This window comes from Bacillus cereus group sp. BfR-BA-01522, assembly GCF_022662635.1.
GTDB lineage: Bacteria > Bacillota > Bacilli > Bacillales > Bacillaceae_G > Bacillus_A > Bacillus_A cytotoxicus.
Genome location: NZ_JAKUDY010000010.1, coordinates 1 through 115,343 on the forward strand (window position 1 = coordinate 1; position 115,343 = coordinate 115,343).

Genomic DNA, 115,343 nt, shown 5'->3' on the forward strand with positions numbered 1-115,343 from the left:
GTTCTTGCATTCGTGATGTTCTCATGGATGCAAGCTACTTTACGTTTTTGCTTTTGATAGTTTTTTGCTTCATCCAGTTTGCATTTTCGTTTTAACGCTAATTCCTGTCGCTAATACAGACGGCTTATACTGCAACAATTTTTGCGCACTCTTTAATGCTGTTTCTGCGTGCCATGTTCCAAGTGCAGGAAATGGAAATAGCCATTTCAATTGCCCTGCTACCGCAACTCTTCCACAAGTTTGGAAAGCATCACCAACGATCAGTGCATCGTTTCTTGTATCTAAAATTTTCTGACTAATACAAAAAACAGCCACCTAAGTGACTGTTTTTTTGTTACGTATTAAACTATATAACGCTCCTCCTCTAAAATCTTCGCTGCAATTTCACGCTTCTTCGGAATAACATTCATTGGCGTGTGGCGAGTTAGTTTGCGAAGCGCTGATAGCATCATGCGCAACATATCACCGTTTTCCACTGCGATAATTGTTTCTTTTGCATCTGCTTCAATTTGGTTGAACGCTTCTTGACAGAATACTTCCGTGTATAATACTTTTTGTTTATTCTTTTCGAGACCCGTTGCTTTGATTGCTTTTTCCGTACGGAGCAAGGCTGATTCCATTGCGTATAAATTACTTACAATATCAGCAATATTCACAAGAATTTCCTGTTCTTTCTCAAGCGCTTTACCGTATTTTTGAGCTGCTAATCCAGCTACCATTAGGCCGATTTTCTTCGCATTCTTGACTAAATGTTTTTGAAGTGCTAATGGCTCATCGCCTACTTCTTCTGGCATCATCATCATTAATTCTTCTTGTAGTTTTTGTGCTTTTTGCAGTAATGGTAGTTCCCCTTTCATTGCTTTACGTAAGAACGTACCCGGTACGATTAAACGGTTAATTTCGTTCGTTCCTTCGAAAATACGGTTAATACGAGAATCACGATACATTCTTTCAATCTCATACTCTGCCATGAATCCATAACCACCGTGAATTTGTACTCCTTCATCTACTACATAATCTAATACTTCAGAACCAAATACTTTATTTAATGAACACTCAATTGCATATTCTGCAATTGAAGCTGCTACTGCTTTCCCATCTTTTACTTCTTTCTCAGTTAATGTGCTCATACGACTTTCAAATAAGCCCACTGTACGATAAACAGAACTTTCCGCTGCATATGTTTTCGCTGCCATATTCGCAAGCTTTTCTTGAATTAATGGGAAACGAGCGATTGGTTGCTTAAATTGTTGACGCTGGTTCGCATATTCTGCTGAAATTTCTATTGCGCGTTTTGCCGATCCAACTGTACCAACACCTAGTTTATAACGGCCGATATTTAAAATATTAAATGCAATCACATGCCCTTTACCAATTTCGCCAAGAACATTTTCTTTTGGTACTAATGCATCTTCTAAAATTAATGTACGAGTTGATGAACATTTAATACCCATTTTCTTTTCTTCAGGGCTTGTCGATACACCTGGATATTCTTTTTCTACGATAAATGCAGAAAAGTGCTCGCCATCAACTTTTGCATATACGATAAACACATCCGCAAAGGCTGAGTTTGTAATCCATTGTTTTTCTCCGTTTAACACATAGTGCGTACCTTCTGCATTTAAACGTGCAGTTGTTTTTGCACCTAATGCATCAGACCCAGATCCTGGCTCAGTTAATGCATATGCAGCTAACTTTTCACCAGTTGCAAGTAGTGGTAAATATTTTTTCTTCTGATCTTCGTTACCAAATAATACGATTGGTAATGATCCGATACCGACATGAGCACCATGTGTAATAGCAAACCCACCAGCGCGCGCAAATTTCTCAGCAATTAAAGCTGAACTCACTTTATCAAGACCAATTCCGCCGTACTCTTCTGGTACATCAGCCCCTAATAATCCTAGTTCACCAGCTTCTTTCAATAGACGAACAGAACGATCAAACTCATGTTGCTCTAAATATTCAAGCTCTGGCAAAACCTCATTTACGATAAAGTCTTCTGTTGTTTTTGCTATCATTTTATGCTCATCTGTATAATCTTCTGGTGTAAATACTTGATCAATTGTAATCTCATCAATTAAAAAGCTACCGCCCTTTACTGCATTCCCCACTGTTTTTTCCATGAAAAATTCCTCCTTCATATTTTCATAAGCTGTATCTCTCATGTAACGAGAGATACTAGCTCTTCCTTTATTTTTTCGAACCGTTACATCGCTTCCACATTTTATAGAAGTTCAAACACTCCCGCAGCTCCCATTCCCCCGCCGATGCACATCGTTACGATACCGAATTGCTCATTGCGTCGTTTCATCTCATGAATAAGAGATAATGTTAATTTCGCTCCTGTACAACCGAGTGGATGTCCAAGTGCAATTGCACCGCCATTTACGTTTACTTTTTCCTCATCTAATCCAAGCTCACGAATGACTTGAATCGATTGAGAAGCAAAAGCTTCGTTTAGTTCAAATAAACCAATATCAGATAGCTCTAATCCCGCTAATTTTAAAGCTTTTGGAATCGCCGCAATTGGACCGATTCCCATTACTTCTGGCGGCACACCGGCTACTGCAAAAGAGCGGAATTTCGCCATTGGCTTCATGCCATCGCTCACTGCTTTTTCACGATCCATTAGTAGTACAGATGCTGCACCATCGCTCATTTGCGATGAATTACCAGCCGTTACGGAACCACGAACGTTGAAAGCCGGACGTAATTTCCCAAGTACCTCTAGCGTTGTATCTGCTCTTACTCCTTCATCTTGTGAAAACGTAATAGTTTCTTCTTCCAATTTGTTATTTTCGTTAACAATGCGCAACGTTACTTCTACAGGCACTGTTTCATCCGTAAATTTCCCTTCAGCTAATGCCTTTGCAGCACGTTGATGACTTCTAACTGCAAATGCATCTTGCTCCTCGCGAGAAATTCCGTATTTCATCGCAACTTGCTCTGCTGTATGTCCCATTCCCATATAATATTCTGGTGCTACTTCAACAAGTCGGCTATTAGGACGAACAACATGCCCCATCATCGGAACTAAACTCATCGATTCAGCTCCGCCAGATAATACCGCCTCAGAGTGTCCTAGCATAATGCGCTCTGCACCGTAAGCGATACTTTGCAAGCCTGAAGAGCAGTAGCGGTTAATTGTAATAGCTGGAACATCATAAGAAAGGCCTGCTAATCCACCGATATTCCGTGCCATATTTAAGCCTTGTTCAGCTTCTGGCATCGCACATCCAAAAATTAAATCATCAATCGGTCCTTCATAATTCGCACGTTTTAACGTTTCTTTTACGACTAACGCTCCTAAATCATCTGGACGAACTGTTTTTAATGAACCTTTTTTTGCTTTTCCAACCGGAGTTCTTGCTCCTGCAACAATGACAGCTTCTCTCATGAACGATATCTCCCCTCGTTATTAGTTACGTAATGGCTTTCCTTTTACAAGCATGTGCTGCATTCTTGCTTGTGATTTCATCTCACTTATTAAACTCATAAACGCTTCACGCTCTATATCTAATAAATATTGCTCATCAACTTCTGTTCCATAAGGTACCTTTCCACCCGCAATGACGTATGCAAGCTTTTTCGCAATATGGAGATCGTATTCTGAAATATAACCAGATAAATGCATTGCCTCTGCACCTAGTACAAGCGTTGCATATCCTGTTTCACCAACAACGGGAACCTTTTTACGAATTGGCGGTTTATACCCCGCTTCATATAGTGCAAGAGCTTTTTGTTTTGCATCATATAATAAGTGATCGCCATTCACACTAATGCCGTCTTTATCCCCTAAGAAATTATGAGAAATTGCTTCTTGTCCAGATGTCGAAACTTTCGCCATTGCTATTGTTTCAAACACTTTATTTGCAACCTTTTGCAAATCAAACTCTACGCCTTTTGCCATTTTATTTAAATATTTTATATATAACTCTTTATTGCCGCCTCCACCAGGGATAAGACCTACACCAACTTCCACTAATCCCATATATGTTTCACTAGAAGCTTGAATACTAGCTGTCGGCAAGCAAACTTCTGTACCGCCGCCAAGCGTCATGCCGTATGGAGCTGCGACTACCGGCTTAGAACAGTATTTAATTTTCATCATCGCATCTTGGAAGCTTTTTACAACCCACTCAATTTCAAAGTAGTTATCATCTTGTGCTTCCATTAAAATCATCGCTAAATTTGCACCAACGCAGAAGTTTTTCGACTGGTTTCCAATCACAAGCCCTTTATAATTTTTCTCTACTTCATCAACAGCGTAGTTAATCATTTGCGTAATATCCATACCGATTGCATTACTCTTTGAATGGAACTCTAGGCAAAGAATACCGTCACCTAAATCAATTAAACTCGCTCCGCTATTTTTCTTAATAACACCATGTTTCTCTTTTAATTGTTTCAGAGAAATTGCTTTTTTATTTCGCTCAATTCGCTTGTATTCTCCATTATCGTAATAATAACTTTCACCGCTATCATGCTTATAGAAAGTAGCAAAACCATTCTGTAGCATTTCTTTCACCCATGCTGGAACGACCTTACCGTTTTCCTCCATCTTTTGAACAGATTTTTCTACTCCTATTGCATCCCAAATTTCAAATGGACCTTGCTCCCAACCGAAGCCCCATTTCATCGCTTGGTCAATTGCTACAATATCATCAGCGATTTCCTTATAAAGTTTCGCAGAATATAAAAGAGTTGGTGTGATAATATTCCATAATAACTCTCCTGCACGATCTTTTGTATATACAAGCGCTTTCAATTTATTTGCTAATCCTTTTTCTTGTTTGCTTAATTCTACAGATGCAGCTTTTAATTTTTTACGCTCTTCATATTCCATCGTTTTAGGATTTAATTCTAAAATCTCTTTTCCTTTCTTTAAGAAGAACCCTTGCCCCGTTTTGCTTCCAAGCCATTTTCTATCGAGCATTTCATGCATGAAAGTAGGCACCTTAAAGACATCTCTTTCTTCTTCCTGCACATTTTCATATACATTATTTGCAACATGAACAAACGTATCTAATCCGACAACATCTAATGTACGGAATGTTGCACTCTTTGGTCGCCCAATTAATGGTCCTGTTACAGAATCCACTTCACCAACGCTATATCCGCGTTCCATCATTTCACGAAGTGTTACAAGTAACCCGTACGTTCCGATGCGATTTCCGATAAAATTCGGTGTATCTTTTGCAATAACAACACCTTTTCCAAGAACATCTTCGCCAAATTGTTTCATGAAGTTCAACACTTGTGGGTCTGTATCGTTTGTCGGTATAATCTCTAGAAGTTTTAAATATCGTGGTGGGTTAAAGAAGTGCGTTCCTAAGAAGTGTTTTTTGAAGTCGTCTGAACGACCTTCTGCCATTTTTTCAACGGAAATGCCGGATGTATTCGAACTTACAATCGTACCAAGTTTACGAACTGCATCTACTTTTTCAAATAGTTGTTTTTTTATATCTAAATTTTCAACAACAACTTCAATAATCCAGTCTACTTCAGCAAGGCGTTCAAGATCATCCTCTAAATTCCCTGTTGTAATCAGTGCCAAGTTATCCTTCACAGCAAGAGGAGCTGGTTTTTGTTTCACTAATTTTTGCAGCGCTCCATTACTAAATCGATTTCTTACACTTTTATGCTCTAGTGTAAGTCCCTTTGCTTCCTCTTCTTTTGTCAGTGCCCGTGGCACAATATCAAGCAATAATGTTGGTATACCGATATTGGCTAAATGTGCCGCAATCCCTGAGCCCATTACGCCAGAACCGAGAACAGCAGCCTTTTTAATTTGGAACATCCATTTCTCCCCCTATTCTTGAATGAATGCTCATTCAATTTTTCGACATACGTCGCAATCAATGAGTGAGCCTCTACTAATAAATATATGATACCGCTTGAATTTTCGCAATATATTTAATGATAAAATTTTCTGAAATAAATATTTTTCTTTTATTCGGTTATTCTACAAATGCATAGTTTCTGTAATAGAATATGACAAAACAGGAGGAATATATATGGCAAAGTTAAAGAAAGATCCTTCAAAAGCTGGCGTAAGCGCAGCAAGCGTAACAGGAAATGCTGGTCCTACTGATCGCGGTATTGAAAAGGGACGCCAAGGTAACAATCAGCAATATAAAAAACATAACATGGGTGAAAAATAACGCTATATTTTTGGGCAGAAAACGTGGCATAATGAATATTGGCTACTTTTTCTGCCCAATTTATTTGTAACAAAAGAGGGAAAAATAATGAAACGAACAATAATCATGATTGTAATGATTTCCACACTATTTATCGGCATGATTTTCTTTTCTTATGCACAGAGACAAAAAAATATAAGAGCTGATCAACCTCCTATTACAGGAAAGTACGGCATTACAATCGACGCAGACACTGGTGAAATTCTATATGGAAAACGAGAAGATGAACGTTCTTATCCCGCTAGTATCGCAAAAATAATGACAACTATTCTGTTATTAGAGAATGTAAAAAAAGATGAAGAGATTACAATTACAGAAAATGCAATTAAAACGGAAAGTCAAAGTAAGAAGATTAAGCTTCACGCTGGTGAAAAGTTAAAACGCGATGAAGCATTAAAACTTATGCTTATCATTAGTGCAGATCCTGTTTCTGAATCTATTGCTGAACATATTGCAGGGTCAAAAGAAGAGTTCGTTAAAATGATGAATACAAGAGCGAAAGAACTCGGAACAAAGCATGCAACTTTTAAAAATGCAAGCGGTGCTGATGCACTTGGTAATAAAGTATCACCTTACGATATTGCCATCCTTACAAAAGAAGCATTGAAATATCCAATTGTTTTAAAATATATGAATACAACGCGTACAACACTACATACTTCAGAACGTACTGTGAAACTAGCGAACTATGGCCGAGAAGAATTGTATGATGATCCATATGCAATTGGAAGTAAAAGTGGCTTGTCTGCTTTAGGGAAATATACGGTCGTAACTGTTGATGAAAAAGAGGGAAAACGTGTTATTACCGTTGTTCTTTCTTCTACTCGTCATGAACTATATCCCGACACAAAAAAGATGGCGCATTATGCACTGAAACAATTAAAATAACCCAGGAGATTTTTTCTCCCTGGGTTATTTTTTCATAATTCCTTTTAAAACGAACGCAACATTTGCTGGGCGCTCTGCGAGACGGCGCATAAAGTAACCATACCAGTCATTTCCATACGGTACATAAACGCGCATTTTGTATCCTTCTTTCACAAGCTCCAGTTGACGTTCTGTTCGAATTCCATATAGCATTTGAAATTCAAATTGATCACGTGAAATATTATGTTCTTTCACAAGGTTCTTTGTATATTCAATAATTGCGTCATCATGCGAAGCAATTGCAGTATAATTTCCATTTAATAAGTGCATTTTAATAATTTTTTTATAGTTTTCGTCTACATCTTTCTTTTCTGGGAATGCAACTTCTGGTGATTCCTTATAAGCCCCTTTTACAAGACGTAAGTTCGGACTATATGCATTTAAGTCTTCAATGTCTTTTTCTGTACGATATAAATATGCTTGAATTACAGTACCGATATTATCATACTCAGATTTTAATCGCTTAAAGATTTCAATTGTTTTCCCGCAACGCGAATAGTCTTCCATATCAATCGTAACAAATACACCATTTTCTTTTGCTGCCTCTAAAATCCGACGCATATTGTTCATTACGAGATCATCCGAGATATCTAATCCCATGGAAGTCATTTTTAAAGAAAGCTGGGAATCAAGCTTTTCACGCCCAATTGCGCGAATTGCTTCAATGGATTGATTTGCCATTTCATTCGCTTCTGCCTCATTATCAACGAATTCACCTAAATAGTCGATTGTTACGCAAAGCCCTTGTTTGTTTAACTTTTTAATAGTAGCTGCTGCTAAATCGATTGTCTCTCCCGCGACAAAGCGACCTGCTCCAAAGCGTAAGCCATACTTTTTAGCAAGTTTTGTTAGCGCTTTATTTTTTGATAAGAAAAGAAACGAATTTCGCATTAATTGTTCCATGTAATTCACCCCTATGACTGTACTTTGTCTGTTTTTTACCCCTCTTCTAAATTATATCATTGTTTGAAATTATTTGATACAAATAATTATTTAGATAATTACTATAATACTATAAAATCATTAAAAACCCTATATTTTCGCTTTTAAATATCCCCCAAAATTTTTCGACATTTAAAAAAAACTAGGAAAATAGGTAGATTGACAGGAGTTTATTGCGTTGAAAAATACGAATATCATATAGGTTATCCGTTATCGTTACATAACAATTTCACCTGCATTTTCTCCTCCACCCCAAAACCTTTATAAAGTGAAACTTTAATCAGTGTGTCGAGGTCTCCATCCCCACTGATTATGAGCCCTCACCAATCAGGCTGCCCTAAAATAGCGGGATAAAAGATGGGTCAAGGGAAGTTGTTTGTGAATAAGTCCAAAATATAGGATTTTACTCAAATACTGCAAAAAAAATGGCTCCGATACAATATCGAAACCACCTTTTAGATGCTTACTTATTTTCAATCATTTTATTAAACTGTCCATTTTAGAATGTACAGTTCAAAAGGCCTATATATGTATTACGATTGCTTCTTTCAAAACATTTACAGCTTAAAGCTTTCTTCAACTTCTTTTTTCACAATTTTTGAAACTCTAATGCTGTTTCATTCATCAAACCAAAAAGCTATATACTAGAAATATCTTTATGATTCAAAAAGATAGTATACTCCATAGAAATATGACCCTGTGGAAAATAATAGCATACATAATCCTATATTTTATTCGTTTCAGAGTCCATCTGTTTTCTTACATAAATCATGAATGAATATTTTCCCAATCAACAGAACCTATCGGAAATAGTACTCAATCTGAAGTTTGTTCCCTCTTAAAATAGCTTTTTTACAAAAAAATAAATGATAGATAGTAGGAAACAGGTGCCTATTGTGCCAAAAGCTGCAATTGAAATTTTACCTGCTAATGTTTCATTCGGATCTAATACATTGGGTAAAACTGTACCCAAAATTGCAATACAAGCTAATATAACCATAATATATTTTAAATTTTTGGCTTTCTTATTCATACCATTTATCCCCTTTATTCCTTAATAGTACATGCTACTTTTCTCTCAGCTCCTAATCCATCCCCCTCTAATATCCTCTATTTCAGTTTGAACGACTGTAAAACTATCATTAGGTCCATAAGTTTATTCCCTATTTTCTTTATCTTTTATATCAAATTTATCATAAATATGAGAACTTACAAATAATTCCAATCCAAATGTAAGAAGTCATTTAAATATTTAGATATAGTTATTTCCCAACACCCTGTAATAACAACCACCCTATGAGTTTTTATTACTTTTGACTATGATGTTCTTCATTTACCTTCTTAATATCAGCAATTCATGTTACCATCTCTTCTTTTGCCTCTGGATACGTTTCATTCCAATCTTCACTAAATCCGGCATGGTTTTAGCAATGTATGAGTACAGTGCCCATTTTTTCACTTGTTCTTTTCTTTCTTCGTCCTACTCTTTCCTATATAGAAAAAAGTAGCGAAATCCGCTACTTTTTTCTATAATTTTGATTGAACAGAGTTTAATTTCTTCTCCATCGTACTTTCTTTATCACGACGGTCGTCAATACGAATTGTTGTTGCAACACGCTGTGCACCTTTCGTATATGGCACTTCATGCATTTGTTGAATGACTTCTAAAATGACAGGAAGATCTCCTTCAATTACTGTATTCATTGGTGTCAATTGATACTTCACGCGATCTGCATGTTTCGCTAATACTTTCTGTACTTCTGCTACGTATTCACTTACACTTGGATTTCCTGTGCCAACTGGAATGATGGATACATCAACAATTGCCATGATCATTTTCCTCCTAATAAAATATATATTTACATTTTTTTATTGTACCGAAATATATATTTGTTTACTAATCTTTCGCTTATTCTTCTACTTTAAACTGTGCTACTAATTTTTCTAGGCCTTTCATTTCCTCGCCTAGCATTCGCATCGTATCGGATACTTTCTCTAAGTGAGCCACTTGCGATTCAGTAGATGCATTTACCTCCTCAGAAACTGCGGCACTTTCTTGACTTGTCCCTGCAATTGTTTGCATCACTTCTGTAATTTCTTCTTGCTCATCTCCTATATTTTTTACCTCCCTAACGATTTTTTCAACCGAAGTAATAATCGTATCTACTACAGACATAATGATACGAAACTCTGTTTCTGCTTCTTCTGTAACCTTATTTTGTATATCTGCAATGTCTTTCAATTTACTTACAACGTCTACAACACGCGCAACTTCTAACTGTACATCTCTTATCATCATAGCGATTTCCTCTGTTGCTCCTTTTGATTGTTCCGCTAACTTTCTCACCTCTTCTGCGACTACTGCAAATCCTTTTCCTTGTTCGCCTGCTCTCGCCGCTTCAATCGATGCATTTAAAGCAAGTAAATTTGTTTGATCCGAAATTTCTTTAATGATTTCTACTACATTTTGAATAGATTGTACTCTCTGCTCTAGTTTACAGGAGGCTTCTTCTGTACCATCTACAATAGATGATGATTGTCCTCTTGTGTGAACTAAATGATGCATCGTATCAAGACCTTGTTTAGATGCTTGTTCTGCCTTATTTGTTACTTCCTTAATCGCTTCTACTGATTCAATCATTTGTTCCACTGAATCAGTCATATTTCCAAGTTGAGTGGAAACTTCCTCTACACCATTTGCAAGCGTTGATGCCCCGCCCGTTACATCTTCCATCGCCCCGGAAACCTCTTTACTTGCAGCAACAGTTTCATTCGTTAAATAATGAAGATGACGGGTAGATTGTTGAACGGTCTGTATATTATGTTTAATGCTACTTACCATTTCATTCATCTGGTCAACCATATGATTAAAATGAGTGGTAAGCGTTCCTACCTCATCTTTACTCATCACTTCCATTTTCAATGTTAAATCACCTTCAGCTACTCGTTGAACATGCTTTGTTAATAACTGCAAAGGTCTTGCTAATTTTCTTGCAAATAAAAAAGATACAGTAATCGCAACCAATAAACTCATACATGTCATCCCAATTACTGTATTACGTGTTTCAGATAATACACGATCAATTGTTTCTTTAGGATAGACGATTCCTATTTTCCATTTCATCTTATCAAATAATTGGCTATAGGCTACTATCTCATTTCCTTCTAATTTAGATTCAGCAAATTTCGTTGTATCTTTTTTCAAACTTTGGATAAGCGGCTCTTTTGAAACATCTTTCCCTACTTTTTCTGGATATACAAGCGCAATGTTTTTATCGTTAATGATGAACATTTCCCCAGCATAATTATATTGAATATTATGTAGTAGTTTTTGAATCGTTCCTAGCGATATATCCATCGCTACAACCCCTAATACAGAACCATCCTCACCAACAATCGCTTTTGAAACACCAATACTTAATTTACCTGTTGTAGCCTCATATAAGGGCTGCCCCCAATGAACTGATTTCGTATCTGCCTCAGCATTTTTGTACCACGGTCTAGAAGTTGGATCATATCCCTCTGGTAATGCTCCTCCCCCAGCGAGATTTGCACTTAGCGTTCTCTTATCTTTCGTCCCAATATATAAATCTAAAATATCTGGATGATTCTTTTTGAAGTGTAAAAATTCTTTTAAAATAGCATCCTCATTTTCTGGAGTTAGACCACTTTGCAATGCTTCTTGTACTAAGCTATTTGTTCCATAATGCCCTATATCTTCTTCAATCCCTTGTATAAATGTATGAAGTTGCTCAGTGACAAGATCCATTGTATTTTGAGAATATTGATTGAGTGTATCTTGCGCTCCCTCCTGCTGCAATTGATATACAGTTGTCCCTAAAATTGCAAACAGCAGCGTAATAAGCACTGAAAACACGACTGAAATTTTCAAACGTAAACTTCTCCACATTCCTTTGAAACATCCCCTTCTCGATGAAATTTAATTATGTCAATCGATATATTAAGTATAATAGATAATAAAAAAAGCTCAATCTATATAATTTCAAAAATTTATACTTATTTGTATATATTTCACTATACTCTCTAGAAGAGATCCTTCATGAGTACTTGTCTAAATACAAATCGTTCTTTATTCTTAATATAGAATCTAATTTGTTCGGGAGGCATTATGTTACAAAAATTTGGTTTCTCACAATATGAAAGTCAAGCTTATGAAGTCTTAGTCTCAAGCAATGAACCATTAGATGCAACAACAATTGTCAAACATTCCGGTGTTCCAAAAGCAAAGATATATGAAATATTAGCTCGCCTAATCGATAAAGGAATGGTAATGGATTCCGTTTCAGAAAAGAGAAAGCTATATACAGCATTGCCACTCAAGCTCGCGATTGAAAAATTAACAGCAGAATTCCAAACGAATATTAAAGAGCTTGAAACAAATATTTCCAAAAAATCATTTACAGATGACCGTGTTTGGAGCTTAAAAATGCGATCTTCTATTCAAGCACAAAGTAAACAGATGATGAAAGATGCTAAAAAATCTATCCGTATTTCTGCTTGGAATGATACATTCTTAGAATATCTTCCATTACTGGAGCAGAAGGCGAAACAAGGTGTTGATATTGAAGGCCTTATAGTAGGAAAATCTGAAACAGAACTAAAGAACATTCATTTTCTCATCCCAACAGACGAGCCAAATGCATTAGAGCGTTATTTACTCCTTATCATTGATGATTATGAAATTTTATTTGCTGGTGTTGAACAAGAATCTTGGCAAGCAATGAAAACAATGTCTCAGCCATTTGTAAAATTTTTTACTGAATTTTTCTATCATGATGTGGCACTTGCTAAAATTACCCAAAAGCATCATGAACTCTTTAGGAATGATGAGGAAATTCGAAGCATTTTAATGAAATTGAGGTATTAAATATATAAAAGGAATGCTTGTATACATAATAAAGCATTCCTTTTTTCGTAATAAGAAGGTGAAAATATCCTGATCCATATCTTTTTAAGTAATAGATAATACGTTTTATCTATCGAGAAATAGCACAGGATGCCTTTGCTATTTCTCATCCTGCCTCTTTATTTCATTTAATAACTCAATAATCCTTTCATTTTGCTCAACTTGCTTCTCCGAATTATGATAAAGAAAACGAATCCATCTAAATACAAATATAGTGATAAACAACGGTACTGCCATGAATAAAAAACCAATCATTGAATCATTCATATTTTATCACCTCAATAATTAACCTCTTCTATAACACCGTAGTAAACCCTCTATTTCTTCCAAAATTAAAAGGAATCTAATCACACGATAGATTCCTTTTTAGCCACATGAGTAGATTGTTCTCTCGTAATTGAGAAGATCGCACATAGCAATGCTAAGATGATAAATCCACCGCCGACCCAAGCATTATACATAACAGATGACTTTTCAATAACAATGCCACCTACTGTTGAACCGAGCGCAATCGCTAAAATATATACTCGAAAATTCAACTTTCTCCCCCCTCCGTAAAGTTACTACAATAATAGCAACCAAAAGAGCAAGCAAGAGGAGATTCCTTATCTTCTAGGAGGAAATGTTTCACAAATAAAGAAGCAAGCGATTCCTTCACCTGCTTCTTTAAGGTTATCTTTCTTTTTTCTTATTTAAATACCAATATACAGGAAGTCCTGTCACAACGATTCCAATTGATAAAAAACAACTTATAGGATCATTCATAATCGCACTGCCAATTACAAATAATGACCCGAAAATGGCAACAATCGGTACAATTGGAAATAACGGTACAGTATAAGCACGTTCTTTTCCTTCATTACGTTTTCGTAAAATAAACACTCCAACAAATGTCATTACATAAAAAATATAAATAGTAAATACGGAAATCTCCGATAATTTGTTTGGATCACTTATAATCATTAAAATAATCCCTAAAATAATTTCAAACGTAATTGCATTAACTGGTGTGTTAAACTTTTCATTTTCTTTCGCGATAAATTTCGAAAACGGAAGCTGTCCACGCTCAGCCATGGACATTGGAATACGAGGGAATGTTAAAATCTTTCCGTTCAAACATCCAAAAATGGAGACAATAATACCGATACTAATAATTTTCCCGCCATATTCTCCTAACAACATCTCAGCAGCTGTTGCAGTCGCATTCTCACCAAGATTTACAATTTGCATAGCTGGCAATACTTTTAATAAAGCTAAATTAATTAATACATAAGCAAATGTTACAATTAATATCCCTAATGTCATCGCCTTTGGTAATAACTTTGTTGGATTCTTCATTTCACCGCCAATAGAAGCAAGCAAGATCCAACCATCATAAGCAAATAAAGTTGCTAAAATCGCCATACCAATACTTTGATTTTCCGATAATGGCACAACTACATTAAAAATATCACTATTCCCTTTCCAAAAACCTAACAAAACAATTAATACGACGGGAATCAGTTTCCCAACTGTTGTAATTGTTTGAACAATGCCTCCATACTTTGTTCCAACACTATTTACAGCGCCAAGGAATACAACTGTACCAATTGCAATTGGTAAATTCCACGATGTATCTAAATAAAAGAAGTTAATAAGTAAAGAACTAAAGTACAAACCTAACGTTCCAATGATAGCTGGTCCATATATAACTGTTTGCATCCATCCCGATAAATACCCTAAGAAACTCCCATAAATTTCTTCTAAATATGTATATAATCCACCATTTTTCGGAATTTGCGCTCCAATTTCAGCTACTGTTAAACCACTAGCTAATGTTAATAAGCCTCCAATGATCCAAGCAGCAATCGCCATATTAGAACTACCAGAATAATCCAATACACTCCCTGGCTTCATAAATACACCAGAACCAATAATTGTTCCGACAACGATGGATAATGCCACCGTTAATCCAATTTTGTTCTTCTCATCATGATGCATATTATGTATCCTCCTTCCAATTCTAGTGTGATGCAAAATGAAATAAAAAACACTCCTCCCTCAAAAAGGGACGAGTGTTTTATTCGTGGTTCCACCCTTGTTTGATTAGCAAAGCGCTACACTTTACCAATTTCTCAAGTTTCCATAACGATTTTCATCGGCAAGCAATTACTCACGGATTCACTGCTGCAGCTCAGAGGTGGTAATTCATTCTTTCGTATTAGGAAGCTTACAGCCTAAGGCTTCCCTCTCTGAGAATCGTAAAAAATAAATCATATCCTCATCATCACTTCTTGATGTCGAATTTTGTAGTTACTGTTCATTATATTAGATTTTTCAAAAAAATCAATAATATCGCTGATATAATATATAAAAATATCTCTTCTTATAGTATAACAAAAGCTATCCTATTTTTCGAATCTCCGTATTACTACACAGTAAATATCTTGATTATAGAGTATCTTAACTATCTTTATCCGACCTAGAGATTCAGCAATATAATATAAAAACGCCGCTCTCAATCAGAGCAGCGTTTTTCTCTAGCCATTTTGTAGTTGTCCTTGTTCATGTTCCATGAATTTTCTTAATATAATTGTTTGCATCATTGTGAAGGTATTCCCAGTAACCCAATACAACACAAGTCCTGATGGTGCAGCAAATCCCATAAATAAAATCATTGCCGGCATCATAAACTGCTGAATTTTGAGCATTTGAACTTGATCTTTAGACGTCTGCATCACCTTCATTTGAAGAAATGTCGTGAATGCTGCAAGAATCGGTAATATATAGTACGGATCTGCATGTCCTAAATTGACCCATAAAAACGAAGAGGTACGAATCTCTTCTGTGCGGCTAATTGCATAATATAGTGCCGAAAAAATTGGCATTTGTATAAGGATTGGCAAGCAGCCAGCTAGTGGATTCCAACCACCTGACTTCATGAGTTTTGACATTTCTTTTTGATACTCTTTTTGTTTTTCAATATCTTTGCTTACATCGCCATATTTGTCCTTCAACCTTTGAAGCTCAGGTTGCATTTGCTTCATTTTCATTTGACTGCGATATTGCGAAATAGCTAATGGGATCATTGCAGAGCGAACTAAAAGCGTAATAAGAATAATCGCAACCCCAAAACTCCCGCCAGCTATATGATCATGGGCAAATTGAAGCAAAAATGAGATGGGATAAACAAAGTAGTGATCCCAAATTCCAGTACTATTTGCATCAATAGGACTTGCATGACTGCAACCAGATAAAACAAAAACAAGTAACAATGATAAACAAATGAGCACAGCTCGGTATGATTTTAACATGTTCATTCCTCCAATGTTTCGTAATAAATTAGCGAAACATTGGTGTATACGGACCAGCTTCATCACTCTCATCGCTTGATTCTTGTCTACGAACAGAATGAACCATTCCGTATTTATAAAAAATAGAAAAAAGCAGCCAATGATCTATACTCTCCTCACATGTATCAACAAATGTAAAAGCTTTTTGTCTACTACTCGATGCTTGTTGACGTACAAAATGAGAAATATTAGTAAGGAAAAAAACTTCTAATAAACATAATGCTGTCGTTACAACAGATATATATAAAGCAATATCTTGCAATAAAAAGTCCATCGCTTCACATCCTTAGTAATCTCATTTTAGCATACCTCACCAATATCCTCTATTTTCTTATAATTTTAAAGCAATTTCTGTATATTTCCTCGCAGAAACTGTCCAAACCATCGTCGTATCCGCTTCCTTTAGTATATTCACACATGTAATTGAATAAGTTATTTTTTAGAAATTTATAAAATTTTTGCATTATACTAAAACGGTTGCCAGTTTCTGAAAAAAGCTTTATTCTCTTCTTGTAATCAAAAATGAATATGGAGATGAAACATACTATGGGTCAATTAGGAGACGCCGATTACGTTCCCGATACCGCCTTTTTATCCTTCCCAGCGGCTAAAACGTTTCACTTAGAATTTATCATACAATTGATTGTTATTTTTGTAGCTTCTATCTTGTATGCAATTTCGATGAATATGTTTTTTATCCCGCACAATATGATTAGTGGTGGATTCGCTGGAGTAGGGATGATTATTGGTTATTTAATGCACTACAATATTGGTGCACTTATCTTTCTACTCAATGTTCCACTTCTTATTTTAAGTCATTTTTACTTAGGTAAGAAAACAACCTTTTTAACAGCTTATTTCGTAGCAATATCGTCAATCGCTATGAACATTATCCCAGTGCATCAAGTATCAGAAGATATTTTGCTTTCTTCTGTATTTGGCGGAGTCCTCTGCGGAGCTGCAACGGGAATTATTTTCCGATTCGCTTCTTCAACAGGAGGATTTGATATTGTCGGGTTGATTGTAGCGAAATATAAAGATATCTCAATTGGAGCTATCATTTTCGTATTCAACCTTGTTCTACTTGTTGTTGCTGGCTTTATTTTCGGTTGGGATATTACCTTGTATACGTTAATTAGCCGTTTTGTTGTCAGCAAAGTAATTGATGCTGTGCATACGAAACATATCAAATTAACAATTATGACAATTACAGAAAAAGGCGAAGAAATCAAAAGCGCACTACTACATCATGGCATCCGTGGTGTAACAATGGTAGACGCTGTCGGCGGCTATACCAACCATAAGAAAAAAATTATTTACACTGTCGTAACTCGCTATGAGTTAGGAGAAATCAAACGCATTATTCGTCACGTAGACAATCATGCATTTATGAATATTACTGAAACTGTCGAAATCGTTGGCCGTTTCAAGCGCATATAAGAAAACGCAAGGAACTCACTTTCCTTGCGTTTTTATTTTGTCTTCACTTATTATAAAATCAGATAATTCTATCATTATAAACAAAAATATGTTATAATACAGTGAACAAGATTTACAAAAAGAATGTATAGACTTGGGAGTTTCTCTTACTTTTATAAGCAAAACGAAACGAGAAGTCGGGTATATTTTAAATGCAAATTTACACATCTTATCGAATCATCTTAGTTATTCTTCATTATTCTTTTTAGAAAAGAACTTCTTTCCATTATACCTACCTTGTTGACTTCCAAATCATCTTAGTACATAAGGAGATGAATATATGAATCAATATATAAGATATACAATAGCTGTTTTGTTTGCGATGATTGGCGCTGCCATTTGCTTTTGGACAAACGTTCAGCTTGGGGAACATATCATTTTTAACGGAATAGAATCACTTGTAAGCGCTTCAATATTAGGCGGATATATTTACTTCCTCTTCAATCCAGAAGAAAACGCCCAAAAAACAATGCTACTAACAATGATCGGAATTGTAGGGGGCTGTATCTCCTACTCCATGACAAACTATGCACTACCACTTCAATTAAGCTCTGCTTTCTTCCATGGTCTTTGGACTTGGTTTATCGCATTTTGCTTAGCAGATGTGTTTAACCTATTACAAGACCCTGAAGGAATCGAAAGCAATTCTTAAGCTGGAAGAATCCTCTTCCAGCTTTTTATTTTTTCTCCCTCAAAAAAATATATCGGCGCAACTTGAAATATATCGGCGATTCTTCACCATTTATCGGCGCAAATCGAATTTTATCGGCGCTTCGACATAGAATATCGATTTACCAACAAATTACGACAAGCGGGCAACTAACCGTCTGCTCGCATAAAGATCTCCTAATGATAAAACAATCGATGGTGCATCATCACCTCGTTCAATTAAGCTGATTGTCTGCCGCGATGAGCCAATTGTTTTCCCGAAATTCTCTTACTCGATTTTGAAGCTTCATACCCAAACCTCTTTTTCAATTATTTAGTTAAAATTGGAAATCCTCCCCTTTCTTTTATCGATGATTGACAAGACTCTCTATATAATTAAGTGAGAACGATAAAGTGCAACTTTAATTAGTAAAGGCTTCCTTCATCCCATATTGATTATGAGCTCCCACCTATCTTCCTTTCTTTCCTAAAATAGTGGAATAAAATAAAAAAGCAATGCTCCCACAAAAGCATTGCTTTTTCTAATTTCCAACATGGAATGGTCCTCACATTAATTTGCATTTTGAACAAATACACGTTTCAATTGCTTACGGAAACGAATACATAAGGTAATTGCCACAATCAAAGCAATTCCAAAAATGATTTTCCCGCTATGCTGTCCCAGTGCACCAAAGATGTCATGTAAATTTCCACCTAACCAATAGCCACCAAGCAAAAAGAACAACACCCAGAATAAAGCACCTGCATAAATTGTAATTGCAAAGCGACGGAATGGTAGATTAATAATTCCTCCAAAATATCCGGTAAAGTGACGGACACCTGGGATAAAGAAGCCAATAAAGATTAAGAAATATCCATACTTATCAAACCACATTCTTGTTAAATCAATTTTTCTTTGTGTTAAAAAGACATACTTTCCATACTTTTGTACAAAAGGCATCCCAAGCTTATTTCCTAAAAAGTATTGAATCGTCATTCCAATACTTGTCCCAATAAATGACAAAATAATTAATACAAATAAGTTTAAATCTCCTGTATGTGCTAAATATCCTGCATAGGCTAATGTCGGCTCTCCCGGAAATGGTAGAGCGATATACTCTAACAGTAATCCAACAAGTACAACATAGTAGCCATATTGCTGAAATAACTCATGAATCCATTCCATGTTATCTCTCCTTTTCTAATCCTATCAACATGAATCACGTACCCATTGTTACTATTATTGTATAAAAAAATTGTCGAAATAACTATCATAACAGCTTACATTTTTATTACATTTTTGTAAGATACACATCAACTTATTTTCACTGATCCCATTCTATATGTTTCTAAATCACATATACGCTAACCTAAATTACATCCATTTGTTCTATATAAAAAACGAATTCAAAAAAATACATACTTTTATAAACTCTTTATTTGCAAACCTTTATCCATTTTTATATAAATACCCTTTCTGTTTTTTTAAAAAAACGTTCTATATAAAAAACCATATTAAACTCATCTCAACTTCATATTAGCTTCATATACATATTGTAAAATTATATCGGAATTTGTTGAAAAGTATAACTAGTGAATGTGCCATATATTAAATTGAATAAATATAAATGATTCCCCAAAAAAAGAGAAAAGGAGAATAAAAATGGAAGCGTATAACATGCACAATTTTATCAATACAGAAATTGAATCTCAGCCGCATGAAACAACTTTCAATCTACACATATGCGAAGCAAATGAATTTGATACGAATTTAACAAAATCTACAACGTTATCCTTTATTGTTACAAAAAGAAATATCAAAATTATTACTAGAAAGTGGATCAATTCTCGGCAAGAAAGTATGATTGGTAAAAGTTATATTATTCCAACTCAAGCATTTCACTATCTGCTACCTATTATTTGTGAAAATGAAGAAGAAATGATTATTCAAGTACAAAGCTTTGGCACAAGCGGTGAACTTCTACTTAACGAAAGATTACTAATCAATAAAAATAACCGCAAGAATAGTACGAAAATCACTTCCTTTTTTGAAGCTTTAAATGAGAATATTATTCAAACTTTACGTACTTTCCAAATTCAATGTATGTAGTACAGTCATAAATAATTTATTCGTACTTATTATTTTAAATGATAAAATGAGCAAGAGGAGTATAATGATGAAAAAGTTATTATTAGTTATGTTATTTATATGGATTTGGGTATATCCTCTCAAAACTACCGAAGTAAAAGCAGCTTCACCATCTCAGCAACTAATTGTTAACACAAATACACATAAGATGGCATTCTATCAAAATGGAGTATTAATAAGAAACTTTACTGTCGCTACTGGAAAATCTACCACACCTACTCCAACAGGATCTTTTATTATTGTTAACAAAATTAAAAATCGCCCTTACTATACTGGCCATATTAAAGGTGGCGATCCACGTAATCCGCTCGGTGATCGTTGGCTCGGATTAAATATGGCAGGCACATGGGGAACAACATATGCGATTCATGGAACAAATAATAATCAAGCTATCGGTAAATCTACAACGCTTGGTTGCATTCGTATGTATAATAACGATATACATTGGTTATTTGAACAAATTCATGAAAAAGCCACTGTCATTGTAAAAAACTAGTTTAATACCGAAACAAGAGAAAACTCTTGTATTAGCCAAGAACTTATCTTGGCTTCTTTTATTTCCTTTATTTCTTTGTTTACAGTAGCAAAGCAGTTGTCTTTACATATATAATAAAAATAACTTTAATAAAAAGGCTATTAACATTTATAAAAATAAATATTAAAATTATACAGTTGTAATGTTTCATAAATTTCATATTACATACTATAATAGAATTATCGTGAATAAATTTTTTATCCCCATATATTACATACTTTTACTTTATTGTAATAGCGGGGGCTTATTATGTATATGAGCAATAGAAATTGATTATAATGCTTCATCAATCAGCTTTTTACAGGTAGTTCATCTCTCACCTAATTTCTTGCTTTCACTAAGCCTTAAAGTGTGAGTCTTACTGCCCGTTAATGCAGGATAAATGTTGAATTTGAATATTTTAGTAAAAAGCGTTATTTAGGAGGTGTTACGATGACGCATATACTAGTGATTGAAGATAATCCAGATATACAAGAACTGATACGAGAATTTTTGACTGCACAAAATTATAAAGTTGATGTTGCAGGTACAGGAACAGAAGGCATTCTTCTATTCCAAAAGAATTTATACGATCTTGTCCTGTTAGATGTAATGTTGCCAGATATAGATGGATATAGTATTTGTAAAATTATCCGTGGTCAGTCAGATGTACCGATTATTATGCTAACAGGTCTACAAAATGAAGAAAACGAAATTAAAGGTTTTGAGCTCGGGGTCGATGATTACATTACAAAGCCTTTTCATTATGCTATTTTTATCAAACGAGTTGAAGCAGTATTGCGAAGAGCAGCTTCAACAGAGGTTGAAAATGCAAATATACTACAATTCCATGAACTAATGCTAAATTCCACTGCATATGCTGCATATGTAAATGGTGATCAAGTGGAACTTACAACAAAAGAGTTTGAAATTATATATACGTTATTACAAAACCGTGGGAAAGTATTATCAAGAAGTGATTTATTAAATAAAGTATGGGGCTATGAACATTACGGTGATGTGAGAGTAATTGATACACATATTAAAAATTTAAGGAAAAAATTATGCATTCCTTATATTAAAACGGTGAAAGGCATTGGCTACAAAATCGACTCTTAAAAAAGGAAACATCACCAGAAATATTTTTATTAAAACCATGTTATTTTGTATCCTTTTATCACTATGCCTTTATCAAGTTATTTATTTTTTATTATCAAACTATGATAAAGAGCATCACGGGCATTCTATTCATTCAAAAGAATTACAGACAACGCAGGACGCGGTTGCAAATACAAAGGCTGCTCAAAATAAAAGTGAACAAAATAAAGCATTTTCCGGAAGTCTATCAAACCTTCCACCTTCTAGTATAGATATTCAATTGCTCTATACTGCACTCAATCATGTCTTACATCATGATCAAGAGGCAAAAGAAAATGCGCAAAGCCCTTCTCATGTAAATAGTAAAAATGAATCACCTTTACATTCTGAACAACAAGCTAGCCAAACTGTTAACTCAGATGTAACAAAACAAGAAGACAAATCAAAAAGCCTTGCAGAGATATTCAAGCAGCTCGCTCCACATATCGCGCTAACAATGTTGACTGTCTCACTCCTTGGCTCTTTCATTTATACAACATTAATAGCGAAACCATTTCACTATATGAGCGAAACATTGCGAGAAATTATGAATCTCGATTTCTCCGATAAACCATCTACAAATATACAAAAAGAGAATTATGGTTTAGAAACTTTAGCTGTTGGAGCACAACAAATTGTTAAAAGATTACATGAAACGAATAAAGATTTAAGAAACGAACTGAAAAGAGAACAAGAACTGGAGAGATCGCGTAAAGAATTTATGTCCATGCTGTCTCATGAATTAAAAACACCAATTACAGCTGTTATGGGGCAATTAGATGGTATGATTCACGGAATCGGCGCTTATAAAGATCGCGATAAATATTTAAAGCGTTCCTATGAGATGATGCAGGATATTAACAATTTAACGGAAGAAATGTCGGAATTATCCAAAATACAAAATCCTCAGTTCAAACCGAATCTACAAGTCATTTGCCTATCTAACATACTTGAAGATATTATGAAGAAGGTAGATTATTTTGTAAATGTAAAGCAATTAAATGTTCAATCTAATATCAAACCAGACGTACAAATTTTAGCTGACCATAAATTTATTCAAACAGCCATTTTTAATATTGTTTCAAATGCGATTAACTATACAATCGACCATCAACATGTATATATAAAACTTTATGAAAAGCCAAATGCTTATGCTTTGGAAGTATTAAATACAGGTACACAAATTGAAGAGGAAAAATTAGCTCATCTATTTGAGCCGTTTTATCGAGCCAATCCTAGCAAACACGGCCTAGTACATGGAAGCGGTTTGGGCTTGTATATTGTAAAACAAATATTAGATAAGCACCAATTCCCTTACGGCATTCAAAATACGCCTCAAGGTGTAAAATGTTCGATTGTGTTTCCAAAAGCTTTGTAGCATTCATAGACTCTACGATTGCTTCAGAACATAATAGAAAGAGAATTTCCCTATTCAAACTCAATATGTCTTTATGAGCGGCGGAATTTTGCAGAGCTTTTACTCTGTTTCGTTTGCTCGTTGTCCTAACTTGGACAACGGGCGCTTTTATTTAGAAAGAAGGTTTTGTATTGAAGTTATGTCTCCACTTCAATGGCTTGGCATCATTTTTATATGGATTGGTATTTTCACACCGCAGTTTCTTAAAACACGTCCATTCAATCAAAGTATGTAGAAAAGAAATTGAGAAACCTTGTTACTATATAATGCAAAAAAGGATCCCTTCACGGATAGGATCCTTTTTTGCATGCTTAACGCATATAAGTTGAGGTTGGAGATTACCATAATTCTGTAGAATAGGACACAAGGTATTTCAACATTTTATCTCTGACTTTACGTAGTCAAAAGGGGTATGACCAACATAACGAAGAGTAATATTTTAGTTGATATTGATAACGATTATCAATATCAACTAATTAGAAGTATACATGATGTGTTCTAGAAATACAATAGTTTTTTATTTATATTTTTTACTATGGAAATGTAAACATTTTACGAACATTCCCATAAATTAGGGATTGAATTCCTATAATCTGCTATACTTGTACTAGAATATGAAGCACTTTTTCGTTTAAAGTGTTTCAGTTCTTTTTCATAAATATCTATTAATTATAATAATCAATTTTAAAGGTGGAGAGATTATGAAACAGATCGGAATTCGTAAAAAGCTTCTCTTTATGTTTTTAGGTATATGTTCCTTATTTAGTATTGCACTCATTATTATTCTTTCCTATGCAATAAGTGAGACGCACAAGGCTGAAACCTTAAAATCTGAAGTATCGAAACGAGCTACTATTTTAAAAGAGAGAGGGGATTGGTTTCAAGCACAAGTTGCTGGCTTACAGGAATATTTACTATCTCATGATCAAAAAGGGTTAGATAAATTTAATCGAGAAGGCAAAAAATTAGCAGATACACGTAAAGAAGTGACAAGTGATAAAAAGCTGTCAGAAGGGATGAAAGAAGCTATTTTAATGGGGGGAAAATGGCGCAGTGTGATTGATAATGAAGTTCTTCCACTTGCACGTGAAGGAAAGTGGGAGGAAGCTTCCAAAATTGCAATAGAACAAACGGATTACGTCAATGATCTATTGGATCGCTTTACCAAATATGCAAATGAAGAAAAAGAAAAACAAAATCAATTAATTGAGGATATTCATACTTCATCCGAATTCATCCAATATATTATTTTCTTCTCGCTTATTGCATGTACGATTATTTCTATCTTATTAGCTTGGTGGTTCTCCGGCCATCTTGTTAAACCGATCCAAAAAATTGATTCTAAATTAAAAGAATTAGCTTCTAAAGATGGTGATTTAACAGCAAGATTAGACGTAAATAGTAGAGATGAAATTGGCAACATCGCTCATTCTTTCAACCAAATGCTCGCAAATTTACAACATATTATTCAACAGGTACAACAAACATCTACGAATGTAAAGGAAGCATCGTTAAGCATGTATTCCAGCACAATTGCTTCTATGGATGCGACATCACAAATTCAAGATACAATGGTATCTCTTGATGATAGTATTCGTTCACAAGTTTCTAGTATAGAAGAAAGCTCCACTGCTATGGACGACATGTCAAAAAGCGTACAGCGCATTGCGGAATCTGCTTCTTCTGTCGCAGAATTAGCAATGACAACAGCTGAAAAAGCAGACGATGGTGGCAAAGTTATTGAAAAATCAATTTCACAAATGAATACAATACATGAAGCAGTCAACGCCACATCACAAGTTGTGGAACGCCTAATTACACATACAAAACATATTGATACAGCTGTACAATCCATTTCTAATATTGCGGAACAAACAAACTTATTAGCTTTAAATGCTTCCATTGAAGCTGCTCGGGCTGGGGAACAAGGAAAAGGATTTGCGGTTGTTGCAGATGAAGTTCGCAAACTGGCTGAACAATCTAAAACAGCAGCGACTGATATTAACCATTTATTACGTCAAATTCAAAATGATACACAAGCTGCCAATGATATGATGACACAAGGGCAATCAGAAGCATCTCAAGGAATTACGGTCATTCGTACTGCTGGTTCTTCTTTTACAGCAATTGTAAACCATATAAATGAAGTTTCTACACAAATGCAAGAAATGTCTGCTACTGCTGAAGAAATGGCTGCAAGTGCTGAAGAAATGAATGCATCCTTAAATAATATCGCCTCCATTTCAAATGAGGTGGCAGCTGATACAACCCAAACATCCAATTCAGCTGGTGAACAAGTTCATGTAATGAAAGAAGTCGCTACAAAATCATCAGAGATGAAAGCTACTGTAGAGGAGCTAGAAGCACTTGTTGCGCATTTTAAAACAACTTCATAATAGATTGTAAGAGAGACTTTTCATTTGTCTCTCTTTTTTATTATTTATCATGGATTTACATATATCTCGAAAAGAAATATCTTATGCTTTCCTCTTTGAATGACTGTCTGCTATAATTCCTAATGGAAAGAACGTTTTATTCCAACAAGATATAGGATAAAGTGAAACTTTAATCAGTGGGGGCTTCATCCCCATCGATTATGAGCCTTCACCAATCGGGCTGTTACGGGCAGTAAGGCTCCCACCTATCTTCCTTGCTTCTTTCTGAATCTTGAGGTGGGAGTCTTACTACCATAAAATAGCGGGATAAAGCTTTTCACATTATTATATCTAAAAATCTTAATAGAATGATTAAAAGGAGGTTTTTCGTATGAGTTTTATTAGTATTCGCAAAAAATTGATATTCATGATGATAGCAACTTGTGCTTTATTCAGTATTGCATTAGCTCTTATTTTATTTTTTGCTACCGATCAATCCAAAAAAGCTGAGACATTACAAACAGATATCTCCCCTTTAGCAACAGAATTAAAGGAACATGGAGAGGCTTATCAAGTGCAACTTTCTGCTCTACGTGGTTATTTATTACAACATGATCAAGTGGAAATCGACAAATTTCATGAAATGAGTAAGCACATTGAAAGTACGAAGGACAAACTTCTTGCGGACTCTCATGCCAATGAACAGCTAAGAGATACAATGCAACTAGGGGCTAAATGGAGAGAATTTATTGACACAAAAGTCTTTCCACTTGCAAAAAAGGAAAAGTGGGAAGAAGCTATTCAACTTGCTGAAACAGAAAATGCGACCGTCTATAAAGTAATAGGGGATTTCACAAACTATAGCAATGAACAAGCAAAACTACGTGAACAGTCCATTCAAAAAATCGACCAATTCTCATCGTTCATTGTATATGTTGTATTGTTATCTCTTATTATCTGTAGTGTTGTTGCCATTATTCTTGCATGGTGGTTCTCTGATAAACTTGTTAAACCAATTCAACAAATTGATATAAAGTTAAAAGAATTAGCATCTCAAGAAGGGGACTTAACAGGTCGTTTACAAGTAAACAGTAATGATGAAGTTGGTGAAATTGCTACTTCCTTTAATAAATTGCTAGAAAATTTACAGCACATTATTCATCGAGTACAAAAAACATCTAAGGAAGTTCAAACAGCTTCTGAAAACATGCTCGAAAAAACGAATACATCAAGAGAAGCTACATTAAAAGTTCAGCGTACCATGTCTGAATTAGAAACAAGTATTCAATCTCAAACTTCTAGCATGGAAGAAAGTTCTACTGCTATGGATGACATGACCATGAATGTGCAGCGCATTGCGGGAGCTGCTTCTTCTGTTGCTGAGTTAGCTGTTACTACTTCAGATCATGCCAATAACGGTACTGCCGTTATTCAGAAATCGATTACACAAATGACAACAATTCATGAAGCAGTCAATGCTACATCACAAGTTGTCGAACGTCTAATCACTCACACAAAACATATCGATACAGCATTGCAATCTATTTCTAACATTGCGGAACAAACAAATTTACTTGCTCTCAATGCTTCTATCGAGGCTGCTCGGGCTGGGGAACAAGGAAAAGGATTTGCAGTTGTCGCAGATGAGGTCCGCAAACTTGCAGAACAATCTAAAACAGCTGCAACTGATATTAACACGCTATTGCATCAAATTCAAAATGATACAGAAACAGCAAGTTCTATGATGTCACGAGGACAAGCAGAATCTGCAGAAGGAATTCATGTAATTCGCAAAGCTGGAGATTCCTTTACAACAATTGTAGAACAAGTAAACCATGTTTCCACACAAATACAAGAAATCTCTGCAACAGCGGAAGAGATGGCAGCAAGTACCGAAGAAATGAACGCATCTCTTAACAACATTGCTTCTATCGCTAATGAAGTATCCGCAGAAGCGACTCAAACTGCAAAATCAGCGGAAAGAAAAGTAATTGTTATAAATGAAATGACTTCTACAGCAAGTCAAATGAAACGAACAGTAGAAGAATTAGATACTCTCGTATCGCGATTTAAAACAGAATAAAATTCCTTTTATCCAGGTACTCCTTTTAAAGGAGCCTGGATTTTTTACTTTTTCAAACCCAGTATAGTTCACTTTCTAAGTAATCTTCTATTACTATAGACGTTCTCTCACGAGATTCTCCCCATATGTAACGACATTCACAATCACGCGTTATTTCCCATATCACAATAAAAGGAGTCTTATTATAATCTATATGTATGCTCCTTTCTGCTACTTACCGCCATTATAGAAAGCACTTCATGAAACATGTGTGAGCTATTTCACTGCATCTTTATCTTTTTTCCTTTATAATGAGAATGACTATCACTAATATTAGGAGTGTGCTACATGTCAAAGGAATTTGAAGATAAGATATATGCAAACTTGGAAGCTGTGATTGATCCTGAATTAGGCGTTGATATCATCAACCTTGGTTTAGTATATGATGTTACCGCTGACGAACAAAATAACGTTGTTATTACTATGACAATGACTTCTATCGGTTGCCCGATGGCTGGGCAAATTGTATCCGATGTAAAAAAAGTACTATCAACAAATGTACCTGAAGTAAATGAAATAGAAGTAAATGTTGTTTGGAATCCGCCTTGGTCTAAAGAACGTATGTCCCGTATGGCAAAAATCGCTCTTGGCATTCGTGACTAATGTACAAAAGACCTGACTCAGCTAAGTCAGGTCTTTTCCCCTATTATTTTACGCCTACTGACTCATAAGCTTTGTCTACAGCTTGTACTGCTTTAGAATTTTCACCATATAAATCTTCAGCAGATTGCAGAGCAGCTTGACGCATCATTTTAAAATCAGCATTTGCAGTTAAATATTTCGTAAGCGCATGATAGTAAATTTTTTCTGTCGCTTCGCGGCCAATGCCAGTTACTTTTACACCGTAATGCTCTCCGCCCTCAGAAACTAAATATGCCGCTTTATTATTAATACTACTATTAATATGAACACCACCGTTATCATATGGTCCTACATAGCGTTTGCTATAATGATCTGGATACCCTTCACCTGGCTTTAACGGATTTGGAATCGAAGCTGGATCTTTCAGAGAACGAAGCGCATCTCCTTCAATATCAGGCGTGTAAATATCAGCCCCTATATCCCAGTTTTTCTTCTCAACCATAACACCCATAATATCCGATATCGATTCGTTCAATGCACCTGATTCATTTTGATAAACTAAATTCGCTGTATATTCTGTTACAGCATGTGTTAATTCATGACCAATTACATCTAATCCTGCAGATAATGGAATAAATGTTTTTCCATCACCATCACCATATACCATTTGTACGCCATTCCATGCCGCATTATTCCAAGCCTCACCTACGTGAACAGCTGAAATGAGCTTTGCACCTTTATTATCGAAAGAATTGCGATTAAAAGTCTTTTTATAATAATCATATACTTTTCCGGCATTTACATGTGCGTCAACTGCAGCTTTGTCCTCAAAGAACTTAGATTTACTCTCTATTTCTTCTCCTGTATAACCAAACCATTGTGATAAAATTATAAATATATTCTCGTCCATATTTTTTGCGTCAAATGTATGAACACCTTGCCCACGTTTCCCATCAAACAAGTTATATACACCTGTTTTCTCATCTTGAGCAATTTCAAATGATGCTTTGTTTCCTAATACACCGTATCCAAATCCTGTAATAGAATCGATTGCATTATATTTCTCAATCACATTTCCATTTGTTGCATCAATAAAATAATGCCAATATCCTGGAGCTGGTTTGGAAATAGATGCTTTTACAAGATAAGTAAGATAGTAGTTCCCGTCTTTTTCATACACATATAAATCTTTTTTTACACCATCATATTGATTCACTTTTCCAATTTCTTTTTCAATATTTTTCTTTGCAATGTTTACAGCTTGTTCATCCGTAATGCTCGTTGCAGTCGGAATATTTTTATCCTCTAAATTTGGAATGACTTGTCCGAAAAAAGCCTTCACATTATTTTCTTTATCAAATGTGATCGTTTGATCTGAGCCATACACAGGAATGTCATTATATTTCTCAACTAGCTTAATATGAGTTGTCTCCGACTTCTCATCTTTTTCTTCCCCAACAATCTTGAAATGTTTTTCTACATTTCCGGCTAATTTGAACATTGCTTTCTTACTCTCTAAATATTGAAAGACAGATTCTTTTTTATCTACTCCTTCTGGTGCTTTCCATTCTTCCCCTATGTAAGCAGGTGTTTTAAATTTTGGGTGATATTGAATTTGTTCTTCTGCCTGTACGTTTGATGTCCCGAATCCCCCAATCCTAAAGTAATAACAGATAGAGCTAATGCTGACGAAACAATTGTCTTTTTCAAACGAGCACTCTCCATTCCCCAAAAATTTTTTGACACTCTTATACACTTCAAAAAAAGGAAAATATATCCTTTTGGAAAATATTGAGAAATAATTTTCTTACAATTTCATCCAAAACAGCAAATCAAAAGAAGTAGCGCATCTTTTTCATGCCCTACTTCTTTTGATAAGTAATAACTCTTATTGTTTTTTCATTTCAATCACCAAATAATGTGACTGCTCTTTTGCTTGAATATAAATGTCCTCCTCAACAACTTCCGCTGCATCTCGCATGACAAGTGTTTCATCATTTACAATACCGCTTCCTTCAATTTGTATAAGATAAACTTGACGTCCTTCATTTACAGGGAAACAAATCTCTTTTCCTGCTTCTAATGATAAAGAATATATATTTGCATCTTGGTGAATGGTAATTGGTGCATCACCATCAACTGAGGACACCATATGGAACCATGTATTTTCGCGTTTATTCCAATCAAATTTAAACTCTCCATAGTTTGGCTTATGGCCAGCATAGTCTGGTAAAATCCAAATTTGTAATAGACGCAATGTTTCATTTCCTAAATTATGTTCACTATGAAATACCCCTGTACCAGCACTCATATATTGAACATGCCCACGCTCAATTGTACCGCGGTTTCCCATACTATCTTGGTGCGTTAGCGCTCCATCTACAACGTAAGAAATAATCTCCATATCACGGTGTGGATGCATATCAAATCCTGTTTGCGCCGCTACTAAATCATCATTAATAACGCGAAGCACTCCGAAGTTCATATTATTTGGATTATAGTAGTCTGCAAATGAAAAATGAAAATGTGTATGTAACCAACCGTGATTTGCTCTTCCCATATTTTTATGATCAATTTTTCGAAACATATTCTTCACCTCATTTTATCTCATATTCGAGATATTTTCTTAAAATTTTTTATTGTAGCTTTCGAAGTAATTCTAATAATTGTCGCTGTTCCTTATGATTTAACTTTCCAAACTGTTCCGCTTGAAATGTTTCTTGCGGTGGAACAGTTTCTTGATATAACGCTCTTCCCCTTTCTGTTAACGAAAGATATTTCGTCGCCCCTTCCCGTTCCCGCTGAATCCATCCTGACTTTTCCATCTTGCTTAAAAGTTGCGTAATATTCCCTTTCGTAACAAATAACTTCTTTCCAAGTTCCCGCTGTGTTAATCGTTCTTGTCCACCAATTTGAGCTAAAACATCAAACTGTGCAGCAGACAAATTCCATTTCTTTAAATGCTGATTTGTTTCACGAATACTTTTGTTATAAAAGCGCGATAAACGGAACCATAATAGTAAACCTAGTCTATCTTCTGTTTTCATTCCATCACCTCGCTCATTTCATATCATTAGTTTAGAACTAAACTTTAAAAATGTCAAATACTAAAATTTAATAAGTAAAAAGCATAGTAGACTTGATCACTATGCCTTAGTTTATTTTCCCTCTTATATATTCATTCATTTTTCGTTCAGCAAATGTACGAGCATCTCTTTCTATCCATCGTCGTTCATATGCCTCGTTATCTATATATAAAACATTCTGTTCCTGTTGCATAGAGTGTCGAAACTCATGTAACAACGTTTTGAGCACTTGTTCATATTGTTCCCACCTGCATATAAAAATGAGTCTTTTTTCTTTATGATAAAAGCCGTTCAAAGGAAATAAAAATTCTTCTTCCTCTTCTCCTAACATGAGAAGAACTTCATTCGTCTCACACGTATCGCAAAAAATAACAGGAATTTCACGCTTCTCAATGAGTGAAAAAACATCATTTTTCACTTGTTGAATATCCCAAGGAAATTCTGCATCCAGCACGTACCAATTTCCAGCTTGCTGATGCACATTTTGAAACTGGAGTTCCATCTTCCTCCATTCCCCTTTCTATATTCCCTTTTTCTATATATATGCCACCACAAGAAGAAAAATAAACATATATTCCTATATAACATTACATCTCATTCAAAAATCTTTTAAAATATTGTTTCAAAGGCTTGATTTATACCAATTACTAATTTATAATAATTATAAATTAGTAATTGGTATAAAATAATAACTCAAAAGGAGATGGATTATATGAATACACAAGTAATCGAAGTATTAAATAAACAAGTAGCAGACTGGAACGTACTATTTACAAAACTACACAACTTCCATTGGTACGTAAAAGGACCTCACTTCTTCGTCCTACATGAAAAATTCGAACAATATTATACAGAAGCAGCTGAACACATTGATGAAATCGCAGAACGGATTTTAGCAATCGGCGGCAAACCAGTAGCAACAATGAAAGAATACTTAACACGATCTTCTGTTCAAGAAGCTTCTTACGGAGAAACTGCAGAAGGGATGGTTGAATCAATCTTGAAAGACTATGAAATGATGTTAGACGAACTCAAAAAAGGCATGGAAATTGCTGAAAATGCAAACGATGAAACAACATCTGACTTACTACTCGGCATTTACACAGAACTAGAAAAACACGCTTGGATGCTACGTGCATTCTTAAATAAATAATGCCCCGCCCTAACGGATCAGGTTCTTCCGTATAGAAAGTGCTCTTTCCTTTCTCTTCTGTAAGAACCTTAGACACAAGAGGCTTGCCACCGCAACTAGATATTCTAACCGCTAGGCCCCGAAAATACACTTAACAATGAAACGCCCCCAAATTTCAGAGGGCGTTTCATTGTTATTCATATTGACACGAATTCTGCTGAAAAGTTCTTTTCTCTCTTCTAGCTTATTTCTCTATATAAAAATGCATGTTAAAAAACATGCATTTTTGAATTCATTATTTACGATAATTGTTTCCACTTATTCCCCATTACAGGGCGCTGGTAATTTTTCAAATGGCGCAATAATTCTTCTGCATCATCTGCTGAAACGATTAATTCTTTATTAGATGGATTCATAAATCCTTCTTCTGCTGCACGATTTACCATTTGCAAAATCGGCTCATAAAAATCTTTCACATTTAATAAACCAACTGGTTTATCATGAATTCCAATTTGCGACCAGCATACGACTTCAAATAATTCTTCAAACGTTCCATATCCACCAGGTAACGCAATAAATGCATCTGCAAGTTCTCCCATTTTCGCTTTACGTTCATGCATTGTTTCTACTTCAATGAGTTCTGTTAACCCTTCATGAACAATCTCTCCACGAAATAACCCACGAGGCATAACACCTGTAACACGTCCACCTAGACGTAACACTTCATTCGCTACTTCTCCCATTAATCCTACACATGAGCCGCCATATACTAGTTCATAATGATTCTGGACAAGCATTTTTCCAAGCTTAATAGCCTGCTCTTTAAATTCAGGTCTCTCTCCTAAGTTCGAACCTGCAAATACACAAATTTTTCTCATACCTACACCCCAAAGCTATATATTGTTATGATACAATAAACATTGTACAACATATTGAGGGGATGAGAAAGAATTGAATATAGTTGAATTTCAAAGATGGGTCGAGGAATTTTATAAAAAACGAAACTGGTTACAATATAATGCCTTTATTCGCTTAAATTTCTTAACAGAAGAAGTAGGTGAAGTGTCCCGCGTTGTGCGTGCCATTGAAATTGGAAGAGATCGTCCTGATGAACAAACAAAAGGACAAGAAGAATTAACACGAGAACTAAAAGAAGAACTTGGAGATGTACTAGCGAACCTTATTATTCTTTCACAGAAATATGACCTTGATTTACAAGATATTATGCAGGCGCATGTCTCAAAGCTTTCCAAAAGGTTCGAAACATCTAAATGAGAATACACCAAATCGAGTAGGAGAAGGTGATTAACCTCCGACCTCCCGTATACAGCGGTTCAATTCAGTCTGACGAATCAGTGAATAGCTGCTACGTAAGCTTTTAAGCCCTAAACAATTCAAGAATGATTGTTTAGGGTTCTTGCTAAGATTGGGCTATTAGAAATTCTCCAATATTTCTTCCGCTATTCCCTCATTCGTATGCTTTGGGAACTCCTAATGATCGTAATTCCTTTATGCTTATCTTAGGCGTTTTCCATTGTTTCCATATAATCATACGAAGTCAGATTCCCCCTAATTTTGGACACATACTACCCTTAACCCATTGTTTCAAAGAATTTCTCTTTCTTTCCAGATAAGGCAAGAAAAAATACGCCTCATACTCGAACTTCTTTGATTTTTCACTCTTCTATTTAAATTCGTCGATCCAATTCATTTGGTGATAAACCAAAAATATAAGAATGGATCGTTGTTGTAAAACTCAATATATAGTTACTTCTTGATAAGCGTCTACATATGTTTGAAACATGCATCACTTCAAACATTCGTATGACTCGATATGGGCATTCATATGTGGTGTCTTCGGTGGAATTCTCCCATGCAAGATTCACAAATGGGGCATACTTTTTCAAATACATTCGAAATAAATGATGAACCATTGTCAGTACGAATCACAGGTTTGTAGTCCGTTTCAAATTATTCCCGCTTGAATCGAACTCTTTGTACAAGATGACCAACGTCTTCGCTTGGACATTGTAAACCAATATGATAACCAATGATAGAACAATCACACACATCGATAATGGATAGAATATAAAAGAAAGGAATCGAACTTAAATAGGCAAGTGGATATACAAACACAATTTCTACAAAACAAAGTTGAGAACGCTCAAAAAAAGTGCATACATATTCTTCTGATGAAGATATGCATACACTTTTCTATGATTTATACATATGTTCTATTTTATCAGGAATGAGTGGCTATACGGGAAATTATTCCTTCTCCCAAACTATCGATTTTCCAGGTACATCACCTTTTGTCCACCACTTTGCCTTATACGTTACTCCGTCATGTTTTACTTTATCCCCACCTTGGTATGCCTTTTCTGCATTCCATGACAACACAATATCACTTATTAATTTCCAAGCATCTGAAATATCCGGTTGATTTCCTTGTGTCCACCATTTCGCTTCATATTCATACCCATTAAATAGCACACGATTTCCTGCTTGGTAGACTTTTTGTTGCTCCCAAGTTGTTAATCCTGTCACTTCTTTTTTCTGCTCGTTTCCTTTCGTTCTCACTTGCAATGTGTTACTTGCTTCGGATATATTCCCTGCTACATCTACTGCTCTTACTTCATATGTGTACAAAGTACCTGGTTGTAAGTTCTTATCCATTATTCTTGTCCCTGAAACCTTTCCAGGTAGTAGTTGACCATTGCGGTACACTTGATAGTGATCAATTTCTGTGTTACCTACGGAAGCTGTCCACATAAGATCGACTGTTGTTTCTGTTTCTCCCATAGAATGCAAACCTTTTGGTGCACTTGGTGCTTCCGTATCCACACTCGATAATTCTTTTGTTTTTACTGTAAGTGGCATGCTTTTCACAGATTCATTTCCTCTTCGGTCTACTGCCGTTACTTCATACGTATATTCTGCATTCGGTAGTAAGTTTTCATCAACTAACTCCGTTGTTGTTACTGGTGCTAATTTCTCACCATTTCGGTAAATGTTATAATGACTAATTGTTGTAGCATCTTTTGGCGCATCCCATTTTAAATGAGCTTTTTTCGCCTCTGTTTTGATTGTCACATTGCTTGGAGCAGAAGGAGCTACCAATTTCTCCCCCATCTTCTCATCATTTTGAACATTTACATCCATAACTTGATAGAATGCATTAGCTGTATCTGCAACATCCCATACTCCTAAAATTAAATGATATCCTTCTCGATCAGCTGGTACTTGAATTTCATGGACATAGCCAGCTGGGTGATCTTTTGGTAACTTTCCTTCGCCATCAATAGCTCCAATTGGCTCTAGTACTTCACGTGTCAAAGGTTTACTCGGGTCCCAACCATTTTTTGTCATATAATATGTCCATTTTTCTGTTTTATGTTCCGCAGTATATTTCCAAACAAATGCATTTTTCCCACTTTGTATATCAATTTTTTTCCAATGTAAAGGATTTTGAACATCTAATGGCGCAAATGCAGGTATTCCACCACTTGCGATTTTACCATCCGCCGGTCCTGCCAGTGGAAATCCTTTCGGTGCTTCTATACTTTGCGGCTCATTTACTGCACTCCCATATTTAGTAAACGCATCCTGCCAACTTATTTGATTCATTTCTAATGTTCTCCCTAAATGGGCGCGGCTATTTTCAATATATCCATGAGCAGATGCACTACTTTCTCCCAAAAATAGAGCGCCCATCATACCGCATATTGCTAAAGGCGCTACTTTTCTCCATCTTTTTCTTGCATTTACTTGTGATAATTGCTTCTTTTTTTGATTCAATGTTATCTCCTCCTGCTATACTACTTTTGATGCATTCTTAAAATATATCCTTAGTTTCTAACGGCTATTTTCCTTTAATATTCATTTTTTTGAATATACTTCCTCTAAGTTATGCTGACTTTGTCAGCAAGCTTCTTCTAGCATCTTGTGTTTTTTTCTTTTCACTTGTTCTCTCCTTTCTTGATTCAACCTTTTCTGTCTTCTACTTTATTTAAAGAAAAGCTTAAATTAGATTAAGCGCTATCATTATAATATAGTTAGTAAACTATAATAATAGAGAATTTATCCTTTTAAAAAAGAACTTTTTCATCACAGAGCTTGTCCAGTTGGAGACAAAGAATAAAGTTATCATGAACGAAACTAGCTCCTTACCCGTAATTTCGTAGTTTAATTTGGTTACACTGAATAACTATAAAAAAACAAACCAAATCAGAGCTATATTACGAAAGGAGCTAGTTTATTATGAAGGATACCACAAAATACGTAGGTTTAGACGTTTCAAAGGAAAAAATTGCTGTTGCTATCGCAGATGAAGTAAGAGGGGAACCTAGATATTCAGCAATGATCCCTCATACACCTGAATCTCTAAGAAAGCTGATAAAAAAATTAGGTGCCGTTGAACACCTAAAAGTATGCTATGAGGCTGGTCCAACTGGCTATGAGATTTACCGCTTACTTTTAAGCTTAGGAGTAGATTGCGCAGTGATAGCTCCTTCTCTTATCCCTCAAAAAACTGGAAAGCATAAAAGCGTCTGCACACGAAATACTATCGTTTACTTTCGAGAGGAAAAGCGGCTCCTAAAGCGATTACTGCGGTCGCAAGAGAACTAGCGGGATTTGTTTGGGCCATTGCACAAGAAGTCGAAATGACAAAAGAAATTTCTTTAGGAATTGAACAATAAGCGCTCTTCTTTTTTGGAAAATCAATAGATACGCAATAAAAAATGGAAAAATAAATACGTAAGCGTAGGGCTCGAAGGCAAAGGGAAAAGCCGGAAAGGAGAATCCACGTGTTTCACTTGTGACAATCCTATTTAGGATGGACTCACGTATAAAGTTCGTGGAAGCTCCCCCAGACGGAAAGATAAAATGTGAAAACCCACGGATATCAGTATGCTCACCGTCGTAGAGTCATTTTGCCTTCGTGCCGTGCGCTTCCCTGTTTATTTGCATAAATATTATGCTTTTATTAAGCTTAAAAAACTTGACACGGAGCCTCTACAGGCATGATTCGTACGCCAAGCTACCAAATTCCTAAAGGAAGTTGGCGCTTACCTGCAAGGTTATCATGCCCGCCTCTCCGTATAAAGTTTTTTAGAGGGAACACCAAATTTTGTCCCCTCTACTTTGAGTTGCCTAAAATATTGTTTCAACCCGAAATATGAGGGAAGGACTTGAAAGTTTCGTTCATAATCGGTGAAACTTTAATCAGTGGGGGGCTTCATCTCCCGCTGATTATGAGCCCTCACCAATTGGGCTGTTACGGGTAGTAAGACTCCCCCCTATCTTCCTTGCTTCTCTCTGAATCTTGAGGCGGGAGTCTTACTGCGCTAAAATAACGGGATAAATTGCGGAGGGTAACGATTAAATAGCAAACACTATCTGAGGTCACCATACATGCCCATCAATTCCTTTTCTCATATTTAAAGATATTTTATTTTTGTAATCCATTAATAATTGTATCTGTATTCCACTTCATCATTTTTAAGTAAGTATCTCCATCCTTACCTGGCTTACCAAGTGAATCTGTGAAGATTTTACCAGCGATTGGTACATTCGTTTCTTTTGAAACAGTTTCCATACTACGTGAATCTACACTTGTTTCCACAAATAAAGCTGGAATCTTTTTTTCTTGAATTAAATTTACAACGTCTCGAATTTGATCTGGAGTACCTTGGTTCTCTGAATTAATTTCCCAAATATATCCTGTTTGCATTCCATATGCTTTTCCAAAGTATTTAAACGCACCTTCACTAGAAATTAAGTAACGTTTTTCTTCAGGAAGCTGCTGGATTTTTCTTACTGTCTCCTCATGCAGTTTTTGAAGTTCTGCTATATACTCTTTCGCATTTTTAGCGTAGAATTCTTTGTTTTTAGGATCTTCTTTCATCAATGCTTCTTTCACATTTTTAGCATAGATAATACCATTTTCAATATTCATCCACGCATGTGGATCTGTTTCTTTTTCTAATCCTTTTGTTTCTAAATAAATCGGCTCTACACCCTTACTTACTTTATAAACAGATGCGTCCTTTCCTGATTTACCTGTCGTTTTTAATAGTTTTTCAAACCATGAATTACCTTCTTCTAAGTTTAAACCATTGTAAAACACTACATCAGCATCCTTCATTCGCATCACATCTTTGGGTAGCGGATCATATTCATGAGGATCAGCCCCGATTGGAACAAGACTATGAATCTCAACTTTATCTCCACCAATTTGCTTCACCATATCATATATAATTGAGTATGTAGTTACAACTTTTAATTTTCCACTCCCCTCTCCCTTCCCATTTGTGTTACTAGAACATGCAGTTAATCCAAATGCGAAAATACAAAGTATCGAAAAGAAAACATTTTTCAATTTCATCTTTATCCTCCAATCCATTATGACAACTCTGCTCTATTTTTTCTCATTTTGATAGCTCTCCAAAACAAACCTTGTGACGGTGAGAAAAAGAATGCTAATCCGAATAAGAAGGTTGCAACAAGAACAATCGCTGCACCTGAAGCAAGATTATAAGAGAAACTAAAATATAGCCCTACTACAGATGAAAATGCACCAATACCCGTAGCCAAATAAATCATAATCCATAAACGGTTTGTTAATAAATACGCTGTAGCTGCTGGTGTGATTAACATAGAAACAACCAGAATAATCCCTACAGTTTGAAGGGAAGCAACTGTAACCATCGTAAGAAGAACCATTAATCCATAATGTATGAGCTTGTTTGGCAATCCATAACTTTGTGCCATTATCGGGTCAAAAGTAGATACCAGTAGTTCTTTATAAAATAGAATCACAAGACCGATAATGATAATTCCAATAACAAGTGTCATCCACATATCTGAAGAACGAACTGCTAAGACATTTCCAAATAAAATGTGGTACAAATCCGAACTACTCTTCATAAAGGTTATTAAGATAATCCCTATAGCAAATACAGATGTAAACATAATCCCAATTGCCATATCCTGTTTAATACGACTATTTTGGCTTACAAATCCAATTCCTACCGCAGTAATGACCCCTGTGAAAACCGCACCTATGAAGTAGTCCATTCCAAACATATAAGAAAGTGCTACTCCTGGAAGGACGGCATGTGAAATGGCATCCCCCATCAATGCCATACCTCGTAATATAATAAAGCATCCAATTACACCACCAATAATTCCCACCATAACAGAAGTTAATAAAGCTTTCTGAAGAAAACCGTACTGCATGATTGCATCTATAAATTCTACAACCTTCATGATGAGTATACCTCCGGTGACTTATTGAAGAGTATTCCCTGATTCACATACGCTTTTGACAGAATAGTCGGTTCTAATACTTGTTGCACTTCTCCGTACTGAATGAAGCATTTATTCAATAATAGTAATTTATCAAAATAGGATTCTGCTTTACTTAAATCATGATGTACAACAACAATTGTTTTTCCTTTTTTACGTAATTCTCTAAGAATTTTAATAATTGTCTCTTCACTGGTTACATCAATTCCAACAAATGGTTCATCTAAGAAAAATACCTCAGCCTTTTGTGCTAATGCTCTTGCCAAAAAGACACGTTGTTGTTGTCCACCTGACAGCTCACCAATTTGGCGATTTTTAAACTCTTCCATTCCAACTTTTTTTAAGCACTCAAATGCCCACTCTCGATGCTCTTTCTTCGGTCTTTTCATCATTCCTAAAGATGGATACGTTCCGATTAACACGACATCTAAAACGGTAATCGGGAAATCCCAATCTATATCACTTCTTTGTGGTACATACGCAACACGCTTTCTAGCACTTCGAATATCCTCTCCAAGAATTCGAACATATCCCTTATCATTTGGGATTAAATCTAAAACAGCTTTCATTAATGTAGACTTTCCCGCTCCGTTTGGACCAATAATTCCAACAAGCTTTCCCTTTTCAATATCAAAAGAAACATTCTGAACCACTTGATTCCCTTGATACGATACAAACAAATCTTTTACAACTACAGCCCCAGCCATTTTTTTATGTATTCCCCTTCCTTTTTCTCCTATATAAATATTTTGCGCAAGGGCAAAATTTAGACAAAAATACATTTTATTATAAATATAAAATGTATTTTTGATTTAATTTTCCTTAAGGAAACTTTTTTTCTCAAATCAAATTATATAGAATTGATGCAAGTTTGTAAACATAATAACTAGCAAGCTGAGATTCTGAATCACTATGAAATAGAATCCTCCTTTGCCCTCTATAAATCTGTTTGACTTGCTGAAAGGATACGAAATGAAACGACCTGTCTAACTTTATGAGAGTAGCTCTTGTAAATACTTATCACCTATAAGGTAACAAATACATGATACAACAGTAACAAAGTAAACAAACTTAACAAATAATATGCAAATATAAAAATTGCCTGTTGTACTTGCAACTTGTACATTTTAATTGGCATCGAGTATTGGCCAGTTCCTTCTATAAGAAAGATAAGAAAAATGATATGTAACATAAAATGACCAATGATTTCTGTTATCCCAAATAGAATGGTCGTAGATAGAAAAATAATTGTAACTAAAACAGCGAGTGTTCGATTTAATATCCCGATAAATAACAAGTATCCAATACTAAACTCAATAAAGGCACACAATAACACAAACACATCTGCTGGAAATCCGAACGTTGGTACCTGATACCTGGTAACAACGTCGATTGCCATAGAGGGGTAAATAATTTTTTCCATTGCCACCCAACACAGACTAAAACCTGTAAAAAAATATAGGATGGGAATGGTCCACTTTTTTGCCTTTTCTTTATAGAAAAATAATGAAATTGCAACCGCTACATAAAAGATATAATCGATTGTGCAACCAAGACAATGCTCAATTGTAACCCCCAAAAATAAGATGAGTATGCCGAGAGCTCCCAGCTGAGTTGCTATACGGTAAGGTAAGATAAGTAATAGAATAATTCCCCAGACAATCCATCTGACTTTTTGTGTAGAAAATTCAATTGCAAAAATGCTATCAGAAAAAACTTGAAGTAGGAGAGCAATAACCGTACCGTATTTGAGTAGCGTAAGAGAATGTGTTGTGAAGGACTGTAATGCTGTTTCACATGCTTGAGCCCATTTCCACTTACTTATCTTTTCTATAAGGACAGGTAAATAAGCTAACACAAGCGCAACAAAGATAGCAATTACAAGGAATAATGGTTGTAGAATTTCTTCCATAGGTACCTTTTCTGGGGTTGCATGTGTAAACCACTTAACATGAGCTTGGACAATATGCGGAGAAAAGAGAACACATATTAGAAAAAAGAGTGTGCAATGAAGTTGTTTTTTAGCCATTGTTGTTTCCTCCTTTCACTTATTTTCTCAGTATAAAAACATTTTTACACGAGGGTAAATAGTGTATAAGTTCCTTTAACAAAAGAAGAAAGACGAATTGTTTCCTCATGGCATTTCAATAGATAATGTAGTACGGACGAATGATATTTGATTCCAATCCCCTTCTCCTTCTGTAATGGAGAATACGTTCTCAGGGTTTTTGGAATTAGGGGAAAGTTGCAAGCGAATTCAAACTTTCTAACAATCTAATCATTCAAATTGATAAAAAACAGATACGGGAGAGATGAAACAATGGCATTAGGAACTTTAAAAGGAATTGTTCTTACGGGCGCATTACTTGGGACATCTGTTGTGGGAACAGCTACTGTGATGAAATGGTCTGGTGATGCAAAATTAGAACAAATGAAAACGGCAATGGAAGACGCAAAAAAAGAGGTTATTAAGGCGAATCAAAAGTTACAAACTGTTTTTGACAAATTTACTATGTTGAAAAACGAAGCTGTTAAGAAGTTAAACGATGCAAATGCAACTATCGAGGATAAAGTAAAGCATATCAATTGGTTAGATATGGAATTAACAGACATCGAAGACACGATTAAGGGCCTTGAGGATAACAATCAAATCAACAATCAAATCATAGAGGAGTTAAAGCAACTAAAAGATTTGGATCAAGCTAAAAAAGACGAATTACTAAAACAAATTGATAATTTACAGAAGAACTTAGATGCCAAGGGCATTTTAACGAAAGAACAAGAAGAGAGAATTAAAAAGCTAAACGATTTACTTCAAAAAAAGCAAGATCAGATTACAACAGATGATATCGACAAAGTGACGCAGATTATGGAAGAAATCGACAAAGAACAGAAGGAAGATCTGCTAGTAAAGCCGGAAGACAAAAAGGAAATCGATAGCCTTTTTGAGAAAGTGAAAAAGGATACGAAGGATATAACTAGCCAAAAAGAACTAGAAGAGAAAATTACGAAAATAGTAGGAAATGACAAGACAGGAGATGTCACTGCCTTAATGAAGGAAATTACAGATGAGAGCCTCAAAGAACCAACAGACCTTTTAGAAAAAATTCGAGGGCTTCTAGAAAAGGATGGAACAAGCGGACAGGACAAAAATTCAATTCAGCAAATTAAAAATGAGATTACCACATTACGTCAGAGCTTGACGGAAGCAAATGTGAATACGGAAGCGGCTGCAAAAGACATCGCTGATAAATTAAAAGAGGTGCTGGATAACGTGCAGCAAGCAATCCAAGAGAATGCGATAAAAGACTTAGATCCATCATTACCTGAAATTATAGATAGCGAAAATAAGAGTAAGCGTCGTCAGGGAACACCAAACCAATAAAAAAACAAAATAGAGTGGATATTTTTTAAGTAGGAGGAAATGATGTGCTTCTTCATCACCTTCTTCTCTCACACCTTTCTTTCATTTGTAAAGGATGAGAGAAGAAGGAATTTGGAATTTTATTTGATAGTGAAAAATATGGCATTTTGTAAAGTCGTCACTTGAATGAATACATCTAGGTGAGGAGGAATATATGTTTGTTGTTGAAAAAAATAATGCTGGGCATATTGGCCACGAGCCTAATTACAGGATGGACAGGAGATACACATTTAAATAAGCTGAAAGAGGATGTAACCAAAATCCAAACAAATGTGCCGAAATTTGTCAATACCTTCGATACTTTAAAGAAAAAATTTGATGAATTCGCACAGAATGCGAATAACAAAATTGGACAAGCCAATCAAATCATTGAAGATAAGGTACAATACATTAATTGGTTACATGAAAAGTTAGATCAAGCTGCCCAAGAAAACAATCAGGAGAAGCAACGGGTTAAAACTCTGCAAGAGGACTCAGATAAGCTGAAACAGCAACTGAAGAGCACAGAGGATAAGTTGAAGGAATACAAAAAACAAATTGACACATTACTACTAGAGCAAGAGCTTGTTAATTTATACGAAAATGGGAGCCTTAGAGAAAGCGTGGATCAAGACACGTTAGATCGGCTACGGGATAAAATTAATCAATTCGGAACAGAACAGAAAGCACAGTTACTAAAAAAGTGGGAACAGGCACAAGTATCTTTCTTGAAAAACCTGATTCAAAAAGTGGAGTACATTGATGGTATATTATACATTACTTTTAAAAACGATGATTACCTAAATTATGGGATTTATTTATACCGAAACGGTAAATATCACGGCTCCATAAAATTTGACCCTACGTATGGCTGGATCTCAAAAGACAAGAACGTACAGATCAACGAATCGACGCGGACGTTCTCATCTTGTAGGTTAACGATGACCAAGTGTGAGCAGATGATATCCCCTACGGATGATTACCATATCGAAGTTGCCAGACTTTATTGGGATGATACGAGAATTGTTTATAGGGAAAATTATATAGTTTATAGGAAGGGAGATTCACTAAATTCAACACAAAAAAAAGATGAAAAAGACCAGTCGGAATTTCAAATAGATCAGTTGCAAGGAGGGCCAGAAAGTCTGAAACAGCAACTGGAAACGAAAGACGAGCAGATTCAGAAGCTAGAACAAGAAAAGCAAAAGTTAGAAACCCAAATGAATCAGTTGCAAGGAGGGCCAGAAAGTCTGAAACAGCAACTGGAAACGAAAGACGAGCAGATTCAGAAGCTAGAACAAGAAAAGCAAAAGTTAGAAACCCAAATGGATCAGTTGCAAAGGGAGCCAGAAAATCTGAAACAGCAACTGGAAATGAAAGACGAGCAGATTCAGAAGCTAGAACAAGAAAAGCAGAAGTTAGAAACCCAAATGAATCAGTTGCAAGGAGGGCCTGAAAATCTGAAACAGCAACTGGAGAGGAAAGACAAGCAGATTCAGGAGCTAATGACGGCCAAAGCAACATGGGAAAAAGAAAAAACAGAATTGGAAAAGAAGTTAAAAGCTGCTGAAGACAAAATGGAGCGGCAAACAGAGTCTGACGCAAAAAATACATCCACTTGAAAGAGGTATATAGATTTCTAATGATGAATGAACTTTACTTGATTTTGGACAGATTGGTTCGGTAAAGTAAGGTGTCCTTTTTTCATCATATGTATCGCTTTAGAAAGAATGGATTCATTTCTTTCTAAAGCGATGATTTTGTTTTACTATGTTACTCAAGTGCTTTTGTTGTGTAAGTCGAAATCGCCTCCAAGGGGCTGTTCCAAAAGCTCCTTTTATAACTCACCCCCCACGGGGAAAATGTATTTTCTCCGTGGGGGGTGTTGTGTTTTCGATTATCTTTCGCTTGATATAGATTTGCGCTCCTTCATCAGACCAAAGACTTTGTTTTGCTTTTACTTCTTCATACGGTTCTGATGCAAAAAATCTGTCAAACATCGATTTAAAGCTTTAAGAAATAAGGCAGTGTAATGCTGAATGTTCAGCATAGTACACTGCCTTTTCCCATCTAATATAATATTGTTAGATGTATGATGTTTCCAATAAAACATACCAAAGCTTTTTGTTGGGGGTAATGAAGATGTTTGCATCCTATTTAATGCAAGTTTTATGAATACTACCTGCATATAAAATGATTATAATATGCGTTTCTTATTTTTTATACATTCTATTTTTACCTTTACAAAGGTAAAAATAGAAGCACAACTGGTTTTGTAATCGTTCGTCTTACTCCATTAAAGTTTTTACAGCATGATAGGGTTGGTTAACGCCTACTGAACGCCGTACACTTAGATCCGAACGAGTTTTACACAGCATTCCTTTTTCTACAAGTTGTTGAACTGGAGAGAAAGTTGCTTCTGCTGTAAACCTTCCTGTGAGCCATGATGTTTTGTTAACAATTGTTCATCAAACAAATATATAATTAAGATGTAGCTATTACTCTCTAAACTATTATTGTTTTGCAAATATTCCTATTTCATAAAAATCTCGTTCTTGAAGTATCGGTGATACATAAACAATAGAGTTCCAATTCGTTTCTAAGGGTATAGTAGTAATAATAAAATCAATATCTAGATTTTCCATATTCCCCTGAAAAATCTTTGCATTTCCTTCTACAAATTCTAATTGATTACCATAACGTTTATTAATACAACTCTTCATATATTCTTCCCAACTCTTACCTTCACCTGTAATAAGCAATACTTTTTTTTTGTGTAGGTTATGTTGTTTTCCTGTCGCTATAATACGCATAGTCACCTTTGCAAATTCTTCGTCAGGAATATCTGTTAATCCCATTTCTTTCCCCCATTTCGTATATGCTCGTTTTACTAAATCAAACGTTTCTGGATAATGTTTCTTTATGTACTTACACGTATCTTTTTCTGGCGCTTTTATTCTAGGTAGAAATTTCAGTATATGATAGGTCTGCCTACAATACTCAACTATCCCATAGACAAAATCATCACTATTGGCTAGTTCTATTTTTAGTTCTTGTTCCAAGAGACGAATGAAATCGTTTACACATTTATAGAATATTGTTTTTCCTTCTTTATACAATAGTAGTTCTTCTTGTTTCAAGGTATTCCCACTATTATTTATATATCTCGATAACTTAACAACTATAACCAACAATACTTGCTCTTCTATATTTAGAGGTCTATTTTTGTTCACCTTGATTATATTTTTATCCTCAAATATTTTTTTATAATGTATGGATTCTACTGTGTGTTTAACAATCCATTCACTAAACTTTACTTTATGTCCTTGTTTTATTCGTTTAAAAAGAATTGTTATAATAAAGGCTAATCTTCTTTTATCATTAGAATAAAATATAATATCTAATTTTTTTTCAATATCATGTACGTAATCCATCAATACTTCTTCTTTATATTCTGTAAAGGGCCATTCTGTATCGGGAAAAGCTTCCAAGTAACGCTCAGAAAACATGAATATAATTTGAAATTCATCCCCTGAAATCCTTAATGGCTTTTTTTCTAAACATAAACCGAATTTTTCAATATACCTACTGACTCTTTTTAGTACATCATTAGTCGAGGTAACAGGGAGATATAGTCTATCAGCTAAAGAGGTCACTGTATTGGCACGTCCCTCTAATAATTGTTGAAGCGCTAAAAACGTTAATGATTTCTTCAGGAGATTAGAAGTTGCTTCAGTAATTGATTGATTCTGGGATAAAGATAATTTTACACCTTTCCCTTTTTTGGAACATATGACTATATTTTTGGGTAATAAATCATTAATAATTGATATATCTTTTCGAATGGTTTTATTTGAACAGTGTAGTTTACTTCCCAATTCCGCCAGCGTAAACCATCGCTTTTCCTCAACAAGAATATTTAAGAGATTAATTTTACGTTTAATATCTTTTTCCATGATTATCTCCTTTTACTATTAATCGAGTCTAATCTTTCATGAACTTTTTTGTTAATCATTTATAAACTTGTTTAAATCATTACATATATTTAAATTTAATAACTTAAATATATTAAGCAAATATAGCTGCAATGTTAGCGGCTGTTATGGGTCTTCCTCTCCTCTCTCTGCAGATGTTATAATAAGAGAACGTAACTCTTTGTTAGCACTTGCAAACAAGACACTAGACAGAATATTCCGACACTCCTCCCTGAAAATCCAGGAGTTTGATTCTTCACAAACAGCAGGATATAAAATTTTTTATCGCATCATTGGAAATCTCACCCTCCTTTTTTTATAAGCGGGAATATTTCACTATTCATTAGGTTTGTCTTTATATTTAATTGTTTAAAGCTAGCTAGCCAACCTAAATTTCATACACATGATACGAATTCATATCCAAATACATAATACTAAATACCCCCCCTACATTTTTTCAATATTTTTCTCTTGTTACAGGAATTTTTCACAACGATAAAAATCAATATTTAATATATACTTAGAAAAGCGAACACCATCGATTATTCATAATCATTTGACAGGAATGCAATTTGTATCGTTGAAAGAAAATACTCATACAGGAACATCTACAGGTAAGGTTATACGCTATACATGATGTGTGTTGTCGCTACGTGCAGTATTTCTCAAAACATTTCCGCCAGGTGATGGTTATGTAGAGCTTCTACAAGAAGAAGGAAAGACAAATCATGTCTGAATTTCAGAATCTTCCAAAATTCAGACATTACTATGAGGAAACAATCATTGATGTGGTACTTCAACAAACGGTTACATATAAACGAACAGAAGTAGAATTTATATAAAGTGAAACTTTAATCAGTGGGGGTTTTCTTCATCCCCCACTGATTATGAGCCCTCACCAATCGGGCTGTTACGGGCAGCCCTACTCCCACCTATCTTCCTTGCTACTCTTTGAACCTTGAGGTGGGAGTCTTACTGCCCTAAAATAGCGGGATAAAATCTCCTATAGCAGTAAAGACTTTCATTTATGTTGCAATCTCATCCAATGATACCTAACTTTCTATGCAGTTCGTACTCCTCAGACTAGAGATTTTCCGCCGACTTCCTTCACGATTCAGGAGTTGAACTCCAGAAAATGTGCACATGCTGAGCGCACCAAAAAAAGCAATGAGCCTACACCCATTGCTTTTCTTACTAATTAAAGCATAACCCCAACGATAACCGCTGATAAGATACTTACTAATGTTGCACCGTATACAAGTTTTAATCCGAATGATGATACAACGTTCGCTTGTTTTCCATCAATACTTTTCGTCGCCCCAGCGATAATTCCGATAGATGAGAAGTTCGCAAATGATACGAGGAAGATTGATAAAATCCCTACTGTTCGATCCGATAAATCACCGGCCACTTTTCCAAGGTCAAGCATTGCCACGAATTCGTTCGTTACTAATTTTGTTGCCATAATTTGTCCCGCTGTTAGCATCTCTGATGTTGGAATACCCATAATAAATGCTAATGGTGAGAAGATATACCCTAAAATGCTTTGGAATGTGATTCCGAAAATTGAATCGAATACACCGTTAATTGCTGTAATTAATGCTACGAAACCGATTAACATCGCCGCCACTGTTACAGCGATAGAGAAACCAAGCATAATATATTCGCCTAACATTTCAAAGAATGTTTGTTTCTTATCTTCTTGTAATTCTAAAATATCGTCCTCTTCTTTTACATCATATGGATTAATAATATGAACGATAATGAATCCACTAAATAAGTTTAATACAAGTGCTGTGACTACATATTTCGGCTCAATCATTTTCATATAAGAACCAACAATTGACATTGATACTGTTGACATAGAAGATGCACAAAGTGTATATAAACGATTTTTCGGTAATTTACTTAATTGATCTTTTACTGTAATAAACACTTCACCTTGACCAACGATTGCAGCTGCTACTGCATTATAGGATTCTAGTTTTCCTAAACCATTAATCTTACTTAATACGAAACCGACTGCACGAATGATAATTGGTAAAATTTTAATATGCTGCAAAATTCCAATTAATACAGCTAAGAAAATAATTGGTAATAGTACTGTTAAAAAGAATGGTGCTTGTCCATCATTTGCTAGACCACCAAATACAAAATTAACCCCTTCTTCCGCATATTTTAATATCGCGCCGAAACCATCTGCAATTCCTTTTACTAACACATATCCTATTTTTGTATTTAGTAAGAAATAGGATAACGCTAATTGAATGACAAGCATAATTGCAATTGGTTTATATTTAATTTTCTTACGATCTGAACTTACAAGAAAAGCTAGTACAAATACTACCAGTAAACCAATTAGAAACATTACTAGTTTCATATGTGAATCCCCACTTCCCATGTGTTATCGGTTGTCCAACGAATGACGAATGACGTCTGACTACTAATGTTTAAAAAGAAAAATCCTTACAATCAGTAAGCGTTTACATAAATTGCAATTTACAAATGGCGGTCTCTTCTTCCCTACCTTATTCAAAGTCTGAAATGGATACCACCTACAATACAAATTGTAAGCGTTATCTAACAGAAATGCAACATAATTTTTCCCTTATAAACAAAAGCAGTGAGTTTACGCTCACTGCTTTTAACTTTTATAACATTACGCCAACAATAATCGCTGATAAAACACTCACTAAAGTTGCGCCATATACAAGGCGTAATCCGAACGACGACACAACATTTGATTGATTTTCGTCAATTCCTTTCGTTGCTCCTGCGATAATGCCAATAGATGAAAAGTTCGCAAAAGATACAAGGAATACCGAAAGAATACCGACTGTGCGAGCAGATAATTCCCCTCCCACTTTGCCAAGGTCAAGCATCGCGACAAACTCATTTGACACTAATTTTGTTGCCATAATTTGACCCGCTGTTACCACTTCTGATTTCGGAATGCCCATTACAAATGCAAGAGGAGAGAAAATATATCCTAAAATAGCTTGGAATGTCATTCCAAAAATCGCATCGAACAAGCTATTAATGGCTGTAATTAATGCTACGAAACCAAGTAACATTGCCGCTACTGTTACTGCAATTGTAAAGCCAAGCATAATATATTCGCCTAACATTTCAAAGAATGACTGCTTCTTTTTATTTTCTAATTTTAACGTATTTTCTTCTTCTGTAATATCATACGGATTAATAATATGAACGATAATGAATCCACTAAATAAGTTTAATACAAGTGCTGTGACTACATATTTCGGCTCAATCATTTTCATATAAGAACCAACAATTGACATCGATACTGTTGACATAGAAGATGCACAAAGTGTATATAAACGATGCTTTGGAATTTTACTTAATTGATCTTTTACCGTAATAAATACTTCTGCTTGACCAACGATTGCAGCTGCTACTGCATTATAGGATTCTAGTTTTCCTAAACCATTTACTTTACTCAATAGAAAACCAACAGAGCGAATGAACAGTGGTAAAATCTTGAAGTGCTGCAAAATCCCAATTAATACAGCGAAGAATACAATTGGTAATAACGCTGTGAGGAAGAATGTGGTTTCCCCCTTATTCACAAGACCCCCAAATACGAAAACGATTCCAGATTCAGCATATGTGAGCAAGGCGCCAAATCCATCAGAAATTCCTTTTACTAAAATATACCCAATCTGTGTACTTAATAGGAAGTACGATAATGCCAATTGAACCATAAGCATCACCACAATTGGTTTATACTTAATTTTCTTTCGGTCTGTACTTATAAGAAAACCAAGTATAAATACAACGAGTAATCCTACAAGAAACATAACAAACTTCATATATAAAATCCTCCGTTTAAAACTTATTCAACATTTTAGTAAATTATTAAACATTGAATGTCTGACCATACAAAACAATCAATAATCCGAACTTTTATTTTTCACGTAAAATGAATATGATATCAACAAAAACGAATTTATCTCTTATTTATAAAGGCCTTAACCATTCTAACATAAATTTAAATCCACATCCTTATATTTCCGAAAAAAATTACAATGAATATAAAAAAATTATTAATGTTCGTCTTTTATAAAGATATAAAAAAGGTATCAGATTTTCTCTGATACCTCCTTTTTACATAGTTTGTTCTTTTTCTTCTACTTTAGAATCTTCCCAGCACTCTGTATTTTCTAGCCCCGGAATCGAACTTGCATGAAACACTGGGTCTCTTCCTTGTTTCTTTTGTTTTACATAGTCTGATAATGCTGTAAAAGCAAACTTAGATAGAAATACAATTGCCACTAAATTAATAACAGCCATAATCCCCATAAATAGGTCTGCTAAATCCCATACAATTTGAATTGTAGCTACCGAACCAAGTATAACCATACCAAGCACTGCAATTCGGTAAACGATCAATATCCCTTTACTTCCATTTAAGAATTCAATATTTGTTTCACCATAATAGTAATTCCCAACAAGTGAACTAAATGCAAATAAGAAAATTGCAACTGCTACAAAAATAGAGGCCCAAGATCCAATATGTTGACTTAATGCTTGTTGTGTTAATTGGATACCATTTGTATTAGCTAATCCTGATACATCTGATAACAAAATAATAAATGCTGTACAACTACAAATTAGCAATGTATCTGTAAATACCCCTAATGTTTGGATAAACCCTTGTTTGACGGGATGTGTTACATTCGCAGTTGCTGCTGCGTTTGGCGCGCTCCCCATACCAGCTTCATTTGAAAACAATCCACGTTTTACCCCTAGTAAAATAGCCGCTCCAAATCCACCACCAACAACTTCTTTAATCCCAAAAGCATGTAAAATAATTTCTTTAAATAAAGTTGGAATCTCTGTAATATTTGTAATCACTACGAACAAGGCAACTCCTATATAAATAAGCGCCATAACAGGAACAATCATTTCGACAGCGCGAGCAATTCGTTTTACCCCACCAAAAATAATAATTGCTAACAGTCCAGCCATTACAATGCCGACTAATCTACTATCTGTATGAAATGCGCCATCAAATGCTGCTGCCACAGTATTTGACTGTACCGCATTAAAAATCAAACCAAAACTAACTGTGATTAAAATAGAGAAAATAGCACCGAGCCAGCGCTTATTTAGTCCTTTTTCCATATAATACGCCGGTCCCCCGCGGAACGTATTTCCATCTTTCACTTTGTAAATTTGCGCTAATGTACTTTCTACAAAAGCAGATGCACCACCAATTATCGCAATCAGCCACATCCAAAATACAGCCCCAGGTCCCCCAGTTGAAATCGCAATTGCCACACCTGCTAAATTACCTGTACCTACACGAGAAGCTGTACTCATACAAAACGCTTGGAATGACGAAACGCCATTCTTTTCCTTTTGTGCTTTACGTGTTTTCGAACTCGCTCCATCTCCTAGTAAGCGAATCATTTCACCAAAATAGCGAATTTGAACAAAATTAACTCGTAAAGAAAAATAAATGCCAATACTAATTAACATACCTATCATAATATATGTCCAAAGAACATTATTTATATCCGTAATCAATCTCGCTAACATTTCCATCGAATCACTTCCCCCTCTCTTAACAATAAGAAGATTATATTCTAAAAAATTTTAAGAATCAACAAGTTTAGACAAAAAAATGTTAGGTTTTATGACACAATAATGTAATTATTCCTAACATAACTTACTCCCTAAACAAACTGGACATCATTATGTTTCCTACAATCGAATTGACAAACAAAATTGTTGTAACTATAATGATTACATCACGTTGATAAAACAACCTGATCATAAAACTATCTATCCACCTTTAGATATATAGCTTTACTACTTATTTTATAAAATTTCGGAGGGATTTCTTATGAAAATTGGAATTATCGGAGCAAGTGGAAAAGCTGGAAGCCGTATTATGAAAGAAGCACTTGATCGCGGCCATGAAGTTACTGCAATTGTACGAAACGCATCAAACATTACAGACAAGAATGTAAAAGTATTAGAAAAATCCGTATTCGATCTTACTTCTAACGACCTTCAAACATTCGATGTAGTTGTGAACGCATTTGGTGCGCCAACTGGTAAAGAGCATCTTCACGTTGATGCCGGAAACGTATTAATTGAGGCCATGAAAGGTGCGCCACATACAAAATTAATTGTTGTCGGCGGTGCTGGTAGTCTATTTATAGACGAAGCAAAAACAACACGAGTATTTGAAACACCAGATTTCCCAGCAGAATATCTTCCAACTGCCCAAAATCAAGGCAAAAACCTAGAAATTTTACAACAAACAAACGACATTACTTGGACATTCATTAGCCCTTCTGCTCTATTCGCATTAGGAAAACGTACTGGTTCTTATAAAACTGGTAAAGATCATCTTCTTGTTAACTCAAAAGGCGATAGCTATGTAAGTTATGAAGATTTTGCTGTAGCAACACTTGATGAAATCGAAAATCCAAAACACGAAAACGAACGCTTCACAGTTGTTTCTGAAGCAGAATAATAAAGGGAATTTTTGAATCAACAGGCACTTTAGCCCCACTAAAGTAAAACTCGCCCCTAAAATCTTGAGGTGGGAGTTTTACTTTTTATTAATATCTTCCACCAAAATCACCATTGTTCTACCACATAACGAATACTCGTTTATCTCTTGTAAGATGTAGATGGTTGATTCGCGATGCTTCATTTTTTTCAGCTCACAGCTACTTCTAAGCTTGATTTTTTCTTACTTCTTTCAAATAGTACAACTGCATTTTGGAGATTGCTGTCTCCTTATGAGCATCCCTTTTTAATTTGAAATCAAAATTCACCAGGCCGTATTTACTTCGAATGAAAATGCGAATTTTTCCGCCCACATTTCCCCTTTGAGGTGGATCAGTTGATTGCGCTTGATAGGTTCCTCTCTTCGCATTCATTTGTTTGAACTGCACATAATCTTTTCTCAATATCTTACTCGCATCAAACGCCCCTTCATTCTTTTTATGTAGCACGCGAACTATCATCAAAAAAAGGGAAAATGAACAAAACTTACTCATTTTTCCCTTTTCTTCTCTATATTCGACTATGTTTTAAATCATTCGAAAATAAAATGTCTGCCCTCGTCCTTTGTCATCACTAAGTTATGGAATCAAATCCATATAGTTACGAATCATTTTTTATGTTAACATAAGTGTATATAGTATATAATAAAAGATATATATTATACACTTGCCGATAAAGGAACTTTTCTATGATGCGGACAAGTTCATAAATAATAGGTAAGACATTATGATTTTAAATTTCTTCAACTGGAATTAGAAATTTAAGGGCATTTATCTCATTTTGTGAAGCTTTGTATAAAGTTTTGCATTTTTTTGCTGTTCTTACCTATATTCGGGATACTTATTCCACAAAATAAGAGTATTGTTATCGTAAAGGAGAATTGGAGATGCCAGAAACTATCACTCAAACAAAGCCTGAACAAGAATCTGTACAAATTTCTGCTAGCCAAGGACAACTAGATGTACTTGACCAGTTATTAAAACCTGAAGTACAACAATCATTAACTACGCTAGTAGAACAGCTTCCAAAATTAACTGAGCTTGTTAACATTTTAACTAAGTCTTATGATTTCGCACAAACTGTTGCAAATGATGAAGTATTAAAAAGCGACACTGTTGGTGCAATCCAAGAGATTGTAGAACCTGTAAAAGATACTGTGAAAACAATAGCAGCAACTGCTATTGAAGCAAAAGATCGCGCTGAAGAAAGCAATGAAGTTATCGGTCTTTTTGGTTTATTAAAATTATTAAAAGATCCACAAGCACAAAAAATGTTCCGCTTTGTAAATGCTTATCTTCAAATTAGTGCAGAACGTAATAATAAATAATTTATCTTATAACAACAATTAGTAAAGACGGGGGATATCATACTATGTCAAAACAAATTGTCATCTTAGGCGCTGGTTATGGCGGACTTCTTGCCGCTTTAAATGTACGCAAATATTACAGCAAATCAGAAGCACAAGTTACAGTTATTAACCAATATCCAACACACCAAATCATCACAGAACTACACCGCTTAGCAGCAGGTAATATTTCTGAGCAAGCAATTGCAATGCCACTTACGAAACTTTTCAAAGGAAAAGATATCGATCTTAAAATTGCAACAGTTGAATCTTTCTCAGTGGATAAAAAAGAAGTTAAACTAGTTGGCGGCACTACTTTATCTTATGATGCACTTGTAGTTGCTTTAGGAAGTAAAACCGCTTACTTCGGTATTCCAGGATTAGAAGAAAACAGCATGGTATTAAAATCTGCTGACGATGCAAACAAAATCTTTAAACATGTGGAAGAACGCATTCGTGAATACGCAAAAACAAAAAATGAAGCTGATGCGACAATCTTAATCGGCGGTGGCGGATTAACTGGTGTTGAGCTAGTGGGTGAACTTGCTGATGTTATGCCTAAACTTGCAAAAAGCTACGGCGTAAATCCAAAAGAAGTAAAATTACTTCTTGTTGAAGCAGGTCCAAAAATCCTTCCAGTATTACCAGACGATTTAATCGAACGTGCGACAACTAGCCTAGAAGCACGCGGTGTTACATTCTTAACAGGGCTTCCTGTAACAAATGTTGAAGGCAACACAATCGAATTAAAGGACGGTCAAAAAATCGTTGCGAACACATTCGTTTGGACAGGTGGCGTACAAGGTAACCCATTAATTGGCGAATCTGGTCTTGAAGTAAACCGTGGCCGTGCAACTGTTGACGACTACTTACAATCTACTTCTCATAAAAATGTATTCGTTGCTGGAGACAGCGCTGTTGTATTCGGCCCAGAAGGTCGCCCATATCCACCAACTGCACAAATCGCTTGGCAAATGGGTGAACTAATTGGATACAACTTATACGCAGCATTAGAAGGCAAAGCTCTTGAAGAGTTTAAACCAGTAAACTCTGGTACACTTGCAAGCCTAGGACGTAAAGATGCTGTTGCTATTATTGGTGCAAGCTCAACTCCACTTAAAGGCTTACCTGCATCATTAATGAAAGAAGCAAGTAACGTTCGTTACTTATCACACATTAAAGGATTATTCAGCTTAGCTTACTAATCCGTATCGAAGCCTAAATCATACATCTCATGATTTAGGCTTTTTTGTATACATAGCTTTATTCGTCATGAAAATATAATAATCCTCCAAAATTGTTCTAATATACTGATTTTTTCATCAAAATTGTGTATAAAAATAGAAGCAAGGATTATTCCTCGCTCCTACTTTTCCTTTCAATACTTTTGCTCATTTCAAATAAACTGAAACTTTAATCAGTGGGGGGGTTCTTCATCTCCCACTGATTATGAGCCCTCACCAATCGTGCTGTTACGAACAGCATTACTCCCACCTATCTTCCTTGCTATTCTTTGAAGCTTAAGGTGAGAGTCTTACTGCCCTAAAATAGCGGAATAAAGATGAAACTTCACTATAACATGTATCTATTCAATTGATGAAAGTACATCAATAAGTGAAAAGATAACTGTCGTAACTTCTGGCTTTGCAGTAGTTTTCCATCCCGCGGATGAATCACCGCTGACTATAGCGCCTCACTTTATAAATCTTCCCCAATAATTCTTACTTCTCTTTCTAACTTTACACCAAATTTCTCTTCCACTGTTTTTTGTACAAAATGAATTAAATCGATATAATCTTGTGCTGTTCCATTATCTACATTGACCATAAATCCAGCATGTTTTGTAGAAACCTCTACACCACCGATTCTCTTTCCTTGCAGTCCAGAGTCTTGAATTAATTTTCCTGCAAAGTGATTCGGTGGACGCTTGAAAACACTACCGCATGAAGGATATTCTAGCGGTTGCTTAGACTCTCTTTTATATGTCAGATCGTCCATTTTCGCTTTAATCTCTGCGTAATTACCTTTTTCAAGCTCAAATGTACCTTCCAATATAATGTAATGATTATTAGCAAATGTGCTTTTACGATACCCAAATTCAAAGTCATCTTTTGTAAGAGTTATAAGTTCTCCCGCTTCTGTCATCACAAGTGCCTTTGTTAACACATAGGAGATCTCACCACCATATGCACCAGCATTCATATATAAAGCACCGCCCACAGAACCAGGAATGCCACATGCAAATTCAAGGCCTGTTAAAGAATATTCTAGCGCTGTTCTCGAAACATCAATAATCGCCGCACCGCTTTGTGCTATAATTGATGTTCCTTGCACAGTAATATCCGTTATATGAGTTAAGCTTAATGTAATACCACGGATACCTCCATCTTTTATAATGACATTAGAGCCATTTCCTAAAAATGTAATGGGAATATTGTGCTCGCTTGCATATTTTACAACCTTTTGAATTTCCGTATAACTAGTGGGCATAATAAACACATCCGCCTTGCCTCCGACTTTGATGTGCGTATGATTTTTCAACATTTCATCTTGCTTCACATGATTCTCTGGTAATATTTCACTTAAGTATTTATAAACCTCTTGCATATTCATGATCCGATTCCTCTATTTCTATATTCTTTTTTCCCCGCTTATGACGGGCAATCATATCCCCACTAAAAAGATATGTTAAGAAACAATATAACGTGGTAGATAAGCTATGAACGTCTAATTGGAAATCATACAACAGATAAAAAATCCTACTCATTAAAGCATATTTCCCCAAAAACTACTCTGTGATTATACAAGATTCCAATCTCAGTTTCACACCTTATAAATCTGTTGCTTTATAAGGTGTGCCACTCATATTAAAATATATATTTCTCAATAAAGCAACCCAAATAGGTCAAAACTCCATATATTACAAATTTGTAACTTTAGCGTAATAAAGTTACACCTACATTATTGAGGATTCTCTCCATATATCACCAATTTACCCCACAACAACAGCACATCCACTAGAATGTGCTGTTGTTCTTCATGATTAATTTCCTTCTTTTTCCTTATCAAACCACAATAACTCATCGTCATCAACGTCACCGTTATAGTTAATCAATATCTCTTCTCCTGCTTTTATATCTGTATAAGCATAGAAATCGAATGTATGATTGTCAAAATTGATTTCGTATGTGGCATTCGGACGATACGCATGGTTAAACAGCATACCATATCCTAATAGAATCGCTGAATGATTCACCCCATACTCAAATGCATAATCGGCAAGTAACGTTTTTTCAATAAATATATGTTCTTCGTTTGGATAAGAAATAACTGGTGCTTCATGCAATAGCTCACCTTTTTTTATATCCCGTGTTGCAAATACCCCTCGATTAAATTCCCCACTACTAAGTGCAGATGTCTTAATTTCAATCATATTTTCCACCTATATATTTCTTTCTCTACAGTATTTTCTTACTTTAAGCTTGACAGATACAGACGAGAAAAGCAATTCATTTAAATAAATATTTCTGATTGGTGCCTTTTCCACTCTTGACGAAAAAATCTATACGCACTTATTGGAAATCACCAAAATATTTAGTACACTAGTAAATGGAATGAATACGGCGATGGAGTTCGCCACAACCGCTGCTTAGCTAATGACTCCTACCAGGATACACACTGGTAGGAGTCTATTTTTTTTGAGTAAACTAAGAGAGAGGTGAAGAAAATGGTCTATCTTATTGTTGGATTAGCTGGAATATTAGGTGCTCTTTCACGATATTATTTAGGACTAAGTATTGATGTATTGTGGCACCACCCTTTCCCACTCGCCACATTATTTATTAATTTGATTGGATGCTTTTTATTAAGCTGGATTGCCACTTATATTTCTCGTCTAAATATTTTTCCTTCAGAGGTCGTTACGGGGATTGGAACAGGATTTGTAGGATCTTTTACTACATTTTCTACTTTTGGTGTCGAGACAATGAAATTAATCAACCAATCAGCATGGTCGATTGCTATCGTATATGTACTCTGCAGCATATTCGGTGGACTTTTTATGTCTAGTATGGGATACAAATTAGGAAATATCTTATTTACAAAGCGCGCCGTTATAACGAAAAAGGGGGACTAAACAATGTCAGAATATCATGCATTACTCGTCGCTATCGGTGGCTTCTTCGGTGCGATTACACGCTTTTATATAAGCAATTGGTTTAAGAAAAGAAAGAAAACATCCTTTCCGCTTGCCACATTCTTTATCAATATAACAGGCGCTTTCTTGCTCGGACTCATTGCCGGAAAAGGTATCGATAAAAGTTGGCAATTGCTACTAGGAACAGGCTTCATGGGCGCTTTCACTACATTTTCTACTTTTAAATTAGAATCCATTCAGCTTTTTACAAATAAGAAGTGTGGAACTGGGTTCTTGTACATAGGAGCAACCTATATCAGCGGAATCATACTTGCATGTATCGGAATAAAAATAGGTAGTTTATAAAAATAAAAGGGGTGGTGACAACTACCATCCCTTTTATTTTCTATTCTTTCTTGCGATTCTCTACTTTTTCAAGCAATTGTTCTTTTCTTATTTTAGAACGGTCTATATATTCATCTGAAAACTCTGTAGCGTATGCTCCTCGATACTTCTTAGGAGAGTTCAGCACCTGCTCTTCTTCCTTTAAAACCATTCTCTTCATATAGATATGGAAGAACACTTCTACTATCCCAATCAGAAGTGCTGCCCAAAACGAAGATGCAGTAAGACTCCGAGTTGCATCAATACCTGTAAGAAGATATGCTAATACCCAAATTCCGAAAAAACTTAAACCGAAATCCACAATGGTAGCAACTGTATTTCCATACTTAGATAGAACAAATAAATCTCCAATTAAATAGGCTGCTCCTGTAATGACTAATGAGATAAACAAAACTCTAGGAACTGAAACGTCCCAGAAAATACCTAGTACTATAAGCAATACAGCACTAATTGCCATATACTTAATCAATAAAGCAACAATATGTTTCATTGATTATCCTCCATTTTTAACTTCCATATGGAATCATATTTTTACCCAGTACTAGATTGTGTTGATTTCATAAAAGCATACAGGAAATTGCAACCATCACATTATCTGATTTATTCGGCTCTTTTAGGGCAGTAACAGCCCGGTTGGTGAAATTTTATTTATATCAAGCAAGTCCCTTATTCTTACAACAGTTTGTAGTATAATTTGCTTATTATTTTATGCAATTGGTGTTCCATTTGGCACTAGCTCATCAGGTTTTAAAAGCACAACATCTCCTTCTTCTGGAACACCACCTATTATTAACACCTCTGATTTAAATCCCGCAATTCGTCTTGGTGGAAAGTTCACAACTCCAATGACCTGTCTGCCAATTAACTCTTCCGGCTCATATCTTTTCGTAATTTGGGCTGAAGATTGTTTCATCCCCACTTCTTCTCCAAAATCAACTTTTAATTTTATCGCCGGCTTCCGCGCTTCTGGAAATAGCTCTGCTTCTACAATCGTTCCGATGCGGATATCTAATTTCATAAAGTCTTCAATCGTTGCCATATATGCTCCCTCCAATTTTTGAAATACCTACCTACATTTTAAACAAATGAAATAAAAGATTTTTCACCAAAAATCAGCTATTTTTATCTCTATGTCATATATTCGTTACATCGTCCCTATCACCTTTGCGATATTGACTCGGTGACATCCCCTCATACTTTTGGAACAAGCGAGTTAAAGAAGACTGATGCTCTAACCCAACCTGTATGGCAATATGCATAATGGATAAATTTGTATTTCGCAATAATTCTTTTGCTTTATTAAGGCGAACTTCCTGTATGTATACCGATGGAGATTTTCCCGTTTCTTTTAGAAACCACTCCGAATAATAAGAACGATTATAGTGCTCAAGCGCCGCTAATTGTTGCACAGTTATATTTTTATCATAATGTTCATGAATATATTGAATAGACTTCGGATGTCGCTCCTTGAATAAGCAGCGCGAAATATATGGATAGAGTTCGTTCAAGGAAGATTGTCCTTGTTCTATTTCATGTAAAATGAGATAGCGAATACTTTTCCACTGTTTATCGAACACATGTGAAATCCCTGTCCTTTGCATATTTCCTTCAGGAATCATGAAATGAGGAATATCCAGCACTAAAAATTCATTGCGTACAGCAGAATGAAACGTATGGGTGCATTCTGGAGGGACAAAAAATAACGTCTTCTGGTCAATGAGAAGATTTTGTAACCCAGCTTTTATAGAAAGTTCTCCTTGAAGAGGTAAAATTAACTGAGCATGACTGTGAGCATGTGTATGTTCAATCTCTCTATACGTTCGGCGTTCCGCAACAATCTCTTTACATATTTGCATATGCTCTTCTTCTCCCTTTTCATATTTGGATTTATCATATCAAAAAAAGTAGTGCAAACCAATCGCACGGTCTGCACTACTTTTTAATGTTTTTTCAAATCTCTCAAATTCGATATATATAAAGCGATTATTAAAATAAGAATTGATCCAGCATATAATAACGTTTCAAATGGTTCTTCATGAGAAACAATAATTAAGCGAATAAGTGCTGTAATTCCTATATAAATAAAATAACGTAACGGGAAATGATAATTTGATTTAAAATACTTAATAATCAACGCAATGAACTCGAAATATAAAAAGTACACAATAATGCTTTCAACAAGCTTATACGATGTAAATTTTTCGGCTGAAAATATGTACTGTATAAACGTAATTGTTTCATTCACTAAAAAGATTGCTAAAACAACGGATAATAATATAATAAGCGCAATGTTTAAAATCCATTGTAAAATACCTGCGATAAAGTGATCGATATTAAATAACTTCATTTCCTTTAAAACTCCTCTTCCTATTCATACTTATATATTATAGTAAAATTATATTCTACGGAAGTTGAAGCTGTATTTCTCGCCTTTTCATTTATACTATCAGCTCTCATTTTCCCCATTATAAATGAAATAGCCAACTCAATTATTTCCTGATACCGAAACTTACGACTGTATCCTTTTCCGAATCATAGCGATAACTAATAAAATAACTGGTATTACAATTTGGAGTGGAATATGTAGAAAGATCGGGACCTTCTTTATTCCAATTTCTTCATGCTCCATGTAATTAGTCGCAATCATAATTGATAACAGAACTACTACTGCACCAAACACAACAACTATAGAACGATAGCTTTTCAATCTAAACAATTGGGCAGTTCCTACTGCGGCACCATATAGAAACGATCCCACCTTAAAAAATCCGCCGATCATCATCGTTATAATGATAGCTGCATCAATTCGTTCAATCAGATTTCCAATAGATGCCATCCTCACGATTGTAAGCAGTGGATATGTTTTCATCTTAACTAAATTGGGGCCTATGACGGAAAGAATACTGATTGTATTTACAGTTAATAGAATTCCCGCTACAAGAACCACTACCATCCCTAATTTCTTCACCTTTCTCGAATCATGTAATGCCGGCCAAAACATCATAAACAATACCATTTCACCGAATGGAAATGTGATGACAAGAGGAAAGGCTGCCTCCCATACTGGCCCGAACCCTTTTTCTAGTACAGGTGCGAGCTGTTCTATATCAACAACTTGAGAGCTGTATACAATAGCCCATGTTAATATCGCAACAAGGAACAAAAAAGGAAAGAATATCTCCCCCATACGTCCGAATACTTCAATTCCACCATGTAAACAATACACAATGACAAGCATAAAACTACCGATAACGATAATAAGAGGAGTTTTCGGCAGAAAAGTTCCCGTTATAAGTTCACCAAAATCTCTCAATACTCGTGCGGCTATATAAATAAAATAAAAAATGTAGATTACATTCAAAGGGTAACCGATAAGTTTGCCCACAATTTTAGGAATCATTTGTGTAAGTGTATCTCCCGAGTAATACTCAAATAATTTTGTATATATCCACATTAAAACGAAACCACAGAACATACCGACTAGAATGACTAACCAGGCATCTTGTTTCGCGTCTACCCCTAATCCATAAATTACTGTACTCCCCACTTCGAAAGCCATCATAATATAAAAAAGTTGCATAATTCCTATTTTTTCCCGCATCATGTCTTTTTCTCCTTTGTCTAAGGAACATACGATATTATTCTTTCACTGTGTAAGACCTCTTTTTTCTAATAAAAGTGATAAGTAACAGCACTGTCGGCATAAGCGTCATCATACACGGTATATAAAAAGGAGAGATGTTTCCTAAAAATCGAGTCATTTCCTGTCCACTAGAAAATGCCCATACACCAATTAGTATTACAAAAAAACCAAGTGGAAACACAATGGGACGGTAGTCAGACAGATGAAGCCATTGCGCAGTCCCTAGAACAAGTACATAATAAAATACGGAAATTTTGATGAACGCCCCCAACACCCAAAGAGTAATCACAATTGACTCAAGATGTTCAAAAAAAGTAGCAACACTAATGTATCGAAAAGCAGTAAACACTGGATATATATGACTAATTACTGTTCCTCCAAACAGCAAAACTCCAATTATATTAGCATAAAGCAGAATGAACATTGCGACAAACACCGAGATTATCCCCCACTTTCTCCCTTTTTCACAATCTGTTACAAAAGGAAGTAGCATAGAGATAAGAGACACTTCACTAAACCAAGCCTGTGGCACAGTTGAACCAAGGATTGAAGGCAGCACACCATGCTCCATAATTGGAAACATATTCTCTATTTTCAAGTCAGGTATAAGCAGGAAAAAGAGGACAGGTGGAAATAAAAATAGCGGAACGAACAGTTGCGATGCCCTTCCTAATACTTCTATACCACCTCGAACCGCAAACCCACAAATTAGAATCATGCTTCCAATCACTACAATAATCGGAGTCTTAGGTAAAAAAGAACCAATGACGAAATCTGCGTACTCCCTAGTTATTATGCCGCATATATGTAAAATGAAGAACAGATAGACAAGCCCAAGGATTTTTCCTGGAATCCGGCCGACGATATATTTACTATATTGTATAATCGATTTCTCTGGATAACACTTATGCAATTGATATACGACAAATACAGTAAAAAAACCATTGAGAGACGCCCAAATTGGTGAAATCCATATATCGCGCTCTGCGTGCTCACTTGTAATGGCTGGAACAATAAGAACAGCCGTTGCAATGATTGTTGGTATGATGATAAGCGCCATCTGAAACGCAGAAATTTTCCCTTTTTCAACCATTTTCTTGTCTCCTTTTTATCCTACTTTTTCTCAAGCATTTTACCAAGCGGTTTGAAAAGCTTCTCAATCATTTGCGTAGGCCCTAACATGTCCGGAAAAAACAAAAGAAGAATAGCAAGCAGGTACCCTATCGCTGTTAAGGTTATAAAGGCCACCTTCTCCTTTTTCTGATCGTGATTCATTTTTGACCACTCATATAAGGCAATGACAAGCACGCATACTGTTATTCCTACTATTGTTAGCCATTTCATTTTTTTTCGACCTCTTTTTCTTTCACTCCCACTGGTGTAGTAGACAAACCAGGTCGGCGTACACGCGTTTTCATAACAATCTTCACATCCACCTGTGGAAGAAGCTTATCCCAACGATGTTTGACCTTATCCCATTCTTTTGGATATTTGCGGTGAAACGCATCTGCAAAACCAAACGCGTCCACATTCATTTCCTTCTTCACCTGTTTCAATGCTAGGTTCATGTACTGTTTAATGTCTTTTTCTAATTCTTTTTCTACCTTCTTCACAATGTTGGGACTCATAATGTCAAAACGGCTTCCATTTTGTACAATCGTACCTTCTGATTGAACTTTCGCGACGCTCTTCCACTTTCCATTCTCAATCGTAGGAAGAAGCTTTGTCTTTTGACGAACTGGATCTAACGAGATAGATTCTCCTTTTTTGGGGGTTATTGTCACCACACTCTCTTGAATTTCATTTCGCAACCATAATATCCCTCTAGTCACCTTCGTATTCATTCGACCGATCATTTTGTCCTTCTTAAAAACAGCCGTGCCAACTACAATAGCCATCGTTTCATCTTTGTTTTTTCGAGATACTGGTGGTAGCTTTTTAATCAAAGGTAGTAGAGCCACTCCTGCCTCACTTATTAACATCTGTTCAAAATCTATCACTGTAACATTTATACCGATATTCAGCTCTGATAGTTTTCGAAGCGCTTCTCCCACGTATGACTCTAAAGGTGGCTGTAACTTTAGAAGATCGATTGCTTCCCCATCACTAACGAACAAATAAGCTCGTTCCCGAGGTTCTGGATGGCGAAGTAAAAAGTCAATTTGCTTATGAATATCCCCTTCTTTAGCAAACTTTTTACTAAATATATATATTTTACAGTGCCCCCAAAAGAGTTTACGTGAAAATTTTGCTTGAAGCTTTGACGCAGCATCCGCCATATTTTCTCCAATCGCAGACCTTACCAAGATCTGAGAGCCTCCACCACTTCCTCCTCCTGCCTCGGACTGTCCTCCTTTCACAGCCCGAGGCACCAAAATTTGAACAGTAAGCCTAATGTTTTTCCCTTTTTCTTTGTCAATGCCAGTCCCCAACACTAGCGCTGTGTCATTCACTTCTCTTCTGTCCCAACAACCAGAAAGTAAGAAACTAGCTAACAAAAAGAGAAGAATGAGAAACACGTTTATGATGTTCCGAGATAAGAGATTCATGCTTGTTCACACCCTTCTCCTCATATCTTTCCTCTATAAATCGTCTCCCTCGCTTGGATTTGGTTTTTGGCTAGGGGGCTGTCGGTATCGATTGAATTCATTAGTTAAATGGGGACGTGTATTCATCTTCCACCACGGAACTCGAATCAAAGTATCTTTCAGCTCATGTGCATTCATCGGAGCGATTGGTGTAAGGTATGGAATATCAAAAGAGCGCAATGCACATAAGTGAATGACAATTGCAATCACCCCAAGCATAACCCCAAGTAATCCTAGGGAGCCGGCAAGAAACATAATTGGAAAGCGTAACATCCGCAACGCAATCCCTTGTGTATAATGCGGTACCATAAAAGAAGAAATGCCTGTAATCGCAACAACGATAATCATCGGAGCGGAAACGAGACCCGCTTGAACAGCAGCTTGCCCAATAACTAGAGCTCCAACAATACTAACAGCTGCTCCTACCTGTTTCGGAAGTCGAACCCCCGCTTCGCGCAGTGCTTCAAACGTAATCTCCATCATTAATGCTTCTATAAGAGCTGGAAAAGGAACTGTTTCCCGCGAAGATGCCATACTAATCAGCAAAGATGTCGGCACCATTTCCTGATGATACGTGAGCACAGCTACATAGATAGAAGGTAAAACAAGAGAAAATATCATAAATACAAACCGCAACAGACGAATAGCTGAACTAATTAAGAAACGTTGGTAATAATCTTCAGGCGATTGAAGTAAAGAAAAGAAACTAATCGGAGCAATTAAGACAAAAGGTGTACCATCCATCAGAATTACTACACGTCCCTCTAAGAGATTCGCAGCAGCTACATCCGGCCGTTCTGTATTAATAAGTTGCGGAAAGGGGGAATAAGGATTATCTTCAATCAATTCCTCGATATAACCACTTTCTAATATGCTATCTATGTCAATGCGCCGCAATCGGTTTTCAACTTCCTCAATTAGTGTTTCATTCGCAAGTCCTTCTATATAAGCAATTACAACCGAAGTATCCGTATAGCGACCGGTTTGTATTAATTTCATCTTGAAATTAGGACTTTTGATTCTTCTGCGAAGTAAGGAGGTGTTAACTGACAATGTTTCCACAAAACCTTCACGCGGTCCTCGTACGACATTCTCAGCTACCGGTTCTTCAATTGAACGCTTTTCCCATTTCGCAAGCCCTAACGCGAGCCCTGACATTTCCTGGTGCACGAGAAGTACAGGGTTTCCGCTGGAGATATTCTCTATACAATCTGTAAATGTCCTGACTTCTTTCGTCTTGGAAAGATGTATCTGTTTTTCTAACACTTCCAGTGGATTAAGCCCGCCCCCCTCCACTTCCGACATAAGTGGAGAAAGCACATGAGTATGAATCTCCTCTACATTAGATAATCCTTCTACATAAATAAGAACTGCTCTCATTTGTCCACGAATCAAAAACATATGAAAAACCACATCAAAACAATCCTGATACATAGAGCGAAGAATCTCTAAATTTTCATCTAGATCCGAAGAAAGTAAAACTTGTTGTTGCTGATCAATCTTTTTTTGATTCTTTTGAAAAAACATGAACAGCTCCTTTCTTTTATTCCATGTTGTATGAAAACTACCCTTATCTTGCGATATATCTAGAAAATCTATCCAATATAATTAAAAAATTCTTCAATTTATTTATGACTCTTTAAATTGACTGACAGAGAATTGAACCACATTATATTTTAAAGGCTGTTAAATCATATTTTCTTCCCTTCTTTTCACCTGTGTACGGAATTTGCATCATGTGCATTAACCTCTTTATAACTGAGCTGGATTCGATGTTTAGAAATTCTTTTAACTCTCTATTTGTAACCGTCGTTCCTAAAAGAAGCGCATAATCTTGCACAGCATATGTATGTGCTTCTATGGAAAAAGCATTGCACTTCGGACAACGCCATCCAGTTCTTACTTTCATCATTACAAAAGACAAACATTCTGAACACTGTATACCTTTTTGTAATTCCTCTTTTGTAATATTATGTTGCTCAAGAAGATTTTGTTGTAATGGGGAATGTTCGATCATAATATGTTCTACTAATTTTTCTAATTTCTTGGCTGATAACTGTTTCTTTACATGTACATTTTCTAACTGCTTAATTTTATTTGGGAGATTTGCACTATGGGTAATATTTTGGAGAAGTTCTGGATTATGAAATGAAGTTTTAATAATTGTACGCGGTGTACTAATCACAATGAGGGACTCAATTGGAAGGTTAGAAATACCATATAAATGAAGCCACTTTCGAAATTGCACTTCTTGTCTTTTTATTTGCAATATCGGGTCTGGAAATCCTTCTGAATGTTGCTCTGATATGCGGATGAGCTGATGAAATTCCGTATCAAAAAACAATGTCCCTGTTATATTTTTAATTTCTAGAAAGAGTATAAAGCGTGAGGATATGATGAGGGTGTCAATTTGAAAAAAATGCTTCTGATCAAAGAGTCTTATATCATGCAAAATATAATACTCCTTATCTGGTAGAAAGCTAAGCGGGTAATCTACCGCTTGTTCTCCTTTATATCCAGCATTCTGTTTCGCAAACTTTTCAGCAATTCTATCTCTTTTTGGGTGATTTGCAGGCAATCTTCTCAATAATGCTTCTAATTGACGCAAATAAATCGGCTTTTTCCGTTCTTTCACAATCATTTTCAGCACCCCTTTAAAATATATCGGGGCTTCGACATGGAATATCAACATCTCGCCAAATTTTTTCCGTAAAATGTGATTCAAACCATAAACTCGCCTCATTTTGAAGCATAAGTTTACCGTAAATCACAGTTTTTAGAAGCGTTCTTTATAAAATTTGAAACATACTATTGCCAAAATTTGTTTCCCCCCTTAACTTTGCCAAGAATAGCTTGTCCCCTCAAATGTCACTTCCAATTATTTACCAAAAATTAAAACAAATATACAAACAATGACTTAAGAAGAGAAGATAAACTAAAAGGAGACCTACGAAAAACGTTGGAGAAATTATAGGAAGTCTCACTAACGAAAGGACTTAAAACTCACGCCAAGAATTTTTTTGAAAGTTATCATTGTATTTTCCTTTTGAAATTCCTCCTGTAGATTGATTCCTCTATAAGATAAAGTTAAGTTCATAAACAATGATAATGAAAAAGCAAGTTCCCTCAATTAACAGGTCACTTGCTTTAACTTCTATCATGTTCTTAGCATGCTTCACCAGAGTATCTTCTACATCAGCTTCCATCACCACATATATAATAGTGAGCTCCATTATATAATGAATTTAAAGAAATCATCCTGTATAAACCGTTGCGATAATCACTCTTATTTTATGGATACGCCCTATCATTACTGCCTAGATCTAATTAACAAGGAACGAAATTTTCTACACGTCGCAAGTTCATTTATCCACAATATAATTAATGTGCGCCACTTAATTTAACTAGAATCTTTGCTTGAGACTTATCATGAATTAATGCTTCAAAGCCTTGTTCAGCAATATTATCTATATCAACTTTACTTGTAATAATTGATTGCGCCGGTAATCTTCCATTAGCAAGTAATTCAATGACCTCGTTATAAGTTTCATTGCTATATCCCACAGATCCCATTAATTTTACGCCGCTAAAGAGTAGGGATGAAGGAGCATTAAATTGGATATCCTGGGTGTGAAAGCTGATAACCATCATTGTGCCACGAACTTTAGTTGATTGAATGGCTTGATTAAATGTTGACTCAACACCTGCAGCTTCAAATACAACATCTGCTCCATCTGGGAATAATTTACGAATTTCTTCAACAGGGTTCACTTCTCTAGCATTAAAGACGTGTGTTGCACCCAATTCAGTTGCTTTGTCGAGTCGACTATCCAATAAATCGACAACAATAATATTAGAAACACCTGCAGCTTTTGCCCCTAATACAGCAAATAGCCCGATAGGACCTGCGCCATAGACAACAATAGTATCTCCTTCTTTTACATTTGAATCCTTAACTGATTGAAAAGATACAGCTGCTGGTTCTACCATTGCTGCTAATTCTAGTGGTAAAGTATCTGGAATTTTAAAAATCGTTTTTTGTGGAAGTATCGCGTATTCTGCAAACCCTCCGTCGATTTGTGCTCCAACCGCGTCTAAAGTGATGAAACGTTCAATTTCAGCATTTGAAGGATCTTTAAGCATCATTGGATAGATACATACTCTGTCACCTTCTTTAAATTTCGTAACATGAGAACCTACCTCTACAATTTCACCAGAAAACTCATGTCCGAGTACCATATTCCTATTCATTGGCACTGAATCCGGATGCAAGTATGCATGTAAATCAGAACCACAAATACCAGTCCATGCTACTTTAACTTTCACATCATTGGGTTGTAATTCTTTCACTTCTCTTTCCTCAATACGAATATCTTTTTCACCATACCATACTGCAGCCTTCATAAAAAATCCTCCTTTAAATCATTCAAATATTATATATAATTTTTCATGTAACTTTAGATTGTAATTCATGTTTTAAAACATGAAAGCAATTTTCTTTTGCTCTTTAACCTTCCCCATCATTCCTTTCCTCCTTTGCTATGTTCATTAATCTATCATAGGTTTTGAAGGAATTCGATGAGCAAAAAATAGCATATATCTCAAAGTGAGACATATATTTCAAAGCGGTTCATTTATCTATAAATTCTTAGAAATCTGAATTAATTCTTCTTTTGAATATGGATATTCATTTCCTATCCATTTTTTTATAATCTCAAAAAAACCACTACAGTAGAAATCACATAGTACCCTTGGATAATCAGAGTTTTGAATTCGTTTGGAAAGTGGATCATTATATTCCATTGAATTTTCATATAAATTTTCTGCACCAAACTGAATTAATTTTTCGTATAACTCAAGGCTATTATTTTTACTGGTAATATTAAAAAACAATGTACGATTAACATCTATGTATTCGATTATCTCCTCAAACAATGTACGTTCTAAATCGGAACCTTGCTTTGTTTGTTCAAAGAGGTTTATTGCAATGGAATTTGACACCTCACTAAATAACACATATTTATCTTCGTAATGACGGTAAAATGTGCTTCTATGAATCATTGCTTTTTCACAAATATGATTAATTGTGATGGATGAAAATGTTTTTTCTTTTAATAATTCCATGAACGCATCTTTTATTATGTTTTTTGTGCGTAAACGTGTAAAATTGCTCAATTCAAGTATCCTCCTATATTTAACTCCTAAGTAATGCTTGAAATTATAATAGTTTTGACTGCATAGTCCTGTTTCTTTTAGTATGCCTAAATCCATAATAATATGGAATTCTTTCTCCTAAATATAATACTTTTTATGAGACTGAGATGGATACTATAGACTTGTATTCATTAAAAAATAAAATGAATGAAAATTTTAGCTTGATGGCTCTAATTTATGAATAAAATTGGCTCTGGCACTTATACCAGAGCCAAAATGCTTATTTTATATGAAGTAGTTCACTTTTCACAGGGAAAGAACTTAATCCATATATAGTACTACTATTTGAGATAGGAGTGGGAAGATTCTGGTCAATAAACGAAAATGATTTATATCTTTTTATTAATTCCGTCAATACAATTTTAGCTTCTAATCTAGCTAGAGGAGCGCCTAAACAAAAATGGATTCCATGTCCAAATGTAAGGTGAGGATTTCGCCTGCGATATATGTTGAAACTATCAGCATCTTTAAATTGATACGAGTCACGGTTAGCCGATCCAACCCATGCTGAAACGATTTGATCTACTTGTAAAGTTTGGCCTTTTAATTGAATCTCTTTTTTTACTCTGCGTACAACCCTTTGAACTGGTGAACGATACCGTAATACTTCTTCAATTGTTTTTGGAATAAGAGATAGATCCTGTTGTAATTGCTCATAAACATTTGGATGTTCTATTAAACAATATAGCGCGTTTCCAAGTAAATTCGTTGTTGTTTCATTTCCTGCTACTAATAGCAGTTTACAAAACGCTACTAATTCCTTGCTCGAGATATTTATATCCGCTTCACTTTGAACTAATAAAGAAATAATGTCATTTGAATCTTTTTTGGCTTTTCCTCGATTGAGTTGGATAATTTCTTCAAAAAAATTCCCTAATTCATTTTCTGCTTGTAAACGTGTATGAAAAAATTCTTTCAAATAATCCGGATCTTCATGACTGGGTGAACTTACAATAATATCAGACCATTTCTTGAATCTTTCCATATCCTTAGCAGAAACTCCTAACATTTCAGCAATTACTATAACTGGTAACGGATAAAATAACTCCCTTACAATATCAAAAGTTTTGTGATTTGATAATTGATTGAGTATATCGTTTGTGATTTGCTGGATTCTAGGCTCCCATTCTCTTAATGCTTTAGGAGTGAAAGACCGATTTACAATAGACCGCATTTGCGTATGCTTTGGTGGATCCATCCCAAGGATACTTTGTGGAAATGGTGACTTTTTCTTCTCGGGCATAATATTAGAAAAATACTCTTTATCCTCTAAAACAGTTTTTACGTCTTCGTACAAAAAAACATTCCACATGTCTGCCTGATGATTAAAACAAATAGGCTCCTTTTCCCGCATCTCTTTGTACCATACAAATGGTTTATACGGTTCTTCTAAAGCCTGTTTTCCTATCAGCTTATTTGTAGGAATCATATCAATTGATTGATAAGGTGTTTTCATGTATAACAATCTCCCCTCAAAAAATAATTTCCATTACACCAAATACAATTCACCGAATAACATTCGGTGTAGTGAGGATTATACAACAACAAACGAAATTTTCAAACTATTTTTTGATTTTAAGATAAACTAAGGAGAATTAACGTTGTATAAAAAAATCTGTCAAAGAGAAAACAACAAGCTCTATGCTTTCTTGCCCTATTTTTTCTATTTAAGTCTGTTTGGTTTTAGATCAGCTAAACTAAAAGAAAAAGCATGATCCTTCTTTATACTGCAAGAAGGGCATTCTTTTTTTGTTTACAATACAACATATAGACCCCACATCGATTCATTTCAAAGTAGTTCATTCCCCATTAGATATTTTTCTATCCCTCGGAAAGGGAGAATAACGGTCAAAGCACATGTAAAAAGTCAATAAAATCAATATTTCATAAATGCTGATTATGGTACCATATATACTTTATACCGTTACAAATTTATCGAGAAATGAACCACTTTGAGATATATGTCGCATTTTGATACATATACGCATTTTTGTTTGTCGCTTTCCATTAATACCTATGATAAATTGCTAAACATAGCTAGCTTACAATTAAATTTCTAAAAATAATATTTCACCTTTCATATCATAAAAAATTAAAAAGGAGTTTTTAAAATGAAGAATCGAGTACATCCAGAGTTATTACCAGGGTTAGAAATGTATCCAGATCAAGATTTACGCCCAGAGTGTTTGCAAGCAATGAGAGAAGAAGCTGCACAAGTCTTCCCAGCTACCGTTGTTGATGAATCTCTTTCGTTAACAGAGGAATTCATTGAAGGACCTGATGCGAATCCAGTACGAATAAAAATTTATCGTCCAAAATCAAATAATGAAGCCTTACCTTCCCTGTTATGGATACATGGTGGTGGTTATATCCTAGGCTCTATAAATGATAATGAAGATCTTTGTGTAAAATTTGCAAAAGAAGTTGGTTGTGTGGTCGTTTCTGTAGACTACCGTTTAGCTCCTGAACATCCTTATCCAGCTCCAATTGAAGATTGTTATGCAGCATTAAAATGGATTGCTGATAATGCAGAAGCATTAAACGTTGATTCAAATCGAATTGGTGTTGCAGGAGTAAGCGCTGGGGGCGGACTTACAGCAGCATTAACATTATTAGCTCGTGATCGACAATACCCTTCTATTTGTTTCCAAATGCCACTTTATCCAATGATTGATGATCGTAATAATACACCTTCTACAAATGAAATTACAGAAGGGTTTGTTTGGAATCAAAAGTCAAATGAAGCTGGCTGGAAAATGTATTTAGGAAAATTACATGGAACGGATCATATTCCTGCCTATGCAGCCGCTGCTCGAGCAGAAGATTATCGTAATCTGCCACGTACCTACACATGTGTTGGTCAATTAGATCCATTCCGTAGTGAAACATTAACCTACGTAACAAAACTTGCAGAAGCTGGTGTTGATGTTGAATTTCATCTATATCCTGGAGCTTATCATGGGTTCGAAATGTTCCACCCAGATGCTGATATATCTATTCACGCTTTGAATGATTATGTACGAGCAGTTAAGACTGGTTTGGCAAAAAAGTAGCTAAGTTAGCGACTTAATCCCTTTACAAAAGAACCACCCGCAAATGAATTGGATCCAAAAAGTTGGACACATATTTAAGCAGCTAATAAGGATTGAACTCTGTATTGTACAGGGGGCAATCCTTTTAATGTTTTTATGAGATATTTGCCTTTCTTAAGTTGATAGCAACAGGGTAGCACCACATCACCATCAATCTAAAAAGAAAAAGTTTTCAAAAATAACCCAGGTAACTATATAAGAATAAATTTACGTTTTAAAATGTAAATTTGAATTAAAGTCTTCATATTTGTAAAAAAGACAAGAAACTTTGAAGAAAGTTACGCCATAAAAAAAGAGACGATACTTTAAAAGCTTAGCTTGATGAGTCTTATTTATATATAATCGGCCCTAGTGCAGGTAGGTGCACTAGGGCCGAAATATTTATTCTATATGGATAATTTCACTTTTTACTGGAAAAGTTTTTAATCCATATAAAGAACGACTATTTGAGATAGGAATGGGAAGATTATGGTCAATAAACGAAAATGATTTATATTTTTTTATTATTTCTGTCAATACAATTGTAGCTACTAACCTAGCTAGTCGAGTACCTAAGCAAAAGTTGATTCCATAACCAAACCCAAGATGAGGGTTTCGCGGACGATGTATGTTGAAACTATCAGCATCATTGAAATACTGAGAGTCACGATTAGCTGATCCAATCCAAGCTGAGACGATTTGATTTACTTTTAAAGTTTGGCCATTTAATTGCATTCCTTTTTTTACTCTACGTACAATTCTTTGAGCTGGTGAACGATAACGTAATACTTCCTCAATTACTTTTGGAATAAGAGATAGATCCTGTTGTAATTGCTCATAAACATTTGGATGTTCTATTAAACAATATAGCGCGTTTCCAAGTAAATTCGTTGTTGTTTCATTTCCCGCTACTAATAGTAGTTTACAAAAAGGTACTATTTCCTCGCCTGAAATTTTATTGTCTGCTTCATTTTGAACTAACAAAGAGATAATATCATTGGAATTTTCTTTTGAATTTCCTCGCTTGATTTGTAGGATTTCTTCAAAAAATTCCCCTAATTCATTTTCTGCTTGTAAACGCATATGAAAAAATTCTGTTAAATAATCCTGATCATCATGATTCGGTGAACTTAAAATACTATCAGACCATTTCTTAAACCTTTCCATATCATTAGCGGAAACCCCTAACATTTCAGCAGTTACTATAACTGGTAAAGGATAAAACAACTCCTGTACAATATCAAAAGTTTCACGATTGGATAATTGAATAAGAATATCTTCTGTGACTTTCTGGATTCTCGGCTCCCATGCCTCTAATACTTTAGGAGTGAAAGACCGATTTACAATAGACCGAATTTGCGTATGCTTTGGCGGATTCATCCCAAGGATACTTTTAGAAAATGGAAGAGTTTTCTTCTCGGGCATAATTTTAGAAAAATGTTCTTTATCCTCTAAAACTATTTTTACATCATCATACAAAAAAACATTCCACATATCAGCCTGAGGATTAAAACAAATAGGTTCTTTTTCCCGCATTTCTTTATACCATGCAAATGGTTCATATGGATTTTCTAAGGCCTTTTTTTCTATTAGCTTATTTGTAGGAATCATAACAATTGATTCATAAGTTTTTTTCATATATGAAAATCTCCCCTCAAAAAATCAGTTTCATTACATAGAATTTAATTCACCGAATGTTATTCGGTATAATTAAAATTATATAACAATCAACCATGTTTTCAACCCACTTTTTCATTTCTAAGATATCAGTTAATATATAATCAAGGAGGAATAAACTTTGTGTAAAAAAAATCTGACCAAAAGAAAACAACAAGCTCTACTAACACAGAGCAATATATCTCAGGTATTTTTGAATTTAACGAAAGAAAAAAAATTTGAGAATATAACAATTGAAGATATTTGTAAAAGAGCAAATGTCTCAGTAGGAACTTTTTATCATTATTTCTCTTCCAAAGAGGATATTTACAAAAAAATATTTCAACAAATTGACGAAAACCTACACGTTGAATTAGAAAATATCGATCAACATACAACAGTGCAAACGACTATTTTAAATTTCTTCCAATGCATAGCTGAATATACAACTAAATTAGAGTTACATATAAATCTTCTTAATGATTTAAACAAAAGATCGTTTATATATGAGCCTTCATTAATTTACAAAACTCTAAAAGGTTTCGTTTATAAAGGACAACTCGAAAAAGAATTAACAAATGATATGAGTGTAGAAGAAATAACAACGTATCTTTTTACTTTTGCTAGAGGGCTTATATTAGATTGGTGTATTTTAGAGGGAGCATACTCTTTAGAGCAGAGAATGGATACTTATATGAAATTAGCATTGAAGTCTTTAAAACCATAAATTTCATTCAAGCTCTATGCTTTCTTGCCCTATTTCTTATATTTAAGTCTGTTTGGTATCAAAGCAGCTAAACTAAAAGAAAAAGCACCAACCTTCTTTCTACTATAAGAAAGAAGGCTGGTGCTTTTTCTTTTTTATAATACAACATATAAATCCCACATCAATCCATTTCCAGTCCCTTGATTCCTAATCTCGAAGAAGGCAATACGGGATAAAATACGTGTATAAAGACACCAGTCATGAATAAATTTGATTACTGATTTTGGTACTGTTTATATTTTCTACATATCGTTAGAAGTTTATTGAGAAATGAACCAATTTGAGATTTTTGTCTCATTTTGAAACATATACACATTTTTGATTATCGTTTTCCCCTAATGCCTATGATAAATTACTAAACATAGCTAGTTTAAAAATAATATTCCACCTCTCATAAAAAATAAAAAAGGAGTTTTTAAAATGAAGAATCGAGTACATCCAAAGTTATTACCAGCGTTAGAAATGATTCCAGATTTTGAGTTACGTCCAGAGAACTTGCCAGCAATGAGAGAACAAGCCGCACTAATCTTACCAGATATTATTGGTGATGAATCACTTTCGATAACAGAGGAAATCATTGAGGGGCCTGATGCGAATCCATTGCGATTAAAAATTTATCGTCCAAAATCAAATGATCAATCCTTACCTGCCCTGTTATGGATACATGGTGGCGGTTATATCTTAGGGTCTGCAGATGAGAATGATATCCTTTGTGTGAGATTTGCAAAAGAGGCCAACTGTATGGTCGTTTCTGTAGACTACCGTTTAGCTCCTGAACATCCTTATCCAGCTCCAATTGAAGATTGTTATGCAGCACTAAAATGGATGGCTGATAACGCAGAGGCTTTAAACATTGATTCAAATCGAATTGGGGTTGCAGGAGCGAGCGCTGGTGGCGGACTAACAGCAGCATTAACGTTATTAGCTCGTGATCGACAATATCCTTCTATTTGTTTCCAAATGCCGCTTTATCCAATGATTGATGATCGTAATAATACGCCTTCTGCGAATGAAATTAAAGAAGGATTTACTTGGAATCAAAAGACAAATGAAGCTGGATGGAAAATGTATTTAGGAGAATTATATGGAACGGATCATATTCCTGCTTATGCAGCCGCTGCTCGAGCAGAAGATTATCGTAATTTACCACGCACCTACACATGTGTTGGTCAATTAGATCCATTCCGTAGTGAAACATTAACCTATGTAACGAAACTTGCAGAAGCTGGTGTTGATGTTGAATTCCATTTATACCCTGGAGCTTATCATGGGTTTGAAATGTTACCTTCAGATGCTGATATAACTATTCACGCTTGGAATGATTATGTACGAGCAGTTAAGACTGGTTTGGCAAAAAAATAACTGAATTAGAGAATTCCTTTCTATATAAAATTTTTCAAAATAAAGGAGAGGCTTTTATGAAAAATAGAGTACATCCAGAATTAAAAGAAATGTTTTCTGTATTACCAGCAATAGATAATAGTCCAGAAAATTTCCAACAATATAGAACGTGGGCTAATGAAACTTTTGCTGCAACTGATTTAACGTCGAATAATAAAATTACCGTATCCAATCGATTCATACCTGGCCCTGAAGGAGCACCAGAAGTTAGAGTTCGTATTTATGAACCAACTAAAAGTACAAAAGATTTACCTGGTGTTCTCTGGATTCACGGTGGTGGATATACAGTGGGATTACCCGAAATGGATGATAAACTTTGTGAAAAATTTGTATTGGAAGCCAACTGTGTAGTGGTTTCAGTTGATTATCGATTAGCACCGGAAAATCCATTCCCTGCACCACTTGAAGACTGCTATGCAGCTTTACAGTGGGTTTCTGGTAATGCAGAAGATATCGGGATCGATTCTTCTCGAATTGCAATTGCCGGAATGAGTGCAGGGGGTGGACTTACAGCAGCCCTTGCTCTTTTAGCAAGAGATAGGAAGGGACCTTCAATCATATTCCAAATGCCGCTATGCCCAATGATTGATGATCGTAATATTACACCTTCTACTTTTGAGATAACGGATCCAAAAGTATGGAACAGAGAAGCTAATATTTCTGGCTGGAAAATGTATTTAGGCTCAGCTTACGGTGAAGAGGTATCCCCATACGCTGCACCAGCTCGTGCAACTGACCTTACAGGACTTCCACCAACTTATACATGTGTTGGTGAATTGGACCCATTCCGTGACGAAACAATTGAATACGCGAATAGACTACTTCAGGCAGGAGTACCAACAGAATTCCATGTTTATCCTGGCGGCTACCACGGATTCGAATTAATAGTGCCTAATGCTGAAATTAGCCAAAGAGCTGAGAAAGAATATATCAGTGCATTAAAGCGAGCATTACAAAAAACAGAAATGTAAAGGTAAGTGTAATAAAAGATTGATTTACTACTATTTATTTCCCAAAGCTACTCTATTCAATGATTGATGATCGCAATAATACACCTTCTGCGAATGAAATTACAGAAGCTTGTATTGGGAATCCAACATCAAATGAAGTTGGTTGGAAAATGGAGTTTTTGTATTTACTGTTAAATAAGAATTGAAGAATATTTTTTAATCAAACTTTATTCTAAAGCTACACCATAAGAAAAAAACATAACCTTGTCCCAAAACAAAAGCATTAGTAATTCATCATAAAAAGTGCTCCTAGCTAAATCAAGGAGCACTTTTTATGAAACATTATTTTTTATTAGCTTATGAATCACTTTATTATAACAACCATGTTTTACTACTTGCCTAACATCATCTACAACAATTGTATTCTGTAGAACACTCACTACATATCCCGTTAATTGTAAATTAGGATTTTTACGATATGAAAATTGAACATAATCTCCAATTGTTATCTTTGTTTTATGCTCCATTTTGTCCCTCCTTAAATCATCATTAATTATTGATTAGGTTTCCCTTTTATTGCTTCTTCATACTGTTTGGTAAGTTTATAAATTGAAAAGCCTAGTAATTATTAGGCTTTTTGTTTAATTCATTTATGTTCTACATAATAAATCTCAAAGTAAAACATCTATTCAAAAGTTACCATTCTAACACCTTTTTTGAAACCCAATGTATAATGCTATGAGCATTTACAACACATTCTTGGTCGCTGTTGATAAGAAAAACCACAGCAATTGCTGTAGTTTTTCTTATTGACACTGTGAAATTATAATTTCCTATCCTAAATAAGCTTAGTTCTCATATTTATCTTTCTATAGATCTTTAACTTGTCAAGTGACAAAAAAGTTGCTTAATTTACAATAAAGTCTTTTAAAAAATAATAAAGTTGTTTAAAAAATGGGAGTTATTCTATTCAATAATTGGGCCATTTAATTTAATAGTTCGTCTTTTAAATATTCCCGCAATTTTCTATGTTAAAATTAATGTTGGAGGTGTTTCTTATGGAGGAATTACAAGAAATTTTAGAGAAAAGCAACTATACATATGCAATAATTCAACACGAAAAACCGATACACTCAAGACAAGATGGCTCAGAGTATTTTGGGATTGAAGTTGGGCAAACAGCTCCAACGATGATACTAAAAACCGATAAAGGCTTCTTTGGGCTAATTGTATCTGGAAGCCGTAGTAAAATTAATTTTGAGAAAATAGCTGATATTTTAGGTTGTAGTAAAGTGAAATTAGCATCTCCAGAGGAAGTTCAAAAAGTTACAGGCTTTCAGGTAGGAAGTGTTCGTATGGTAGGTCTTGATTTACCTTGTGTGATAGACAAACGACTTTTCCATTATGATTATATTTACGGAGGTACTGGTCAATCAACATTTACTTTAAAACTTGAACCACAAGCCTTAAATAAATTAAATCAAGTGATCGCAACATTCGATTAATAGGGAATACTACATTTTCTTGTTTAACAAACGGGTGCCATTTTTTGAATAAAACCTAAATTTTCAAACGACTTTATTGTTATATTTTTTAGTGTAGTGAAGTATCTTACATCAAGATTAAACAACTATATTTTTAACCCCGTCCTAAATTTAGAACGGGGTTATACTTGTTTGAGCTTTTAAATTAAATAACTTTATTGTCATTTTACATAACTCATGGGGAAAAATGAATTTCTTAGCTTGTTGGGTATGTAGTGCTCTTCCTATAACCAATCCTATATAATTAGATGTATTCAATCTTTTGAACCATAACCTTGCCAAAATGGCAAAGTTATGGTTCAAATCACATAAAATAAAAAAACCACCAAATATGTATTGGTGGAGACGGTGGGAGTCGAACCCACGTCCAAAAGTATTGGCACTTAAGCTTCTACGAGCATAGTCGATATATTAGCATTTCGCAAACTTTTCGGCCTATCGACAGGCTTCCAAGTCGCTAGTCTGATTGTTCTCTTCCTTTGCCCTCAGACGGTGAGCTCCGGCGTAGTCCACTTAGAGTGAGTCCCTTACCCTACCACATGGACGATGGAGGGAGGAACCGCTAAGCTGTATTAAGCAGCTAAAGCGAAGTTGTTTTGTTGTTTGCCAGTTATAGGCTTTGACGTTTTAACGAGGCCGATCCCCTCGACTCGCAACTTAAGCTCAAACTACCCCTGTCGAATCCGTAACGTCCCCATATAAGAAATGGAGCATACGAAGTATATGCGTGATAGCTACAAATGAGCTGTTTTTCAATGTTCACTGGCCTTACATGAATTATTATATCATACGTTCGACATTTTACAAATGTAAATTTCTGTATTACATCTTTTGACGATCACGGAAAGCACGTGCAATTTCACGTTTTGCTTCTTTTTCTTTTAAGTCATGACGCTTATCATATTGTTTCTTACCGCGAGCTAAGCCAAGTGCCATTTTTGCAAATCCATTTTTTAAGTAAATTTTTAGCGGAACAAGTGTATAACCTGTCTCTTTTGTATAGCCAACTAGTTTCTGAATTTCTTTCTTGTGAAGAAGTAATTTTCTTGTGCGAAGCGGATCATGATTGAAGCGATTCCCTTGTTCATATGGACTAATGTGCATATTATGTACCCAAACTTCACCATTATGTACGCGAGCAAAAGCATCTTTTAAGTTAACGCGTCCAGCACGAATGGCCTTAATTTCCGTTCCTTGAAGGACAAGCCCCGCTTCGTATGTTTCGTCGATGAAATAATCATGAAATGCTTTTTTATTTTGTGCAATAACTTTACCGCTACCTTTTGGCATTTTACGTCCCTCCTCTATCTGTACCATTTTAACAAAAGTCATGAAAAAGTGGAAGTGGCTCGCTCGGAATGTGAGAAGAAGCAAAGCCACTGGAGCTAGATTATAAAAAAAATAAAAATGGCTCCGCTTTATTAAAAGCGAAGCCATCCCTTACTTACGCTTTTTCTTTTTCTTCTTGAATCCTGGAACGTTCTCAAAGAATGGCTTTTTCTTTTTGCCACCTTTTTTTCCAGAGTGATCCGCTCTGCCTTTTCCGCGGCTGCCGCGCTCATGTTTGCGATCTTTTCCGCGCTCGTCACTACCACGGCCACTACGTTTCTTTCTGCCACCTTTTGGTTGTTCAATGACAATTGGACGGTCTTTGAGTTTACGTCTTGGCGTGCCTTTCATACCGACGATTTCAAAATCAATTGCGCGCTCATCTTTATTGACATTAATCACGCGAATTGTAATTTCATCACCGATGCGGAAGACGTTACCTGTGCGCTCACCAATCATCGCAAAGTGCTGTTCATCATAACGGTAGTAATCATCTGTTAAATAACTAACATGAACGAGACCTTCAATTGTGTTTGGAAGCTCTACAAATAAACCAAAGTTCGTTACAGAGCTAATCATACCATCATACTCTTCACCAATCTTATCAAGCATATACTCTGCCTTTTTCAGTTCATCTGTTTCGCGTTCCGCTTCAACAGCGCGGCGTTCCATATTGGACGAATGCTCTGCGATATCTGGTAACTTCTCATGCCACTTTGCTTGTGTTTCATTGTCTATATTGCCATTAATGATATATTCACGAATCAGCCTGTGAACAATCGTATCTGGATAACGACGAATTGGCGAGGTGAAATGTGTATAGAATTCTGTTGATAGACCGAAATGTCCTAAGCTTTCAGCATCATAACGAGCTTGCTTCATCGAGCGAAGCATAACTGTTGAAATAACTGGTTCTTCTGGCTGACCTTGCACCATTTCCAGAATTTGCTGTAAAGCACGAGGATGCACCTCATTGGCACGTCCTTTTACCGCGTATCCGAAGTTTGTAACGAACTCGAAGAAACGTTCTAATTTATCTTCTTTCGGATCTTCATGAATACGGTACATAAACGGTACATTCATCCAGTGAAAATGCTCTGCCACTGTTTCGTTTGCAACAAGCATAAATTCTTCAATGAGCTTTTCAGATATTGAGCGATCGCGCAGCACAACATCTGTCGGCTTTCCTTCTTCATCAACTAATACTTTCGCTTCTTTGAAATCAAAGTCAATAGCGCCGCGTCTCATACGTTTTTCACGTAAAATTTGCGCTAATTCTGCCATCTCTTTAAACATTGGAACAAGTGGCTTATAACGTTCCATTAATTCTTCATCTTCATCTTCCAAAATGCTTCTTACATCAGCATATGTCATGCGTTCTGTCGTCTTGATTACACTTTGGAAAATTTCATGTTTTACAACATCGCCTAAATGGTTAATTTCCATTTCACAAGATAATGTTAAACGATCTACTTTTGGATTTAATGAGCAAATTCCATTTGATAAACGATGCGGAATCATTGGAATTACACGATCTACAAGATAGACACTTGTCGCCCTCTCTGCTGCTTCTACATCAATTGGAGAGCCTTCATGAACATAGTGACTCACATCTGCAATATGAACACCTAGCTTATAATTACCGTTCTCAAGCTTCGTGACTGTAACTGCATCATCTAAATCTTTCGCATCTGCACCATCGATTGTCACAATCATTTGGTCACGCAAATCACGGCGATCCTTTAAATCTTCTTCTGAAATTGTTTCTGGTACACTGTTCGCGTGCTCCATTACTTCTTCTGGAAACGCTAAAGGCAAATGATGTTTATGAATAACCGATAAAATATCTACTCCTGGATCATTTTTATGTCCTAAAATTTGAATGACTTCGCCCTCTGCACTTAAACGATTTTGCGGATAGCTAGTAATTTTCACAACTACTTTATGACCTTCAACAGCACCCATAGAGGCGCTTTTCGGGATAAAAATATCGCTTGTCCATCTTTTATTGTCTGGAATAACAAACCCGAAATTTTTTGATTCTGTATATGTACCAACTAATTCTTTCGTTCCGCGCTCCACAATACGAATAATCGTACCTTCTTGACGTGACCCGCTAGATTGTGAGCTAATTCGTGCTAATACTGTGTCTCCATGAAGTGCACCGTTTAATTCTGTCGGCGGAATGAAAAGATCATCGTCTCCCGTTTTCTTCTCTTCTGGAACAACGAATGCAAAGCCACGTGCATGTCCAATTAATTTCCCGCGCACTAAATTCATTTTTTCTGGAAGACCGTAGCGATTACTGCGCGTACGCACAACAAGTCCCGTTTCTTCCATCATAACAAGCGCTTTTACAAAATCTTTAAATCCTGCGGAATCTTCAATTCCAAAGGCAGCCTCTAATTCTTGTATCGTTAGCGGTTTATACGCTTCTTCTTTCATAAATAATAACAACTTATCAATATGTTCTTGAATGATATCTTCCAAGCACAAATACCTCCTTTAAACCCTCATATTGTCTAGTGTATCCGAAAGATGTGGGATATATAAAGTGAAACTTCTACAAACATTCATTTTTCATCCTTTATCTTGCGATTCCTTCTACCTTACAGCCCCCATGAAAAAAAGAGGCAACTAGATCTTACCAATCTAGTTGCTCCAAGAAGTTATATACGTCTTCATGTAGCTCATCACGTTGTTTATCCAGCGTAATGACGTGAGTAGAGTCTTCATACCATTTGATCTCTTTTAATGTAGATTCTACACCGTTATAAATAATGTTTGCGCTGTCAGTATTAATCATTTCATCATGGCGCGCTTGTACAACAAATGTTGGTGCATAAATCATATCTACATTATTGCGTACGTCACGAATTAAATCTTGTAATGCCTTTAATGTATTCATTGGTGTCTTTTTAAATTCGAACATCTCTTGTTCAATTTGCTCTGGCGACTTCTGTTCACGTTTTTTATATTCACGCGCATATGCCAATATACCTTGGTACATTGTTTCTTCACTCTTAATATACATTGGCGCACACATTGGTACTACACCTAAAATAGGAACTGTATAAGCAAGCTTTAATGAGAATACACCACCAAGTGACAATCCAACAGCAGCAATCTTCTCATAGCCTTGATCTTTTAAATGCTGATACGCGTTCATTACATCTTTCCACCAGTCTTCAGGACCTGTATGTACAAGCTGTTCTGGTGGCACACCATGGCCTTTATAAATAGGGGCGTGGCAAGTGTATCCTTTTTTCTCTAAGAAACGCCCTAACATACGTACATCAGCTGAGTTTCCCGTGAAACCGTGCAATAATAAAACAGCGCGGTCTCCACCTTCAAATGTAAATGGTTTCGGAGATGCTAATTTCATCATCTTCTTCTCCTCTTTCTCTTCTGTAGTCTAGTCGTATTGTTTCTGTCCTTAGTTTACCATAGTTCTATTTCCATAATCTAATTTGAAACTTTGTTTACATTATTAAGCACAAAAAAAGAAGAACCACTAGCACAACATTGCTAATGCTTCTTCTTTTTTCTTATAAGTTAAAGTACGTAACACCAATTGTTAATCCGAAGAATAATACAGCTAAAACAACTGTAATACGGCTTAATACCGCTTCTATTCCGCGTGCCTTTTGCTTGCCGAATAACTGTTCCGCACCGCCTGAAATTGCACCTGAAAGGCCTGAACTATTACTAGATTGCATAAGTACCATCACAATCATTAAAATCGATACAATAATTAGTAAAACTGATAAAAACGTATGCATCTTAGCGTACCTCCTACAAGATTCAGTTAGTTTAACTGTAGCATAAATTGTACAGAAAAGCGAGAGCCGTTCGCTTGCTCTCGCTTTTCTATATTATACAAGCATCATTGCAAATAAAGGTCCCAGTAAGCACGTTAAAATAGCCGTTAATGTCATTGTTACCGATCCAATAACACCTTCACTCTCATTATTTTTCATCGCTCTCATAACGCCCATAATATGTGAAGCACAGCCAAATCCAATTCCTTTACCAACCGAATTTGTCACACGGCTCCATTTCAATAAAAAAGGCCCTGTAATCGTCCCACTGATTCCAGCAACAACAACGAACGCTGCTGTTAATGATGGCACACCACCAACTTGTTCTGATACGCTCATAGCAACTGGCATTGTTACTGATTTTGGTAAAGAAGATAAAATTAAACTTTTATCTGTTCCCATCAGCGACGCAATAATAAAGTCACTTGCAATCGCAACCGTTGTTCCCACAATAACACCACCAGCAATCGGCACAACATATTTTCGAAGTACATGGCGCTGTTTATAGAGCGGAATTGCAAATGCTACAACACCTGGTCCAAGTAATTTAGAAATCCAGCCCCCGCCACTTTGCATGTATTGTTGATACGGTACATCCAACATCATTAATAAAATAATCATGAGTACTGTTGCGATAATCATTGGAATCGTAAACGGCGTTGGCAATATCTTATAAATCATTTTAGATAATTGATATATGAACACTGTCAGAAGAACCCAACCAATCCCGATTAATATACTACTCATCTTGTCTCTTTTTCCTTTCTAGTCGCAAGATATTGTCCTGTATGTCCTGCGACAATAATAATTAAAAATGTGCTCGCTACAACTGTAATGAAAAGAGAAATTCCTTTGCTCATAAAAAAAGCACCGTAATTCATTAAACCAATCGTTGGTGGAATTAATAAAAACGGCATAATGGCAACGAGTGTTTCGGCTCCTAAATCAAACCATTTCACAGGAAGAACTTTCAAGCCAAGTAAAATAAGCAATAAAAACATCCCAATCAAACTTCCTGGTATTGGAATTTCCAATATTTCTTGTATCCATGTTCCTAACATGTAAAACACATACAGAGCTACGATTTGAACAATAACTTTTGTAAACTTCATGTTCATCATCCCTCATGTCTATACGATCTTTCCTTTTCTAACCTTATCATAGTATAAATTGTAAAAACCTGCAATTTATCGACTTGACAAGGAAAAACACATTTGTTATACGCTTACATCCTTGATATGACTGGATTTTCGATTCAAATTTACGTCAAAAACATTGACCTAAAGATAACTATTTTTATTTTCTGAATTTTAGCATTCGCTATTGCGATAAAACATTATCTCACATTTCATTTACATAAAAAAACAGACCGTGATTTCTCACGGTCTGCTCTTACTTTCTACCATTATTTTTTAAGGTTGTAGAAAGATTTTAAACCATCGTAAACAGCGATTTCGCCTAGTTCGTCTTCGATGCGTAATAATTGGTTGTACTTAGCAATACGGTCAGTACGGCTCATAGAACCAGTTTTGATTTGACCAGCGTTTGTTGCAACTGCGATGTCAGCGATTGTAGCATCTTCAGTTTCACCAGAACGGTGAGATACAACTGCTGTGTAACCAGCACGTTTAGCCATTTCGATTGCTTCGAAAGTTTCAGTTAAAGTACCGATTTGGTTCACTTTAATTAAGATTGAGTTAGAGATACCTTTTTCGATACCTTCAGCAAGTTTCTTCGTATTTGTTACGAATAAGTCGTCACCTACTAATTGAACTTTTTTGCCAAGACGCTCAGTTAATAATTTGTGACCATCCCAGTCGTTTTCGTCTAAACCATCTTCGATAGAGATGATTGGGAAGTCTTTGCAAAGTTCTTCGTAGAAATCAACCATTTCTGCAGAAGTCATGCTGCGACCTTCACCAGAAAGATCATATTTACCAGTTTCTTTGTTGTAGAACTCAGAAGAAGCAACGTCCATTCCTAAGAATACGTCCTCACCAGCTTTGTAACCCGCTTTTTCGATTGCTTCGATAATTACTTCTAATGCTTCGCGGTTAGAACCAAGGTTTGGAGCGAATCCACCTTCGTCACCTACTGCAGTGTTAAGACCTTTGTCATGTAATACAGCTTTTAATGCATGGAATACTTCAGCACCCATACGGATTGATTCTTTGAATGTTGGAGCACCAACTGGTAGAATCATGAATTCTTGGAAGTCCACGTTGTTATCAGCGTGAGAACCACCGTTGATGATGTTCATCATTGGAGTTGGTAATTGTTTTGCATTGAATCCACCAAGGTAACGATATAATGGAAGACCTACGAAATCAGCTGCTGCGTGAGCTACTGCCATAGAAACACCAAGGATCGCGTTTGCACCTAATTTACCTTTGTTTGGAGTGCCATCTAATTCGATCATAGCACGGTCGATACCAGCTTGGTCAGTTACATCGAAACCAACAATTTCTGGAGCGATAATTTCGTTAACGTTTTTAACTGCGTTAAGCACACCTTTACCTAGGTAACGAGATTTGTCACCATCACGTAATTCTACTGCTTCATATTCACCAGTAGATGCACCACTTGGTACTAATGCGCGTCCGAATGCGCCGCCTTCTGTGTAAACTTCTACTTCTACAGTTGGGTTACCACGAGAATCAAGGACTTCGCGAGCATAAACATCAATGATTGTTGACATACTATTTTCTCTCCTTTAAATTACATAAATTATTTAATAATTGTTTTACCTGTCATTTCTTTAGGTTGTTCAACACCTAGAAGTGTTAGCATTGTTGGAGCGATATCTCCTAAAATGCCACCTTCGCGTAATTCTACATCTTTCTTTGTAACGATGAAAGGAACCGGGTTCGTTGTATGAGCTGTCATTGGAGCTCCATCTGGAGTTAACTCTTCATCTGCATTACCATGGTCAGCTGTAATAATTGCTACACCATCTTTTGCAAGAATTGCTTCTACAACTTTTCCTAAACATTCGTCAGTTGCTTCTACTGCTTTAATTGTTGGTTCCATCATCCCAGAATGGCCCACCATATCACAGTTTGCAAAGTTAAGAATAATTACATCATGTTTATCATTTTCGATTTCATTTACTAAAGCGTCGGTTACTTCGTAAATGCTCATTTCAGGTTTCAAATCATATGTTGCAACCTTCGGTGAGTTAATTAAAATACGCTCTTCCCCTGGGAATTCAGCCTCACGACCACCGCTAAAGAAGAATGTAACGTGTGGATACTTTTCAGTTTCCGCGATGCGAAGTTGCTTTAATCCCGCTTGCGACACAACTTCACCTAATGTGTTATCAAGGTTTACTGGTTTGAATGCCACATAACCATTTACAGTTTCACTAAAGTGTGTCATACAAACGAATTCTGGAATGTGAGGTACTTTTTCACCACGATCGAACTCACGGAAGTCTTCGTTTGTAAATACACGTGCAATTTGAATTGCGCGGTCTGGACGGAAATTATAGAAGATGACTGCATCATCATCATTGATTGTTGCAACTGGCGTTTCATCTTCGTTCACAATTACAGACGGCAATACGAACTCATCATAAATACCATTTGCATAAGAATCCTCTACGCACTCATATGCATTTTTGTAAGTAGGACCTTCGCCATACACCATAGCACGGTAACATTTTTCAACGCGATCCCAACGTTTGTCACGGTCCATGGAGTAATAACGACCAGCAATTGTCGCGAATTGTCCTACTCCTGTTTCTTTTATTACTGCATTTGTTGCATCGATATAGCCTTTTGCGGTTTGTGGTCCAACATCGCGACCATCTAAGAATGCATGAATATATACTTTTTCCACGCCTTCTTTTGCTGCTAAGCGAAGAAGAGCAAACATATGGTCAATGTGACTGTGCACCCCACCATCAGAAAGTAAGCCGAATAAATGAAGGGCTGTACCTTTCTCTTTCACATGTTTAATTGCGTTTTGGAATGTTTCATTCTTATCGAATTCTCCTTCACGAATCGCAACGTTCACACGAGTTAAGCTCTGATATACAATGCGGCCAGCACCGATATTTAAGTGCCCAACCTCTGAGTTACCCATTTGACCTTCTGGAAGACCTACCGCTTCACCACAAGCTGTAAGCGTTGTGTGAGGAAACTTGTTCCAGTATCTATCAAAATTAGGTTTCTTAGCTTGTGCTACAGCATTCCCGTAAGTTTCTTCACGCAGTCCGAAACCGTCAAGAATGATTAAAGCTGTTGGCTTTCTCATTTTACCGCCTCCAAAAGACCTAAGAAGGAAGCTGGCTCTAAACTTGCACCGCCAACTAAAGCGCCGTCGATGTCAGGTTGTGCCATGTATTCTTTAATGTTTCCTGGTTTTACGCTACCGCCGTATTGAATACGAACAGCTTCTGCAGCTGCTGGAGAAACAGCTTCTGCAACAACTTTACGGATGTGTGCACATACTTCGTTTGCATCTTCTGCAGAAGAAGATTTTCCTGTACCGATTGCCCAAATTGGCTCATATGCGATAACAGTAGCTTTCACTTGTTCTTCTGTTAAGCCTGCAAGTGCTTTTGTCACTTGGCCTGCTACTAGATCAAATGTTTTTCCGCTTTCACGTTCTTCTAAAGTTTCACCACAGCAAACGATTGGTGTTAAACCATGTTCAAATGCTGCAAGTGTTTTTTTATTTACTGTTTCATCTGTTTCAGCAAACATTTCACGACGTTCAGAGTGACCAAGTACTACGTAGCTCACTTTTAAGTCGCTAAGTGCTACTGGGCTAATCTCACCAGTGAATGCACCATTTTTTTCGAAGTGCATGTTTTGTGCACCTACTTTTAAGTCAGTTCCTTGCGTCGCTGCTACTAAACGCTCTAAGAATAGAGCTGGAGAGCAAACAACTGCATCAACAGCTGAAGCTGCTGGAATTTGACCTTTTACTTCTTCTACGAAGCTAACTGCTTCAGATAGAGTTTTATTCATTTTCCAGTTACCTGCGATAATTGGTTTACGCATGCTTTGCACCGTCCTTTTTTCTTTGGCTGCTAATTATTTGTCATTCAGACAAACTACACCTGGAAGTTCTTTACCTTCCATAAATTCTAATGACGCACCGCCGCCAGTAGAAATGTGGCTCATTTTATCAGCCATGCCGAATTTTTCAACAGCTGCTGCAGAGTCACCACCGCCGATAACAGAGTATGTACCTTCTGCATCTGCTAATGCTTGTCCTACTGCTCTTGTACCGTTAGAGAATGGAGTCATTTCGAATACACCCATTGGTCCATTCCATACAACAAGCTTAGAGTTTTTAATTACATCTGCATAAATTTCACGTGTTTTTGGTCCGATGTCCACACCTTCCCAGTTTGATGGGATAGAGTCGATATCTACAATTTTAGTTGTTGCAGTTTCAGAGAATTCCTCAGTGATTACAACATCAACTGGCATGTAGAAGTTTACACCTTTTTCTTTTGCAAGTGCCATAAACTCTTTTGCTAGTTCAATCTTGTCATCTTCACATAGAGATAGACCAATTTCATGACCTAATGCTTTTACGAATGTGTAAGCAAGACCTCCACCGATGATTAAGTTATCTACTTTATCTAATAGATGACGAATTACACCGATTTTATCTTTTACTTTCGCACCACCGATGATTGCTGTAAATGGACGATCTGGATTAGAAAGTGCTTTTCCAAGTACTTCTAATTCTTTTTCCATTAAGAAACCTGCTACTGCTGGTAGGTAATCTGCAATCCCTGCTGTAGAAGCATGAGCGCGGTGAGCTGCACCGAATGCATCGTTTACGAAGATATCAGCAAGAGCTGCAAATTCTTTCGCAAGTTCTGCATCGTTCTTTTCTTCGCCCGCATAGAAACGAACGTTTTCAAGAACTAAAATGTCGCCTTCGTTCATTGCTGCAACCATTTCTTGTACAGCTGGTCCGAATGCTTCGTCCGCTTTTTTCACGTCTTTACCAAGAAGTTCACCTAAACGAACTGCTACTGGAGTTAAACGCATTTCTTCTACTACTTGACCTTTTGGACGGCCTAAGTGGCTTGCTAAAATAACCTTCGCACCTTGTTCTACTAAATATTGAATAGTAGGAAGAGCTGCACGAATACGAGTCTCGTCTGTAATTTTGCCATCTTTCATAGGTACGTTGAAATCAACGCGGCAAAATACACGTTTACCCTTTAAATCTACGTCACGAATTGATTTTTTGTTCATTGGATTTCCCTCCGACTAGTTAGGATTGACAAAACCCATTCAAAAGCTTATCACATTTGCTTATAAAACGAAAGAAGAGAGAGGGAACAAACCCTCTCCCTCGTTTTGTCATTGATAACTTATAAACTTAAGGATTAAAGACCTTTTTTAGCCATGTAAGCAGCTAGGTCTACAACGCGGTTAGAGTAACCAGTTTCGTTATCGTACCAAGAAAGTACTTTAACCATGTTACCTTCCATAGTCATTGTAGATAATGCATCAATTGTAGAAGAGTTTGTGCATCCGTTATAGTCGATAGATACTAATGGCTCTTCGCTGTAACCTAGAACGCCTTGAAGTTCACCTTCAGAAGCTGCTTTGAATGCTGCGTTTACTTCTTCAACTGTTACTTCTTTTTCAAGTTCAACAACTAAGTCAACAAGAGAAACGTTTGAAGTTGGAACACGTACTGCGCCGCCGTTTAATTTACCTTTAAGTTCTGGTAATACTAATGCTACCGCTTTAGCTGCACCAGTTGTAGTTGGGATCATGCTCATTGCTGCTGCACGTGCACGACGTAAATCTTTGTGTGGTAAGTCTAAGATTTGTTGGTCGTTAGTGTAAGCATGAACTGTTGTCATCATACCGCGTTTGATACCGAATTTTTCGTTAAGAACTTTCGCGAATGGAGCTAAGCAGTTTGTAGTACAAGAAGCGTTTGATACTACGTTGTGGTTAGCTGCATCGTATGCTTCGTGGTTAACACCCATAACGATTGTGATGTCTTCATCAGAAGCTGGAGCAGAGATGATAACTTTTTTAACTGATCCACCTAAGTGTTTTTCAGCGTCTGCTTTTTTAGTGAAACGTCCAGTAGATTCTACTACGATTTCTACTCCGTAGTCGCTCCATGGTAATTGAGCTGGGTCACGTTCAGCGATAACTTTAATTTCTTTACCGTTAACAACGATGCTGTCGCCGTTTACAGATACTTCTGCATTTAAAGAACCGTGAACTGAGTCATATTTTAAAAGGTGAGCTAATGTTTTAGCATCTGTTAAGTCGTTAATTGCAACTACTTCTACCTCAGGGTTGTTAAGAGCTGCACGGAATACGTTACGTCCGATACGTCCAAATCCATTAATACCAATTTTAACTGTCATTTGAATTTCCTCCTTGGGGGATTATATTAAAGGGGGGTACCCTTTGTTAACTGTTTTGCTGCACCTTCATCTGTAATCAAAATTGAAGTGTGCCCTTGTTTAATTACAGCCTGTATCGCTTTTGCTTTTGAAGAACCTCCAGCGACGGCGACAACATGGGATACATGTTGTAAATCTTTTAATTGCATGCCGACTGTTTGTACCTTATGAACGACATTACCTTGTTCATTGAAGTAATAACCGAAAGCTTCGCCAACTGCTTCATTGTCTTTAATTTTTAACCAATCTGCTTCTGAAGTACTTCTGCGACGTGCCATTGTTAACGCATCACCTATTCCATGAATGACGATATTGGAAGAGCGAATCAACTCAAGAACTTCTTTCACGGAAGGTTCCGTTACAATAGATGCATACGCTTCGCTACTCACTTGATCCGGAACATACAATAAGCGATAATTGCTCATCGTATTTTGTGCCATCTTCGCACAAATGGTATTGGCCTCTAACTCGACCCCTTCTCCAATTCCGCCACGCGCTGGGACAAACAGCATATGTAAATCTTTGCAGTCTAGTTGCATCATGTCCGCAACGGCAGCTAGCGTTGTTCCTCCAGCTACAGCAACGATATTATTTGCCTCCAGACGGTCTTTTATACAAGTTACACAAGCACGGCCCATCTCCAGTTTGACCCAAGGTGATTCATCACTATCACCAGGGACAACGAAAACTTCATCCAAGTCTAATGTTTCCTTAAGTTGTTTTTCTAAAACCTTTAACCCGGAAATTTCTTTCATAAAGTCTTCCAAAGCAAGAACCACAGCTGCTCCTTCTTCTGTTAAAGTCATCCCAGAAGAAGCGACGTGAACTAAGTTTTTTTCTTTCAAAACTTGTACTTCACTTCGCAATACTCGTTCTGTCATGCTAAGACTTGCAGATAAATTTCTTCTTCCAATCGGCTGCATGAGACGAATGTGCTGAAGAATTTGCATTCTTGTTTGCATAACTGGTAGCAAATCGGGTAATAATTTTTTCATGTTCTGAATCCATGAGCGCATATCATTTCTCCTCACTACATTGGTTCACTTACCACGTGGTCGCTTTATGTCCCGCAGTGACATTTTGTGTCCCACATGAGTTAAAAAAATAATCCCTGCTACATGTATTATTGTAACAGGAGATAGAAACTTATTCAACTCTTAACTGACTTGTTTATATAGTTTATTATGACATCTCTGTGAATAATACCATATCCTACCTGTTCTCCATCAATTTCTATAACTGGAATCATCATTTGATACTTCTCTAAAAGCTCCTCGTTGTCATATATATCTATTTCCTCAAGATGAAAAGAATACACCTTTTGCACTTCATTCAAAACTTGTTTTGCCTTTACACAAAGACCACAGTCTGTTTTCGTATATAAAATAATCTTCATCTTCTTCACCTATCCAATTGTTTTTCTCAAAGAAGATGCAGGAATGTGCATTTGTTCCCGATATTTCGCGACCGTTCTTCTTGAAATTACAACCTCATGCTCTTCTTCTAACAATTTCGAAATTTTTTGATCTGAAAGTGGCTTTTTCTTATTTTCTTTTTCTATCAGCGTCTGAATCAATTGTTTTACACGTTTTGTTGAGATTGCTTCATCTTCTGTTGTAATGACTGCATTACTAAAGAATGATTTCATCTCAAACAACCCATATGGCGTTTGTACATATTTGTTACGTGTAGCACGACTAATTGTAGATTCATGTACACCTAACTCTTCCGCTACTTCTTTCAAAGAAAGCGGCTTTAAATGTTCCGGTCCTCTCCAAAAGAAATCATGTTGCTTCTTCATGATCATTTCCATCACTTGTAAAAGCGTTTGTTTCCGCTGTTTCAAACTGCGCATAATCCATTGCACATGCTGATACTTCTCAGAAACATAAGAAGCAACTTCACTCTCACTATTATTCAGAAGTGCACTATATTCTGAATGAATTTCAATTCTCGGCATATTTCCTTCATTCATTTGTAAAATAAGCCGTTCTCCCTCTTTTTTCACTGCCATGTCAGGAACGATATATAGTGGCTTTTCAGATGAAAATGCAAGTCCGGGCTTTGGTTGTAATGATGTAATACAATCAACCGCCTCTTGTAATTCTTCATTATTACATTTCAGCAATTGGATTAGTTTTCGCCAATCTTTCCTCACAAAATAAGAAAAATATTCACTTACAATCCTCTCTGCAAGTACACTTCCCTTTTGTAAACGCTTCAATTGGATCACTAGACACTCTTGAATATTCCGCGCTCCTACCCCTGCTGGCTCTAGTGATTGGACAATCTCTACAGAACGTTCAACGACATCGATGGGCACGGTAAGTAGTTCAGCTAATTCTTCATTCGTTTCTTCTAGATACCCATTTTCATCTAGGTTCATAATGATAAAAGAAGCTGTCTTCCGATGCTCTTCATCTATTTTATAATACTGTATTTGATTTAATAAATGTTGCTGAATCGTTTTAGAATCCACACTATAGATCTCCATTTGATTATCAACTTGCTTGCTCGTACTTTTACTTTTGCTAGAGCTCTTTTTTCTTTCCCTCTCAAAACACCCTAACTCAATAAGGGGATTCTCTAGCGATTGCTCATACAAAAACTCCGACAATTCTTGTACATTGTACTGGAGCATTGTAATCGCTTGCCTCAACTCTTGTGTCATTGCCAAACGTAAGCTTTGTTCTTGTAAAAGACTTGCCTTCAAACTGATCTCCCCCTTGTTTCTATTGTACAATAAGTTTGGTAAAAGGAGAATCCTAACGCAGACACCCATTCCAAAATATTATTAATTTATATGTATTAATGAAACTTATCTCTTACAACTGAAAAATGAATATTATTGAAAGAAACCATTTTATAACCACCTACTAATAGTAAATCTTATTATCAGATATAACAAGAGGATTTTAAAAAAGTATTCTCTCCGTATATTCATGCATCCCATATTCTCAAAAATATTTGGCATAAAAAAAGTCCTAACTCACAATTGTAAGTTAGGACTTTTTGACGCGCCCAGAGGGATTCGAACCCCCGGCAGACGTGGTACCGGAAACCACCGCTCTATCCAGCTGAGCTATGGGCGCATGATAAAACTTTGAAACATCAAAGATTGAAACTCTTTTGTTCTTTACTTGTAGACTAAACAATTTCTCATGAAAGTTTTAGTCCAAGGTGTAAAATCGCACCTCTAATTATACAAGAAGCATTCCTCCATTTCAATAAAAAAAGAGCAGACTACTGATCATTCCCTTTCATATTTGCTTAATCTTTCTTACATTGTCAAATCACCAATATCCCCTGCCCTATTCGTAAACTTTGGTTAATTTTCCATTCCCTCTCTTAATAGACCTAAATTTGGAAAACATATTTTTTCTCCTACTTACAAAATATAACTTGTGAATTGATATTCAAAAGGAGGCTTTATTCAATGACTGTTATTACAAAGCTAAAACAAACAGTAGCAGGTTTAAAAAGTGCACAAGCGAGTTTAGAAGGATTCGCTCTTGATACAGATAATCAGCAGGCAAAACAGCTTTTCCAAACAGCTGCACAACAAACGCAATCTATTATCGATTCTTTAAACCCACGTGTAGAAGAAGTTCAACAAGAAGAGCCTCAATATGCACAACAATAAATGAAAGTACCAACTTATCTAGAAAAAGGATGATTCTATATCATCCTTTTTCAACAAATTACATAAAGCAATAGAAATGGAAGGATGATTATGAGAAAACTCGGAGTGATCACCGCACTACTCGTACTCCTATTTAGTGTATTTACCGGCTGTGACAATAGCCCTTTAGATAAAAAAGTAAAAAAAGAAGAAACAAAAAGACAAGAGCAAAAAGAAGGACCTGAGTTAACAAAAATGAGCACGGAATCCTTTAATCAATCTATTTCACAAGGAGCAAAGAAAATGGCACTTTCTATGGAAGAGATTGAACAAGCTACAGCCGTTAACTCCAATTTAGATCTTTACATAGCCATCAAACCAGAACATCATGAAAGATTTATACTAAAGCCTTTACGAAGTAAACTAAAAAAACGACTGAGCGATGAATATCCAACATTTAACGTTCGCGTCAGTACCGATCGAAAAATCTTTATGCTATTAGATGAGCTGGAAAATAAAATTCAGAAGAAACGAGTAAACAAAGATAAAATTAAAAAACAATTAAAACTCATTCAAACAGAAATGGAATCTAATACGTAATGACACGTGTTCTAAAGGAAAAGGAAGGATTTAAATGTCCAGTAAAGATAAAAATTTAACACCTGTACAACAAGAATATAAAAAATTCGAACAACAACGGGAGCCCAAACGTCCTGTTTTGAAAAATTGCATAAAAGCTTTTTTTGTTGGGGGATTCATTTGTTTGATCGGCCAACTGATTTCAACTTTTTACATTTATTTTTTTGATTTTACTGAGCGTTCCGCTGGAAACCCGACAGTTGCGACTCTTATTTTTATTTCCATGCTACTTACTGGCTTTGGAGTATACGACCGCCTTGGACAGTTCGCGGGAGCTGGGACAGCAGTACCTGTTACTGGATTTGGTAACTCTGTTATTGCCGCTTGTATTGAGCATCGAACAGAAGGATTTGTTCTCGGCGTCGGCGGTAACATGTTTAAGTTAGCTGGATCCGTTATTTTATTTGGTGTATTCTCCGCTTTTGTTATCGCTTTAATTAAAACCATTCTTGTTCAATGGGGAGGGCTGTAAATGCTACAAGGACACCGAACATGGGTATTTGAAAATAAACCAGTTATTATCTCAACGGGAGTCGTCGGTGGCCCATTTGAAGCAAATGGCAAAATTCCTGAAGACTTCGACACTCTTCATGGAGACTTATGGCTCGGCCAAGATTCTTATGAAAAAGCACATACAATTTTGTTTGAGGAAGCTTGTAGCCGTGCGATTGAAAAAGCAAAACTCCGTAAAGATGATATTCAGTTTGTACTCGCAGGCGATTTAATTAACCAAATTACGCCAACGAGCTTTGCATGTCGTACACTTGGCACTCCTTATCTCGGATTGTTCGGAGCTTGTTCGACCTCTATGGAAGGATTGGCACTTGGAGCAAGCATTATAAATGCCAAAGGAGCAAAATATTTATTAACCGGTGCCTCAAGTCATAACACCGCAGTGGAAAAACAGTTCCGCTACCCAACGGAATATGGAGGACAAAAGCCCCCGACTGCTCAATGGACGGTAACTGGAGCTGGCGCTGCTCTTTTAAGCAATCAAGGAAATGGTCCTCAAGTAACATCGGCAACCATTGGACGTGTTGTTGATATGGGACTAACTGATCCTTTTAATATGGGAGGTGCAATGGCTCCCGCCGCTGTTGATACAATTGAAGCACATTTACGTGATCGACAAATCGATGTCTCTTACTATGATTTAATCGTAACAGGCGACCTGGGACATGTTGGACGTGAAATTGCTTACGATTTACTCCATAAACACGGACTAAACATAACGAGCGAACAATTTCAAGATTGCGGAATCATTATTTACCGAGAAGGTCAACCTGTACTAGCTGGTGCAAGTGGCCCTGGTTGTTCTGCAACCGTTGTATACGGACATTTATTAAACAGAATGAGAAGAGAAGAGTTTAAACGAATCCTTGTCGTTGCAACAGGCGCTTTGCTCTCTCCGCTTACTTTTCAACAAGGAGAAACGATTCCTTGTATCGCTCATGCTGTATCAATTGAATTTGGAGGTGCAAAGCAATGATTTTTTTCTGGGCTTTCGTCATTGGCGGTCTCGTATGTGTAATCGGTCAACTCCTGTTTGATATTGTCAAACTAACACCTGCTCATACGATGGCTACACTTGTTGTTGCTGGTGCCATTTTAGATGGGTTCAATTTATATGAGCCGTTAATTGATTTTGCTGGAGCTGGAGCAACTGTGCCAATTACGAGCTTTGGCAACGCTCTCGTTCATGGTGCAATGGAAGAAGCTGCAAAGCATGGTATTGTCGGAGTAATTACCGGAATGTTTAAAGTAACAAGCGCCGGGATATCAGCAGCAATTATTTTCGGATTTATCGGTGCACTACTATTTAAACCAAAAGGATAAGAGGTGTTTTCATGACAGTTATTGCTAACGTAAAAACGTGTCTTGCTAGTTTAAAAGGTGCTCAAGCAAGCTTAAGTACTCTTTCACAAAATACTTCGGATGAAGAAGCAAAGCGCGTATTTCATGAATGCATGTTAGAGATGGATAGCGTTATCGCTGATTTAAAAGATCGAGTTTCAGTATTAGAACGTGAAGAACCTCAATATAAAGGGTTTTAAGCAGACTGGAGGAATTTGCTATGTCTCATCTACCCGAATGGACACTTGTCATTCTCCGCTCTGTATTTATATTAATGATTTTATTCGCTATTACAAAATGGTTAGGTAAAAGACAAATTTCTCAACTTTCCTTTTTTGAATATATAGCGGGAATGACAATTGGTGATATTGCTGCTCAAATCACAACAGGGCTAGATCAAAAATTTTTCCACGGTGTCTTTGCCATACTTATTTTTGCGGTAGCTCCTTTCTTCACAGGTCTTCTTTCTTTAAAGAACAAAGCAGCCAGAGATTTTTTTGAAGGAAAATCTACTGTTTTTATAAAAGATGGTAAAGTTCTCGAGGATAACTTAAAAAAAGAAAAATATACAAGCGACGAATTACTCGAGCTTCTTCGAAACAAAGGAACTTTCAGTATATCTGAAGTCGAATTTGCAGTATTGGAGCCAAGTGGTGAATTAAATGTATTATTAAAAAAAGACCGCCAACCACTTACAGCAAAAGATATCGGCTTAAAAGTACCAAACGAAAAAGAGCCACAAACTGTCATTATGGATGGTAATGTACTCGATGAGCCTCTGTCAGCAAGCGGACATAATCGAGCTTGGCTACATGCTGAACTAGAAAAACTCGGTGTCGTAATTGAAAATGTATTTCTCGGTCAAGTTGATTCGTATGGACAGCTTACAATTGATGTCTATAATGATAAACTTCAAATGCCTTCCCCGCAAAATAAACCTTTATTATTAGCATCTTTAAAAAAATGCCAAGCTGATCTAGAATTGTTCTCATTAGAAACAAAATCAAAATCAGCAAGTGAAATGTATAGTAAAAATGCAAAACAAATCGAACACATTTTAAATAAGGTAACCTACCTTTTAAAAGAATAAAACATGAAAGAACGCCTCTATCAAACAGGCGTTCTTTTATTATTACTACACTTTTTCTTACGTTTAATTTTATGGAATTCGGTTATGATGTTGAAAGGTACATAAGCAGGGAATTGCAAGAAGCATAGCGAATAAATCATCTTACAACTACATATTTTTTGATTTTTTGATTTAAAGTGGTTTTGTTTGACCTTTATTGACCATAATTGTATTATAAGACTAAGAAAGCTTTCAAAGGAGGAAATAACAGATGAATTTAATTCCTACAGTAATTGAACAAACAAATCGTGGAGAACGCGCTTACGATATTTACTCTCGACTATTAAAAGACCGCATCATTATGCTTGGTAGCGCAATTGATGACAATGTAGCAAACTCAATCGTTTCCCAGCTTTTATTCTTGGAATCTCAAGATCCAGAAAAAGATATTCATTTATACATTAACAGCCCTGGTGGTTCTATTACAGCAGGTATGGCCATCTATGACACAATGCAGTTCATTAAGCCAAACGTATCAACTATTTGTATCGGTATGGCAGCATCTATGGGTGCATTCCTACTTGCAGCTGGTGAAAAAGGAAAACGCTTCGCACTTCCAAACAGTGAAGTTATGATCCACCAACCACTTGGTGGTGCACAAGGACAAGCAACTGAAATTGAAATCGCTGCAAAACGCATCCTATTCCTACGCGATAAATTAAACAAAATCCTTGCAGAACGCACAGGCCAACCACTAGAAGTCATCGAACGCGACACAGACCGTGACAACTTCATGACAGCCGAAAAAGCACTAGAATACGGCCTAATCGATAGAATCTTTACAAACCGTTAATACTACTAAAAGCGGAAGCGGCTCGCTCAGAATCGCCACGTAAAAAAGGGCTATCGCAACATTGCGATAGCCCTTTTTATCAAGCACATTACTAAATACCATCAATCCAACACAAGTTATCGACCGCTCGACAATATTCGGCAAGTTCATCCAATCAATAAAAGCTATCGCGTTTACGCGATAGCTTTTATTGATTATTTTGCACGTAAGCAACGAGCGCTTCTAATGCTTCTTCCGCATCTGAACCTTCTGCCGTAATTGTTATGTGACTACCAGATCCAATCGCTAAGCTCATAACCCCCATTATACTCTTAGCGTTAATTGTTTTGTCATCTTTCTCAATGAAAATATCAGCATGAAAGCGATTTGCCTCTTGCACAAACAACGCAGCCGGACGTGCTTGCAAACCATCTTTTCGTGCAACCTCAACTTTTTTTTGAACCACGGCTCCATTTCCCCTTTACCTTTATTTTTTTACTACTGTTTCCCCCGCACGTAATTTCTCCGCAATTTCGTCGATTTTACGCAAACGATGATTGATACCTGATTTACTAATTTTCCCTCCAGATACCATCTCGCCTAATTCTTTCAATGTTACATCTTGATAATTAACTCTTAGTTGTGCAATCTCTCTTAATTTGTCTGGCAAAATATCAAGGCCAACCGTCTCATCAATGTAGCGAATATTTTCAATTTGCCTTAATGCCGCACCAATTGTCTTGTTGAGATTAGCTGTTTCACAATTTACTAAGCGATTAACGGAATTACGCATATCGCGAACAATACGAATATCTTCAAATTTTAAGAGTGCATTATGCGCGCCAATAATATTTAAAAATTCCGTAATTTTCTCTGCCTCTTTTAAATACGTAATATAACCTTTTCGCCTTTCCAACGTCTTACTATTTAAATCAAATCCATTCATCAATTCACATATAGAATCATTATGTTCCTTATATAACGAAAAGATTTCTAAATGATAAGATGATGTTTCTGGGTTATTTACTGAACCACCTGCTAAAAATGCTCCTCGTAAATACGATCTTTTACAACATTTCTTCTCAATTAATTCTTGTGATATATTGCGGATAAACGAAAAGTCCTCTCGAACAATTTGAAGATCTGCTAAAATTTCGCGTGATTTTTCAACAAGCCGAACGATATAGACATTATTTTTCTTTAATCGCATTTTTTTTCGAACAAGTAGTTCTACCGTTACGTTATAGCCCTTTTTCAAAAGTGTATAAATCCTTCGCGCAATTGCTGCGTTTTCCGTTTGAATATCTATGGATAGACGACGATTTGAAAAAGAAAGCGACCCGTTCATTCGAAGTAATGCTGATAACTCAGCTTTCTCACAGCATTCTTTCATTTCAAGCTTTGTGAGCTCTTTCTTTGTTTCCGAAGCAAATGACACAGTCAACACCTCCTTATACAATATTTTGGAACAAAAATCTTGTCCTATATGAATGAGGAGCGTTACCTCAAACGAGGCAACGCACATTTATAACAATGAATATAAAATAGAAGCTAGCTTTAACGTATCATGTCTTACAACATGATTATCATATTTCGCTAATTGGGCTGGAATAACCTCAATATTATTTTCAGTAAAACGTTCTTCATCCACTACAACTGGGGCAGACATTTCTTTCTCATATAACTTACGTAATTCACAGGGAATATCACGGTTATTCACAATTGCAGTATCGATAAATGGTTGTCCTAAATGATCATGTAACGCCTGGACATGATCAAAAGCAGTATATCCCATTGTCTCACCGGCTTGTGTCATAACATTACATACATATACCTTCTTCGCTTTTGCAGCAAGAACAGCGTCCCCAATTTTGTTAACAACTAAATTCGGCAATATACTCGTATACAAACTTCCCGGACCGAAAACAAGTAAATCAGCTCGTTTAATCTCAGCTAACGTCTCATGCAATGGCTCTACATCTTCTGGAGTTAAAAAGACACGGTTAATCTTCTTTCCGTAATAAGGAATTTTTGATTCACCTGTTACAACTTCTCCATCTTCTAGTTCCGCATGAAGTACGGCGCTTTGATTCGCTGCTGGTAATACACGTCCTCTAACATTTAATACTTTACTCGTTTCTGTAATCGCATGGAAAAAGTCTCCTGTAATCGCGGTCATACCTGCCAATAATAGATTTCCTAACGCATGACCCTTCAGTCCGTCTCCTGTTGTAAAACGATGCTGAAATAAAGCTTCCACCAGTGGCTCTACATCCGATAACGCAACAAGTACGTTACGAATGTCACCAGGGGGTGGAATTTCTAGCTCATCACGTAACCTACCCGAACTGCCACCATCATCAGCGATTGTAACAACTGCTGTAATATCAACAGGATATTGCTTTAATCCTCTTAATAAAACAGAAAGTCCAGTTCCTCCTCCCATGATGACAATTTTAGGTTTTCTCTCTTTTTTCATCCTTTAATGGCCCTTTCTCTTCTCCACATCACGATGAGATACATGAACACTATAATCTGGTTTCAAATGTTTCCCAAGGTACTCTGCAAGCGTAACAGAACGATGCTGTCCACCTGTACATCCAATTGCAATTACAAGTTGACTCTTACCTTCTCTTTTGTAATGAGGCAGCATGAAAGTAATCAGATCCGTCAACTTCTCTAAAAACTTATGTGTCTCATTAAACTTTAGTACATAAGATGAAACTTCTTCATCTAGTCCTGTTAATGGCTTCATATGTGGAATGTAGTATGGATTTGGTAAAAAACGAACATCGAATACTAAATCTGCATCAATTGGAATACCGTACTTAAATCCAAACGACATGACATTTACACGAAACGCTTGCTCAGTTTCTGTTGAAAACAGCTGAACAATTTTTTCACGTAATTCTTTCGGTTTTAAATCCGATGTATCAAGCACAATATTCGCTCTTGCTTTCATGTCTGTTAATAAACCGCGCTCCGCCTCGATACCTTTTAAAGGAAGACCAGTTGGCGCAAGTGGATGCGAACGTCTCGTTTCCTTATAGCGCGTTACAAGCGTACTATCCTTCGCATCTAAAAATAAGATATGAGGAATAATCCAAGTTCGTTCTGATAAATCATCAAGTGCTCCCCATAAATGTTCAAAAAACTCGCGGCCACGTAAATCAATACCTAGCGCAACTTTATTCATCTTGCTTTTTGAATCTGCCATCAACTCAACAAACTTTGGCAATAACATCGGAGGTAAATTATCTACACAGAAATACCCTAAATCTTCAAAACTTTGTAGTGCTACTGTTTTTCCAGCACCAGACATTCCTGTAATAATTACCATTTTAATATCATTATTCTCTGTCATCGTATCCCCTCCCGGAAGATTTAGCTTGGGTCTAATCGATATGAAAGTAATTCAAAATCTGGTGTATATACAAATGTACCGTAAATGATACCGTTTCCTTTAATTAAATAATCAATGATATGATAATCCCCCGGTGCCATCGGTAATTCATCAATTTTATCAAGTGTGTGCCAGCCAATAATGCCTTCTTCGCTTTCTAATTTGTTTTCTCCTGCAAAATCAGTTGCCAAGAAGGAGAACATCATCCATTCAGAAACAACTTTATCACCCTCTTGAATGACAAAGGTGAAGACCCCTTTTAATGTTGGGTTCTTTAAATATATCCCTGTTTCTTCACGATATTCGCGAACGACTGAATCTCTTATTGTCTCACCGCGCTCCATCTTCCCGCCAGGTGCAACCCACCAATTTCGACGCGGCTTTTGGAGTAGGAGGACTTCATTCCCTTTCATTAACACACAGTTTGTGACTCTTTGCATGTTTCTTCACCTCAGCTACTTGCGATGAATAATCTCATCTCATCACATACTTACTTCATTATACTATCAAAAACAGTTTGCCACAATGAAGGAGACTCTCTCCCAAAATAAGGGATTCTCTACTTAATTTCTATAAAAAATCCCCTTAACGAACTATATCGCTAAGGGGACTGCTTTCCTTATTTCTTACCGAAATAGGATACAATCACAAACCCTAAAATAAATGTAATAATAGAACTTACAATTGAAATTCCACCGTTCGGAATTCCAGGAAATACGACTGCAATCGATCCAATTACAAGCCCGATAATCGCTGCGAATGTCGTACTTTTATAATTTGATAATAAGTAGCTAATTCCTTTACTACTTACAACAAATCCTACTACAACACCTACACCAATTACAGCAATTAGCGGCAAATTCAATGTTGTTAATGCATGAATTGCAGTTGGGTATACGCCGATAATTAATAAAATAAATGACCCGCTAATACCAGGAAGAAGCATTGCCATACTCGCCAGCCATCCTGCTAAAAACAATCCAATTGTATTTAAAACCGTAAGAGTTGTAATTGGATCCGCAGCTTTATCTGGTTTAAAAAAAGCTGTAGCAGCCACAAGAATAGCCGCAATAATCATGACAATCATATGACTACCTTTAAAGGTTTCTTTCGCATTTGCTTCTCTCATTAACATGGGTAAAATACTAACAATTAAACCAAGAAAGAAGAACTGCGTCGGTTCATAATAATTTGCCAATAAATATTTAATGACATGACTTAATGTTAAAAATGCCGCTGCAACGCCCATAACAAGAGGAATTAAAAAACTTAAATGCTTTTTCCATTCCCGGCTAAAAAATCCGCTAATCGCTGCTAGCAACCTCTCATAAATCCCTAATACAACCGCAATTGTTCCACCGCTTACACCCGGAATTAAATCACTAACTCCCATACAAAAACCACGATATATATTACGCCATTCCATATCGAATAAACTCCTCATTTCTTATCAGCATTTTTTCGTAAACTTTAGTATATCAATAAGAAATCTTATAATCCAAACATTTTTTGACAAACATTTGACATTTTGAGTAAAAATGAAAAGACGAAAGCTATCATTTGCAGATCACTTTCGTCTAAAAAAATCGTACTTTTTATTTTTCCGTTACAGTGTTTAATTCCTCTAATAACTCTTCTACATAGTGCTGTACGCTTTGTGCTGCGATACTACCGTCGCCAGTTGCTGTAACAATTTGGCGAAGCATTTTTTCACGAATATCGCCAGCTGCGAAGATACCAGGTACTTTCGTTTCCATGCGCTCATTTGTTTCAATATAACCATTTTCATTTGTAATACCTAATGCAGCAAATGGTTTTGATAATGGTAACATACCGATATAAACGAAGACACCGTCCGCTTTAAATTCTGTTTCTTCACCAGTGTTCACATCTACAATTGTAACACTACCTACTTTACCGTTTTCCTCGTTAATTTGTTTTACAGTGTGATTCCAAATGAAGTCTATTTTCTCATTTTGGAAAGCGCGGTCTTGCAGGATTTTCTGTGCCCGAAGAGCATCGCGACGATGAATGATTGTTACTTTTGAAGCGAAGCGTGTTAAATATACACCCTCTTCAACCGCTGAGTCTCCACCACCGATAACAACAAGTTCTTTCTCTTTAAAGAATGCACCATCACATACTGCGCAGTAAGATACACCGCGTCCCCCAAGTTCTTTTTCACCTGGAACACCAAGTTTTTTATACTCTGCCCCACTTGCAATGATAATGGCACGTGCTTTGTACTCTTTTTTACCTGCTATAATTGTTTTATATTCTTTTCCATCGATGACTTCTTTTACGTCACCATATGCGTATTCCGCACCAAATTTCTTTGCGTGCTCAAACATTTTATTGGATAAATCCGGCCCTAAAATGGATTCATAACCTGGATAGTTCTCTACCTCTTCTGTATTTGCCATTTGTCCGCCTGGAATACCACGTTCTAACATAAGTGTACTTAAATTCGCACGAGATGTATAAACTGCAGCTGTCATCCCAGCTGGTCCAGCACCAATAATAATGACATCATAAATTTTTTCTTCTGACACACTATTCACTCCTATTCATACCTACAACTTACCCTCATTATACTGTTAGCATTTGCTTTTTCCTAGTGATATGCCTATGCATGTGTACGTCTTACTGCTTGCACATATTTTCTTAGCGTAGCCACAGATACATTATATATATTTCCTAGTTCGGCCTGTGTCATTTTATTTTTTTTCTCACCGCGCACAATATATTCAATTGCCGCTGACCATCCAAATATATTTGTAAAAGCCGTATCGGAAGTATATAAACGTATGAAAGTGCAGAACCAAAAATGTAAGCACTCTTCAATTAATTCATCTTCTTTATTTGTATAGTTATATAAGATATCCGCAATTCGAATACATTGTTCAAATGGCTTTAGTTCAGACGGAATACTCTTATGACTGCCAAGTAAGAAGAAGTATTTTGCAATTTCCGACACAATAGGAACACCGTTCTTCGCCTGTACAATATCAAAGAAAAAGCCAATTTTTTCAGGCGTTTTCAATTCATTCATTAAATATAGAGCTAACATTTGCTCTTCTAATGTTGCACTTTCTTGAAATGTTTTGCGCAATTCTTCGAATAAAACTTTTTGCCCTTCATCAGCTAAATTCAAGGCATTCCAAGGTTCTTTTCCTTTTTTATCAGGGTGTAACTCTACAACTGACTGCCACATCTTCTCTGCTGTATGATAGTCTTTTACCATATAAGAAGCGTATGCAAACCAATAATAAAAGCTAACATCACCATCATATCCTTGACGCTTCAATAACTTTAACCATTTATAAGCATGAGCAAAATAACCGATAGTTGCAAACGTCGTCCCTAATTTTAATCGATGTTCAAATGAAATTGGATATACAGATTTCATTTGCTCCGCTAGCGCTTCTACTTGCTTATGTTCTCCAATTGAGTATAGAAAAATAAGCGTGTTACAAAGAGCATGCATATTGCCGGGATTTTTCTCTAAAATCATTTCTGTTAACTTCAGCGCCTGATCTACGTTCCCCGACTGAAAATGAGCAATTGCTAAATTATTATAACCGGACCAAAATTCCGGATAATCCTTCGTCACAATTTCTAAAGTAGCAATCGCTTCTTCTAATTGACCATTACGAATATAACGATTTGCTTCTTCCTGCATCACAATCAGTTCATCTTCATCTTCCATCTCTTCAGCATCCAATGATTCCTCTTCCATAATTTCAAGTAATTCCAACGTATCTTCTACAAATTCCTTTTCAGTTGCAATTTCTAAATATTTCTCCGCATATTTTTTTGCCTGTTGAAATAAGCCAAGATAGGCATAATTATTCGCGATAAAATAATAGCACTGTTCAATCTCAGAATGAGAACGAATCAATTTCAGAAGAATTTGATTCGACTCTTGGTATTCACCAACCTCAGATAGCACAGTTGCTAATTGGCATAAAATAAACGGCTCTTTCTTATTTTGTGCCGCTCTACGAAAATATTTAATCGCTTCTTCTAATTTATGCCCTTGATACGCTTTCATCCCTTTTTTATAAAAGAAGTCTGCTAATTGATGAAAAGAGATAACTTGTCCGTTCTCCTTATATATTCTTTGATTTTTCCCCATAAATCCTCCAGTTTTTGTTTTCTACGCTCACGCATTATTCTATCTTTAAGTATAAACGATTCTAAAAAAAACAAAACAGTATATTATAATCAATTATTTCCTTTTTATTCATCAAAAGAGAAAGAAAATGTTACATTTTCAATCTTGATCTTCTTTCGGATAAATAATACGCATCGGATTCCCACCTACAAACGCGCCGCTTGGAACATCGCGGTGAACGAGCGTACCTGCAGAAACAATAGCACCATCCCCAATTGTAACGCCTGGTAATATTGTTGAATTTGCCCCAATCATTACTTCATCTCCAATGATTACTTCCCCAAGTCGATATTCAGTAATTAAATATTCATGAGCTAAAATTGTCGTATTATAACCAATGATTGAATTTGCTCCAACTGTAATCTTTTCTGGAAACATAATATCCGGCATTACCATAAGCGCAAATGCGGTTTGCTTTCCTACTTCCATTCGCAAAAACGTGCGATATAACCAATTTTTTATCGTTAAAAACGGTGTATAACGCGCAATTTGAATCACAATAAAGTTTTTCATGACCTTCCAAAATGATACAGTTTTATATACATTCCATAATGAATTTGCTCCTGAAACAGGGTAGCGCGTTGTCCGTCGCACTTTCACACACTCCCTCTCTCCACTATTCAGACAAAATTGATAATAAATCACTCATTTTATCTAGTACATAGTCTGGTTTATAGGATTCTAAATATGCTCTCCCTTTAATCGTCCACCCTACCGCTGCCGTTTTTGTGCCAGCATTCTGTCCACCTACAATATCATGATGATTATCGCCAACCATTAATGTTTCTTCTGGTTTTGCATCTAATAATTGAAGAGCTTTTTGAATTGGCTCAGGATGTGGTTTCACATGTTCTACATCGTCAATTGTGACTACTACATCAAAAAATTCATGTAGCTTGGACCAATTCAATCCCATCTCCACTGTTTGTCTTGCTTTTGTTGTGACAATCCCAATTTTATATCCCTTTTCTTTTAATGTTTGAACTGTCTCATAAACAGTTTCATATTCTTCTACTAGTTCATCATGATGATCGTGATTAAATTGGCGATAGCGTGTAATCATTTCCTCTACTTTACTTTCATCAATAGAATGAAATGTTTCATGTAAAGATGGCCCAATAAACGGTAAGACATCTTCACGCTTATACTGATTTGGATAATATGTATTCAAAGTATGTAAAAAAGAAGAAATAATAAGTTCGTTTGTATTAATTAATGTTCCATCTAAATCAAATAGCACTGTATTTATCTTCATCTTTCTCATTTTCCTTTCTATTTCAGCTGGCTCAATACGAAAGAAGCAGCACCCTCTATAAGATGCTACTTTCCTCTACTTTTCTAAATATCTTTTATCAGCTTGCCCCGTTTTACGTCTTACAATTATAAAAATAATTGAAATAACAATCAGCCCAATAGACATCACTTGCGCAATACGAAGTGGCCCTAACATTAAACTATCTGTACGCAATTCTTCTACAAAGAAACGGCCAATTGAATACCAAATTAAATATGTAAAAAACAATTCACCGCGGCGCAAGTTTGCTTTTCGCAATAACAATAATAAAATAACCCCAGCAAAACTCCATAATGATTCATATAAGAACGTTGGATGATAATAGACACCATCAATATACATTTGATTCACAATAAAGTCCGGTAAATGCAAACCTTCTAAAAACTGTCTTGTTACTTCACCACCATGAGCTTCTTGGTTCATAAAATTGCCCCAACGACCAATCGCTTGTCCAAGAAGGATACTTGGTGCCGCAATATCCGCTAACTTCCAAAACGAAATCCTTTTTACTTTTGCATAGATAATTCCCGTCATGACAGCTCCAATTAAACCACCATGAATGGCCAATCCACCTTGCCGAGTATTAATAATTTGAATCGGATTTTGCATATAGTATTCCCATTCAAACGCAACATAGTATGCCCTTGCACAAATAATCGCAATTGGCACTGCGAATAAAACAAGATCGACAAATGTATCCTTCGGAATACCTAATCGTTCTCCTTCACGAGTAGCCAACCAAAGCCCGAGTAGAACGCCAGTCCCGATAATAATTCCATACCAATAGACTGGAAATGGTCCAAGATGAATGGCTACACGGTCTAACTGCGGTACAGACCCTAAAAGCATATGTATGACCTCCTTTTGTGCCTACTCCTGATTCCCTAATTCAATCGCACTCATTAACCGTTCTGAAAATTGCTGAGCTGCATTAACTCCCATACGTTTTAATCTGAAGTTCATCGCCGCTACCTCGATAATGACCGCTAAGTTTCGGCCTGGGCGAACTGGAAGTGTAATCTTCGTAAGTTCTGTATCGATAATCTTCATTTTTTCTTCATCAAGACCTAGGCGATCGTAGTTTTTATTTTGATCCCAAATCTCAAGATTAATAACAAGCGTAATACGCTTATAATTTCGGACAGCACCTGCACCAAATAACGTCATAACGTTAATGATACCTAAACCACGAATTTCTAATAAATGTTCTATTAAATCTGGAGAGCTTCCTACTAATGTATCTTCATCTTCTTGACGGATTTCTACACTATCGTCAGCTACTAGACGATGACCACGCTTGACAAGTTCAAGAGCCGTTTCGCTTTTCCCAACGCCACTTTGACCTATAATTAAAACTCCAACACCGTAAACGTCTACTAATACACCGTGAACAGCTGTTGTTGGTGCCAACTTTCCTTCTAAGTAGTTCGTTAAACGACTTGATAATCTCGTTGTCGTTTGGGAAGAACGTAACAATGGCACACCTGATTCACGTGATGCTTGTAATAATTCCTTAGGTACATCTTGATTACGCGTAACGATAATACAAGGTGTTTCCTCTGTACAAAGCGCCTTCATTCTTTCTTGTTTTTGATCATTTGTTAACGTATCAAAGAAAGTAAGCTCTGTTTTTCCAAGAAGCTGAACACGATCTGCTGGATAATAAGTAAAAAAGCCTGCCATTTCAATTCCAGGTCGCGATAAATCACTTGTATCAATCGGACGATGAATTCCTTCTTCACCACTTACGAGTTCCAATTGAAATTGTTCAATTAAATCCTTTGTCCTTACTTTAGGCATACATAAACCTCCACTCCGCTGCGGGCTCATTCTCATTTGATGTACAATTCCATTCTAACGGATATTGTACCACTTTTTTCTGAAAACAAGAAATACGGTTTCTAGCAAATAGAAAAAAAACATTTCATAGCACTGATGAAATGTTTTTCTATTTGTCACTTTTCTATTTCTTTTCAGATAACGGCTCCACAATCACTTTATCAATTAACATATTAAGAATAGAAATACAAATGGCTGCAATAATGGCCACGCCAAATCCTGATATGTTAAAAGCATCGCCTAATAACGAATCTGTTATTTTTAAAGTAATGGCATTGATGATAATAAGGAAAAAACCAAATGTGAGTACCGTAATTGGTAATGTAATCAAAATTAAAAATGGTTTTACAACTACATTTAAAATCGCCAAAATAATACTTGCAATAATGGCTGTTTGAATGTTTTCTATGTAAAATGCGTCTGGTGCGATTCCTTTTAAAAGTCCGGATACAACAATTAATACTACGCTATTTACAAGAAGTGATAGAATCCATCTCATTTTCTTACACATCCTTTTATTATATATATATTTAATCATACGCTAATAGACTATAAACGCCAAGTGCGAATCCCAAAAAGAAAACTTCTATAACAACTTATTCTATCCTTCTCTCTTGTATCCCCACCTCTCTTCTCACCAATGATTACGAGTAAAATATGGGCCATGCCATCTTGCTTCATGAGTTTTCACATACGTCCACGTAAAATCATCATCTACAACATATATATCTCCTTTGAACAAATCATCTGTTTCTCGTAACAGATCATGAGCATGTAGTGCATTTGCATCTTTTATTATGAGTACATCATTGCAATGTTGATAGAAAATATAACAACTATTTTTTCTTTCACCATGAAATGCTTGCTCTGCTTGTTCTCCTTCTAAATACCGCTTCTTCTTATAACTAAACATATACCATAAGTAGCCACATGTATCATGATTACTATATAGCCCTATCTCTTCTTTTTCTTCTTCACTTAAATGACTCGCAAAGTGACCTGCCCATCGCTTTCTGAAGTACGGGCCCCACTTCAAAATTTCTCTTCCCTTTATTTTTTTATGTTTCAATCTATCTATAAATTCCATCCTATAATCCTCAAAAACAAAGTAAAGAGCTAGCCAATCGGCTTAGCTCCCTACCTCCACTTCTTTTATTTTCTCTTTCATACGAGCTGTATCACGCTCTAAAACCTCTTTTAAATACTTGCCTGTATACGAACACTCTTCTTTTACGACTTGTTCTGGCGTTCCCGAAGCAACGATTTGTCCACCTTTATCTCCACCCTCTGGACCAAGGTCAACAATGTAATCTGCTGTCTTAATCACATCTAGGTTATGTTCAATCACAAGTACCGTTTCTCCGTTTTCAACAAGGCGCTGCAACACTTCAAGAAGGCGCGCAATATCATGCACATGTAAGCCCGTTGTCGGTTCATCTAAAATATATAATGTACGTCCCGTAGAACGACGATGCAATTCAGATGCTAGTTTTACACGCTGCGCTTCACCGCCTGATAACGTCGTAGCTGGCTGTCCGAGCTTCATATATCCGAGCCCAACATCTACAAGTGTCTGTAATTTCCGTTTAATTTTCGGGATATTCGCAAAGAATTCCACTCCGTCTTCAATAGTCATCTCTAATACTTCTGAAATGTTCTTATCTTTGTATTTTACCTCTAACGTTTCGCGGTTATAGCGTTTGCCATGGCACACTTCACACGGAACATATACATCTGGCAAGAAGTGCATTTCAATTTTGATAATCCCATCACCGCGGCAAGCTTCACAGCGTCCTCCTTTTACGTTAAAGCTAAAGCGCCCTTTTTGATAGCCGCGTACTTTCGCCTCATTCGTTTGTGCAAACACATCCCGAATATCATCAAACACACCTGTATATGTTGCCGGATTGGAACGAGGTGTCCGTCCGATTGGCGATTGATCAATATCAATTACTTTATCTAAATGTTCAAGACCTTTAATTTGTTTATGAGCCCCTGGTTTACTTTTTGCTTTATATAGTTTCTGTGCTAAAGACTTATACAATACTTCATTAACCATCGTACTTTTACCTGAACCAGATACACCAGTTACTGCAACAAAAGTGCCGAGTGGGAATGACATTCTTGCATTCTTTAAATTATTTTCTTTCGCACCAATAATCTCAATTTTACGTCCGTCACCTTTTCTTCTTTCAAGCGGAACAGGAATGAATTTTTCCCCACTTAAATATTGACCAGTTAATGAATTCTCGTCATTCATTACTTCTTCTGGCGAACCAGCTGATACAACTTGTCCCCCATGAATGCCCGCGCCAGGACCAATATCAATCAAATAGTCCGCCGCCATCATTGTATCTTCATCGTGCTCCACAACAATAAGCGTATTTCCTAAATCACGCATGTCTTGCAATGTATGAATAAGGCGGTCATTATCACGCTGATGTAAACCAATGGACGGTTCATCTAGAATATAAAGGACACCAGTAAGACGAGAGCCGATTTGTGTAGCGAGACGAATGCGCTGCGCTTCACCACCTGACAGCGTCCCTGCCGCACGACTTAACGTTAAATAATCAAGCCCGACATTATTTAAGAAAGTGAGCCGCTCTTTAATTTCACGTAAAATCTGGTAAGCAATTTTCGCTTGTTTTTCTGTCAGTTCAATCTTTGAAAAGAAGCCATATGCTTCTTGCACAGAGTACTTCGTTACATCAGCAATTGTTTTCCCGGCTATGAATACAGCTAAACTTTCCGGTTTTAAACGGCCGCCTTTACATTTTGGACACGCTTGCTCCGCCATATATTTTTCCATTTGTTCCCGAATATAATCAGAACTCGTTTCCCGAAAGCGACGTTCAATATTTGGAATGACTCCTTCAAATACAATTTCACTTTCTTTCACTTGCCCAAAGTCATTGACATAACGGAAATGAACCTTCTCTTCTCCACTTCCATACAACACTTTATCAAACAACTCTTTTGGAATATCCTTTACTGGCATGTCCATATCGATACCGTAATGCTTGCATACAGATTGTAATAATTGCGGATAATATTGTGAGCTTGTCGGTTCCCACGGAGCAATGGCATGCTCATTTAAAGATAAATCCCAATTTGGAATTACAA

107 protein-coding genes, 1 tRNA gene, 1 other RNA gene, 7 pseudogenes, 1 riboswitch and 1 other annotated feature (1 of these 118 running past the window's edge) are annotated in these 115,343 nt (G+C 36.1%); of the genes and pseudogenes, 36 read left to right on the forward strand and 80 right to left on the reverse strand.

The annotated features are described in order from the left end of the window. Positions 1-69 precede the first annotated feature (69 nt). The 4 genes and pseudogenes from MR059_RS14695 to MR059_RS14710 form a co-directional block, all read right to left on the reverse strand. Positions 70-297: pseudogene (locus MR059_RS14695) on the reverse strand (hypothetical protein); the annotation flags it as partial. Positions 298-341: 44 nt separating this feature from the next. Next, complete coding sequence (locus MR059_RS14700) at positions 342-2,126, reverse strand: acyl-CoA dehydrogenase family protein (protein ID WP_012096046.1); 1,785 nt, start codon at positions 2,124-2,126, stop codon at positions 342-344. Between the two features lie 101 nt (positions 2,127-2,227). Continuing rightward, positions 2,228-3,400, reverse strand: coding sequence for an acetyl-CoA C-acetyltransferase (locus MR059_RS14705; RefSeq protein WP_012096047.1), 1,173 nt, complete (start codon positions 3,398-3,400; stop codon positions 2,228-2,230). A gap of 21 nt (positions 3,401-3,421) precedes the next feature. Then, positions 3,422-5,803 (reverse strand): 3-hydroxyacyl-CoA dehydrogenase/enoyl-CoA hydratase family protein, encoded by a 2,382-nt coding sequence (locus tag MR059_RS14710; protein ID WP_048723191.1) that lies wholly within the window; start codon positions 5,801-5,803, stop codon positions 3,422-3,424. 217 nt (positions 5,804-6,020) lie between these two features. Here MR059_RS14710 and MR059_RS14715 point away from each other — a divergent pair, with 217 nt between their 5' ends. Beyond that, complete coding sequence (locus MR059_RS14715) at positions 6,021-6,167, forward strand: YuzL family protein (RefSeq protein WP_012096049.1); 147 nt, start codon at positions 6,021-6,023, stop codon at positions 6,165-6,167. 87 nt (positions 6,168-6,254) lie between these two features. Next, positions 6,255-7,094, forward strand: a complete 840-nt coding sequence (locus MR059_RS14720) for a D-alanyl-D-alanine carboxypeptidase family protein (RefSeq protein WP_012096050.1) — start codon at positions 6,255-6,257, stop codon at positions 7,092-7,094. A gap of 24 nt (positions 7,095-7,118) precedes the next feature. Here the strand turns inward: MR059_RS14720 and MR059_RS14725 are convergent, their stop codons facing one another. The 5 genes and pseudogenes from MR059_RS14725 to MR059_RS22495 all read right to left on the reverse strand — a co-directional run bounded on the left by MR059_RS14725 (position 7,119) and on the right by MR059_RS22495 (position 11,985). After that, positions 7,119-8,036, reverse strand: coding sequence for a proline dehydrogenase family protein (locus tag MR059_RS14725; protein ID WP_012096051.1), 918 nt, complete (start codon positions 8,034-8,036; stop codon positions 7,119-7,121). An 877-nt stretch (positions 8,037-8,913) separates the two neighbouring features. Beyond that, positions 8,914-9,108, reverse strand: a complete 195-nt coding sequence (locus MR059_RS14730; protein WP_012096052.1) for a hypothetical protein — start codon at positions 9,106-9,108, stop codon at positions 8,914-8,916. A 322-nt stretch (positions 9,109-9,430) separates the two neighbouring features. Further along, a pseudogene (locus MR059_RS14735) lies at positions 9,431-9,552 on the reverse strand (DUF2573 family protein); the annotation flags it as partial. Positions 9,553-9,602: 50 nt separating this feature from the next. Further along, positions 9,603-9,905, reverse strand: coding sequence for an MTH1187 family thiamine-binding protein (locus tag MR059_RS14740; RefSeq protein WP_012096054.1), 303 nt, complete (start codon positions 9,903-9,905; stop codon positions 9,603-9,605). A gap of 79 nt (positions 9,906-9,984) precedes the next feature. Continuing rightward, complete coding sequence (locus MR059_RS22495; RefSeq protein ID WP_012096055.1) at positions 9,985-11,985, reverse strand: methyl-accepting chemotaxis protein; 2,001 nt, start codon at positions 11,983-11,985, stop codon at positions 9,985-9,987. Positions 11,986-12,204: 219 nt separating this feature from the next. Between MR059_RS22495 and MR059_RS14750 the strand changes: the two genes are divergently transcribed. Further along, on the forward strand, positions 12,205-12,963 hold the full coding sequence (locus MR059_RS14750; protein WP_012096056.1) for a TrmB family transcriptional regulator: 759 nt from the start codon (positions 12,205-12,207) through the stop codon (positions 12,961-12,963). A 138-nt stretch (positions 12,964-13,101) separates the two neighbouring features. Here MR059_RS14750 and MR059_RS14755 read toward each other — a convergent pair whose 3' ends face one another. The 5 genes and pseudogenes from MR059_RS14755 to MR059_RS14775 all read right to left on the reverse strand — a co-directional run bounded on the left by MR059_RS14755 (position 13,102) and on the right by MR059_RS14775 (position 16,608). After that, positions 13,102-13,269, reverse strand: coding sequence for a hypothetical protein (locus MR059_RS14755; RefSeq protein ID WP_012096057.1), 168 nt, complete (start codon positions 13,267-13,269; stop codon positions 13,102-13,104). 80 nt (positions 13,270-13,349) lie between these two features. Next, positions 13,350-13,520, reverse strand: a pseudogene (locus MR059_RS14760) (MFS transporter); the annotation flags it as partial. A gap of 154 nt (positions 13,521-13,674) precedes the next feature. Continuing rightward, positions 13,675-14,982, reverse strand: coding sequence for an APC family permease (locus MR059_RS14765; protein ID WP_012096059.1), 1,308 nt, complete (start codon positions 14,980-14,982; stop codon positions 13,675-13,677). A gap of 63 nt (positions 14,983-15,045) precedes the next feature. Beyond that, positions 15,046-15,278 (reverse strand) — a binding site (T-box leader). A gap of 243 nt (positions 15,279-15,521) precedes the next feature. Then, positions 15,522-16,295: a membrane protein insertase YidC gene (locus MR059_RS14770; protein WP_048723196.1), complete on the reverse strand. Its 774-nt coding sequence runs from the start codon at positions 16,293-16,295 to the stop codon at positions 15,522-15,524. A 28-nt stretch (positions 16,296-16,323) separates the two neighbouring features. Next, positions 16,324-16,608 (reverse strand): hypothetical protein, encoded by a 285-nt coding sequence (locus MR059_RS14775; RefSeq protein WP_012096061.1) that lies wholly within the window; start codon positions 16,606-16,608, stop codon positions 16,324-16,326. 272 nt (positions 16,609-16,880) lie between these two features. Here MR059_RS14775 and MR059_RS14780 point away from each other — a divergent pair, with 272 nt between their 5' ends. Both MR059_RS14780 and MR059_RS14785 read left to right on the forward strand, forming a co-directional pair. Next, positions 16,881-17,774: a YitT family protein gene (locus MR059_RS14780; protein ID WP_012096062.1), complete on the forward strand. Its 894-nt coding sequence runs from the start codon at positions 16,881-16,883 to the stop codon at positions 17,772-17,774. A 319-nt stretch (positions 17,775-18,093) separates the two neighbouring features. After that, positions 18,094-18,465: a DUF3938 domain-containing protein gene (locus MR059_RS14785; protein ID WP_012096063.1), complete on the forward strand. Its 372-nt coding sequence runs from the start codon at positions 18,094-18,096 to the stop codon at positions 18,463-18,465. A gap of 195 nt (positions 18,466-18,660) precedes the next feature. On the opposite strand, the pseudogene MR059_RS14790 reads toward MR059_RS14785, so the two are convergent. Together MR059_RS14790 and MR059_RS14795 are read right to left on the reverse strand one after the other, a co-directional pair. Next, a pseudogene (locus MR059_RS14790) lies at positions 18,661-18,772 on the reverse strand (helix-turn-helix transcriptional regulator); the annotation flags it as partial. Positions 18,773-19,032: 260 nt separating this feature from the next. After that, a complete protein-coding gene (locus MR059_RS14795; protein WP_012096064.1) occupies positions 19,033-19,647 on the reverse strand; it encodes a DedA family protein in 615 nt (204 codons plus the stop codon). Between the two features lie 477 nt (positions 19,648-20,124). Between MR059_RS14795 and MR059_RS14800 the strand changes: the two genes are divergently transcribed. The 7 genes from MR059_RS14800 to MR059_RS14830 all read left to right on the forward strand — a co-directional run bounded on the left by MR059_RS14800 (position 20,125) and on the right by MR059_RS14830 (position 28,778). Continuing rightward, the gene (locus MR059_RS14800; RefSeq protein WP_140388446.1) at positions 20,125-20,571 is read left to right on the forward strand and encodes a DUF3978 family protein; all 447 of its coding nucleotides are present in this window, start codon (positions 20,125-20,127) and stop codon (positions 20,569-20,571) included. A gap of 67 nt (positions 20,572-20,638) precedes the next feature. Beyond that, a complete protein-coding gene (locus MR059_RS14805) occupies positions 20,639-21,106 on the forward strand; it encodes a L,D-transpeptidase (protein ID WP_041810602.1) in 468 nt (155 codons plus the stop codon). Positions 21,107-21,577: 471 nt separating this feature from the next. Next, a complete protein-coding gene (locus MR059_RS14810; protein WP_012096067.1) occupies positions 21,578-22,243 on the forward strand; it encodes a response regulator transcription factor in 666 nt (221 codons plus the stop codon). Then, complete coding sequence (locus MR059_RS14815; RefSeq protein ID WP_012096068.1) at positions 22,221-23,639, forward strand: sensor histidine kinase; 1,419 nt, start codon at positions 22,221-22,223, stop codon at positions 23,637-23,639. Before MR059_RS14810 ends, MR059_RS14815 begins: the two co-directional genes overlap by 23 nt. 740 nt (positions 23,640-24,379) lie before the next feature. Further along, on the forward strand, positions 24,380-26,074 hold the full coding sequence (locus tag MR059_RS14820; protein ID WP_012096069.1) for a methyl-accepting chemotaxis protein: 1,695 nt from the start codon (positions 24,380-24,382) through the stop codon (positions 26,072-26,074). Positions 26,075-26,444: 370 nt separating this feature from the next. Then, positions 26,445-28,136: a methyl-accepting chemotaxis protein gene (locus MR059_RS14825; RefSeq protein ID WP_012096070.1), complete on the forward strand. Its 1,692-nt coding sequence runs from the start codon at positions 26,445-26,447 to the stop codon at positions 28,134-28,136. A 327-nt stretch (positions 28,137-28,463) separates the two neighbouring features. After that, entirely contained in the window at positions 28,464-28,778 is a 315-nt protein-coding gene (locus MR059_RS14830; protein WP_012096071.1) for a metal-sulfur cluster assembly factor, read from the forward strand. Between the two features lie 43 nt (positions 28,779-28,821). Here the strand turns inward: MR059_RS14830 and MR059_RS14835 are convergent. The 4 genes and pseudogenes from MR059_RS14835 to MR059_RS14850 form a co-directional block, all read right to left on the reverse strand. Continuing rightward, positions 28,822-30,467, reverse strand: a pseudogene (locus MR059_RS14835) (M4 family metallopeptidase). A 178-nt stretch (positions 30,468-30,645) separates the two neighbouring features. After that, positions 30,646-31,344, reverse strand: coding sequence for a pirin family protein (locus MR059_RS14840; protein WP_012096073.1), 699 nt, complete (start codon positions 31,342-31,344; stop codon positions 30,646-30,648). Positions 31,345-31,393: 49 nt separating this feature from the next. Then, positions 31,394-31,804, reverse strand: a complete 411-nt coding sequence (locus MR059_RS14845) for a MarR family winged helix-turn-helix transcriptional regulator (RefSeq protein WP_012096074.1) — start codon at positions 31,802-31,804, stop codon at positions 31,394-31,396. A gap of 106 nt (positions 31,805-31,910) precedes the next feature. Then, positions 31,911-32,345, reverse strand: coding sequence for a DUF3920 family protein (locus MR059_RS14850; protein ID WP_012096075.1), 435 nt, complete (start codon positions 32,343-32,345; stop codon positions 31,911-31,913). Between the two features lie 210 nt (positions 32,346-32,555). Here MR059_RS14850 and MR059_RS14855 point away from each other — a divergent pair, with 210 nt between their 5' ends. Continuing rightward, complete coding sequence (locus MR059_RS14855; protein WP_012096076.1) at positions 32,556-32,996, forward strand: Dps family protein; 441 nt, start codon at positions 32,556-32,558, stop codon at positions 32,994-32,996. 278 nt (positions 32,997-33,274) lie between these two features. On the opposite strand, the gene MR059_RS14860 is transcribed toward MR059_RS14855, so the two are convergent. Next, positions 33,275-33,853, reverse strand: a complete 579-nt coding sequence (locus tag MR059_RS14860) for an LOG family protein (protein WP_012096080.1) — start codon at positions 33,851-33,853, stop codon at positions 33,275-33,277. 73 nt (positions 33,854-33,926) lie between these two features. On the opposite strand from MR059_RS14860, the gene MR059_RS14865 reads away from it, so the two are divergent. Next, entirely contained in the window at positions 33,927-34,250 is a 324-nt protein-coding gene (locus MR059_RS14865) for a MazG nucleotide pyrophosphohydrolase domain-containing protein (RefSeq protein WP_012096082.1), read from the forward strand. Positions 34,251-35,243: 993 nt separating this feature from the next. On the opposite strand, the gene MR059_RS14870 is transcribed toward MR059_RS14865, so the two are convergent. Next, positions 35,244-36,773, reverse strand: coding sequence for a lytic polysaccharide monooxygenase (locus MR059_RS14870; RefSeq protein WP_242161880.1), 1,530 nt, complete (start codon positions 36,771-36,773; stop codon positions 35,244-35,246). Positions 36,774-37,235: 462 nt separating this feature from the next. On the opposite strand from MR059_RS14870, the gene MR059_RS14875 reads away from it, so the two are divergent. Continuing rightward, the gene (locus MR059_RS14875) at positions 37,236-37,604 is read left to right on the forward strand and encodes a hypothetical protein (RefSeq protein ID WP_242161881.1); all 369 of its coding nucleotides are present in this window, start codon (positions 37,236-37,238) and stop codon (positions 37,602-37,604) included. A gap of 823 nt (positions 37,605-38,427) precedes the next feature. On the opposite strand, the gene MR059_RS14880 is transcribed toward MR059_RS14875, so the two are convergent. The 4 genes from MR059_RS14880 to MR059_RS14895 form a co-directional block, all read right to left on the reverse strand. Continuing rightward, the gene (locus MR059_RS14880; protein ID WP_012096088.1) at positions 38,428-39,363 is read right to left on the reverse strand and encodes a metal ABC transporter substrate-binding protein; all 936 of its coding nucleotides are present in this window, start codon (positions 39,361-39,363) and stop codon (positions 38,428-38,430) included. Between the two features lie 17 nt (positions 39,364-39,380). After that, on the reverse strand, positions 39,381-40,247 hold the full coding sequence (locus tag MR059_RS14885; RefSeq protein WP_012096089.1) for a metal ABC transporter permease: 867 nt from the start codon (positions 40,245-40,247) through the stop codon (positions 39,381-39,383). Then, positions 40,244-40,993 carry a metal ABC transporter ATP-binding protein gene (locus MR059_RS14890; protein ID WP_242161882.1) on the reverse strand — a complete coding sequence of 250 codons (750 nt, stop codon included), beginning with the start codon at positions 40,991-40,993 and terminating at the stop codon, positions 40,244-40,246. The genes MR059_RS14885 and MR059_RS14890 overlap by 4 nt, the downstream gene beginning before the upstream one ends. Positions 40,994-41,310: 317 nt before the next feature. After that, a complete protein-coding gene (locus tag MR059_RS14895) occupies positions 41,311-42,315 on the reverse strand; it encodes a hypothetical protein (RefSeq protein WP_242161883.1) in 1,005 nt (334 codons plus the stop codon). Positions 42,316-42,606: 291 nt separating this feature from the next. On the opposite strand from MR059_RS14895, the gene MR059_RS14900 reads away from it, so the two are divergent. Together MR059_RS14900 and MR059_RS14905 are read left to right on the forward strand one after the other, a co-directional pair. Further along, entirely contained in the window at positions 42,607-43,671 is a 1,065-nt protein-coding gene (locus tag MR059_RS14900) for a coiled-coil domain-containing protein (protein ID WP_242161884.1), read from the forward strand. Positions 43,672-43,868: 197 nt separating this feature from the next. Next, positions 43,869-45,311 carry an AAA family ATPase gene (locus tag MR059_RS14905; protein WP_012096092.1) on the forward strand — a complete coding sequence of 481 codons (1,443 nt, stop codon included), beginning with the start codon at positions 43,869-43,871 and terminating at the stop codon, positions 45,309-45,311. A 17-nt stretch (positions 45,312-45,328) separates the two neighbouring features. Here the strand turns inward: MR059_RS14905 and MR059_RS22500 are convergent. The 5 genes and pseudogenes from MR059_RS22500 to MR059_RS14930 form a co-directional block, all read right to left on the reverse strand. After that, positions 45,329-45,491, reverse strand: a pseudogene (locus MR059_RS22500) (IS6 family transposase); the annotation flags it as partial. Between the two features lie 711 nt (positions 45,492-46,202). After that, the gene (locus MR059_RS14915; RefSeq protein WP_012096093.1) at positions 46,203-47,645 is read right to left on the reverse strand and encodes a BglG family transcription antiterminator; all 1,443 of its coding nucleotides are present in this window, start codon (positions 47,643-47,645) and stop codon (positions 46,203-46,205) included. 1,216 nt (positions 47,646-48,861) lie between these two features. Further along, a complete protein-coding gene (locus MR059_RS14920; RefSeq protein WP_012096094.1) occupies positions 48,862-50,043 on the reverse strand; it encodes a NupC/NupG family nucleoside CNT transporter in 1,182 nt (393 codons plus the stop codon). A gap of 271 nt (positions 50,044-50,314) precedes the next feature. Beyond that, entirely contained in the window at positions 50,315-51,496 is a 1,182-nt protein-coding gene (locus MR059_RS14925; protein WP_012096095.1) for a NupC/NupG family nucleoside CNT transporter, read from the reverse strand. 295 nt (positions 51,497-51,791) lie between these two features. After that, on the reverse strand, positions 51,792-53,234 hold the full coding sequence (locus MR059_RS14930; RefSeq protein ID WP_012096096.1) for an alanine/glycine:cation symporter family protein: 1,443 nt from the start codon (positions 53,232-53,234) through the stop codon (positions 51,792-51,794). 301 nt (positions 53,235-53,535) lie between these two features. On the opposite strand from MR059_RS14930, the gene MR059_RS14935 reads away from it, so the two are divergent. Then, entirely contained in the window at positions 53,536-54,174 is a 639-nt protein-coding gene (locus tag MR059_RS14935; protein WP_012096097.1) for an NAD(P)-dependent oxidoreductase, read from the forward strand. Between the two features lie 205 nt (positions 54,175-54,379). Here the strand turns inward: MR059_RS14935 and MR059_RS14940 are convergent, their stop codons facing one another. Continuing rightward, complete coding sequence (locus MR059_RS14940) at positions 54,380-54,706, reverse strand: hypothetical protein (RefSeq protein WP_012096098.1); 327 nt, start codon at positions 54,704-54,706, stop codon at positions 54,380-54,382. Positions 54,707-55,098: 392 nt separating this feature from the next. Here MR059_RS14940 and MR059_RS14945 point away from each other — a divergent pair, with 392 nt between their 5' ends. Then, positions 55,099-55,539: a DUF1641 domain-containing protein gene (locus MR059_RS14945; RefSeq protein WP_012096099.1), complete on the forward strand. Its 441-nt coding sequence runs from the start codon at positions 55,099-55,101 to the stop codon at positions 55,537-55,539. 44 nt (positions 55,540-55,583) lie between these two features. Further along, positions 55,584-56,762: an NAD(P)/FAD-dependent oxidoreductase gene (locus MR059_RS14950; protein ID WP_012096100.1), complete on the forward strand. Its 1,179-nt coding sequence runs from the start codon at positions 55,584-55,586 to the stop codon at positions 56,760-56,762. 493 nt (positions 56,763-57,255) lie between these two features. On the opposite strand, the gene murB is transcribed toward MR059_RS14950, so the two are convergent. Next, positions 57,256-58,170 carry a UDP-N-acetylmuramate dehydrogenase gene (gene murB, locus MR059_RS14955; RefSeq protein WP_012096101.1) on the reverse strand — a complete coding sequence of 305 codons (915 nt, stop codon included), beginning with the start codon at positions 58,168-58,170 and terminating at the stop codon, positions 57,256-57,258. Positions 58,171-58,600: 430 nt separating this feature from the next. Beyond that, complete coding sequence (locus tag MR059_RS14960) at positions 58,601-58,990, reverse strand: SET domain-containing protein (RefSeq protein WP_012096102.1); 390 nt, start codon at positions 58,988-58,990, stop codon at positions 58,601-58,603. Positions 58,991-59,170: 180 nt separating this feature from the next. Further along, positions 59,171-59,230: riboswitch (Fluoride riboswitch) on the forward strand. A 54-nt stretch (positions 59,231-59,284) separates the two neighbouring features. Here MR059_RS14960 and crcB (MR059_RS14965) point away from each other — a divergent pair. Both crcB (MR059_RS14965) and crcB (MR059_RS14970) read left to right on the forward strand, forming a co-directional pair. Beyond that, positions 59,285-59,692: a fluoride efflux transporter CrcB gene (crcB, locus tag MR059_RS14965; RefSeq protein WP_012096103.1), complete on the forward strand. Its 408-nt coding sequence runs from the start codon at positions 59,285-59,287 to the stop codon at positions 59,690-59,692. A gap of 3 nt (positions 59,693-59,695) precedes the next feature. Further along, the gene (crcB, locus tag MR059_RS14970) at positions 59,696-60,058 is read left to right on the forward strand and encodes a fluoride efflux transporter CrcB (protein ID WP_012096104.1); all 363 of its coding nucleotides are present in this window, start codon (positions 59,696-59,698) and stop codon (positions 60,056-60,058) included. Between the two features lie 40 nt (positions 60,059-60,098). Here the strand turns inward: crcB (MR059_RS14970) and MR059_RS14975 are convergent, their stop codons facing one another. The 13 genes from MR059_RS14975 to MR059_RS15035 all read right to left on the reverse strand — a co-directional run bounded on the left by MR059_RS14975 (position 60,099) and on the right by MR059_RS15035 (position 72,998). Further along, a complete protein-coding gene (locus tag MR059_RS14975) occupies positions 60,099-60,587 on the reverse strand; it encodes a YndM family protein (protein WP_012096105.1) in 489 nt (162 codons plus the stop codon). Between the two features lie 216 nt (positions 60,588-60,803). Further along, positions 60,804-61,136, reverse strand: a complete 333-nt coding sequence (gene csaA, locus MR059_RS14980; RefSeq protein WP_012096106.1) for a chaperone CsaA — start codon at positions 61,134-61,136, stop codon at positions 60,804-60,806. A gap of 94 nt (positions 61,137-61,230) precedes the next feature. After that, positions 61,231-61,953 carry a helix-turn-helix transcriptional regulator gene (locus tag MR059_RS14985; protein ID WP_012096107.1) on the reverse strand — a complete coding sequence of 241 codons (723 nt, stop codon included), beginning with the start codon at positions 61,951-61,953 and terminating at the stop codon, positions 61,231-61,233. Positions 61,954-62,036: 83 nt separating this feature from the next. Further along, positions 62,037-62,444 (reverse strand): phosphate-starvation-inducible protein PsiE, encoded by a 408-nt coding sequence (gene psiE, locus MR059_RS14990; protein ID WP_012096108.1) that lies wholly within the window; start codon positions 62,442-62,444, stop codon positions 62,037-62,039. A gap of 162 nt (positions 62,445-62,606) precedes the next feature. Further along, a complete protein-coding gene (locus MR059_RS14995) occupies positions 62,607-63,701 on the reverse strand; it encodes a GerAB/ArcD/ProY family transporter (protein WP_012096109.1) in 1,095 nt (364 codons plus the stop codon). 34 nt (positions 63,702-63,735) lie between these two features. Continuing rightward, complete coding sequence (locus MR059_RS15000; RefSeq protein WP_012096110.1) at positions 63,736-64,833, reverse strand: GerAB/ArcD/ProY family transporter; 1,098 nt, start codon at positions 64,831-64,833, stop codon at positions 63,736-63,738. Between the two features lie 20 nt (positions 64,834-64,853). Next, positions 64,854-65,084 (reverse strand): hypothetical protein, encoded by a 231-nt coding sequence (locus MR059_RS15005; protein ID WP_012096111.1) that lies wholly within the window; start codon positions 65,082-65,084, stop codon positions 64,854-64,856. Beyond that, a complete protein-coding gene (locus tag MR059_RS15010) occupies positions 65,081-66,289 on the reverse strand; it encodes a Ger(x)C family spore germination protein (RefSeq protein WP_242161885.1) in 1,209 nt (402 codons plus the stop codon). Before MR059_RS15010 ends, MR059_RS15005 begins: the two co-directional genes overlap by 4 nt. A gap of 33 nt (positions 66,290-66,322) precedes the next feature. Then, positions 66,323-67,855, reverse strand: coding sequence for a spore germination protein (locus tag MR059_RS15015; protein WP_087099337.1), 1,533 nt, complete (start codon positions 67,853-67,855; stop codon positions 66,323-66,325). Positions 67,856-67,997: 142 nt separating this feature from the next. After that, a complete protein-coding gene (locus MR059_RS15020; protein ID WP_012096114.1) occupies positions 67,998-68,969 on the reverse strand; it encodes a nuclease-related domain-containing protein in 972 nt (323 codons plus the stop codon). Positions 68,970-69,709: 740 nt separating this feature from the next. Continuing rightward, positions 69,710-70,732: a 2,3-butanediol dehydrogenase gene (locus MR059_RS15025; protein WP_012096115.1), complete on the reverse strand. Its 1,023-nt coding sequence runs from the start codon at positions 70,730-70,732 to the stop codon at positions 69,710-69,712. A gap of 234 nt (positions 70,733-70,966) precedes the next feature. Further along, the gene (locus tag MR059_RS15030; RefSeq protein WP_012096116.1) at positions 70,967-71,503 is read right to left on the reverse strand and encodes a TetR/AcrR family transcriptional regulator; all 537 of its coding nucleotides are present in this window, start codon (positions 71,501-71,503) and stop codon (positions 70,967-70,969) included. Between the two features lie 259 nt (positions 71,504-71,762). Next, complete coding sequence (locus MR059_RS15035) at positions 71,763-72,998, reverse strand: cytochrome P450 (RefSeq protein WP_012096117.1); 1,236 nt, start codon at positions 72,996-72,998, stop codon at positions 71,763-71,765. A gap of 655 nt (positions 72,999-73,653) precedes the next feature. Here MR059_RS15035 and MR059_RS15040 point away from each other — a divergent pair. After that, positions 73,654-74,595 (forward strand): alpha/beta hydrolase, encoded by a 942-nt coding sequence (locus tag MR059_RS15040; RefSeq protein ID WP_012096118.1) that lies wholly within the window; start codon positions 73,654-73,656, stop codon positions 74,593-74,595. Between the two features lie 420 nt (positions 74,596-75,015). On the opposite strand, the gene MR059_RS15045 is transcribed toward MR059_RS15040, so the two are convergent. Further along, positions 75,016-76,251: a cytochrome P450 gene (locus MR059_RS15045; protein ID WP_012096119.1), complete on the reverse strand. Its 1,236-nt coding sequence runs from the start codon at positions 76,249-76,251 to the stop codon at positions 75,016-75,018. A 160-nt stretch (positions 76,252-76,411) separates the two neighbouring features. On the opposite strand from MR059_RS15045, the gene MR059_RS15050 reads away from it, so the two are divergent. The 4 genes and pseudogenes from MR059_RS15050 to MR059_RS15065 form a co-directional block, all read left to right on the forward strand. Then, on the forward strand, positions 76,412-76,996 hold the full coding sequence (locus tag MR059_RS15050; RefSeq protein WP_012096120.1) for a TetR/AcrR family transcriptional regulator: 585 nt from the start codon (positions 76,412-76,414) through the stop codon (positions 76,994-76,996). Between the two features lie 459 nt (positions 76,997-77,455). Further along, positions 77,456-78,397 carry an alpha/beta hydrolase gene (locus MR059_RS15055; RefSeq protein WP_012096121.1) on the forward strand — a complete coding sequence of 314 codons (942 nt, stop codon included), beginning with the start codon at positions 77,456-77,458 and terminating at the stop codon, positions 78,395-78,397. Positions 78,398-78,453: 56 nt separating this feature from the next. Continuing rightward, complete coding sequence (locus MR059_RS15060) at positions 78,454-79,407, forward strand: alpha/beta hydrolase (protein ID WP_012096122.1); 954 nt, start codon at positions 78,454-78,456, stop codon at positions 79,405-79,407. A 50-nt stretch (positions 79,408-79,457) separates the two neighbouring features. Next, positions 79,458-79,559: pseudogene (locus tag MR059_RS15065) on the forward strand (alpha/beta hydrolase); the annotation flags it as partial. A 159-nt stretch (positions 79,560-79,718) separates the two neighbouring features. On the opposite strand, the gene MR059_RS15070 reads toward MR059_RS15065, so the two are convergent. Beyond that, entirely contained in the window at positions 79,719-79,913 is a 195-nt protein-coding gene (locus MR059_RS15070) for a hypothetical protein (protein ID WP_012096124.1), read from the reverse strand. A gap of 531 nt (positions 79,914-80,444) precedes the next feature. Here MR059_RS15070 and MR059_RS15075 point away from each other — a divergent pair. After that, positions 80,445-80,891: an aminoacyl-tRNA deacylase gene (locus MR059_RS15075; RefSeq protein WP_012096125.1), complete on the forward strand. Its 447-nt coding sequence runs from the start codon at positions 80,445-80,447 to the stop codon at positions 80,889-80,891. A gap of 376 nt (positions 80,892-81,267) precedes the next feature. On the opposite strand, the gene ssrA is transcribed toward MR059_RS15075, so the two are convergent. The 16 genes from ssrA to MR059_RS15155 form a co-directional block, all read right to left on the reverse strand. Next, positions 81,268-81,626, reverse strand: a transfer-messenger RNA (tmRNA) gene (gene ssrA, locus MR059_RS15080). A 126-nt stretch (positions 81,627-81,752) separates the two neighbouring features. Continuing rightward, positions 81,753-82,220, reverse strand: a complete 468-nt coding sequence (gene smpB / locus MR059_RS15085; protein ID WP_012096126.1) for an SsrA-binding protein SmpB — start codon at positions 82,218-82,220, stop codon at positions 81,753-81,755. Positions 82,221-82,370: 150 nt separating this feature from the next. Continuing rightward, a complete protein-coding gene (rnr, locus tag MR059_RS15090) occupies positions 82,371-84,749 on the reverse strand; it encodes a ribonuclease R (protein WP_048723464.1) in 2,379 nt (792 codons plus the stop codon). 154 nt (positions 84,750-84,903) lie between these two features. After that, complete coding sequence (locus MR059_RS15095; RefSeq protein ID WP_041810118.1) at positions 84,904-85,644, reverse strand: alpha/beta hydrolase; 741 nt, start codon at positions 85,642-85,644, stop codon at positions 84,904-84,906. A gap of 163 nt (positions 85,645-85,807) precedes the next feature. Then, positions 85,808-86,041, reverse strand: a complete 234-nt coding sequence (secG, locus tag MR059_RS15100) for a preprotein translocase subunit SecG (protein ID WP_012096129.1) — start codon at positions 86,039-86,041, stop codon at positions 85,808-85,810. Positions 86,042-86,134: 93 nt separating this feature from the next. Continuing rightward, positions 86,135-86,827 (reverse strand): LrgB family protein, encoded by a 693-nt coding sequence (locus MR059_RS15105; RefSeq protein WP_012096130.1) that lies wholly within the window; start codon positions 86,825-86,827, stop codon positions 86,135-86,137. Continuing rightward, entirely contained in the window at positions 86,824-87,192 is a 369-nt protein-coding gene (locus MR059_RS15110; RefSeq protein ID WP_012096131.1) for a CidA/LrgA family holin-like protein, read from the reverse strand. The genes MR059_RS15105 and MR059_RS15110 overlap by 4 nt, the downstream gene beginning before the upstream one ends. Before the next feature lie 293 nt (positions 87,193-87,485). Beyond that, on the reverse strand, positions 87,486-88,778 hold the full coding sequence (gene eno, locus MR059_RS15115; RefSeq protein WP_012096132.1) for a phosphopyruvate hydratase: 1,293 nt from the start codon (positions 88,776-88,778) through the stop codon (positions 87,486-87,488). Positions 88,779-88,807: 29 nt separating this feature from the next. Then, the gene (gpmI, locus tag MR059_RS15120) at positions 88,808-90,337 is read right to left on the reverse strand and encodes a 2,3-bisphosphoglycerate-independent phosphoglycerate mutase (protein ID WP_012096133.1); all 1,530 of its coding nucleotides are present in this window, start codon (positions 90,335-90,337) and stop codon (positions 88,808-88,810) included. Next, positions 90,334-91,089: a triose-phosphate isomerase gene (gene tpiA, locus MR059_RS15125; RefSeq protein WP_012096134.1), complete on the reverse strand. Its 756-nt coding sequence runs from the start codon at positions 91,087-91,089 to the stop codon at positions 90,334-90,336. Before tpiA ends, gpmI begins: the two co-directional genes overlap by 4 nt. Positions 91,090-91,122: 33 nt before the next feature. Next, positions 91,123-92,307, reverse strand: a complete 1,185-nt coding sequence (locus MR059_RS15130; protein WP_012096135.1) for a phosphoglycerate kinase — start codon at positions 92,305-92,307, stop codon at positions 91,123-91,125. A 134-nt stretch (positions 92,308-92,441) separates the two neighbouring features. Then, positions 92,442-93,449 carry a type I glyceraldehyde-3-phosphate dehydrogenase gene (gap, locus tag MR059_RS15135; protein WP_012096136.1) on the reverse strand — a complete coding sequence of 336 codons (1,008 nt, stop codon included), beginning with the start codon at positions 93,447-93,449 and terminating at the stop codon, positions 92,442-92,444. Positions 93,450-93,475: 26 nt separating this feature from the next. Further along, positions 93,476-94,504, reverse strand: coding sequence for a gapA transcriptional regulator CggR (gene cggR, locus MR059_RS15140; protein WP_012096137.1), 1,029 nt, complete (start codon positions 94,502-94,504; stop codon positions 93,476-93,478). 134 nt (positions 94,505-94,638) lie between these two features. Continuing rightward, complete coding sequence (locus MR059_RS15145; protein ID WP_012096138.1) at positions 94,639-94,884, reverse strand: glutaredoxin family protein; 246 nt, start codon at positions 94,882-94,884, stop codon at positions 94,639-94,641. Positions 94,885-94,893: 9 nt separating this feature from the next. Next, positions 94,894-96,201: an RNA polymerase factor sigma-54 gene (gene rpoN / locus MR059_RS15150; protein WP_012096139.1), complete on the reverse strand. Its 1,308-nt coding sequence runs from the start codon at positions 96,199-96,201 to the stop codon at positions 94,894-94,896. A 303-nt stretch (positions 96,202-96,504) separates the two neighbouring features. Continuing rightward, positions 96,505-96,580 (reverse strand) — tRNA-Arg (locus MR059_RS15155). Between the two features lie 344 nt (positions 96,581-96,924). Here MR059_RS15155 and MR059_RS15160 point away from each other — a divergent pair. The 8 genes from MR059_RS15160 to clpP all read left to right on the forward strand — a co-directional run bounded on the left by MR059_RS15160 (position 96,925) and on the right by clpP (position 101,525). Beyond that, positions 96,925-97,131 (forward strand): DUF1657 domain-containing protein, encoded by a 207-nt coding sequence (locus tag MR059_RS15160; protein ID WP_012096140.1) that lies wholly within the window; start codon positions 96,925-96,927, stop codon positions 97,129-97,131. Positions 97,132-97,221: 90 nt separating this feature from the next. After that, entirely contained in the window at positions 97,222-97,710 is a 489-nt protein-coding gene (locus MR059_RS15165) for a YhcN/YlaJ family sporulation lipoprotein (RefSeq protein ID WP_012096141.1), read from the forward strand. A 34-nt stretch (positions 97,711-97,744) separates the two neighbouring features. Next, positions 97,745-98,221 (forward strand): stage V sporulation protein AC, encoded by a 477-nt coding sequence (gene spoVAC, locus MR059_RS15170; protein ID WP_012096142.1) that lies wholly within the window; start codon positions 97,745-97,747, stop codon positions 98,219-98,221. Then, entirely contained in the window at positions 98,222-99,238 is a 1,017-nt protein-coding gene (gene spoVAD / locus MR059_RS15175) for a stage V sporulation protein AD (RefSeq protein ID WP_012096143.1), read from the forward strand. Then, positions 99,235-99,585: a stage V sporulation protein AE gene (gene spoVAE / locus MR059_RS15180; protein WP_012096144.1), complete on the forward strand. Its 351-nt coding sequence runs from the start codon at positions 99,235-99,237 to the stop codon at positions 99,583-99,585. The genes spoVAD and spoVAE overlap by 4 nt, the downstream gene beginning before the upstream one ends. Positions 99,586-99,596: 11 nt before the next feature. After that, positions 99,597-99,803: a DUF1657 domain-containing protein gene (locus MR059_RS15185; RefSeq protein WP_012096145.1), complete on the forward strand. Its 207-nt coding sequence runs from the start codon at positions 99,597-99,599 to the stop codon at positions 99,801-99,803. A gap of 20 nt (positions 99,804-99,823) precedes the next feature. Next, positions 99,824-100,693: a DUF421 domain-containing protein gene (locus tag MR059_RS15190; protein ID WP_242161886.1), complete on the forward strand. Its 870-nt coding sequence runs from the start codon at positions 99,824-99,826 to the stop codon at positions 100,691-100,693. Between the two features lie 250 nt (positions 100,694-100,943). Beyond that, positions 100,944-101,525 carry an ATP-dependent Clp endopeptidase proteolytic subunit ClpP gene (clpP, locus tag MR059_RS15195; protein ID WP_012096148.1) on the forward strand — a complete coding sequence of 194 codons (582 nt, stop codon included), beginning with the start codon at positions 100,944-100,946 and terminating at the stop codon, positions 101,523-101,525. A gap of 187 nt (positions 101,526-101,712) precedes the next feature. Here clpP and MR059_RS15200 read toward each other — a convergent pair whose 3' ends face one another. The 15 genes from MR059_RS15200 to uvrA all read right to left on the reverse strand — a co-directional run. Beyond that, the gene (locus MR059_RS15200; RefSeq protein ID WP_012096149.1) at positions 101,713-101,970 is read right to left on the reverse strand and encodes an HPr family phosphocarrier protein; all 258 of its coding nucleotides are present in this window, start codon (positions 101,968-101,970) and stop codon (positions 101,713-101,715) included. Positions 101,971-101,991: 21 nt separating this feature from the next. Next, a complete protein-coding gene (gene whiA / locus MR059_RS15205) occupies positions 101,992-102,942 on the reverse strand; it encodes a DNA-binding protein WhiA (RefSeq protein WP_012096150.1) in 951 nt (316 codons plus the stop codon). Positions 102,943-103,029: 87 nt separating this feature from the next. After that, positions 103,030-103,983, reverse strand: coding sequence for a gluconeogenesis factor YvcK family protein (locus MR059_RS15210; RefSeq protein WP_012096151.1), 954 nt, complete (start codon positions 103,981-103,983; stop codon positions 103,030-103,032). Positions 103,984-103,986: 3 nt separating this feature from the next. Next, positions 103,987-104,868: an RNase adapter RapZ gene (gene rapZ, locus MR059_RS15215; protein WP_012096152.1), complete on the reverse strand. Its 882-nt coding sequence runs from the start codon at positions 104,866-104,868 to the stop codon at positions 103,987-103,989. 20 nt (positions 104,869-104,888) lie between these two features. Continuing rightward, positions 104,889-105,347, reverse strand: coding sequence for an NUDIX hydrolase (locus MR059_RS15220; protein ID WP_012096153.1), 459 nt, complete (start codon positions 105,345-105,347; stop codon positions 104,889-104,891). 179 nt (positions 105,348-105,526) lie between these two features. Continuing rightward, positions 105,527-106,333, reverse strand: a complete 807-nt coding sequence (locus MR059_RS15225) for a DUF368 domain-containing protein (RefSeq protein WP_012096154.1) — start codon at positions 106,331-106,333, stop codon at positions 105,527-105,529. Positions 106,334-106,502: 169 nt separating this feature from the next. Then, positions 106,503-107,459 carry a thioredoxin-disulfide reductase gene (gene trxB / locus MR059_RS15230; RefSeq protein ID WP_012096155.1) on the reverse strand — a complete coding sequence of 319 codons (957 nt, stop codon included), beginning with the start codon at positions 107,457-107,459 and terminating at the stop codon, positions 106,503-106,505. A 74-nt stretch (positions 107,460-107,533) separates the two neighbouring features. After that, positions 107,534-109,045: a tetratricopeptide repeat protein gene (locus MR059_RS15235; RefSeq protein WP_012096156.1), complete on the reverse strand. Its 1,512-nt coding sequence runs from the start codon at positions 109,043-109,045 to the stop codon at positions 107,534-107,536. 138 nt (positions 109,046-109,183) lie between these two features. Continuing rightward, on the reverse strand, positions 109,184-109,678 hold the full coding sequence (locus MR059_RS15240) for an acyltransferase (RefSeq protein ID WP_041810607.1): 495 nt from the start codon (positions 109,676-109,678) through the stop codon (positions 109,184-109,186). Between the two features lie 22 nt (positions 109,679-109,700). Next, on the reverse strand, positions 109,701-110,339 hold the full coding sequence (gene ppaX, locus MR059_RS15245; protein ID WP_012096158.1) for a pyrophosphatase PpaX: 639 nt from the start codon (positions 110,337-110,339) through the stop codon (positions 109,701-109,703). Positions 110,340-110,414: 75 nt separating this feature from the next. Further along, positions 110,415-111,227 carry a prolipoprotein diacylglyceryl transferase gene (gene lgt, locus MR059_RS15250; RefSeq protein ID WP_012096159.1) on the reverse strand — a complete coding sequence of 271 codons (813 nt, stop codon included), beginning with the start codon at positions 111,225-111,227 and terminating at the stop codon, positions 110,415-110,417. A gap of 21 nt (positions 111,228-111,248) precedes the next feature. Continuing rightward, positions 111,249-112,178, reverse strand: a complete 930-nt coding sequence (gene hprK, locus MR059_RS15255) for an HPr(Ser) kinase/phosphatase (protein WP_012096160.1) — start codon at positions 112,176-112,178, stop codon at positions 111,249-111,251. 163 nt (positions 112,179-112,341) lie between these two features. Continuing rightward, the gene (locus MR059_RS15260; protein WP_012096161.1) at positions 112,342-112,716 is read right to left on the reverse strand and encodes a phage holin family protein; all 375 of its coding nucleotides are present in this window, start codon (positions 112,714-112,716) and stop codon (positions 112,342-112,344) included. 135 nt (positions 112,717-112,851) lie between these two features. Further along, positions 112,852-113,304 carry a DUF4275 family protein gene (locus MR059_RS15265; RefSeq protein WP_087099343.1) on the reverse strand — a complete coding sequence of 151 codons (453 nt, stop codon included), beginning with the start codon at positions 113,302-113,304 and terminating at the stop codon, positions 112,852-112,854. 42 nt (positions 113,305-113,346) lie between these two features. Further along, positions 113,347-115,343, reverse strand: the 3' portion of a protein-coding gene (gene uvrA, locus MR059_RS15270; protein WP_012096163.1) for an excinuclease ABC subunit UvrA. 874 nt of this gene lie beyond the right edge of the window; only the last 1,997 of its 2,871 coding nucleotides appear in the window; the start codon falls outside the window, past its right edge; its stop codon occupies positions 113,347-113,349.

Coding starts and splice junctions, on each gene's coding strand:
- ppaX (WP_012096158.1), bottom strand. CDS start 110,339: ATGAAGATAAATACAGTGCTATTTGATTTAGATGGAACATTAATTAAT.
- spoVAD (WP_012096143.1), top strand. CDS start 98,222: ATGCTACAAGGACACCGAACATGGGTATTTGAAAATAAACCAGTTATT.
- MR059_RS14740 (WP_012096054.1), bottom strand. CDS start 9,905: ATGGCAATTGTTGATGTATCCATCATTCCAGTTGGCACAGGAAATCCA.
- cggR (WP_012096137.1), bottom strand. CDS start 94,504: ATGCGCTCATGGATTCAGAACATGAAAAAATTATTACCCGATTTGCTA.
- MR059_RS15235 (WP_012096156.1), bottom strand. CDS start 109,045: ATGGGGAAAAATCAAAGAATATATAAGGAGAACGGACAAGTTATCTCT.
- eno (WP_012096132.1), bottom strand. CDS start 88,778: ATGTCAACAATCATTGATGTTTATGCTCGCGAAGTCCTTGATTCTCGT.
- MR059_RS14720 (WP_012096050.1), top strand. CDS start 6,255: ATGAAACGAACAATAATCATGATTGTAATGATTTCCACACTATTTATC.
- MR059_RS22495 (WP_012096055.1), bottom strand. CDS start 11,985: ATGTGGAGAAGTTTACGTTTGAAAATTTCAGTCGTGTTTTCAGTGCTT.
- MR059_RS14710 (WP_048723191.1), bottom strand. CDS start 5,803: ATGTTCCAAATTAAAAAGGCTGCTGTTCTCGGTTCTGGCGTAATGGGC.
- MR059_RS14800 (WP_140388446.1), top strand. CDS start 20,125: ATGGAAGCGTATAACATGCACAATTTTATCAATACAGAAATTGAATCT.
- MR059_RS15025 (WP_012096115.1), bottom strand. CDS start 70,732: ATGAAGGCTGCAGTATGGTATGGTGAAAAAGATATTCGTATTGAGGAA.
- MR059_RS14925 (WP_012096095.1), bottom strand. CDS start 51,496: ATGAAGTTTGTTATGTTTCTTGTAGGATTACTCGTTGTATTTATACTT.
- tpiA (WP_012096134.1), bottom strand. CDS start 91,089: ATGCGTAAACCAATTATCGCAGGTAACTGGAAAATGAATAAAACTCTA.
- spoVAC (WP_012096142.1), top strand. CDS start 97,745: ATGTCCAGTAAAGATAAAAATTTAACACCTGTACAACAAGAATATAAA.
- MR059_RS15040 (WP_012096118.1), top strand. CDS start 73,654: ATGAAGAATCGAGTACATCCAGAGTTATTACCAGGGTTAGAAATGTAT.
- MR059_RS14950 (WP_012096100.1), top strand. CDS start 55,584: ATGTCAAAACAAATTGTCATCTTAGGCGCTGGTTATGGCGGACTTCTT.
- MR059_RS14840 (WP_012096073.1), bottom strand. CDS start 31,344: ATGTTTCGAAAAATTGATCATAAAAATATGGGAAGAGCAAATCACGGT.
- MR059_RS15015 (WP_087099337.1), bottom strand. CDS start 67,855: ATGTTTTTTCAAAAGAATCAAAAAAAGATTGATCAGCAACAACAAGTT.
- MR059_RS15105 (WP_012096130.1), bottom strand. CDS start 86,827: ATGAGTAGTATATTAATCGGGATTGGTTGGGTTCTTCTGACAGTGTTC.
- MR059_RS14920 (WP_012096094.1), bottom strand. CDS start 50,043: ATGAAACTAGTAATGTTTCTAATTGGTTTACTGGTAGTATTTGTACTA.
- spoVAE (WP_012096144.1), top strand. CDS start 99,235: ATGATTTTTTTCTGGGCTTTCGTCATTGGCGGTCTCGTATGTGTAATC.
- MR059_RS14995 (WP_012096109.1), bottom strand. CDS start 63,701: ATGATGCGGGAAAAAATAGGAATTATGCAACTTTTTTATATTATGATG.
- MR059_RS14850 (WP_012096075.1), bottom strand. CDS start 32,345: ATGGAACTCCAGTTTCAAAATGTGCATCAGCAAGCTGGAAATTGGTAC.
- MR059_RS15265 (WP_087099343.1), bottom strand. CDS start 113,304: ATGGAATTTATAGATAGATTGAAACATAAAAAAATAAAGGGAAGAGAA.
- MR059_RS14715 (WP_012096049.1), top strand. CDS start 6,021: ATGGCAAAGTTAAAGAAAGATCCTTCAAAAGCTGGCGTAAGCGCAGCA.
- MR059_RS14885 (WP_012096089.1), bottom strand. CDS start 40,247: ATGAAGGTTGTAGAATTTATAGATGCAATCATGCAGTACGGTTTTCTT.
- MR059_RS15055 (WP_012096121.1), top strand. CDS start 77,456: ATGAAGAATCGAGTACATCCAAAGTTATTACCAGCGTTAGAAATGATT.
- MR059_RS15190 (WP_242161886.1), top strand. CDS start 99,824: ATGTCTCATCTACCCGAATGGACACTTGTCATTCTCCGCTCTGTATTT.
- MR059_RS15260 (WP_012096161.1), bottom strand. CDS start 112,716: ATGAGATGGATTCTATCACTTCTTGTAAATAGCGTAGTATTAATTGTT.
- MR059_RS14785 (WP_012096063.1), top strand. CDS start 18,094: ATGAATCAATATATAAGATATACAATAGCTGTTTTGTTTGCGATGATT.
- MR059_RS14900 (WP_242161884.1), top strand. CDS start 42,607: ATGGCATTAGGAACTTTAAAAGGAATTGTTCTTACGGGCGCATTACTT.
- MR059_RS15095 (WP_041810118.1), bottom strand. CDS start 85,644: ATGAAATTAGCATCTCCGAAACCATTTACATTTGAAGGTGGAGACCGC.
- hprK (WP_012096160.1), bottom strand. CDS start 112,178: ATGCCTAAAGTAAGGACAAAGGATTTAATTGAACAATTTCAATTGGAA.
- MR059_RS14810 (WP_012096067.1), top strand. CDS start 21,578: ATGACGCATATACTAGTGATTGAAGATAATCCAGATATACAAGAACTG.
- clpP (WP_012096148.1), top strand. CDS start 100,944: ATGAATTTAATTCCTACAGTAATTGAACAAACAAATCGTGGAGAACGC.
- gpmI (WP_012096133.1), bottom strand. CDS start 90,337: ATGAGAAAGCCAACAGCTTTAATCATTCTTGACGGTTTCGGACTGCGT.
- MR059_RS15185 (WP_012096145.1), top strand. CDS start 99,597: ATGACAGTTATTGCTAACGTAAAAACGTGTCTTGCTAGTTTAAAAGGT.
- secG (WP_012096129.1), bottom strand. CDS start 86,041: ATGCATACGTTTTTATCAGTTTTACTAATTATTGTATCGATTTTAATG.
- rapZ (WP_012096152.1), bottom strand. CDS start 104,868: ATGACAGAGAATAATGATATTAAAATGGTAATTATTACAGGAATGTCT.
- MR059_RS15005 (WP_012096111.1), bottom strand. CDS start 65,084: ATGAAATGGCTAACAATAGTAGGAATAACAGTATGCGTGCTTGTCATT.
- psiE (WP_012096108.1), bottom strand. CDS start 62,444: ATGAAGTTATTTAATATCGATCACTTTATCGCAGGTATTTTACAATGG.
- MR059_RS15000 (WP_012096110.1), bottom strand. CDS start 64,833: ATGGTTGAAAAAGGGAAAATTTCTGCGTTTCAGATGGCGCTTATCATC.
- crcB (WP_012096103.1), top strand. CDS start 59,285: ATGGTCTATCTTATTGTTGGATTAGCTGGAATATTAGGTGCTCTTTCA.
- MR059_RS14775 (WP_012096061.1), bottom strand. CDS start 16,608: ATGGACTTTTTATTGCAAGATATTGCTTTATATATATCTGTTGTAACG.
- MR059_RS14880 (WP_012096088.1), bottom strand. CDS start 39,363: ATGAAATTGAAAAATGTTTTCTTTTCGATACTTTGTATTTTCGCATTT.
- MR059_RS15010 (WP_242161885.1), bottom strand. CDS start 66,289: ATGAATCTCTTATCTCGGAACATCATAAACGTGTTTCTCATTCTTCTC.
- MR059_RS14795 (WP_012096064.1), bottom strand. CDS start 19,647: ATGGAATGGATTCATGAGTTATTTCAGCAATATGGCTACTATGTTGTA.
- MR059_RS15070 (WP_012096124.1), bottom strand. CDS start 79,913: ATGGAGCATAAAACAAAGATAACAATTGGAGATTATGTTCAATTTTCA.
- MR059_RS14830 (WP_012096071.1), top strand. CDS start 28,464: ATGTCAAAGGAATTTGAAGATAAGATATATGCAAACTTGGAAGCTGTG.
- MR059_RS15110 (WP_012096131.1), bottom strand. CDS start 87,192: ATGAAGTTTACAAAAGTTATTGTTCAAATCGTAGCTCTGTATGTGTTT.
- MR059_RS14750 (WP_012096056.1), top strand. CDS start 12,205: ATGTTACAAAAATTTGGTTTCTCACAATATGAAAGTCAAGCTTATGAA.
- MR059_RS14780 (WP_012096062.1), top strand. CDS start 16,881: ATGGGTCAATTAGGAGACGCCGATTACGTTCCCGATACCGCCTTTTTA.
- MR059_RS14705 (WP_012096047.1), bottom strand. CDS start 3,400: ATGAGAGAAGCTGTCATTGTTGCAGGAGCAAGAACTCCGGTTGGAAAA.
- MR059_RS14930 (WP_012096096.1), bottom strand. CDS start 53,234: ATGGAAATGTTAGCGAGATTGATTACGGATATAAATAATGTTCTTTGG.
- MR059_RS14805 (WP_041810602.1), top strand. CDS start 20,639: ATGAAAAAGTTATTATTAGTTATGTTATTTATATGGATTTGGGTATAT.
- MR059_RS14845 (WP_012096074.1), bottom strand. CDS start 31,804: ATGAAAACAGAAGATAGACTAGGTTTACTATTATGGTTCCGTTTATCG.
- MR059_RS15225 (WP_012096154.1), bottom strand. CDS start 106,333: ATGGAATGGCGTAATATATATCGTGGTTTTTGTATGGGAGTTAGTGAT.
- MR059_RS14860 (WP_012096080.1), bottom strand. CDS start 33,853: ATGAGAAAAATTTGTGTATTTGCAGGTTCGAACTTAGGAGAGAGACCT.
- murB (WP_012096101.1), bottom strand. CDS start 58,170: ATGAATATGCAAGAGGTTTATAAATACTTAAGTGAAATATTACCAGAG.
- MR059_RS14890 (WP_242161882.1), bottom strand. CDS start 40,993: ATGGCTGGGGCTGTAGTTGTAAAAGATTTGTTTGTATCGTATCAAGGG.
- MR059_RS14940 (WP_012096098.1), bottom strand. CDS start 54,706: ATGAGTAAGTTTTGTTCATTTTCCCTTTTTTTGATGATAGTTCGCGTG.
- MR059_RS15045 (WP_012096119.1), bottom strand. CDS start 76,251: ATGAAAAAAACTTATGAATCAATTGTTATGATTCCTACAAATAAGCTA.
- gap (WP_012096136.1), bottom strand. CDS start 93,449: ATGACAGTTAAAATTGGTATTAATGGATTTGGACGTATCGGACGTAAC.
- csaA (WP_012096106.1), bottom strand. CDS start 61,136: ATGGCAACGATTGAAGACTTTATGAAATTAGATATCCGCATCGGAACG.
- crcB (WP_012096104.1), top strand. CDS start 59,696: ATGTCAGAATATCATGCATTACTCGTCGCTATCGGTGGCTTCTTCGGT.
- MR059_RS14755 (WP_012096057.1), bottom strand. CDS start 13,269: ATGAATGATTCAATGATTGGTTTTTTATTCATGGCAGTACCGTTGTTT.
- MR059_RS14915 (WP_012096093.1), bottom strand. CDS start 47,645: ATGGAAAAAGATATTAAACGTAAAATTAATCTCTTAAATATTCTTGTT.
- MR059_RS14875 (WP_242161881.1), top strand. CDS start 37,236: ATGAAGGATACCACAAAATACGTAGGTTTAGACGTTTCAAAGGAAAAA.
- MR059_RS15060 (WP_012096122.1), top strand. CDS start 78,454: ATGAAAAATAGAGTACATCCAGAATTAAAAGAAATGTTTTCTGTATTA.
- MR059_RS14945 (WP_012096099.1), top strand. CDS start 55,099: ATGCCAGAAACTATCACTCAAACAAAGCCTGAACAAGAATCTGTACAA.
- MR059_RS15075 (WP_012096125.1), top strand. CDS start 80,445: ATGGAGGAATTACAAGAAATTTTAGAGAAAAGCAACTATACATATGCA.
- MR059_RS14935 (WP_012096097.1), top strand. CDS start 53,536: ATGAAAATTGGAATTATCGGAGCAAGTGGAAAAGCTGGAAGCCGTATT.
- MR059_RS14985 (WP_012096107.1), bottom strand. CDS start 61,953: ATGCAAATATGTAAAGAGATTGTTGCGGAACGCCGAACGTATAGAGAG.
- MR059_RS15165 (WP_012096141.1), top strand. CDS start 97,222: ATGAGAAAACTCGGAGTGATCACCGCACTACTCGTACTCCTATTTAGT.
- MR059_RS15210 (WP_012096151.1), bottom strand. CDS start 103,983: ATGAAAAAAGAGAGAAAACCTAAAATTGTCATCATGGGAGGAGGAACT.
- MR059_RS15020 (WP_012096114.1), bottom strand. CDS start 68,969: ATGATTGTGAAAGAACGGAAAAAGCCGATTTATTTGCGTCAATTAGAA.
- lgt (WP_012096159.1), bottom strand. CDS start 111,227: ATGCTTTTAGGGTCTGTACCGCAGTTAGACCGTGTAGCCATTCATCTT.
- MR059_RS14895 (WP_242161883.1), bottom strand. CDS start 42,315: ATGGCTAAAAAACAACTTCATTGCACACTCTTTTTTCTAATATGTGTT.
- smpB (WP_012096126.1), bottom strand. CDS start 82,220: ATGCCAAAAGGTAGCGGTAAAGTTATTGCACAAAATAAAAAAGCATTT.
- MR059_RS14770 (WP_048723196.1), bottom strand. CDS start 16,295: ATGTTAAAATCATACCGAGCTGTGCTCATTTGTTTATCATTGTTACTT.
- MR059_RS14700 (WP_012096046.1), bottom strand. CDS start 2,126: ATGGAAAAAACAGTGGGGAATGCAGTAAAGGGCGGTAGCTTTTTAATT.
- MR059_RS15130 (WP_012096135.1), bottom strand. CDS start 92,307: ATGAACAAAAAATCAATTCGTGACGTAGATTTAAAGGGTAAACGTGTA.
- MR059_RS15160 (WP_012096140.1), top strand. CDS start 96,925: ATGACTGTTATTACAAAGCTAAAACAAACAGTAGCAGGTTTAAAAAGT.
- MR059_RS14820 (WP_012096069.1), top strand. CDS start 24,380: ATGAAACAGATCGGAATTCGTAAAAAGCTTCTCTTTATGTTTTTAGGT.
- MR059_RS15035 (WP_012096117.1), bottom strand. CDS start 72,998: ATGAAAACACCTTATCAATCAATTGATATGATTCCTACAAATAAGCTG.
- MR059_RS14825 (WP_012096070.1), top strand. CDS start 26,445: ATGAGTTTTATTAGTATTCGCAAAAAATTGATATTCATGATGATAGCA.
- MR059_RS14730 (WP_012096052.1), bottom strand. CDS start 9,108: ATGAATAAGAAAGCCAAAAATTTAAAATATATTATGGTTATATTAGCT.
- MR059_RS15220 (WP_012096153.1), bottom strand. CDS start 105,347: ATGCAAAGAGTCACAAACTGTGTGTTAATGAAAGGGAATGAAGTCCTC.
- MR059_RS14765 (WP_012096059.1), bottom strand. CDS start 14,982: ATGCATCATGATGAGAAGAACAAAATTGGATTAACGGTGGCATTATCC.
- MR059_RS14855 (WP_012096076.1), top strand. CDS start 32,556: ATGAATACACAAGTAATCGAAGTATTAAATAAACAAGTAGCAGACTGG.
- MR059_RS14960 (WP_012096102.1), bottom strand. CDS start 58,990: ATGATTGAAATTAAGACATCTGCACTTAGTAGTGGGGAATTTAATCGA.
- MR059_RS14975 (WP_012096105.1), bottom strand. CDS start 60,587: ATGAAACATATTGTTGCTTTATTGATTAAGTATATGGCAATTAGTGCT.
- MR059_RS15145 (WP_012096138.1), bottom strand. CDS start 94,884: ATGAAGATTATTTTATATACGAAAACAGACTGTGGTCTTTGTGTAAAG.
- MR059_RS14725 (WP_012096051.1), bottom strand. CDS start 8,036: ATGGAACAATTAATGCGAAATTCGTTTCTTTTCTTATCAAAAAATAAA.